The following is a 115,343-nucleotide window of genomic DNA, read 5'->3' on the forward strand; positions in this document are numbered from 1 at the left end:
AAACGGTCTGTCTTCTTTTGCATGCTCTTGAATAGTGGTACCGCAAAAAACATGATTCCGCCGATCACCACTAGCATGATTGGAATAACTACTAAAAAAATTTTGGTTAATTGATGATCTTTTTGATAAGCAAGAAAACTTGCGCCAACCAATGTGATCGGTGCATTGATCATCATTCTTAAAAACATTTGCGTAACCATCTGGATTTGTGTCACGTCATTAGTTGTACGGGTAATCAAGGATGCTGTACCATATTTGTCAAATGCATCTTTTGTTAAACTTTCAGATTTTTTATAAACATCGGTACGTAATTGCTTTCCTAATTTTTGTGACTCACGTGTAGCAAAAAAGGTATTTGCGATCGCTGCGATGATACTAATCAAAGAAAAACCGATCATAACAAAACCTGTTTGCCAAATATAATCAACATCACCTCGTGCTACACCTTTATCAATGATATTTGATGTGAGCGTCGGCAAATAAAGATCTGATAAAACTTGGATAACCATGAACAACGTGGCTGCAATAGCTGAAGTCAGTGAAATCCGTTTGACGATTTTTAGCATGTAATTCCCCTCTTTCTATTGATATACGCCGTCTTTCAACCATGATAGTTTTAATTTAAATTCTTTAATGGCATGATCCACGGAGTAATTTTCGTTTTTTGAAAATGATTTATAGGCATGAGCAATCGTAGTAAAGACGATATTCATGATCAATTGGATCAGTAGTTCCAGTTCATGATCATCGTTTACTTTCAGTATCGTTCGATCAATCAATCCAATTAATTCTTTCGCCTCTTTTTGATGCTTTTCATGTGAATGACGCTGATCATCTTTTGTATGTGGCACGACTTTACGAGAAGCACGATAGTCCAAGTTCATGAAAAGATTACGATAAAAAGAAGCATTTTCCCCGACTAAAATCTCCCGAATGATTTTAGTAAAATAAAGCTCGAATCCTTCGAATAAATCCCCATCGACATCTTTTATCAGTTGGAACATATCTTTTGAACTATCACGTCGAACAGTTTCAAAATAATAATAGTAAAGATCCTCTTTGTCTTCAAAATACTGATAAAAACTACCTCTAGGGATTTCTGCGATTTTCACGATATTTGCGATGGAAGCATCTTTTAATGGTACTCTGGAAAATTCAATCCTAGCTGCTTCTAATAAACGTTTCTGCTTTTCCTCTGGTAGATGAAAAAAAGTTTTCGTAGGCATCTTTTTCCTCCTTCCTAAAATGACACACTGTCACATGACACTATGTCATTATAACACCAAGAAGATGTTTTGCAATGCTTTTCCATATTTTTTTCATGAAAAGACTAAAAAAATTCATAATTAAAAATCGAACCTTAAAAAAACTTGATAGCCTTTTCGCTTTCAAGTAAACTAGCTATGTTAGTCAGATAACAAGTCAGCTTAAAGGAGAGAATATTATGGCATCAGTTTTAGTAGTAAAAGGGCACCCATTAACTGCACAGGAATCACGTTCAGTTAAAGCATTAACAACTTTTTTAACTAGTTACAAAGAAAATCATCCGGAAGATGAAGTGACTGTTTTAGAGCTTTATCGTGATGATATCCCAGAAATCGATGAAGAATTACTTTCAGGATGGGAAGCACTTCGGGCAGGTGCTGAGTTCTCTACTTTGTCTGAAAGTCAACAACAAAAAATTGCTCGTTTCAATGAATTGACCGACCAATTTCTTGCTGCAGACAAGATCGTTATTGCAAATGCTTTATGGAACTTGAATATCCCAACAAAATTAAAAGCTTGGTTTGACACCGTCAATGTCGCTGGCAAGACATTCCGTTATACTGAAAACGGACCAGAAGGATTAGTTTCTGGTAAAAAAGCTTTGCACATCCAATCCAACGGAGGCATTTATAACGGTCAAGACTTCGCTTCTCAATATGTCAAAGGCATCTTGAACTTTGTCGGTATCGATCAAGTGGATCAATTATTTATTGAAGGTATCGACTATACCCCTGACCGTGCAGAAGAATTGATGCAATCAGCTTTAGATAAAGCTGCAGCATTTGGTCAAACGTTCTAATAAAAGCTACTTGCAGGTTTACTATAAAGTTAGTCCCTTACTAACTTTGATTGTTGCATAGCGAGTACCTAAAAATTTATTAAAAAAATTAAAAAAACGAAGAATCTCGAAAATATTTAAACTATTTTCGCTTTCTTCGTTTTTTAGTCATGTGTTTTTAGTGCACAGTTGGTTAGTCACTTTGTTTTTCTTCATATAAACTAGAGATAGTTGTATACCATTCAAAAACATGTGAGATAACCACTTTTGCTGCAGCATATACTGGAATACCTAAAATCACACCGACGATTCCAAACAGCTTCCCAGAAGTTAATAAAACTAATAAGATCGTGACCGGATGGATCGCCAATTGATTCCCTAAGACTAATGGAGAAATCAATCGTCCTTCAATCGTTTGTTCTAAAGCAAATACGATCAATACTTTGATCAACATGATCGGTCCCGCCACGATTCCTAAGAATACGGCCGGAATCATTGCTAAAAATGAGCCTAGATAGGGAATCAAATTTAAAAAACCGGCAATGATCCCTAAGGTGACTGCATAATCGAGTCCAATGATCGCAAATCCAATCATAAACATGATCGCTACTGCAAAAGCCACCGTCAATTGTCCACGGATATAAGAAGAAACTTGATCGTTCATTTCACTTAATACTTTCAAAGTTGGTTTTCGCATACGTGTTGGTAGGAAATTCACAAAATAAGGGGCAAGTTGCTTGCCATCTTTCAATAAATAGAAAAGGATAAACGGCATAGTTAGCAAAGCAACAATAATCGTAGCAACTGCTCCCACAAAACTTCCTAAACTTTGAACCGTACTTTTTGAAATATCTTGGAGCATATCACCTGCTGAACTCATGAACTTATCGCCAGTAGCTTCCAATTGTTCCCTAAATTGGTTGAATAGAGGATCTCTTAGTATTTCTGTCAATTTATTATCGATCGTATCCACATATTGAGGAAAATGATTGATAAAACTCACGGTTTGCTCTTGGATTTTAGGAATGATTACCACTGTTCCCCAAGCAATCAGTGCCACGACTAATACAAATAACCCGATGATGCTATAGAGCCTTGGAACTTGGCGCTTTTCCAAATAGTCAACAACTGGATTCATCAAATAATACAAAATTGCCGCTAAAATAATGGGTAAGCCAACGATCGCCAGGAATTGCCAGATCGGGGCAAATAGATAGGACACCTTAGTAAATAAAAAACGATCAATAAGATCAAAAGTACTACTAATAACGCAGTAACGACTTGATTATTTAAAAACCATCGCCAAAACCAAGAGACTGGTTTTGATCGCTTGTTTTTTCCTTCCATAATCTCACCTACTTGTATTTGATTTGTGTACCGACATGAATCTCAGGTAACTGATGTGGTGTTAAGTAAAGACCGTTCACAATACTATTTTCCTCAGAATAATAATCAAAAATCAGCGTAACATGTCCTACTGTGTTTAAATTTTCATTTGCCAATCTTCCCACATGTTCAATCTGATATTCTTGTTGATCAAAAAAAAGTGAATCCCCTTTTTTTAATGAAAATTTTTCGGTAGAAGTAATCTTTTGGATCACTGAATAGTTACGTAGTGTAGTTGTTGCTGTTCGATCAAATAAAATCAAGATCGGTTCTTGTTCACTTACTGCATTTTCTCCGATTTCTTTGATGGTTGCATGAATCATTTTATTCTCTCCTTTGTTACAAATTCTGTCGCTCACTCTATATTCAGTATAACATATTCTCATTGTTTAACTCTCCTGTTTGAAATGTGCTAAAATAAACAAGGAACCTATTTCATACATTCTAGGAGGGATAAAATGAAAGAAAAAATCATTTTAGGGACGTACACAAGACGTGTGAGTGAAGGAATTTATACCATTGAATTAGATACAGAAAAAGCAGAAGTCTCAGGATTGAAGCTAGCTGTAAAAGAAAATAGTCCAACTTACTTAGCAAAAAGTGAAGCTGGTAATCTTTATAACGTCACAAGTCTGGACGGTTTAGGTGGGATCGGGGCTTACGATCAAGAATTCCATTTTTTGAATGCGGTAACAGAATCAGGCGCTCCTTTATGTTACGTTGCAGTTGATGAATCTCGTCAATTAGTATATGGTGCTAATTATCATAAAGGTGAAGTCAATGTTTATCGTATTCTAGACGATGGAGGTCTCGAAGCAACTGATGCCGTTTTTCATCAAGAAGCAACTGGTCCTCATAAAAATCAAGACCATGCACATGTCCATTATACTGATTTAACTCCAGACAACCGCTTAGTGGTTTGTGACCTAGGAACGGATCGGGTCTATACGTACGATGTATCTGATCAAGGAAAATTAACTATAGTTTCTGAATTTGTGGCAGAACCTGGAACTGGTCCCCGCCACCTTGTCTTCCATCCTGCAAATGAAACCATTGCTTACCTATTTGGTGAACTTGATAGTACTGTTCGTGTGCTTTCGTATAATAAATCCCAAGGCAGCTTTGAAGAAAAACAAAAAATTAGTACACTACCAGATGATTTTCAAGGAGAAAATGGTGGTGCTGCAATTCGTATTTCAGATGATGGTCGATTTGTATATGCTTCCAATCGTGGCCATAACTCAATTGCAGTCTTTGCAGTTTCTGAAAAGGATCAACTGTTGGAATGTATCCAAATTATTTCTACTGAAGGCGATTTCCCTAGAGATTTCGCTTTAGATCCTACGAACGACTATGTCTTATCTGCCAATCAAAATACCGATAATCTTACGCTTTTCGCGCGAAATAAAGAGACTGGTTTACTAGAATTACGCCAAAAAGACATCTATGCACCAGAATGTGTCTGTGTTTATTTTGAAAAGGAGCAGTAACATGAACAAAGATGAAGTATTGGATCGATTACGGGAAGAGTTAGAAATCCCTTTTTTCCAAGGAAAGTTAGAAGAAAAAGAATATAGTGAAGCAGATTATCAAAAATTAAAACAAGATTTACTTCAATATTTTGATGATTATGTCAGAAATGTTGAAAATTAAATAAATGATCGGAAAAGTACTACTTGATTTGATCATGAAGAAAAAACTCGAAACAACTTTTTCACGTTTCGAGTTTTTTGGCTTAGTGTTGAAACTCCGCTGGGTATATTATTTGTTCATCTGAACTACATTGTTTTCGGTGAACGATTTGTTGAGAGCATCCTCTATAAGTTGAATTTGAATATGGAGGGATTGAGTTGAACTGAGACAAACGATCGGTAAATAGCAAAAACCGTCAAGTTGGTTAGGCTTGACGGTAAAAGTGAATTATTCGATCGAGTAATTCAAAATTGTTGTTGGTATAGGTTACTTTCATATAATAAGTGATTGACTAATTTTTATCATAAAAAACATATGATAATTAAATTAAAACACTCTATTTTTCAACGAAACTTTATACTGTTTTATTTTTTCAACAATAAATTTGTCATTTTTTGGATGGCTGAAGAAATATTTTCTGTCGCTTGATCCTGTTTTTCTTCAGAAGCATCAAATAAATCATGGTCAACTCCAGACTCTGGTTGGATACTTTGAGTCATTTCTTCACAACCAGCCACGTAGGAAGTATAGGCTTTTTCAAAACTTTTATGAATACCCATTACTTTTGCTGGTGGTCGCAACTGACTGATTTTTTTCAATATCACACGATATTTTTTTGTTCCTTCTTCAAACAAATGAACGATTTCAGCTAACTCTTCTGGAGACAAGTCTTCTGTTTTTTTCTGATCAATCGCTTCTCTGATCACTTGATATTTTGGATGCATCTGTTCACCGATCTCTTCCGTCTCTTTGACCATTCGATCGACTGATTGTACATAATAACCAATATTTGGTAACATTCTTTCTCCTACTTTCGATTTTATTTCTCTTTTATTTTACCTTTTTTTAGCACAATTGAATAGGCTTTCTACCCAGAGTAATAAAGTCATATGTTATTTTTCAAAAAAATTTGTTTGTAAACTGTATTTTTCTCCAGAAACAATATCATATTGAATCATCTCATAAGCTTGATAAAGTTCTGCTTGTTTTTTGTTTAATTGTGCTTCTCGCTGCCATTGCCCCTCTTGGTAGTATAGTTCTCGCTCAAACGCTGGTAATTCATTTTGAAGTGCCAACAATAATTGATAAAAACCAGTTGTCTGTTGATTAGTCTGATTCATCAAGTCAGCAGCAAAATAAAAGGGACTTGTAACAGGAGCTTCGGTTTTTTCTAATTCTCCTTGACTATCAAACATCAAAAACTGTGTTTCGTGTAAGGTGTGTTTCTCATTACTATTTTGAATGGTGTCAGAATAGATCCCTGGTAAATGATCTCCCCAGAAAACAACTAGCGTTCTTCTTGATAACTTCTTCAGTTCTTCCGTGAACGCTTTTAAGGATTGGCTACTATACGAAATATCTTGAAGATAATTTTCTAAACTACTTATCCCACTATTATCCTCGGTTTTGGCTGTATATTCGAGCTGCTGATATTTTCCATCATAAGGCATATGGGTTTGCATCGTCACAAGATGGATAAATTGGGGTGTATCGTCCTCTTTTAAAAGATCCATCACTTCTTGATAAGCAGAAGCATCAGAAATGTAGGGATTATCTTCAATGGTGTCTGTATACGTCATCGTATTTTCACTAATAAATTCATCAAAACCTAAAACCTCATAAACATCTTTTCTTTTGTACATCGAGGTGTTATAAGGATGGATCGCAGTCGTATGATAATTTTGATCTTTCAATGTTGAAACGATCGAAGGTAATTGATTCATTTTGGGTACTAACATTGTGTAGGGTGTTGTTAATTGGGCATTGAATAGTCCCATTGAAAAACCAGTTAATGCTTCAAATTCGATATTGGCTGTTCCCCCACCATAATTTTGAGAAAGCATCTGACCACTATAAGTCTGATCAGCCACCGCATAATAATCTGCCAAAGGATCACCGGTAATTTCCACCCCATTCAAACGACTAGGATCTGAAAAACTTTCGCTCATCACATAAATGATATTCGGTTGTTCTTCTGAGGCAGTTTTATTTTTTTCATCTGCCAGCTTTTGATAGTGTGATGTAATTTCCTTGATTTTTTCTTCAGAGTACCCTTTTGGCTTTTCCATTGGATCGATTTTTAAATTGTATAAGAAACCACCAATAAAACCAGTATTATAATAATTCATCTTTTGACTATAAGGAATCCACAAAGCCGTTTTGTTATATGCTTTACGTAATAAATTATTTGGGTTATTGAAATGACTAATATAAATAAGCGCAAAGATCGTAGTAAATAATGTGATCACTCGGATGGCTTGAAATTTCTTGTCTTTCTTAAAACTCCGATAGATAGCCCAGCAACCACCTGCTACCACCAATAGGATCATTCCTGCTAATAGATAAAACGAGGTTGTGCCTGTCATATCTTTTAATAAACCAAACTCTTTGATCATCTTTAGGTCGTCGGGATAAATCGGTTCTTGTCGATAGGTCATTTTTAAATAGTTTGCGTAACCTAATATTCCAATGCCAACAAGATAAAAGAATGTTCCAAAGAGAAAAGAACCTAATACTGCCACTAAAAAAAGGAAGATCATTAATAACACTAAACAAGCTAATAAAAATTTTTCCGTATGCCACGAGAAAGCAAATTTTACAGCTAGATCAAAAGAAAGATCGTTTTGACACCATTGTAAATACAAATTGCTTAGTCCAACGACAAAAACGATACTTATCGCCACTAATGTATATTTTAACCAATTTTTCTGTTTGACAGACAATTGATTGAGACTATCTTTTATATGTCTTTTCAAATGGATACTCCTTTAATTCATTTATTATTCGATACCGCTTTCCTTATTTTAATGATTTCCAGATAACAAGTAAAGAACTGTCTGCAAACCCTTATCTTTTTTTATTCGTTGTCCGATTTGATTGCTCACAAATTGTCGACTGCTCAATATCGTATTGTAAAAGCATAACAATAGTATGCAAGTAGCGACTTATAAAAAAGGCGTTAAAAAATCCTCCATGCGTTTATAATCTTAATTAATAGTACTTCATTGACGTACTACTACAGAATAGAACTGAAACCCAATGAATAGCTATTTTTAATCTTTTGTCTTAAATCTTGAAAAAGAACATGCGGTTCATATTCTCTTGATAATAGAAATAACCCGCTATATCCAGAAAATGCGAGAAGCTGTTTTCGGATATAGCAGGTTATTTTTCCATCTGAACTTTACTATGACAACCTTATTTTTTACTAAATGACGAGTTCATTAAAAACAAGCAATGCTACTTCATTCATTGGTGTGATCTTCAACAAAGTTTTTAGGCTTATTTCCAAAAATCATCTAACACTGAGATAGGTAAGTGTCGTTTATGCTGCGTTTTGTTCCACCAAGCTTCAATTTTTTGTTTGGCATCTGTTGGAACTTCTTTACCTTCTAAATAATCATCAATCTCAGTGTAAGTAACACCTAAAGCAACCTCATCGGCGATCAACGGCTTGCCATCTTCCAAATCAGCTGTTGGGATTTTGGTATAAAGTTTCTCAGGTGCCCCTAGTTCTTGTAATAATTGTTTTCCTTGACGTTTGTCCAAGCGGAATAATGGTAATAAATCGGCGCCACCGTCGCCATACTTTGTAAAGAAACCAGTAATGTTTTCAGCTGCATGATCCGTTCCCAGGACTGCTCCTGCATGCCCACCTGCAATTGCATACTGTGTAATCATCCGTTGACGAGCTTTGATATTTCCTTTATTGAAGTCACTGACTTCGATCCCTGCAGCGACTAATTCAGCAACTTGCGCATCGACAGCAGGTTTGATATTCACTCGTAGGCGAACGTCAGGCTGGATAAATTCAACTGCAGCTTTCGCATCCTCTTCGTCTACTTGTTCGCCATAAGGTAAGCGTACAGCGATAAATTGATAACGATCGTCTTGTGTTTCTTCACGCATTTCTTCCATTGCTAATTGAGCCAAACGTCCCGCTAACGTAGAATCTTGTCCCCCACTGATTCCTAAAACAAAAGTTTTTAAGAAAGGATATTTCTTCAAATAAGCTTTCATGAAATCAATACTAGTTCGAATCTCACCTTGTGGATCAATGGTTGGTTTGACACCTAATTCTTGGATAATCTCTTCTTGTAAGCTCATTCTTTTTCCTCCTTAATATTCATTGTATAAAGTAGCTACGTTTTTCTTCATCCGTTCCATCGTAGCCATTTTATGATTCCAACAATCTGTTGATAAATCAACTGGGTATTTTTGTGGATTAAGGTCACGTTTGTACTCTTCCCACAGTGAATCAAGGTTATCACGTGTATATGCTTTGATTTCATCTAAAGTTGGTAATTCATAGACCCGTTCGCCCTTCACGAAAATATCTTGTAAGATAGGTCGAGCTGTAAAGTCACGCACCGTTTTATTGATAAAGGTATGCACAGGATGAAACATAAAAATCTCTGCTTCCTCTCTAGGATCTTCATCCCAAAGCGTAACGTAGTCTCCTTCTGATTTGCCATCAAAATTGCGAGTGATTCGCCACACTTGTTTCTTGCCAGGAGTTGTTACTTTTTCTGCATTGCTGGAAAGCTTGATTGTATCGATCATTTTGCCCTCTTTATCTTCAATTGAAACCAATTTGAAGACTGCACCAAGCGCAGGTTGGTCATAGGCTGTAATCAATTTCGTTCCTACACCCCAAACGTCGATTTTAGCTTTTTGCATTTTTAAATTTAAAATCGTTGCTTCATCTAAATCATTTGAAGCATAAATTTTAGCCTCAGTGAAACCAGCAGCATCTAATTGTTCACGAACACGCTTCGAAATATACGCCATGTCGCCACTATCGATACGAACCCCAAGGAAATTGATTTTATTGCCTAATTCTTTTGCTACACGGATCGCACTAGGCACACCAGATTTCAAGGTATCGTAAGTATCAACTAAGAACACGCAGTCTTTATGAGTTTTCGCATAAGCCATAAACGCTTCATAATCATTTCCATAAGATTGAACAAGTGCATGCGCATGCGTCCCACTTGCAGGAATCCCAAAGATTTTCCCAGCTCTGACATTACTGGTAGCATCTGCTCCACCGATGTAAGCAGCTCGAGTCCCCCAAACAGCAGCATCCAATTCTTGCGCTCTTCTAGTACCAAATTCTAACAATGGATCATCGCCGATCACTGATTTGATTCTTGCTGCCTTCGTAGCGATCAACGTTTGAAAGTTCACCATATTCAGTAGGGCTGTTTCAATCAATTGACAATGTGCTAACGGACCTTCCACTTGGATCAATGGTTCATTGGCAAACACTAATTCACCTTCACGCGCCGAGCGGACAGTAGCTTTAAATTTAAATTCTTTTAAATATGTTAAAAAACCTTCTGGGTAGATGTCCATTTTGCGTAAGTATTCGATGTCTGACTCACTAAACGTCAAATTTTCTAAGTATTCAACAAGACGTTCTAATCCTGCAAACACGGCATACCCATGGTTAAATGGCATATCACGGAAATAGCATTCAAAAACAGCGTGGAGATCCGCACGACCTAATTCCCAGTACGTTTGCATCATGTTGATTTGGTATAAATCAGTATGCAACGTCAAACTGTCATCTGGGTAAATTTTATTCATCTTTATATTACTCCTCTTGGCAAGTTTTCATTTCTTATCCATTATAACAAAAAAACGCTGGAGTAGAAGAAATCTTGATTATTTTCTGAAAAAGGACAAATGAAAATAAATTTATAACCCAGAACAATAATGAACCAACCTCAAAAAATTTAGACTAAAAAGTGACCTTTTTTGGGGTCGACTTTTTTATGGTTACAGACAATTTTGAAGTGAAATTAAAAGTTGTCCAATCTTCCATGATTTTTCCGAAAAAACTGAATTTAATCACCGCTTCTCTCATAAAAGACTACAGACATTAGGCTGTTCGCCCTCCGTACAGTGCAGAGGACAAACAGCCTATGTCAATTTTTTTACTTCCCACTTTTAGGTGTCGTGCCTATAGGAATATTTAAAGAAGTGAAAGGTTATAAATTTTCTATTTTTTATAAATGAACAGATAGTGCTAATAAACTTTCCGCCTTCTTGCATAAATTACTTAAATGAACGATGTCGCATTTTCCTACAGCCTTAAGAATCAGCGTTCTAGCTTCTTTGATTGTTTCAGTTGTTGTGTTTGGAGATAATGTGGTATATGTATTGTCGGTAAATAAATTGTTTACAGCCTCTACAGCATTTTGGACAGCTGAATCTACTGAATTGGTACTTTCTAATAACAATTTTTCCGCCTTCTTGCATAAATTACTTAAATGAACGATGTCACATTTTCCTACGGCCTTAAGAATCAACGTTCTAGCTTCTTTGATCGTTTCAGTTGTTGTGTTTGGAGATAATGTGGTGTATGTATTGTCGGTAAATAAATTGTTTACAGCCTCTACAGCATTTTGGACAGCTGAATCTACTGAATTGGTACTTTCTAATAACAAGCTTTCCGCCTTCTTGCATAAATTACTTAAATGAACGATGTCACATTTTCCTGCGGCCTTAAGAATCAGCGTTCTAGCTTCTTTGATCGTTTCAGTTGTTGTGTTTGGAGATAATGTGGTATATGTATTGTCGGTAAATAAATTGTTTACAGCCTCTACAGCATTTCGGACAGTTGAATCTGAGACAGTTACTTGTTGAGCTGCGTTAACGGTCATGGTATTTATTGTCCCAGCACTAATGCACAAAAACGAGGTAAATAATAATAGTTTACTATATTTCATCAAATCAATCCTTTTATATTTTATTTTTTATCATGACATCCTAAAGTTCATATTCTCTAACCATTAATAAATGTCGGTATTGATTTTTCTCCAAGTAATCGGATGATTATGTTTATTCTATAATAGATGTCTGAATGGGTTTAAATTTGATTATCATCTAAATAAATCATCCTTGGATTCAATAGAGATCTAATAATACATAGTTACATAAACTTAATTTTCTTTTCCTAAATAAAAATATTACACTTTGCGCTTTCTTATATATTTAACTACCTCCCTTTATCTATAGTAATAAGATTTATGTAACGTATCTCCCGACACTTAGCATTATATACTGATAAAGAGGTACCATCATAAATTTTTTTTATATTTTAATAAGTATTAGGAAAGAGTTATAGTTTGATGTTGGAATTGTTGTAATAAACTAGATAAAAAGTGAAGGAAAATCGAGGATTTCTATTATGCCAAGAGATTCAGTTGATAAAGTAAGTAAAATTGTTGCCGTCAACCTAATGATCGAAGAATAATTTTTTGTGAAAGAAGTTAGCCTGTAGCTAAAAAAACAGGCTCACCGCTTGTATCGTTGGATTCAAGAAGTTAAAAAATATAAAGCAAGTGCGTTTCTTAGAAAAGGGAACGCACTTTTTGATGCTCATGATGACATGAAGAAGTTAGAACAAGAAAAGCATTACTTAAGAGAGGAACGAGGCTTATAAAAAAGTTCCTAGTTTTTTTGAAGTCAAACAAGCGTCCGATTTCCAGTTCAAAAAAACAGAAAGAAGTTTTCTTCTTTCTGTTGAATTTATCCTAAGATTTCTCGTTACCAACCTCGTGGGACAAAGAGACTCAATTCAGAGACATCACCTCAAACTCAGATGGAAATATTTAAATGTATTAAAACTTACTACAATACTAAAGGGATGCATTTTGCCCTTAGTCATCCATCCCTAGAGACCTGGAAAAAAATTTTTCTCTTATTCTCTGAACCAAGTATCTAGTTTTTCTTAACAGCTCCAATTTTGAGACCGGTACACAACTTACTCATTTGCAGAAGACTGTTTTATTTTTCCTCCAGTGAACAACCTACTTTCTGTTCAACAATCACGATATCTTTATTTGGTCGTTTGAATTGGACACCTGCTCGTTCTAAGTCTTGTTTTACACCAATATGGACCTTGACGTCTTCACGTTCTGCTTTCAAAATACGACGGATTGCAAAATCAATTTCTTGCTTGGTGATTTTTTTCTTCGTATTAATCATCAATAATTGGGATTTTTCATACGTATCAATGTATAAAATCTGTGTTCGATCAAGCGAATAAAGTTTATAGTATTTGATGGCTTTACTACTAAAGAAAAAATCTACTACTTTAGGATAAAACGTCTTAATATTTAAATTACTTGTAACTGGCGTTTCGATTAATTTCATCTTATTCCTCTTTTCTATTATTATTTATAACAAGCGCTCAACAAAGGAATCGCTTTCAACATGACATATTTAAAGCAGAAAAATTCGTTTTTCTACTTTACTTATTATAACATAAAAATAAACACAAAAAAATATTCAAAATTTCTTGACCTTCTAGTTACGTCAAGGAATAAGAACATTCTATAAGGAGGTTAAGCATGGAATATACTATAAAAAAAATGGCAGAAATTTCTGGTGTTAGTCCTCGTACCCTGCGTTTTTACGATCAGATTCACTTACTGAAACCATCACGGGTGACTGAGTCTGGCTATCGGATCTACACTAGCCAAGAAGTTGACCGACTACAACAGATTTTGTTTTATCGCTCCCTTGATTTTAAGTTAGAACAAATTGCAGAAATTTTAGATAATCCAGCTTTCGATCATCGACAAGCGTTGATCCAACATCAAGAAATGTTACAAGAAAAAAGAAAACAGCTCGACACACTATTAATGACTATTCAACATACATTGGAGAGTTACGAAGGAGGAAAACCGATGAAAGATCATGAGAAATTTGAAGGATTTAAAAAACAAAAAATAATGGAAAATGAAACAAACTATGGACAAGAAATACGAGAAAAATATGGAGACGACACCGTTGAGAAAGCAAATAAAAAATGGCAAAATATGTCTGAAGAAAAATTTGAAGAAATGCAGTCTTTAGAAAAACAACTCTTAGCTGATTTGACAGCTTATTTACAATCAGACTCTGATCAAAAACTAGCATTGAAACTATTTGAAGAACACAAAAAATGGCTTACTTTTAGCTGGCCTTCTTATAGTTCCGAAGCTCATCGTGGCTTAGGCTTATTGTATATCTCTGATGAACGATTCACCGCTTACTATGATGAGCGTTGTGGAAACGGAGCTGCCCAAGCATTGAATACGATCACTCAAACATACGCGGTTGAATAAGTTGTCTTTGAGTGGACGTTCATTTTAGGAAATAAGTAGCGAAGATCTCACTTTATGATCCATCCTGTCAGAATGCAGATACTACATTCTTTCATAATCCATTGGCGTCAAAAAGAAACCGAAGCAATCACAAAAATAGGAGAAACTATTTTTGGCTATTCGGTTTCTTTTTTAGGTTTTTGCGTTACTTCGATCTACTTTTGATTCCGCATTAAAACCATTTCGACTATCGCACAATAAATCGATAAGGAATTTTGATTTGATCTTTTTTTCTTCGATAAAAAGTAGAAAGGCCGTTTCTCCACACTCTCTTAAGCCATGGTCAATCGTAGAAAAAGACATTAGCTCACTGATCAACAGATTATCACGACCAACAAGACGGTTTTTACTTTCTAAGATGGAGCTTTGCAATATACCGGCAGCAACTGTATCTGAATTAGTGAAGACACCATCTACCTTTTTTCTTTAAAATACGTCGCTGCATTCACCCCTTGTTCATAGTCAATACAGTTCCAAAAAACATTTTCCTCTTTGAAATCGGGAAATATTTTTTTACAAAGTTCCAACGTCACTTTTGTATTAAAACTAAGACGACCACTTCTTCCTAAAGTAACGCCAAGCTTTTCCACGCCTTGTTTTTTTAAATACAATAATGCTTCAGTAATAGATTGTTCACGATCGATAAACACGCAACCAGCTTCTGTTTCTTTTATTTCTTCACAAAAAATGATTGGCCCATACTTTTGATAAGAGAGCAATACATCTAAATTGTTGGCACGAGAAGTAACGATCAAACCATCAAATCGTTTACCTGCAAATTCTTCTAAATACATTCTCTCTCTTTCTGCCTGATAATTTGTTGGTAACAAGGTCACCTGATAATCTTCGTTGAAGGCGACTTCAATGATCCCACTAAGCAATTGATCGAAATAAGGATGATCCGTATAAGGCAGAATAACACCAATATTTTTTGTTTTTCCATAACTGAGCTGTCTGGCACTTGCATTAGGAACATACGATAACTCATTAATGACGGATAGAATCTTGGCACGTTTTGTTTCGTCAACATAAGGATGATTATTGATCACCCGTGAAACGGTAGAGACAGAATAGCCCGTCAGTTTTGCAATATCTCTGATGTTTGTCATGCTTTACTAAAACCACCTATACAAAAAGATTTTCCTGTAAATAGTCTACCACAGCATGCCCACATTCAAAAAATTGATAGAACGTTCCATCATATTCAAAGCTAATACGTTGCCCACCCAGATACGTATCTTTTGCCAATCCACTAATTTCATCTAAAGGAATTTTTTTCATTACCGTTTTATTTAACCCTTGAGGACTAGACAATTCAAGCATTGTTTCTTTAAATTCAACAAAAGCATAAAAATAGTCATTCGTAGCGCCATTGGTCGTTTTGATATAAGTATTCATCAGTAATTCCTCCTTTTTGATGAATTGAGTATAGCTTATGAAACGCGTCTCATAGCAAGATCTTTGCTTCACCTTCTAAAAAAACGAGCAATACGATACATACTTTTGTCTTCGAATCTTTAAACTTGTCTTTGAATTTTTAAAAAGTAGAACTTTATTTTAATTATCTAGAAAAATAAGTTCAAGTACCTCATTCAAACTCTGCTACTATGCATTTAAAACAGTAACTGAGAGGAGTTTTTCAATTGTATAAAAAGACGAAAAAAGCAGGTATACTGAAAAGAATACTGAGACTAATAAAGTATAAAATAAAGACCATACTACAACGCAGAAGATTATTAAAAATAATGAGAAGAAAACATCGAATAAACGAACGAATGTCTAACCTAGTAAACATTAACGAATACTGCCTAGTAGAGAAACCTATGCCATTAAAAAGTACAAAGGAAAATAATCACTCCTTGTTGTCTAAGAATGAGAATCTGAAAAATATGAAGAATATAAAGAAGAAAAAGAAAAAAAAGAACAAAAATAGTAGCACATCAAGATCCTCTAGCTTCACGTATATAGGTCGTTCTAGACCATAAGCAACTATCCGCATCGAATGATTGATTAACTAAATATCTCTTAATTTTTTGCCCTTTTACTTAAAACAAAAAAAGAAGAAAGAACCCTTTTATATCAGGGTTCTTTCTTAATGACTACATCATGCCGCCCATCATTGATGGATCCATTGCTGGCGCTGCAGGTGCTGCTGGTTCTGGTTTGTCAGCAACTACTGCTTCAGTTGTTAATAATAGAGCTGAAACAGATGCAGCATTTTGTAATGCTGAACGAGTAACTTTGGTTGGATCAACAATCCCTGCTTCAACCATATTTACCCATTCGCCTGTTGCAGCATTGAAACCTGTTCCTAATTCAACATTTTTCAATTTGTCAACGATGACTGAACCTTCATATCCCGCATTTTCTGCGATTTGACGAATTGGTTCTTCTAAGGCACGAACAACGATTTTCACACCTGTTGCAACGTCCCCTTGAGCTTCAACTGCTGAAACTTTGTTGATGACATTCACTAATGCTGTACCACCACCTGAAACCATACCTTCTTCAACGGCTGCACGAGTTGCATTCAATGCATCTTCAATTCGTAATTTCAATTCTTTTAATTCTGTTTCAGTTGCTGCACCAACTTTGACCACTGCAACCCCACCAGCAAGTTTTGCTAAGCGTTCTTGTAATTTTTCACGGTCAAAATCTGATGTTGTTTCAGCAATTTGGTTTTTGATCAATTGAACACGTGCTTCAATGGCTGTTTTATCGCCAGAGCCTTCAACGATTGTTGTGTTATCTTTGTCTACCACAACTTTTGAAGCATTTCCTAGGTTTTCGATTGTTGCATCTTTCAATTCTAATCCTAAGTCGTCCGTAATCACTGTTCCGCCTGTTAGGATAGCGATATCTTCAAGCATTGCTTTACGACGATCACCGAAACCAGGTGCTTTCACTGCAACAACGTTAAATGTCCCACGGATTTTGTTCAAGACTAATGTTGGTAAAGCTTCTCCATCCACATCGTCAGCGATGATCAATAGCGGACGAGATTGTTGTAAGATTTGTTCTAATAAAGGCAAGATGTCTTGGATATTAGAAATTTTCTTATCTGTGATCAAAATGTATGGATTTTCTAAAACAGCTTCCATTTTGTCATTGTCAGTTACCATGTATTGTGACAAGTAACCACGATCAAATTGCATACCTTCTACAACATCTAATTCGGTTTCGATTCCTTTTGATTCTTCAATAGTAATAACACCATCATTACCGACTTTTTCCATTGCATCAGCAATCAAATGTCCCACTTTTTCTGAACCAGAAGAAACAGCTGCAACTTGAGCAATTGCTTCTTTAGAATCTACGACTGTTGAAATGTTGTGTAATTCTTCAACTGCTGCTTTTGTTGCCAATTCGATCCCACGACGAATACCTAAAGGATTTGCTCCAGCTGTTACGTTTTTTAATCCTTCACGAACAATTGCTTGGGTTAACACAGTAGCGGTTGTTGTTCCGTCACCTGCGATATCATTGGTTTTTGAAGCCACTTCAGAAACTAATTTTGCACCCATGTTTTCAAAGTGATCTTCCAATTCGATTTCCTTTGCAATCGTTACGCCATCATTAGTAATCAATGGTGAACCGTATGATTTTTCTAATACAACATTACGACCTTTTGGACCTAACGTTACTTTTACTGTATCAGCTAATTTATCAACTCCACGTAGCATTGCTGCGCGTGCATCTTCTGCAAATTTCAATTCTTTTGCCATGTCTATTCACCTCATCAAATTTTTTTCGTACTTTTTTATTTATTCAACGATCGCCATGATATCTTTTCCTGCAACGATCAAATATTCTTTTCCTTCAAATTTTACTTCTGTACCGGCATATTTTTCAAACATCACTTGGTCGCCCGCTTTTACAGCAGCAGGAACTTTTTCTCCGTTTTCCAATAAACGGCCTTCACCGACTGCAACAACTGTTCCTGTTTGTGGTTTTTCTTTAGCGGATGAAGCTAAAACAATTCCTCCAACAGTTGTTTCTTCTTCTTTTGCGACTTCGATAATGACGCGATCACCTAATGGTTTTAACACGATAAATCCCTCCGATAACTCTTTTTTTGGATTCGTTAGCACTCTTACACATCGAGTGCTAACCTACATTTTTAATAATACTCATACTTTGATTTTTTTGCAAGCTTTTTAAATGAAAGTACACTAATTTTATCCGTAACCGTTAGAAGTCCCTTAGTAATAGCCTCTAAATTGATCTATGTTATAATTAATTTCTATTCTTGCAGTCTACTTCTGCCTATCTTTAAGGAGGTATTTTATGTCATTAAAAAAATATAGTTTCGCTAGTATCTTTTGCTATGGACTCATTTTTCTTTCCCCATTGATCCTTTCATCTATCGGAATCGTCCATACTGTTACTGACGTGATTACAGCAACGACGATTGCCTATATCCTAGGAGCAATTGTTTTAGCTTTCTTTTATTTCAAGCAAAATGAACCACTACCACTAGAAGCAGCCATTCCTAGTGCTTCGACACCAAAAATCATCTTATATGGGTTTGTTGGGATTTTCATTGCTTTGATCTTACAGGCACTTGCAGTGACGTTGGAAACTCTTTTATTTGGTAACAGCGCTCCTTCTGAGAATACACAAAATATTATTCAAATGATTCTTGAAGCTCCAGCCTTTTTAATAGCTACCACAGTTGCTGGTCCAGTCATGGAAGAATTCGTCTTTCGTCGCAGCATCTTAGGTATCGTTGGCAAATATACAAACTTTTGGATCGGGGCAATCGTTAGTTCCTTATTGTTTGCTTTTGCCCATAACGATGGCCACTTACTGATCTACTTTTTCTTAGGTTTTTTCTTTAGTCTACAATACAAAGCAACGGGAAGAATCTGGACCTCGATGATCACACATGTGGGAATGAATACATTGGTGGTAGTGGTGCAGATCGCCGTACAAAAGGGCTGGATCGCTGCTTCATGAGCTGCCAACTAACACCAATCTAAAGACTCGCCTTATCCTATCTACTGACCAGCAAATCTTAGTCGCTGGTCTTTTTTTGCGTTCTTTCCGATCCTAGCTCATTCTCTTAACAAATTTTTCCTTCGTAGTTATGAAAAAGATCGATTTATTTAGAGCTATTCATTATGTTTTATCCGCTAGCTACTAGCAGTTTCCATTTATCGTGACACTCACCATTTCCTTTTTAACCTTCTCAAAACACTTTGATGTTCTTCTCTAATAGCACACTTATTTTAAATACGACAGAAAACAGCAGTCATTGCCATTTGGATTATTTTCAGATCCTATTAAAATCATGTTCATCTAGGAGGTTGAGACAAAAGTGTTCAGCATCAAGAAATAAGAAGGAATTTCCGAAAATTGCTTCTCAAATTTTTGGTAAATTTCGGCTTATTTCCGAAGATGCTACTTTTGTCTCACCGTTTATTCGTTTTTAGAGATACTAGAAGAGACTGAGACAACTTTTGTCCCAGTCCCTAGTTCATAGAAAAAATTTAACCACATCGACATCGTCTTATGGGCGCCCACAAGAGTTATCAACTTTGCACTAAACCAACTCGTTCCCCTTCTCATCCAACTAAAGTGTCTTTGCTTTCGTTTTACAAAAATACGCAGTATGAGAGAAAAACAGCCTAACAAAAATGCGATTAAAAAACACTTTATTTATAAAAAGATAAATACAAAAGTGATTTTAAAACAATTAATATTGTTTTATTTTTGTTATTAAATGAGGAACTTGCTAATTCATTACATACTTTAATTAATTTTATCAATCATTACTACTTACGAATGCACCATCTCTTAGAAAAATCATTTAAAAAAAGACATCTCCTTTATATCGGACTGACTGCTGTCATTCACGATTTTATAAAGAATAAAACAAAAATAAAATTTTTTATTAAAAAACCGCTGTTTTTATTATATATCTATCAGACTATCATTTATTTAACTTTTACAAAAAAGTTATTTTATATGTCACAAAATAACATTTTTAGGAACGTATCTTTCAAAAAATAAAGGTAGTGTGTTGCGAAATGAATATCTGGCAAATGATTGATGACTTATTGAAGAAATATTATCTGACGAATGATAAAGATATCTTAGATTTAATCATTTTAGATTTAGACCCTTATATAAAATCTTGTGCGCATCGTTTTGTATTTAAAGCACAATCTAACGGAGTATTTATTCCTTTTGAAGACTTCTACAGTAACCTTTGTTTAGCAATTTGGGAAGGCATTGAAGATTTCAAGAGTATCTCAGGCTCCACGTTTAAAAATGTTACGTTGCGAAGGATTTATATTGCTGAAAAGAAGACTTGGAAACAATATAAAAAATCCGGAAGCAAGGTCTTCAATAAAGATGGGATTACTTATGACGTGACAAGATGGGAAAACATCGAATCGCTACATCATTCTAAAAATTGCACAGTTAAAAGTGCAGAACGTTCGATCGAGGAAAAACTTCTAATAGAAAATTTTAAAAACAGGACTTTTTTAGAGGTACCTTCATTGAACTGCTTTATCACGGTTATTCTTGTAAAGAAATTTGTCTCCTTTTAGAAATCAGTAAGACTTACGATGCAAAAACCAGAAAAAAATGTCAACGAATCAAAGAATCATTCTGGAAATATATTGCCTAATCACTATGTTTTTCTTTCCCTATTCATCTACTTTGAAAAATAGCAAAGCATTTCAATGGTATGTCTATCGTCAATGTGGATCACATCTGATTATGTTTCCAACTTTGAGTGTTATCGGTATCTCGCATGGAGAGTGCAAAACAGCGAAACATTTGATATGTTCTAATCATTTTTCTAAAAATTTTTAGCTGGTTTCAACTTTTTGATTATGTAAAAGTAATTGATACACCTATTAGGCGTAATAAAAATTTTCATCCTTTTCACTAATACAATAATAATAGGAAGCTAGTTTCACTTTGTATCTGTCTGTTTTGAGCAATGTCCCTCTTGCCTAGTCTTCTCTATTATATTTTTCATTTACGGTCTAACTATACTTGATCTTTGAATAGCTGTTTCAGCATTTGTCAAAAAATGCCGAAGGGACTGGGACAAAACTTGTCTCAACCTCCTTCGGCTAATTTTTTCGGAAAGGATCCTGTTAATCACAACTATTTTTCCTTATTTATTATTGACCATTCAGCACTTGTTTTAAACTAGTTTGGATCAACTGAGTATCTGCTGGATTGTCCAATTCCAATTGGCTAGCTTTGGCGTTTGCGGCAGCAGACGGTGTTTGAACAGATTGTTTCACCTTAGGATCTGTTAACGAGTTGATATATTCAGATTGTTCTTGCCACGCCTGCTTGATTAAACGATAGTATTCATCTGTTTTCTCGCTTTCATTAGCAATCGTTTCAGTAGTAGTTGAAGAATCCTTTATTTCTTGCACATTTGAATCCTCTGCAGGATTATTTCCCGTCGATTCTACATTACTAATAGGTTGATTCTCTTTTTCCTTGGTGGTACTATTTTGTGAATTTTCTGTAGAAGTCTTGGTGATCTGCGTGGAAGTCTGATCCGTGCTGGAAGAGGTACGATCAACTCCTGAGTTTGAACATCCCGCCAACAATAACAACCCTAAAATAATAAAATAACTATTTTTCATAAGCACGCCTCTATTAAACAAACATTTATATTTAATTAAATATAATAAAAAATCACTATCAATAGCCAATGAACAATATATCTTATCTAAAATTTAAACTATTATAGGCTTATTGAAAGTACACCCCGTTGTTAATAAAACGTAACTGAATGAGACAAAAATCCTCTCTGCTTTAAATGAACAAAAAAAACACTCAAAACAAGTTGTTTGAGCGTTTTTTGGGTTATATAGTTGACTACGGCTAAATCGAAAATAACTCCGTTGCTTCTGAGGGATCGGTATCATAAATATCAAATTCATAACCGACACCTAGATCTTTTTCTTTTAGGACATTCTCCATCGTCAAGTGAGCTAGTTCTTTTAGATTGTTTTCTTTACTCAAGTGACCAAGGTAGATACGTTTGGTACGATCACCAATAACATCTGTCATGACTAAGGCGCCATCTTCATTGGATAAGTGCCCCCGATCACCTAAGATCCGTTGCTTTAAATTCCAAGGATAAGGTCCCATCCGCAACATCTCTAAATCATGGTTACTTTCCATCAAATAGCCATCTGCATTTTTGATGATTCCTCGCATATGATCACTGCAATAACCTGTATCAGTTAACATCACAAATGAACGGTTTTCTTTATGGAAACGATAAAATTGCGGAGCTGCAGCATCGTGAGAAACGCCAAAGCTTTCAATATCTAGATCCCCAAATGTTTGCACCTTCCCCATTTCAAACAAATGCTTTTGTTCAATAGGAACATTCCCAATTAATGGAGACATTGCTTCCCATGTTTTTTCATTGGCAAACACATCTAAATGATATTTCCTTGCAAGTACCCCTACCCCATGAATATGATCTCGATGTTCGTGAGTGACTAAAATCCCGTCTAATTGGTCAGGTGTCCGATCAATTTGAGCCAACAAAGAAGTAATTTTTTTCCCGCTGAGACCAGCATCTACCAAGAGCCTTTTTTTATCACTTTCGATATAAAGTGAATTTCCAGAGCTTCCACTGGCTAGGATACTGATTTTAAAAGCTGGTTTTTCTTCAGCCATTTGACTACTTCCCTTCTTACTTTGTAAACTTTTTTCATTATACTACTTTTTTAATGATCTTCCACCTTTGGAATCGTATTATTTGTTACAATCGTATTACTAAATGCATTGACCGACTCTACTTGGATCGATTTATCAGGTGTTTCTATCGCCACATACCAGACTGGAACATACACATTCTTTTCTCGCACTTTCAAAATACAAGAGTAAGCAAGCTGCCTCCAAAGGATTTTTGAACCTCGAGAAATCTTATTATTTACATACAATGTTTTGATTGCATCTTCTTCTGTGTGTAATTCTGTTTTTTCCCGTAATTGTTCAATATCGGATAAATGTGTCTGCGTGTACTTCGTGACAGCATAACTTTTATCTTGTTTATTCAGTGAAAACACAATTTTAGCTGTGTCATCATAAAAAGGTAGACCATCATATTTCTGACTCGCTTGTACTTCCGGCGTTGCACTGTCTAGATCAGAAAAATTCTTCATATAAACATAATCGCTACCAAAGAGTACATTGTTTTTTTTGTTTAAAAAGCTATTCACTGAACTTCCCATTTTATCAGGATCAAAAATACTATTTTCTGATTCTGTCTCAGATAAAGTTTTTGTTAAAACATTGTCATTGAAAACAATCCCACTACTCAACAGTCCTTTTTTACTTGTCCCATGACGTTGACTGTCCAGTTCCTTACTAAGGTCCGTTTCCTCCGCACTTAAATAATACCCTTGTCTACTTTCTGAAGAGATTTTACCAGTATAAGAAATGTCATCACTAGAAAGTCGTTGTTGAATGGATTCGGTTTGTCCTGATCGGATCACATTATTTTCTTGACTGATCGTTTCTTGATAACTTCTAAATAAAAAACATTTAACCCTAAAAAAGCAACGAAAAAAATCCATTCAATTTTTTTGAAATCCATTTAATTCGCCTCCGTTTCAGGTAATCGTCCAAGCAAATCATTGACAGCGTACCATTGACCTTGGTATTTTACATACCACTCAGGTAATAAATCGACGACTCGATTCGTTTCCTTGATATTTTGCCACGTGTAGCCAACAATCAACGACTCGATTTTTTCTTTGTCTGCCCCTTTATCCAAAAGACTCTGGATGACTTTTTCTGTTTGTGGCAATTCAACTTCTTCATCAGATGGAATCGGTACTTGGATCGTATTCAAGCTGGTTTGGATCTTCACTTGTGAATCTACTTGATCCGCTCCAATTTCAATCTCAACTTTCCCTTTACTGTCTGAACCAAATACAGGAAATCCTTCTACAAATATTCGATAATCGATCTGATTGTTCTCTCGATCAAAATAACGCATATTTCCTAATGAATTGCCTAATTTACTAATATATGGAAAACTTTGTGAGAAAATATTCGCTGTGACGTTGTCTTGTCCGATTTCTCCCCGAAAATCAACGATTTGTGTTTCTGAATGGATCCTCATCGTCTCATTTCCATCATAAAAAAGCAGTTCATTGCTCTCATTATTTGTTTTGACCTCATCTGGTTTTTGGAAAAAGGCATTTCTAAACAAAGTATATGGTTGTTGTGACAGGATATAACTATATTTTTTTAATTTGATTTTATCTTTCGTTTCATATTGTGTCTCAACAATCGAAGGCGTTTTTTCCATCTCTGTCCACGTACTATCGGTTGCCTTTAATTCTTTTTCCAACTCTTTCCAATCAACTGAAAGATTCGATTCGTAAATGGAATCCGTCTCAAAATCAAGGAATCGCACTTTGTTCTCATTTTTATCAAACTGGATACGCATAAAGTAAATAGAATCTGTCCGATTAGGAAGCGCTGAAAAATCCAAACTTAGATGAAAGGCTTCTTTATACTCACTAAGTAGCAGCGGCGCATTATAAGTAAGCTCAATGCCTTCTTGAATAGTTTTTAACTTGTCAAATTTCTCTTTATCGCCATTGACGATTTCTGTTACTCTGCCAAATCGAGCGCCCTCGATGACTGTTTGGAGGCGAGAAACAAGATTTTCACTATTTGTTTCCTTTATTTGTCCTGAATGCAACCAAGTCACATGTAATGGAAGAAAAACTTCAGATGCTTTTCGGTAGTTTTGTGAATCGATCATCTGTGAATTGGATTCGTCAAAATTAACCGAGGTTTTACCTGCTGGACTTAGCCAAATGGCATATGAGAGGTAGATACTTAAAGCAATCATTAGGAGTAATCCTATTCGAATAACTTTTTCAGAAATTTTCATTCCCACCATTCCTCCTCATATGGTTCATATGGCAACGAGATATAGAAGGTTGATCCTTTTCCTTCTTTACTCTCTGCCCAGATTGCGCCACGGTGGGCTTTGACTACTTCTCTAGAGATAGCCAATCCTAACCCCGTTCCACCTTGGGCTCTCGCACGCGCTTTATCCACGCGGTAAAATCGTTCAAATACCCGATTCAAATCTTTTTTAGGAATCCCAAGTCCTTGGTCAGTAATACTTAAAATCACATTATTGTGTGTTTCCAACAAACGACATGTGATCATTCCACCGTCTGGAGAATATTTGATCGCATTATTCATAATATTATCAATCACTTGGATTACTTTATCGGTATCAATCTCTACCCAAAGATCTCTTTGGGTAAATTCCCGTTTAATCGTATAGTTCTTTTCTTGGTTACCCACCATCATATCAAAGCGGTCAAGAACAAAATTGACTAATTCATTAAAATTGACGTACTCTAACTGTAATTGTGTATTTCCTGTATCCATTCGCGAAAGATTCAACAGGTCATTGATCATGCGGATCATTCGATCTGTTTCATCTAACGTTACTTTTAGGAAATTAGGAGCAACTTCTTCATCTTTCCAAGCTCCCTCACTTAAAGCTTCAATATAACTACGCATACTTGTCAACGGTGTGCGAAGTTCATGAGACACGTTCGAGACAAATTCACGACGTTCTCTTTCTGTTTTTTCTTGTTCTGTTACATCATGCAATACGGCTACCAATCCACTAATAAAACCTGATTCTCTGCGGATCATGGAGAAATCTACTCGTAAAATCATTTGGTCGCTTTCCATTAATCCAGTTGAACGATCAAGTACCATTTCATTTGGGTCTTCTAGCAGTTTACGTAATGTATATTCTTCTTCAATATCTAACAAAGTCAAAATCGACTGACCGATTGCATCTTCATTTTTGACATCCAATAAAGAAACAGCCATATCGTTGATCGTAATGACTTTACCTCTTCGATCGGTCGCAATGACACCATCTGTCATATGTGACAGGACGCTATCTAACCGATTCCTTTCCGCTTCCATCGTGTCTTGAGCTTCTTCGATTCTTTCAGCCAGCTGGTTGAATGTATCCGCCAGTTGCCCTAATTCATCTTGTCCATGGACTTTAACTTTACGACTATAATCTCCCCGAGCAATCCTAATCGCTTGCTCTCGCATCTCGCCAATTGGCTGAGTGATCGACCGTGCGACTAAGACTGATACGACCATGGAGATCAGGGCTGCGATCAACGAAGCTGTGAAGAATATAATCGCAGTATTATTGATTTCAGAATATTTTTGCTCAATATTACTTTTGACGTAAAGAGCCCCGATAACGGCATCGCCGGTCGGGGACAGGATCGGTTGAATATTGATATTCACTCGCTTATCGTCACTATCTAATGCGACATACCTTTTTGTTGTGAAATCATTGATATCTACATAATCGTTTTTCTTACCGATTGAGCTTTGATCACTAACATCCGTTGTCCCACGTATAATCCCTTTTTCATCAATAACTCGAATCTCTAAAATGTCACTCGAGGCATTGTTTTCAATGAATCGTTTGATATTGGCATTGACTTCTTCAATGTCTGCGTTGTCTTTACGATTTAATTCGGGACTGATCGTGGTCGCTAAAGATTCAACTGTTTGATTCATATCTTTGATAAATGTATTGATTGTTGAACGCTCTAACCCTCGGATAAAGTAGGCACCAATAATCTCAATCGAAATCAATAAGATCAAAATAAACGTGATCGCAATTTTGAAATTGACTGATCGAAAAAATCGCACTTTTCCTTTCATCAATTACTCCTGTTCCTGGTTACGTAAATAGTAACCAACACCTCGCCGTGTCACTAAATAATTAGGATGACTTGGATTATCTTCAATTTTTTCGCGTAGACGTCTCACGGTTACATCTACAGTTCGCACATCACCAAAGTAATCATAGCCCCACACGGTTTGCAGCAAATGCTCTCGTGTCATCACTTGTCCGATGTGTTTTGCTAAGTAAAAAAGCAATTCAAATTCACGATGCGTTAATTCAATTGTTTCGCCTCGTTTCGTTACCATATAAGCATCCGGATGAATCGTCAGGTCACCAATCACGAGTTCAGAAGGGGCAATTTCTTCTACTTCTTTGGTAGCAGTTGCGCCACGACGAAGATTGGCTTTCACTCGAGCCACTAGTTCACGATTAGAAAAAGGCTTCGTCACGTAATCATCAGCACCTAATTCCAGTCCTAATACCTTATCGATTTCAGAATCTTTTGCAGTCACCATAATGATCGGCATGTCGTAGGTTTTCCGTACTTCACGCGCGACTTCTAAGCCATCCATTTTTGGTAACATCAAATCTAGCAAGATCAAATCAGGTTCCACCTCAGTGACTTTTTCTAAGGCTTCTTCCCCGTCATATGCAGTATAAACATCATAGCCTTCCTTGGCTAAATTGAATTTGACGATATCCGAAATCGGCTTTTCGTCATCGACAACTAAAATCTTTTTCATTAAAGAGCCACCTCTTTTTTATTATTGTCATACTCTCCCATTATAACGTATTTTCCAAGATGTTTCATCTTTGTAAAAAAAGCCTTACAGAAAACATACACTTCTCACTTGAATCCTCATTTTGTTTATCCTTTATTTGTTTTTGGTGACAAAAAATAAACGAATCAAAAAATAGCATTTTTTCGATTCGTTTTACTGATTGATAGGGCTATTTTATTTTTTATAGAAAACGACGGTATTCATCAGTTATCTACAACTTGTACCGTAATTAATTCTTTGACATCTTCAGGATTGCCAGTCGGGATCGAAACAATCGTTGCTTGATCAAGGATTTCTTGTTCCTGCTTTTTCACTGCTGCTTGATCTCTTGGATCACCTTGAAAATGACTCGGAACAGGATAACAAGTGATCGTACCGTTATGATTGCTTGAATAAACAACTAAACTTTGATAACCATATTCTCCTGAAAGAGTGACCGTTTCAGTTGGAAAAGTCAAACTCGTGCTATCATAAGGATTGACTGCTGCTCCAGCAGCTGAATGTGACACATGAAGTTTAAAATTCCCACTGGCTAAATCGGTTTTGTAATGTGTACCCATAACCGCTAACCAGACACGGGCATATTCAATTTGGTCGTTTGTATAGCCACTTAGCGGATTGGGAGTGACCATTGTTTCGGTGGTGCTGCTGATTGTCGTTGATGCGCTCGTTGTTTCATTTTGCGTAGTATTCGTATTTTTCGCGACAGACTGGGAGTTAGTCGTAGTAGATTGGGTTTGTGATGATGCTTGTTTGGCTGAACTTGAAGAGTTAGTCATTGTTTGAGTTTCACTGGATGAAGCAGCCTTTGATTCTTCTGCTTTATTTCCTTTTGTGCCACAACCAACAAGAAGAAAAGCTGAAATAACCATTACAAATCCTACTTTTTTCATTTATACCACCTCTTTTTATTAATAGTTCGTATTATAACATTTTACGCTGCCAAATACATCGCTACTTAAGCTATATAATATTTATCTTTTTTTGTTTAAGTTGTAAGATGTTGATTTTTATCTTTCCTATCGCTCAGAGTCATTCTTAGCTAAACGATCAAAAACGATCAAAAAGAGACTAAGGCAAAACTTGCCTCAGTCTCTTCTAGTATCTCTAAAAACGAATAAACGGTGAGACAAAAGCAGCATCTTCGGAAATAAGCCGAAATTAACCAATAATTTGGGAAGTGCCAAGTAGATAACAATTAACAGCAACACTAGTATTTATACTTCTTTTCAATTTCCGAAAATCCCTTCTTATTTCTCGATGCTAAACACTTTTATTTCAACCTCTTCTTTGCTATTTTAAGCTGTTTGACTTTGTTGAATAGCTATTTTTCTGATTACTTTTCTAATACTTGAACCCCGACGCCTAACAAACCAGGACCTGTATGAACAACAAGTGCAGGGGATATTTGACCAAAATAGATTTGTTGCGCTTGTGGAAATTCTTCTTTCAATCTAGCCATCATCTCAGTTGCTTCTTCTTTGGCGTCTCCATGCGCAACGGCTAAGTTAAAGACTTTAGCTGTTCCAACTCGTTCTTTCACATAGGAAACAGTTCGATCTAGACTTTTTTTACGACCTCTTGCTTTGCCCACTGTATAGTAAATGCCTTCATCATTACAAGAAATGATTGGATTTAATTTTAAAGCCGTTCCTAATATAGAAGCAACTAACCCAATCCTTCCCCCTTTTTGTAAATATTCAAGGGTTGCCACGTTAAAGAATACTTTGGTCTGTTTGACTAATTCATTGAGTCTTTCAATCAATAATGACCATTCCATTCCTTCTTCTAACCATTTAGCTGCTTGAATTGCTGAAAAGCCTGCTCCGATCCCAATGTTCTTAGTATCTAGTACATACGCTTCCAATTCTTCTTGTTGTTGGGCAATCAACCGAACGATGTTATACGTACCACTTAATCCACTTGAGATTGTTACTGCTAAGATTTTTTCATAGCCGTCCTGTTTGATCTGTTCAAAAATTTTGGTAATTGTTTCGCCATCAGGTAAAGATGTTCCTGGAATCTCTTGAGGTAATCTTTGATAGATTTCTTCCGGAGTAATATCAACTTTATCAGTATATACTCGATCTTTATAAATAATCTTTAATGGAATCACATACATTTGATATTTTTCAATTAGCTCTTGTGGAACGTCTGTCCCAGAGTCTACTAAAATCGCCACTTTATTTTTCATTTTTTTCTCCTCAATTAAATACTCAGTTTCTAGACTAATCGTTTTTTCTGCCAACAATTTCATCGCAAATGACAAGGTCGCCGATCGAACTGCGATATATTCTACGGGTATCTCTTGCTCCAATATCTGTGGATAGACTTCTCCTTGAGCCAATTGGCTAACCATTTTGATGGCTTTTTCTTGTTCGTGACAAAATAGATTGTAGGCTTCACGGATACCAACCGTTTTCCCTTGAAAGAGGATTCCTTCTTTAATTTCCGGAATCGTTAGAACTTGCTTCAATGATGTAATTGCAATTAAAAATGCAACATGCTCTTTGTTGTATCGTTTTTTGATGGGCGCTGGAACTAGCCCTAATTTCACATAGTTATTTACCATTGAAGAGGTCAACAATGGATGTTTCTCACCTCGGATAACAGGAGAAAGATAGCGATCAACTAACGTTCTGACCTGATCCATATAAAGTTCTAAATCAGGAAGTTCATCCCACTGAGGTAAATGATAATTTTCCAGTTCTTTTCCCCATTCAATTAATTGTTGTCGCATTTTTTCCATTACTTGTTCTCCTTTGTTGTTTTCACAAACATCTTATTAGAGTTATTAAAAACATCCAATCTAGTTTTTTTAACTAGGTAATTCAATTATAATAAATTTCTCGAGAAAATAAAACAATTTTACTTGCGAATACCTAAAATAAAACAATCTTTCCCTCCTTAAATAGATATCTTGGTTCTTTGTTTGCTATTTTTTCTTACTTTTCTGATTCCTTAAGACCTACGGATAGTAACTTGCTTACTTCTAAGCTTATTTGAAACCTTCAGTCCATTCGGCATGGTACACTGAATAAGAGTGAATGGAGGGAAATAAAGATGATTCCAACAGATAAATTTTTTCAAGGAGAAAACAAAACCCACCCTTTTTTTGAAGGATGGTATTTTAAACATCAAATCGGAAATAACGTTTATGCTTTCATTCCTGGCTATTCGATTGCGGAAAATGGCGAAAAGTCTCCCTTTATACAAGTAATCAGTCATGAACATTCCGAGATTTTTTATTTTGATAGTGCGCAACTCTTTATCGAAAAAGAACATTTATTCATAAAAATTGGTGAAAATATCTTTAGTGAAAAGGGTATTTCTCTTTCGTTAACCAATGGCAATCTGTCGATTCATGGAACGATTGATTATGGCGATTTTACACCTATCCATCGGACCTACTATGCTCCTAGTATCATGGGCCCTTTTTCTTATTTCGCTTTTATGGAATGTTACCATGGGATATTAAGCATGAAACATTCACTACAGGGAGAATTAGTCTGGAATGATCAACCCATTGATTTTGATCAGGGGATTGGTTATATAGAAAAAGATTGGGGCTCTTCTTTTCCTGCAACTTATGTATGGGCCCAGTGTAATCAATTTGAGACGTCCGATGCACGTTTTTTCTTTTCTGCAGCAGAAATTCCATTTCTTGGTGGACGTTTTTTGGGAATCATCGCAGTTTTGCAGATCCAGAGCGAAGAATATCGCTTTGCTACTTACTACGGAGCTAAAATTTTATCGATCGTCCAAGAAAAAGACTATTTAGTTATCACGATCAAACAACAACAGCTTAAATTAACACTGGCAGTCCTGCAAAAAGACGGACATCCATTAATGGCGCCTCACAAAGGATTGATGAATCGAGTGATTCGTGAAAAAGCCAGTACAGAAATCTATGTAACGTTACAAAAAAATAATGAAACGCTTTTGGAACAAAAAGGGATCGCAGCAGGATTTGAGGAAGTGGATCATTTGCATGGTTTTACCTACTAAAATAGGAGACCCGCCATTAAAAATGGCGGGAAGGAGTAAAAATGAAAAAGTGTTAGGGTTCGTTCTTTTGCAAGAACTTTTGTTGGTTGGTATGGTTATATCATACTGAGCATTTGTGAATAAACTATGAATGAATTTCTATAAAGACGTAAAGTTTTTTATGATTTTTTTTAAGCTAGTCTTGCATTTTAAAATCTACAGTGCTACTATTATTAAGTAATATTCAGTAAATATTTCATAAATTTATTGGGCCGTTAGCTCAGTTGGTAGAGCAGCTGACTCTTAATCAGCGGGTCGCGGGTTCGAGCCCCTCACGGCCCATTGGGTGCCAAACCCACGTCATCAGTACATTCTTGGCTACTTCGGTAGTTTCGAAAAGAGTGTACGTGATGACATTTTTTGTTTTTCGGATATATTTTTTTGATTGATCACTTAGTATTGTCCGGGGGAAAACTACGAATGAATGAACTCCGCCAAACCGTCAATTAATTAAACCACATTGCTTCCTCTAACAGATCTCTTCATCGCAACTAAATGATAGCGTTTACTTTATTAATAAAGCATTTATCGTTACAATCTAATTAAAGTTTCAATGAAACAAAGTAAGTCTAGCCCTTTTGACGTATTACCAAAGAAGTTCGTACACCTTGGGATCCTATTTAGTTGATGAGACAGCCTTTTGCCAACCATTAACTAACTATTGGATCGTTTTATCAACTAGTAATTGGAGGAAAAAATTATGTGTGGACGTTATTTTTTTGATTTAGCATCCGATGAGCTGAAAAAATATTATGAACAAGTAAAGCCACAGGCGGAAAGTCGGCAAATCCACATTGGAAAAAATGAAATTTTTCCATCGAACCATGTAGTAACATTAGGTCTTAATCAAGAATCCGTTGTTGTGCCAGGTATCACTCGTTGGGGCTTTACCGGTTTTAAAAAAGGACAGCTAATGATCAATGCTCGAGCAGAAACTGTGGAAGAAAAAAAGACATTCTCTCACCCTTTCAAAGAGACTCGTTGTGTTTTCCCAATGTCGGGTTTTTATGAATGGGATTCTGATAAACACAAAGTAATGTTCACTGACAGTCAAACGTCCGTCCTTTATGTCGGTGGTTTTTATCGAATCCATAAAAATGAAGCTGGATTTGAAACCGAATCAATCATTTTGACCACTCAACCAAGTCAATCAGTGCTTCCCGTTCATGATCGCATGCCCTTAATCCTAGCAAAAGAACAGATTAAAGACTGGCTTAATGATTTAGATTTTGCAAGGAGTCAACTGACAGCGAAGATGCCTGAGTTAAGTCGACGAAATGTAGACGAAAACCATATATAACCAAAAACAAACATGTACTGAAAAATACAATGAGCAAAATGCTTCTCAGATACTTCGGTTTGTTTTGAAGTGTTGAAGCATCATAACATTATTCAAATATTTACAAAAAATTGAACGAACACCTCAATACTAGCTGTCTTGCACAAAAACTTCTAATATATTGGTACAAAAAATGAAGCGTTCCAAAAATAGTAAAGACTATTTTCAGAACACTTCATTATGATTTACTAGAGTTTGATCGAACTTTTCGTGATCAGTTACCTAAACATTATTCTTTCCAGCTATCGACTGTTTTTTGATTTTCTTTGATCCAGTCTTGCGCTGCTTGTTGTGGATCTTTTCCGTTATTGATTTCTAACATGACTTTTTCCATATCTTTTTCTGACCAATGGAAATTATCTAAGACCTTATATGCTTCTGGTTGGTCTTCTTTTAATCCTTTGCGGACGATCGTATGGATTTCTTCAGCACTTCCCATAGCTTTTTTAGGATCTTCAAGATACTTCAAGTCATATTTAGCAAACATCCAATGTGGAGTCCAACCAGTAATAACGATTGGTTCTTTCTTTTTGATGGCTTGACCTAATGCCACTGTCATCGCACCTGAAGAAGAAGTTTCTACGGTCCAATCTTTTAAGTTGTCATATTGCTTGATTGTATTTTCAGCAGCATTGACGACTCCGGCACCAGGTTCAATACCGGTGATTTTCTTACCTGCTTGATTGGTTAATTCTTCAATCGAGTTGACATCCATATAGCTTGGAACAGCTAAGCCAACTTTAGCACCAGTTAAATTAGCACCTAGATCATTTATTTGGTCTTTGTACTGTGCATATTGAGAACCATGGGTTTTTGGTAACCAAGCAGCTACCATCCCATCTGATTCTCCTTTAGAAACAGATTCCCACATGATGGAATTATCTAATGGTGTGATCGACACATCATAGCCCATTCCTTTAAGTACTTCAGCAACTACATTCGTTGAAGCTACTTCAGTATCCCATTCTACATATGAAAGATTGATTTTTTTTGTTTCTTTGTTATTAGCTAAACTACCTAAGCCAATGGCACCTAAAATCACAACCACTACAGCTCCAATAATGATTCCTTGGCGTTTTTTACTTTTTTGTTTGTTCGCACCTGTCGCTTTTTTATTATTTGGTTGATTCAAATGTTGCGTAAAACGGTCAATGATGATCGCCAAGATAACTAAAGCTACCCCGTTAACAAATCCATTTCCGACTTGTGCACGTTGTAATGCTGACAAGACGCCACGACCTAATCCTGGCGCTCCAATCATTGAAGCAATCACGACCATTGAAAGTGACAACATGGTGGTTTGGTTGATCCCCGCCATGATCGTACTTTTAGCCAATGGTAATTCTAACTTGAACAGTTTTTGCCAACTGGTACTACCAAATGAATCAGATGCTTCCACCAATTCTTTTGGTACTTGGCGAATACCTAGATTTGTGAAACGAACAGTTGGTGGTAACGCAAAGATAACTGAGGCGAATACCCCTGGAACCATCCCAATCCCAAAGAATGCAACTGCTGGGATCAAGTAAACAAATCCTGGCATAGTTTGCATAAAGTCAAGGATCGGTTTGATGATACTTTGCGCTTTGCTGCTTTTTGCCATTAAGATTCCTAATGGTACACCAATAATGATGGAGATCATACTAGACAATAAGACAAGTGTCACAGTATTCATCAAATCAGACCATAACCCTTGATTGTAAATAAACCATAGACCGATCAACGTAAACAAGGTCAGTCCTGGACGTTTCTTAGAGATAAAGAATGCAACGACTGTTAATAAAAGGATGAACACTGGTGCTGGAATAACTAATAATAAATTAGTGATCCCAGACATCACTGCTTGCCCGATCGTTTGTAGAAAAGCAAATAATCCTGCAAACGTAGTCGTAAACCATTCTGTCAATTTTTCAACCCAATCTGCTACGGGTAATTGATAGTTTAATAAATTATTCATGTTCATTCACCTCACCTGATTCTGCTAATGCTTCAATCACACTTCCTCGAATGACAACCCCTTTAAGTTTACCGTTGTCAACGACTGCTAGTGGCGTAGGTGAATCATAAATAATATTGAAGATATCACTGACAATCATGTCTTTCCCAATGACAGTGACATTTTCATCTAAGAAATCAATTAACGGCCGTTTTTGGCGTCTGGCTTCTAGCGCTTGATCAGCTGTAATGATTCCTTTTAAGTTTCGTTTTCTATCGACTGCCATCAACATACTTACTTCTTCGTTGCGCATTCGAGTCAATGCAACATTCGGACCATCTGATTCAATATTGGTAGTCAACGCTGGAACCATGATATTTTGAGCTGTTAAGACTTTGGAGCGATCCACTTCCTCCACAAATTCTCGAACATAATCGTTAGCAGGATTCGTTAAGATTTCTTCCCCTGTGCCGATTTGCATGATTTCACCATCTTTCATCAATGCAATACGGTCACCGATTCGCAACGCTTCGTTTAGATCATGGGTGATGAAAATGATTGTTTTTTGGACATTTGATTGTAATTCGAGTAGTTCATCTTGCATTTCACGGCGAATCAACGGATCAAGAGCAGAAAAAGCTTCATCCATCAATAAAATCTCTGGATCGTTGGCTAATGCTCGAGCTAGCCCCACACGTTGTTGCATCCCACCAGATAATTGATTTGGATATTGATCTTTAAATGAAAGCAAACTTGAGTTTTCAAGTGCTTGTTCTGCTTTTTGTTGGCGTTCTTCTTTCGGAACTCCTCGAACTTCTAAACCATATTCCGTATTTTCTAAGATCGTACGATGTGGAAATAACCCAAAGTTTTGGAAAACCATATTGATCTTGTGACGACGAACTTCACGAAGTTCTTCTTTACTCAATTTTGAGATGTCTTCTCCATCGATATAGATGTTTCCTGCTGTTGGTTCGATCAAACGATTCAATAATCGAATCAAGGTTGATTTCCCACTACCGGAAAGACCCATGATAACGAATATTTCGCCTTCTTGAACATCAAAGCTAGCATCGTAAACACCGACCGTTGCGCCGGTTTTTTTCAATATATCTGTCTTCGGTTGATGATTCTTCATCATTTCTAAAGCTACTTGTGTCTTTTTACCAAATATTTTTGTTAAATTTTTTACTTCTACCTTTACCAAACAAATTTCTCCTTTTTTATGTTTATGTAAATTCATTTTACTTTCTGAAAAAAGTGACCACACTATACTAACATCGTGTAGTCACTTTGTCAAAAAGGAGACTTTTTTGTTTGCTTCCAAAATAAAAAAACTTGAATAAAGCCCTAGCGGTTAGGCTTATTCAAGATTAAAATTTGATGATAAAAAATAATTGAAGGACTAGTTTTCTGGATAGAAGAAATTAGTCATTCTTTGTAAGGTAAATTCGTTTCCAATGAAATGTACAGTGTCACCCGCTGTGAATTTAGCATACGGTCCAGGTGAAACGAGCAACTCTTCTTTATGGGAAATCGCAATCACTGTCGCTCCTGTTGCTTGCCAAATATTCAACTCGCTGATGGAGCGGTCAAGATGGGTCGCTTCTTTCGTCAACGTTAATTCAAATGGCAATAAAGGATTCATCTTATGTATCCGTTTCGTTTGACTGACTAATTGATCTAATAATTGTGAAAAATGATCCAATTCTTCTTGTTGCTTTTCTACACTTGCCATAATTTCAGCTTTTGTTTCTTGGATCGATTGAACATCTTGGTATTGTAATAAAAAATCTTTGGCTTTCTCTTTTGAGGCAACGAATGCCCCACTGCCATGGCGAACCTCCATGATCCCTAGATCAACTAGCACATTGATTGCTTTTCTTGTAGTTTCAGGAGAAGCATTATATGTACTTGCTAAAGTGGATCTCGCATGGATCTTCTCCCCTACCTGATAACGGTTTTCCACGATTCGTTCAGCCAGATCAACTGCGATTTGTTGGTATCTTGGACGAACAATTTTTTTCTTTCCTGCCATTTATTCTCCTCTTCCTTCTCTTTTTCAGTTACATCTTACTATGGGAAATCAAAATAAGCAAAAAATCTTAAAAAGGTTTTAAGTCTGTTCCTTGGAGAAAAATCAAAAGAAGCAGAATCAACCACTCAAAAAAACAACGAACGATGAACTGTTTTTCGATCATCACTCGTTGTTTTTATCATCTCACATCCGTTAGATTTTCTTTACTGGGCAAGCACTTTTACAGTCATCACACGTTTTTCCTGATTTGATACGTGAAAATATAATATAACCAGCACTGCCAAAGATCAATACACTTAATAAAAAAGTCGCCATTTAATTTCCACCTTCTAATGATAACGTCAAAATTTCTTGTTTCTTCTGCTGCTTTTTCAATAAAGCGTAACCTAATCCAATCAGGACCATACCTGCTAAATAAGTCGAAAATACGATAGAGCCGCCTTCTAATAAATGAGCGAACTGATAAATCATGAAGCTTACCAAGTAAGCAAACCCACATTGATAACCAACTGCGATCAGTGTCCATTTCCTTGAATTCATTTCACGATGGATCGCACCGATTGCTGCAAAACAAGGGGCACAAAGCAGATTGAACGACAACAAGGAATAAGCAGCAGCGGAAGTATACGTACCTTGTAATGCTTGCCAAATCTCTCGACCATTTTCCGCTACTTCTTTGTGCCCAAACAAAATACCAAAAGTCCCAATGACATTTTCTTTGGCCACTAATCCAGTGATCGTAGCTACTGTTCCTTGCCAATTCCCCCATCCTAGTGGTTGGAAAAGAGGAGCCACAATCCGTCCAACACTTGCTAGAATACTTTGATCTTCTGTAACAGGTTGACCAAAAAAGTTATACGAAGAAGTAAACCAAATCAAAATACTTGAAACAAAGATGATCGTTCCTGCTTTTTTGACGAATGATTTACTGCGGTCATAGGTTTGGCGTAAAATCGTTGTTCCTTGTGGAAAATGATACGCTGGTAGTTCCATAATAAATGGTGCGGTATCGCCAGCAAATAACTTCGTCTTCTTCAACATGATCCCTGATAAAACGATGGAAGACATACCTAGAAAATAAGCAGAGGGTGCTACCCAAGAAGTATGGGGGAAAAAAGCTCCTGCAATCAAAGCAATGATTGGTAATTTAGCAGAACATGGCATAAACGTCGTGACCATAATCGTCAAGCGCCGATCTTGCTCATTTTCAATGGTTCGGCTAGCCATCACCCCTGGAACGCCACAACCTGTAGCAATCAACATAGGAATAAACGATTTTCCTGACAAACCAAATTTCCGAAATAAACGATCCATCACAAAAGCGATCCGTGACATGTAGCCACAATCTTCCAAGAAACTTAAACACAAGAACAAGACGATCAGCTGAGGTAGAAAGCCCAACACTGCGCCTACCCCTGCTATGATTCCATTGAGGATCAATTGTTGCATCCACTGTGCCACTTGCCAGTTGACCAGTACCTGTTCGACGTGTTGTGGCAACCAGCTGCCAAATAACGTGTCATTGATCCAATCAGTTCCCATTGTTCCGATTGTTTGAATCGCTAAATAATAGATCAGCCACATGACAAAAGCAAAAATTGGTAAAGCGAACCAGCGATTAGTAACGATTCGATCGATTTTATCACTGATGGACAAGCGAAATGAATCCGTAGACACGACACAAAGTTCAGTAAGTTGCGTTAGCCATTCATATCGTTCATTAATAACTATTGTTTCGCTATCTTCATCAAATAGTCTCTCTGTCAGACGAATCAGCTGCTCAATTTCTTTTTCTTGTTTTGTCGTTATTGTTTGTTTTTCCCATAACTGTGGATCACGCTCAAAATATTTGATGGCAGACCAGCGTTGAAAAGGCTGATCTTTTCCTAATATCTCTTCGATTTCATGGATTGCAGCTTCTAGTCGATCGTCATAATTAGTTAGTAAGGATACCTTCTGTTCTTTTGGCTGCTTGGAGGCATCAATGATTTTCTTCGTGAATTTATCCAATCCTTCTTTTTTCAATACACTGATAGGAATCACAGGTATGCCTAAACCATAACTTAATTTTTCGACATTGATTTTTTTGCCATTTTTTTTAATGATATCCATCATATTCAGTCCGATAATGATGGGGATTCCTAGATCTAATAATTGTGAAGTCAGATAAAGATTTCTTTCTAAATTTGTGGCATCGACAATATTGATGATCAGATCAGGACATTCGTTGGTCAAATAATCTCTCGCAATTACTTCTTCAGGTGTATAAGGTGACAGGGAATAGATTCCAGGTAAATCTTGAATCTTGATTATCGGATTCTTCTTCATTTTTCCTTCTTTTTTTTCCACCGTTACCCCTGGCCAATTCCCTACGTATTGTTTAGCACCAGTTAAGGCATTGAATAAACTACTCTTTCCACTATTAGGGTTACCGACTAAAGCTACCTTCATTTTTTACACCTCTTTTTGCACAAGGATCAACATTGCTTCTTCTTTACGAAGCGTTAACTCATACCCTCGCAAGGTAATTTCTAACGGGTCTCCTAGTGGTGCTAATTTTCTTACGGTCAAAGGAACATTTTTCGTTACACCCATATCCATCAAACGCCGTTTAACAGCGCCTTTTCCATGTATCCCTACAACGATTCCTCGTTCTCCAACAGTCAGTTGATCTAATGAAGTCCAGTTATCCTTAGAAAGTTCGTTCTTTTTCACTAAAATTTGTTTAAACAACTCTCGATCGATCGCGATCCGATTATTTTTTAGCAGGACGATTCCATTACTTCCTGATCGATTGATAACAACGAGTTTACTTCCAACGATTATACCGAGATTTTGCAAATGTTTTTTGACTGCTTCACTCGTTTGCAATTTTTCAATTTGGTAAACAAGATTTAGCTTCGCTTCTTCTAAAGGGACAGTGGCATCTAAAGATAAAGTAGCATTCAAATTCATAAATCGATTTTCATCTCCTTCTTGTGAAAAACATCATGATAGTTCTTTCTATTTATTTTCCCTATTATTTACTTCATTTATCAACATACATTGAGAATCATTCTCAATAAGAATACTCTCGTTACTTGATAAAGTCAACGAACGTTGTGATTTTATGAGCGAACTTTCATTTAACCACTTAATAAGGAGATAAAAAAATCTTTTCGGGGATTTTTCCACAACCTTCACTGTACTAAAACAAGTATTTTTTCCCCTGTTACTTGTTTTCAGCTGTTTTTCAAAAACCACAAAACATAGTATTCCACAGTTTCCACAACACAAGATGTAGTGTTTGTTGTTTGACTTTTTTACTAATAGTTTTATACTATTCATTATAGATAAACAAGAGCTGTGGAGGAGGCAATACACATGAATGTCAAAATATTTTCTAAAAATAATTGTATGCAATGCAAGATGGTCAAACGCTTTTTAACTGACAACCAAATCGATTTTGAAGAAGTTAATATCGACGAACAACCAGATGCAATTGAATGGTTAAAAGCTCAAGGATTCCAAAGTGTTCCTGTCATTACGTCAGATGCACAAACGGTGATCGGGTTTCGACCAGATCAACTTCGCAAACTTGCTAGTTAGTCACCAGTCAATCGAAATGGAAAAGAACGTAGAATTGGATTTGATGGAATTGAGGCACTTGTTTTTGCCGTAAACTCCCCAAATCCTTTTTTACAGCACGAAACAATATTCACTATCAAAATATGGAATGAAGGTTGGGCGTACTTATGAGTCTTAAGCAGTTAAAAGATGTTAGTTACTTTAAATTAAACAATGAAATCAATCGACCAGTAAATGGTCAGATCCCGCTAAATAAAGATAAAGAAGCGCTAACCGCTTTTTTTGAAGAAAATGTCAAACCAAACACGATGACGTTTGCAACAGCAATGGATAAAATCAATTATTTGATTGAAAACGACTATTTAGAGTCAGAATTTATCCAACTGTACTCTGCTGAATTTATTGAATCACTTTATCAATTTTTAGCAGAACAACACTTTACCTTTAAATCATTTATGGCTGCCTACAAATTTTATTCACAATATGCGTTAAAAACGAATGATGGTACTGCTTATCTTGAATCTTATGAAGATCGAGTAGCTTTCAACGCACTTTATTTTGCTAATGGTGATGAACAATTAGCGTTGTCTTTAGCAGATGAAATGATCCACCAACGTTACCAACCTGCTACCCCTTCTTTCTTGAATGCCGGTCGGAAACGTCGTGGGGAACTCGTTTCTTGTTTCTTGACACAAGTAACTGATGATATGAACTCTATCGGTCGTTCGATCAACTCTGCTTTACAACTATCACGTATCGGTGGTGGTGTTGGGATCACTCTTTCAAACCTACGTGAAGCGGGGGCACCGATCAAAGGTTATGAAGGAGCAGCAAGTGGTGTTGTCCCTGTTATGAAATTATTTGAAGATAGTTTTAGCTATTCAAACCAATTAGGTCAACGTCAAGGTGCTGGTGTCGTTTATTTGAACGTCTTCCACCCAGATATCATTGCTTTTCTTTCTGCCAAGAAAGAAAATGCAGATGAAAAGATCCGAGTAAAGACACTTTCACTTGGTGTAATCGTTCCTGATAAATTTTACGAGTTAGCTCGTAAAAATGAAGAAATGTATCTTTTCAGTCCTTATAGTGTGGAAAAAGAATATGGCGTGCCATTTTCTTATGTCGACATCACTGCTGAGTATGATCATTTAGTAGCGAATCCTAATATTCGGAAACAAAAAATCAAAGCACGTGAACTTGAAAATGAAATTTCGAAATTACAACAAGAATCCGGTTATCCTTATATCATCAATATTGATACAGCTAATCGTGAAAATCCAGTTGACGGAAAGATCATCATGAGTAACTTGTGTTCGGAAATCCTACAAGTTCAAACACCTTCTGTTATCAATGGAAAACAAGAATATGAAGTATTAGGAACGGACATCTCATGTAATCTCGGTTCGACTAACATCGTTAACTTGATGGACAGCCCTGATTTTGGTCAGTCTGTGCGTACGATGACACGGGCATTGACTTACATCACAGATGCTTCCGATATCGATGTTGTCCCTCCAATCCAAAATGGAAACAAATTGAATCATACGATCGGACTAGGAGCAATGGGCTTACACACTTTCTTTGCGAAGGAACAAATGGCGTATGGCTCTGAAGAATCCTTAGATTTCACAAATATTTACTTTATGCTTTTAAATTACTGGACATTAGTTGAAAGTAATACGATTGCTCGTGAAAGAAAACAAGTCTTCCATAACTTTGAAAAATCTGCTTATGCAGATGGAAGCTATTTTGATAAATATGTTACTGGAGAATTCCAACCAAAATCTGATAAAGTAAAAGCTTTATTTGAAGGAATCTTTATTCCAACTGCTGAAGATTGGGAAAACTTAAAACAAGCGATCATGACCGATGGTTTATACCATCAAAATCGTCTAGCTGTAGCACCGAATGGTTCGATTTCTTATATCAATGACACTAGTGCAAGTATTCATCCGATTACACGCATGATCGAAGAGCGTCAAGAAAAGAAAATCGGGAAAATCTATTACCCAGCGCCTTATCTGTCAAATGAAACAATTCCTTACTATACTTCAGCTTATGACATGGACATGCGAAAAGTCATTGACATTTACGCAACTGCTCAACAACATGTAGATCAAGGAATGAGTTTAACCCTATTTATGCGTTCTGAAATCCCAGAAGGTCTATATGAATGGAAAACAACGACTAAACAAACAACACGTGATTTGAATATCTTACGTCACTACGCTTTCCATAAAGGAATCAAATCAATTTATTACGTTCGGACGTTTACTGATGATGCAGAAGAAATCGGCAGCAATCAATGTGAAAGTTGTGTCATCTAAAACAAGTAAGCAAAAAAAATGAACAGACAGGTAATTTAAATAAAGGAGCATTTCTCATGTCAGAAACTTACTATGAAGCAATAAACTGGAATGAAATTGAAGATATCATTGATAAATCTACGTGGGAGAAACTAACTGAACAATTTTGGTTAGATACCCGTATTCCTTTGTCTAATGATTTAGATGACTGGCGGACACTGTCACAGTTAGAAAAAGATACGGTTGGCCATGTCTTCGGTGGACTGACTTTACTCGATACTGTCCAATCAGAAAGCGGAATGGATCAGCTGCGTAAGGATGTCCGTACGCCGCATGAAGAGGCTGTATTGAACAATATCCAATTTATGGAATCGGTCCATGCAAAAAGTTATTCTTCCATTTTTAGTACATTGAATACAAAAAAAGAAATCGAAGAAATCTTTGAATGGACGAATACAAATCCTTATTTACAAAAAAAAGCGGAACGTATCAATGAAATCTACAAAAATGGCACAGCTTTAGAAAAGAAAATCGCTAGTGTGTTCTTAGAAACATTCTTATTTTATTCCGGCTTTTATACTCCTCTTTATTATTTAGGAAATAATAAGTTAGCGAATGTAGCAGAAATCATCAAATTGATTATTCGAGATGAATCTGTTCATGGGACTTACATTGGCTACAAATTCCAATTAGGTTACAATGAACTATCAGAAGAAGCACAAGAACAGCTAAAAGACTGGATGTATAATTTATTATATGAATTGTACGAAAATGAAGAACGTTATACCGAGGAACTGTATGATCCAATCGGTTGGACGGAAGAAGTAAAAACATTCTTGCGCTACAATGCCAATAAAGCATTGATGAACCTGGGAATGGATCCACTTTTTCCAGATACAGCGAATGATGTCAATCCAATCGTGATGAACGGTATCTCTACCGGTACCAGCAACCATGATTTCTTCTCACAAGTGGGAAATGGCTACCTCTTAGGGCATGTGGAAGCAATGCAAGATGACGATTATTTGATTGGTTTAGATGACTAAATAGGAAAAGAACGTTTAAGCGTTGGGTTGTCCCCACCTTAAACGTTCTTTTTTATGTGCTTTTTCTCAGTCAATCATTTGATATGTTCATGAAACTAAATATGGAAAATTCTCTCTGCATACTGGTCTTCGATTTTTAGGTTTCGTTCGTGTCCCCCATCGATATTCGCACTTAAATAAACTGGCGGTTCAAAACCTTGAGCAACCATTCGCTCAATGGCTTCTAACATCGTTTGTTGGAGTAACAATGTAGCCGCATATGTCGAAGTCCCGCAGACTTTGGTCTCTAATCCATCAACAGGTAATACCGCATCACCATAAACAGAGTGGTTATCTAAAACAACATCCGCAAATTCATACAATAACTTTCCACTTTCATGTCGTGAAGTGGATGCTTTAGAGGCAGCCAATGCCGTGACCACGATCAATTTATTTCCACGCTTTTTGATTTCCTCAGCCATTTCAATTGCCATGGGGTTTCTCCCAGAATTAGAAATCAGGAAAAAGACATCATTGGGATGGATGGATACTTTGTGCATGAGCGTTCGTCCGACACCAGCATGTTGTTCGTACATGCCCCCCGCAGGATCTAAAATCAGTTTTGACGGTATCAATCCACCTGCACGCCCACTGATTTCTAGCGCTGCTGCATGGGAATGTCCGCTACCAAAAGCCTGCGTAATCCCACCGTTCATAATTCCATCGGCTACGATTTGGGCTGCTTTCGTTATATTTTCTGTTTCATACTTCTCTAATGTTTCAGTTAATTTTTTACATTCTTCAAAAAATGCGAGTGTCATAAGGCTCTCTCCTTTTTATGATTATTCCTCATTTAGTTAGAAAATCACATGATTCCGAATACTCTTAATAAGATCGATAACACCATGATCGCTAAAATCGCTCTTGTTGAATTAAAGTATTTTTTGCCTAACAACCAATAAATGACACCCACTAAAAGGGCTGGAATCAGCATCGGCATGATCTGATCTAGTGTTTCTTGAAGGTTAAGTTCGACATCTCCCGTTTTAAAGGTCCAAGTAATTTGGGCATTGATCACCGATGGAATCATGGCACCAATCACCGTGACCCCTAATAAAGTAGCAGCATTGGTCAACGCATTCAAATGTCCGGACATACTAGTCACTAATTTCACGCCTTGAGTATAACCTATTCTTACAGAGAAAAATCGAAAGACTAAAATCGCCAGATTTACTAATACCCAAACAGCAACTCCGATCGCGTTTCCTTGTAGAGCTAAATAGGAAGCCACTGAACCAAAAACAGTTGGGAACAATACTCCAAAAATCGTATCCCCGACACCAGCAAATGAACCCATTAATCCAGTTTTCAAACTAGACACCGTATCTTTTGATTGTTTGCCTTCCGCTTCTTCAGTAGCGATATCGATTCCCAAAATAAAACCGCCCATATGTGGTGTTGTATTAAAAAATTGACTTTGCATGTTCATCATGGCAATCTTGGTTTCTTCATCGTCGCCGTAGAGTTTTTCGATGATCGGTAACATGGAGTACAAATAGCCCCCACCCATCATTCGCTCATAGTTCCAAGACAATTGGCTACCATACAACCAATTGATACTTACTTTATCTAGGTCTTTTTGATTAATCTTCGTACTCATCAGCACTTAATCCTCCTTTTCCATTTGCATCAGCTTGAGCCACTTGTGTCAGATTGTTTTGCTTTCCAATCAAATTCTTAAATTGTAAAATGGCTAAAGCCAATCCTAATAAAGCCACGCCAAACATAGGCATCTTTAAGTAAGCAACTGCCAAAAACCCAATCATCAAGTACGTAATGAAATTTTTAACTGGTAAAAATCTTAATAAAATGGCGATACCGACTGCTGGTAACATGCCTCCTGCAACTGCCAACCCGCCAGTCAACCATTCTGGAATTACATCTGAAACAATTTGAATCACTCGGTCACCAAAACTAAAGACGATAAAAATAGGAACGCCTCGTGATAATCCCCAACTCATTGCTCCCAACAAGTGATAAATTCTTATTTTTTTAGTATCAGCTAAACGAATATTTTTATCGATTCTCTTTTGAAAGAACACATTGCAAAAACGAGCAAAAATATCTAACTGGATCATCAACAATGCTACTGGTACAGCTAATCCGATACCAAATTCCACACCTCTTCCACTCGTAATCGCAAAAACAGTTCCCACGATCGAAGCGGTCATATAATCTGGGACACTTGCTCCTCCATAAGCTTGAATACCCAATCCCATTAATTGCAATGTCGCACCTACTGCCAATCCAGTGGTCAGATCCCCCATTACTAAACCTGTAATGGTACCTACGATCAGTGCTTGGTTAGCAATCACATTGATCCCTAGATTTTCGATGATGACATAAAATCCTAACAGTGATAATACGATGATTTGCCAAATTTCTATATTCATTCGTTCCCCCTACTTTCCGTAAAATTGTGAAAATCGTTTTTCTTCTTCCATTGGTACCATTTGTGCCGTCACAACTATTCCTGCTTTTTCCAACTCTAAAATCTTCGCAATTTCTGCTTCGGTTAAAAAGACGGATTTTTTGATTTGAAGGGTTCCTTCTCTCGAACTGGCATTGCCTAAATTAAATGATTCAATTGGTACACCCGCATCGATCAAATCAAAGATCGTTTGAATCTTTTTGGTAAGCAACATGATTTTTTGATCTTGATAAATCCCTTCTTTTAACCGTTTCGCAGCGGTAACCGTTTTCAATATACTCAATTTGATACCACCTGGAACAGCAGCTTTTAAAGAGGCCTTAGCAATTGGATCATTGACCACTCCATCATCAACGATCATAACTCTTGTCGTTCCCATTTTCCCTAACCAAAGTGTCGCTACTTGACCATGGATCAACCGTTCATCCAATCGGACATGGCTGATCCCCAATTCACTCATTTTGTTGGAAACGGAAGCCACAACTGATGGCTCAGTCTCTGCTGTGTTCGATGGTAAATCCGCTGCGGTGCTTCCAAGGGACGTTTTAATCCCTTGAACACCGACGGTCGAAATGGTCTGAACGATTTCATTCAGCGAAGCCTTAGGATTAAAGCGTTCGCTATAAGCTTGAAGCAGCATCGGAATATTCAAACCAGAAACAATTTCGATTTTTCTGCTTCCTTCTTCTTTCAGCTGGTTCAGCTGATTAAAAGGTGTCCCACTCCATAGATCAACTAAACACAACAGTTCATCATCAACGGAATACTTCGCTAACACCTGTTCCACTTGGTGGCGAAACTCTTCTGGACTATTTTCAGGCATCAATACACACACATCTACCTGTTCTTGTTCTCCAAAGATCATGTCTCCCGTTTGCTTTACGCCTAAAGCGAACTCGCCATGGCTTGCAAGAATAATGCCGATACTCATTTTTCTTCCTCCTTTAGTGTTAATTCAATCACTGGGATCAATTCATTTGGTTCTTTAATCGGAATGTTTAGCATCAACATGCTCGGGTCAAGCGCCTCCTTCACATGAACTTCAGTAATCTCTTTGTATAAATTAGTTGTCGCTTTTCTTTCTCCTCCTAAATGCTTCGTATCGACAAAACGAATCTCGGAACCATCATTGAGTAGTTTTGCAAACTTCACTTTCCCACCTAATTCTGGTAATAAAATCGTTCGATAAGGCCAACTAAAAATGTGAAGATATAATTTATTTCCTTTTTGAGTGTATCGACAATCTTGAGGTGGTGTAAAACTAGATAACCCCGCACCGTAAATCGCTTTTCCATATTTTCGTAGCCATTGACCAACAGAACTTAAAATGCTATCGCTGTTGTCATCCCACTCTCCTCGTGCGTTTGGTCCAATATTCATCGTGAAATTCCCACCTTTGGAGACAGTATCCACTAGTTGTTTCGCTACCATTTCACTCGTTTTGAAATTAAGGTTATCCCGATCGTAACCCCAACTATTATTTAAGGTTTGAACGGTTTCCCATACCTCTTCTTCGTTGTCCATTGCCTTACTTCTAGCAAATTGTTCTGGGGTAAGTACACCACGATGTAAGTCTAACCGGTCATTAATCAAAATATTGGGTTGAATCTCATGGATCATTTTTTCTAATTCAACACTACCCCAATCTTGCGCCCCTTTACCGACCGAAGTCCCCCAATCTCTGCTTTTATAAGAAAAATCAAACCATAGATAGTCAATCGTACCGTAACTTGTCAATAATTCTCTGACTTGATTCGCCATAAATTGGCGATAATTTTCCATGTTGCCAGGATGTTGTTCGATATAGGTTGGATTATTTCTCATTGGATGATAGCCATCTACTAAGAAATCTGGATGATGCCAGTCTAATAGAGAATAATAAAGACCGATCTTGATTCCAACTTGACGAAATGCTTCAATCAATTCTCCTAACAAATCTCTCTGATATGGTGTTTTTCCTATATGATATTCTGTTTCTTTCGTATGCCATAAACAAAAGCCATCATGATGTTTTGCTGTAATAATGACATACTTAAAACCTGCTTCTTTGGCTTTTTGAGCCCATTCATGTGGATCTAATAAATCAGGATCGAATTGATCCAGATATTTTTGGTAATCTGCTACACTGATTTCTTCTAAAGTCTGGACCCATTCATGTCTTCCTGCCACTGAATACAATCCGAAATGAATAAATAAACCATATCGACTCTCAGAAAACCATTTTCGTTCACTATTTACACTCATTTTTTTCCTCCGTTAACATTTCTATTTGATTTAACCAAAGTATAACGAGCAATTTAAAACGTTTCCATACTTGAATAATTTGTTGACATTTATTCAAAAAATGATTCACGCGAAAATATGTAAGCGTTCTATTGTATGATTATAACCGAAGCAGATTTGCTATCCACTTAGAAAATGAGGAAAAATCTATGAGTACGATCTTAGCCTTTGATTTAGGTGCTACCAGTGCGCGAGGTATCGTTTTTTCCTTAATGAATGGTCAAATCAAGGAAGAAAAAGTTTATCGTTTCACTGATTACCAAGTGATTGACCCCAACAAAGATGAAATCCATTGGAATATTGAGAAAATCATGACGAATATCAAGGAAATCATTACTTTAGCAACTACAGAATATGTCATTGAAAGTATCGGCATCGATACATGGGGCTGTGATTTTGGTTTGATAGATAAAAAAGGACAGCTAGTGCTACCACCACTTTGCTATCAAACTATGCTGAAAGAACCTAATTTACATTATGGTGGGGATTTACCAACTCACTTTCACGAACGTACAGGGATTCCAAATGCATCGATCAATACCAGTTCCCAACTACTCTACTTGAAAGAACATTATCCTGAGCAGCTAAATAAAGCAAGTACTCTTTTGATGATGCCTGATCTGATCCATTTTTTATTAACAGGTACGATCTTAACAGAATCTTCGATCGCCTCAACGAGTCAATTATTCGATATCGATAAACATCAATGGGCATCCGACCTTATTGAACAATTAGGGATTTCCCCTTCCTTGTTCTCAACGATCGTTCTTCCATATACAAAAATCGGTTTGATAAATCTAGCCGAAAAACAACTTCCGATTCATTCGGTGATGTCCCATGATACTGCTAGTGCGATCTTTGCTTTACCAACCAACGATCACTCTTGTTTCTTTTTATCCTCTGGCACCTGGTCTGTTCTAGGAGAAAAATCAGAAAGAGGAATTTTGGTCAATCACCCATTAGATACGAACTATTCTTATGAACAAGCCGGTGATGGAAAAATATTAAAACTCAAAAACATGTTAGGAATGTGATTCATTGAGGAAGCTTTAGCGTTCAGCAATCAAACCCAGTCAATCACGATCCAACAGATCCAAGACATGCTACTTACTGCTGAGCCGATTCATTTTTTCTTTGATAACGAACATCCTGAATTTTTGAGTAAAGGTCAATTTGTAAAAAAATTGCAGCAATACGGAAACCAACATCATTTTTCATCAATTGAAGAGCCACAACAATTGTTTTTAGCCATCTATCAAAATCTAGCATTTAAATACGCTGAAACGTTCGATAAATTAGCAGGTTCCGCTCCTTTCACTAAGCTATATTTATTTGGTGGTGGGAGTAAATCACACTTTTTGACTCAACTAACAGCCAATTTAACGCAAACGACGATAGAGGTCTGCTATTCTGAAAATTCAGCTTTAGGTAATGCGTTAGCCCAATTTTTAGCGATCAAAGCAATCAAAAATAGAGAGGAATTGGTGACACTCGTCACAGAAAATTATCAACCAATTTCTTTTTTCCCAGAAGTTTCGACACCCTTTGAACAAACGTACATCAACTATAAACAATTTATGAGGAGGAATATCAATGAATTATCCTAAAATCGGCATTAGACCTACGATCGATGGCAGACAAGGAGGCGTCCGTGAATCATTAGAACAACAAACGCTGGACATGGCGCGTCGAGCAAAAGAATTGGTCGAATCATCCCTTTATTACATGGACGGCACTCCAGTACAGTGCGTTTTACCAGAACAAACGATTGGCGGTTACGCCGATGCCAGCTTTGTTGACGATGATTTTGCCCGTCAAGATGTGGTCGCTACCTTAACGGTGACACCTTGCTGGTGCTATGGCACAGAAACGATCGATTTACGACCAGATACCTTTAAGGCGATTTGGGGATTTAATGGTACAGAACGACCAGGAGCTGTTTACTTAGCTGCCGCTATGAGTGGCTATGCGCAAAAAGGAATCCCTGCCTATAAGATCTATGGTGAACAAGTCCAAGATAGTGACGACAAGTCGATTCCAGCTGACGTCCAAGAAAAAATCTTACTCTTTGCACGTGCGAGTGTGGCGGCTGGGGAAATGAAAAACAAATCTTATGTGAACATTGGTGCTTCTTCGATGGGAATTGCCGGTAGTCAAATCAATCAAACCTTTTTTGAAAAATATCTAGGAATGCAAGTTGAATATGTGGATATGACTGAAGTCTTACGTCGAATCGAACTAAATATCTTTGATCCGAAAGAATATGACACCATTAGAACTTGGATCAAACAATATTGTCAGGAAGGAATCGATATCAATGCAGGCAAGTCATTCCCTGAAGTCATTACAAAATCACGCTATATCGCTGAAGAAGATCAGTGGGACTTTATTGCCAAACAAACCCTAATCGTTCGTGATCTTTTATTTGGCAACCCTGAACTAGCAAAATTGGGTTGGCTGGAAGAAGCAAAAGGCAGAAATGCCATTGCTGGAGGGTTCCAAGGACAACGACAATGGACCGACTGGCTACCCAATGGTGATTTTATGGAATCTATTTTAACCAGTACTTTTGACTGGAACGGCCCTAAACAACCCGTCTCATTCGCTACTGAAAATGATACCTGTAACGCTGCTGCTATGTTATTTGGCTCTTTATTGACTAATAAAGCACCGATTTTTTCCGATGTCAGAACCTATTGGAGTGCGGAGTCAGTAGAAAGAATCACTGGGCACAAATTAACGGGTAAAGCACAACATGGCTTGATCCATCTACTGAATTCAGGTGCGAGTGCTTTAGATGGCAGTGGTGGAAGTATCGATCACGAAGGTAATCCAACGATGAAAGAATTTTGGAATATGACAAAAACCGATATCCAAGCCTGCTTAGAAAAAACAAAATGGTGTCGTGCTAATTATGAATACTTTAGAGGTGGTGGTTTCTCCAGTCAATACCATCTACAAGCAGAATTACCTTTAACGCTCATTCGTTTGAATATCGTTGAGGGTGTGGGACCAACTTTACAAGTAGCAGAGGGTTATTCCTGTGCATTACCTGATGAAGTCCATGACATCTTAAACGAACGAACCGATCAAACATGGCCAACACTCTGGTTTGCACCAAACTTAGGTGAAAAAGGCTTTGAAGATGTGTATACGATGATGAACCACTGGGGAAGCAACCATGGCGCTAGTGTCCACGGTCACGTAGGCGCAGAACTACTGACATTAGCCAGTATGCTTCGCATTCCCGTTTCACTTCACAACGTACCTAGTGAAAAAATCTTTAGACCCCACGCCTTTTCTGGTTTCGGAACAAAAGATTTAGAAGCAGCTGATTTCAATGCTTGCCAATCATTTGGCCCCTTTTATAAATAAGATGATGGAAGAAGGATTATGATGTATTCAATACAAAAACAAGAATTGATCGATTATGGAAATAAATTAATAGCAGATGGCTATACCTTAGGAACAGGCGGAAATTTAAGTACGTATATCCGACAAGATGAAGTGATGCTCATCACGCCTTCTGGAATCCCATTTGATAAAATCGAATTACCTGACATCGTGACTATGCGATTAGATGGAACGATCGTTCAAGGTCATCGTCGCCCTTCCAGTGAATGGCGAATGCACGGGATCATGTATGAAAAGCGGGAAGATCTAGACTATATCATCCATGGTCACACGATTTATTCCACTGCGCTAGCGGTCCTCAGACAACCATTGCCTGCATCACATTACATGATTGCTGTTGCCGGTAAGGATGTTCGTTGTGCAGACTATGCTTCATTTGGCACGGAAGAATTATCTCTAAATGCCTATGAAGCCATGAAAGATCGAAAAGCCGTTTTATTAGCAAATCATGGCGTTTTGACTGGTGGAAAGACAATGACTGAAGCCTTTGCCGTTTTAGAAGAATTAGAATATTGTTCAAAAGTCCATATCATAGCTTCAAGTGTTGGCAAACCAACCTTGATGTCCGAAGAAGAAATGGCAAATATGGCGATTCGTTTTAAAACATACGGACAAAAATAAGTTTCTTGTGGTACACTTTAGTCATGTTAGACCAGTGGTTAAGGAGGGATAGCCATGACTGAGTCACGAAAAGAACAAATCTTAACTTTGCTAAAAAAATATAAAAAATTAGATAACTCAGAACTGCAAAAACAGTTGTTTTGCTCTCCTTCGACTTTAAGGCGTGAATTAGTCGCACTTGAAAAAGATGGGATCATCCGTCGTTACCGTGGTGGTGTCGTTTTAGAAGTCGAACGAAATCACGTCATCTCAACAAATTATCGTGAAAATGTCATGGTTCAAGAAAAAGAAAAAATTGCGGAGATCGCTAGCACATTTATCGGACCAGGAATGAGTCTTTTTATTGACTCAAGTTCAACTGTGAAACAGCTGCTTCCCTATTTAGTTAAACTGTCAAATCTCGTTGTCATAACAAATGGCTTGAAAATCGCCTATGAGCTTTCCCAAGCTTGTACGGAAGATTCCAAAGTTTTTATGCTGGCGGGTGAAGTAATCAAGGATGCCGAGAGCGTTGTTGGGGACTATGGGAATTCTTTCTTAGACCTTTTTCAAATCGATTTATGTATTTTTAGTTCGACAGGAATTGATTTATCAGGGATCTATGAAGCTAATTTTGCTCAAGCCTTAGTGAAAAAGAAGGTAATGTCTAGAGGAGATAAAAGTTTGTTATTAGTCGACTATACAAAATTTGATAAAAAACATGCGTATAAATTTTCTGATTGGACCTCTTTTGAATACATCGTCACGGATCAACAACCAGCAGATGATTACTTACAACTTGCATTGAAACACGATACCGAATTTCTCTATTGATCGATCATTTTTGAGAGATCGTGACAGAGGTACCTAAACCTAAGTACGCAAAATAAACCAAAGAATCCAAAAAATAGATTTCCCTATTTTTGAAGTTCTTTGGTTTATTTTTTGTTTATATTCTCAGCATTCCTTACACGGGTATTGCAAGAAAAGCGTATTTATTCCCTAAAAGTAATTTTTGATTCTTGTATAGCTATAGACTGTACGCATTTATACTATTTGATTCGACTGTTTTTCCAGTCATCTCTTCAAAATCTTTTTTCATGATCTCCCAAGAAGTTTTGATATCCTCATCTAAGCCGAATAATCCGCTACGCCCAATAATATAAATATCTGGATTGGCTTGATCAATTCGCTTAAATGATTGACGGTTAGACGAACCATCCATTTCGATCAAATAATGATATCCTTTTTCTTGCCGTAATTGTCGTAATGCGGTGATTTTATCTAATGTACTTTCGATAAATCGTTGACCAGCAAATCCTGGATCAACTGTCATGATCGTTACTTTATCAACTAATTCGATATAAGGAAAAATCGTTTCAATTGGTGTTTCAGGGTTTAAGACTACTCCAGCTTTTAAGCCAGCATCATGGATTTGATCAATCAAACGAAAAGCTAAACCGTCAAGTAATTCAGCATGCATACAAATCCACTCACATTTTTGTTGGATTAGTTGATTTACCCAAAAACTTTGATCGCTGACCATTAAATGAGCAGACATAGGTAATTGACTGATTTTACGTACTTCATCGATGAACCATGGCGATAATGTAATGTTCGGAACGTAATGGCCGTCCATGATATCGATATGGTAAGAATCAACATGTTCATTCAAAAATTCGATTTGTTCTTTGAATTTATCTAAATCCATCGTCATTAAGGATGGTGAAAAAGCTACTTTGCTCATTGAAAAAACTCCTTTATTCTATAATTTATCTACACTATAGCGACACCTTTTAACTAATTTGCTTTATCGCTTAAAAGATTTGAATGTCATCTAAACGAATGTCTTCCTCTTCTTTTTCTGGGACTGTTGTGACTTCCTCACCAACATCTTTCTTAATGATGGCTAAAACAACCGCTGTCACGATCACATTGACTAAAATGGCGATAACGCCTGCCCAAGGACGTGACATCGTTGGGATCATTAAAACGCCTCCAAAAGGAACCGTTGCATCTGCACCTAAGATCATAGTAGTCGCACCACCAGCAAAGCCCCCGATTGCAGTTGCTACAACCCCACGAACAATATCATTCATCACTAGCGGGATGACCCCTTCAACGATATTGATCACACCCATAGGAACTGCTGACTTTAAGGTTTCCACTTCAACCTTTGTATAAATGTTTTTGCGGAAAAGTTTAGCTATGAAATAAGCCAAGCCAAAACCGATTGGTGTAGCGGTATTCACAAGTTGTAAAGCTGTAATAGGACCGTTCACGCCTTCTGCTTGCATTGTTAACACAAAAGCAAAAACCGTCTTGTTGATTGGTCCACCATAGTCAACACCGCTTAGTAAACCGATCACTCCCCCAAAGATCAACAAGGAAGAGTTTCCTAATCCATCCAAGAAGTTCGTTAGCAAAGAAGTGAATGCTGCGACTGGAGCTCCAATCACATAGACCATCACTAATCCACCAATAAATGAAGCAACAAAAGGAATAATCAATGTTGGCATCAAGCCTTTTGCCCAATTTGGTACTTTGAAATATTTTAAAATTGCTAAAACAAGATAACCAGCTAGATAACCACCTAATATTCCACCAATAAACCCTGCACCGATCGCATTAGCTGTTAAACCAATAATAAAGCCAGGAGCAATACCAGGTTTTCCAGCAATGGAGTAAGAGATCCCCGTAGCAATCACGACTGGTAATAAGCCTAAACCAGCACCACCCATCGTTGCTAAGGCATCAAAAAATGAAAATTCGCCTTGCACCAAAGTTCCTTGGCTCGTTCCACCAAATGCCATCCCAATCGCAATCAGAAATCCCGCACCACACACAATGGGAATTAAATAAGAGATGGCAGTTAACAAATGCCCTTTCAGATTCAGCTTCTTTATCTTTTCCATCAGTCTTCCTCCTTATTTTTATGAAATACTTTGCTGTACTAACACTTCTTGCGCTTTTTCAATCAATTTATTGGGTGATTTCACCGCAATCTCAGTTGGTACTTGGATGATTCTTTTCCCTTCAAAGCGTTCTCGACCACTGATTTTCACGTCAACTGCTAAGATTACCAAATCTGCTTCCTTGATTTGTTCGGGCGTTAATTCATTTTCGATCCCGATGGTTCCTTGAGTTTCTACGTGCATCTCATGTCCTGCTTTTTTTGCCGCATTTTCTAGTTTCTCTTGGGCAATATAGGTGTGGGCAATCCCCACGGTACAAGCTGCTACTCCAACGATTTTCATCTTTTTATCCTCCTTTGATTTTTAGCTGAATGCTGCGACCACTTCATCTGCATCTTTTGCTTGGATCAATTGCTCGATTACTTCATCATTCCCTAGTTTCCTAGCAAATAGCGAAAGTAACTTCAAGTGTTCTTGTGCCCCTTCATTATCATCCCCCACTGCAAATAAAATAATTCCTTTGACTCCCTTACCATCTAATGATTCCCAAGGGATCTCATTTTCTGTAACACCGATTGCCACACCAATTCTATCTACATAAGGACTTTTCCCATGAGGAATGGCAATATAATTGCCGATCCCAGTTTGTCCTTCTTCTTCTCGCGCATAGATATCTGCCATGAAGCCATCTACATCTGTAATATAATGATTTTGCAATAACACCGTTGCCAATTCTTTGAGTACTTCATCTTTCGTTTCCCCCACTAAATTGGTCTTAATATTATTTGGATCAATGATTTTTGCTACTTCTACCATCAAATTTCACTCCTATTCTTTACTGTTTTACGACTTCCATGGCTTTCTCAATCAACTTATTTGGTGATTTGATCGCAATTTCAGTCGGTACTTGGATGATCCGCTTTCCTTCAAACCGTTCTCGACCACTGATTTTTACATCCACTGCTAAGATCACCAAATCTGCTTCTTTGATTTGTGCAGGCGTTAGTTCATTCTCGATCCCGATGGTTCCTTGGGTTTCTACGTGTATCTCATGCCCTGCTTTTTTAGCTGCATTTTCTAATTTTTCTTGAGCAATGTAGGTGTGGGCAATCCCCACGGTACAAGCTGCTACTCCAATGATTTTCATTTGTCATTTCTCCTTTCGTTTCCATCGATTGTTTCCAGTCTTTTTCCTTCTTTTAAAGTTTTGATTACTTGTTCATCTGCTAGTAGGCGCATGAAGTTTGCTATTTGACGCTTGGTTTCGATTTTTTCTTGCGGTGCCAGAAATACCGCAAGAATCAACTCGACTTGTTGGATTGCTGGGTTCCAGTTCGCAATTCTTTGTTCTAATGGCAAAATAATGACTTTTGTTGCTTTGACTAATTGATTTTCAATATGAGGTAGAAGTACCCCTTCATCAATTTGAATATCTCCAGTTTCCTCGCGTTCCAACAACGCTTGTACGATTTGTTCTTTTTTTATTCCCATTTCTGAATCGACTTGCTGTGCTAGCCATTCATAGACTTCATTTCGTGAATGGAATACTGTGGGAGGAACATATTCGAGCCAATCATCTTTCATTGTATATTTCCTCAATCTTTCGTTGGATTCTTAACTGATCATCTGCTGTTAACATGCCGCTAACAAGTAATGTACGTGCAGGCAGCGGATCTTTGATTCCAATGGTGGTTAAAATCAATTCAATTCCGGGATTTTTTTCTAATGCTGATTGGTAATTCTTGGTGGCAATCACATCAACGACCGCCAGTTCAGGAAACTTCTTATTGATTTTTGCTCTTAATAATTCTGAAGTACCGATCCCTGTAGTACACATGATCAGTGTTTGAATCGGTAGTTGCTGTGTTTCCAACATCCGTGCAAAATATAATGTGATAAAACCGATTTCATCTTGATTGATCAAAGGCAGCTGATACTTTTTGCTAACATCTTTAGAAACAACTGATACATTTTTATAAATCTCTTCATAGGTCAATTGAATTTGTTCTAACAATCCGTTTTTGACATGGATATGATTTTTTAACCGATTGAGCATTGGTTTGATGTGATTTGCTAGATCAACAAAAATCGCTTCATTCGCCACCTTCAGATTGATTTTATCGCCCACCTCTTTCAGGTAATAAGAGGTAATTTCTGATACTTTATCTGGAAAAACCTGTTTCTTTTGCGTTGTTTTTTCCATCCGTGAGGATACCAGATATTGATACAAATAATAGACTTCGTTCATCGGTAAGCGAGTAACGAGATAACGTTCCACGTTTTGGATCACGATCATCGCCATCTCATAAATTGGACTTTCGTGGTCTAACGATTGAAGTTGCTCGGTAGATAACTCGATTTCTTTGATTTGGTAATTCGTCTTTCTGGAACGGCTGATCATGATGTACAGATGTGAAAAAATATTGACGTTATAAGGATAAGGGATTCCACCGCCTAATGTTTTTTCAATCAATTTCAATTGTTCTGATACAAACAACACATCGTAACGATTAAAATTCAACTCTTTTGTTCGATTGATTTCATCAATATCAAGAATATTCATCCGCCAGATGACTTCGGCGATCCCTCGCCGAATATTTGTTTCTGATCCTTGGATCGCAAGCGTGCGATTTTTACGGATCAGTTCAAGATCAAACTTTTTTATTTTCTTAGCTATCTGCTTTTCATCATTGGCAATAGCAGAATCACCAACATAATAATCTCTGAACAGCTCAGTGATTTTAAGTGCTTTAGGTGAAACCATCAGTAATTCTTCCATTACTCGATCTTGACGTTCAGCAGGCGATAGCTCTACAGAGGGTTTATTCAGTTCATTGGTTTGTTCGATAAACTTCCCATAATCTAATTTGTACCCCCGACCTTTTTCGGCTAGGATCAAGTGACCGTTAGGAAATTCAAGATTGATTTTCTTTATCAAACGGTAAATTGTTTTGGTCGAAGTTTCTAATAGAATGGCTAGTTCTTCTGAAGTCATATAATCTTTTTGTTTTGATAACAAAAGGATCAACTTATTTTCTCGATTCATCTGACTAGTCATGTTTCATCCCCCCTGTGTATCTTTATCATAAGACACATTATTTATTTTGTTTCACTGGACTTTGTCCATTGCAACAGACAATTTTGTATGCGTTTTCTTTAACTTCGTTATCCGTTACTTACTTTTTACGAAAGCGTAAGAAAGATTTTGTTTATTATAGTCTTTTTTAACTTATTATGGGAAAAAATTACTCATTTTCAAACAATCCCAGGATCCCATAAGAATTTTAACAAAAAAAGAGGAGGTTGAGACAAAAGTGTTTAGCATCAAGAAATAAGAAGGAATTTCCGAAAATTGCTTCTCAAATTTTTGGTAAATTTCGGCTTATTTCCGAAGATGCTGCTTTTGTCTCACCGTTTATTCGTTTTAGAGATACTAAAAGAGCCTGAGACAAGTTTTGTCCCAGGCTCTCTCTAATAAATAATAAATGGTGTACAAAATTACTTAGTGACTACTGTTGTGCTACCTTCTACTTCTTTATAGTACCTTTAATTTTCACGTCCATTCGTTTTTATCTCTTGGATCGTTGGTTCCACACCAGAATCAAACTTTCGCAATAAGTAAATTTTTCTGATATTCAAGACTAATGTTTTAATGACAGCATACACCGGAATACAAATCAACATTCCTAGAATCCCTGCGACACTGCCAGCACCGATCAACACTAAGATAATCGTTAATGGATGCATATTCATGTTTTTTCCAAATAACAACGGTTTGATTACATTTCCATCTAATTGTTGGATAACAAGGATCGAAAGCGCCATGTATAATGCTTGGAATGGCGAAACAAATAGACCAACGATCACTGCCGGGACAGCGCCAATAAACGGTCCCACATATGGAATAATATTGGTGATACCACAAAATACAGCTAACAATAAACTATATGGTTGTTTAAAGATGGTCATAGCAATAAAACTCATGATACCAATGATAACCGCATCAACGATCGTACTACTGATATATGCCGATAACGTCTCATTTAGTTCTTTGACCGTTTGACGTACTTCACCTCGAATCCCTTGTGGAAAGAATTTTGCTAAAGCATCGATAAATTTGTGTCCGTCTTTAAACATGAATAATAGAATAAAAGGCACGGTAAACAGTAAAACAAAAAACTGCATCATAAATGAAAAAACTTTAGAGACACTGCTGGATAAGCTTACCAATACAATATTGAACAAATTACTCAACGAAAGATTAGCCGAAGCTAATTGTTCTTCAATATTGAAATTTTTGATTTCCTCACGCTGTGCCAATTCATTGAGCCATTTACTTGTCTCTTCCGCATACATCGGCAAACTTTTAGTCAACTGGATCGTCTGTTCTGCCAATTGAGGAATCACATTCATTATCGCTAAAACCGCTAGTACGACTAGAACAACTAGCGTTAATATGTATCCATAAACCCTTGGGATTTTTCGTTTTTCCAAAAAAACAACGACCGGATCAAACATATAATAGAAAAATCCAGCAACCAGCAATGGCAATAAAATCGCTGATAACATTTTTAACACTGGACTAAAGACATTTGGCATCTGTAAAATAAAATATACCCCAATGATCGTTAGTACCAACTCGACAGTCCAAAATAATAATTTTGAATTTTTAAACTTTGCTTGCATACATCTCCTCCAACACTTGATACTTTCATTTTATCATTTTATTAGAATTAAAGCGCTCTTTTCTGATAAACAGCTACAAAAATATTCTTTCTTTTTCTAATTACTAGTAGCTAATTTTCAAATTTAAAAAACTTCTAAGCTTAATGACTGAAATCATTATCTAAACAAATGCAAATAAATCAAAAAAAGACACCAAAAACGCTCATTGGCTAAAATAGGAAATACTCTCTTAGCGAATGAGCGTTTTTTCTTTTGTAACCGACTCTTCATAAAACCAATGTGTGAAAAGCCTTATATTACCAACTGAAAGGAATTGTTTCATTGTGCCACACTAACTAAATGAAGCTTCATGATATTTTTATGGACAGATAACTCTTCAATGACATCTGCATAAGTCATGTCCTTTGGTAAGTCAATTGTATAAATATTTTTATATACCCGATAATCATCCACAAAATCCACATCAAAATTCACGTCTTCAATGAAGATTCCCCGTTGCTCAAAATACTCTGTCAAAAAATCTTTGGTTTCTTTCCGATGGATATATTGGATTTCTAATTTTTTAGTCGTTGGTACATGGATGATTTGTTTCACCACTGTTAATGCAATGACGATGCCAATAAAACTAATGATCGCAATCCAATAAAATCCCATACCAATGGCGATTCCTAGTCCAGCAATTGCCCACAGGGAAGCAGCTGTGGTTAGCCCGGTGACTGATTGTTTCGTGACAATGATCGTGCCAGCTCCTAAAAACCCAACGCCACTAACGACTTGTGCAATCAAACGTGCTTCATCTGAGCGAATCGTACCAACTAGTTCTGGGTATTCTAACGCATCACGTAACGCTTTACTTGCAATTTCCACTTGGATCAACGCAATGATACAAGCACCCATACATACTAAAATATGCGTCCGCATCCCTGCTGGACGATTTTTATATTGCCGTTCAAATCCAATCGCCCCGCCAAAGATCAATGCAATCCCTAGTCGTAAGATGATTTCTGGGACCGATAAGATCATCTCATCCATATAAATCCCCTCCAAACCAATATAGCATGTTTCGCAACTTCAAACAAAGCAAATCACCCCATTGCTTTGTGCGACAGATTAAAAATCTTATTCGATCAAAAAAGGGAGCTGAAAACGAGCAGCCCCCCAAAATTTTTATTTATTCTTATAGTTTGCTTCCTGCTGCATCATCAATAATCACGATCACGTTGTCGTGTTCTTGTAAAGCACTTGCTGGCAAATCTGTGGTCATTGGTCCTTGAATCATTCCTTTGATTGCATCTGCTTTGTTTTCACCATAAGCAAGTAAGACAATCTCTTTTCCTTTTAAGATCGAACCAATCCCCATTGAGACAGCTTTTGTTGGAACATCTTCTGCCTTTTCAAAGAATCGTTTATTCGCATTGATCGTTGATTCTGTTAAGTCCACTACTGAAGTTGTGCCATCAAATGGTGCACCAGGTTCATTGAATCCGATATGTCCATTTTGACCAATTCCTAGAATTTGGATATCGATTGGATATTGTTCAAGGATTTCATCGTATTCTTGACAAGCCGCTTCAAGATCAGCAGCTTTTCCATCTGGTACATATGATTCTTTAAATGGTTTTTTATCAAACAATTGGCTATTCATAAAATGACGGTAACTTTGATCATCTGAACCGCCTAGTCCAACGTACTCGTCTAAGTTTACAGAAGTCATGTCACTGAAATCCAGATCGCTTGAAGTCATTTCTTTGTATAAAGTAATTGGCGTACTACCTGTTGCAAGACCTAATACTTTTGCCCCATTTTCCATGCCTTTTTTAATAATTTCAAAAGCTTTTTTTCCGCCCTCTTCAGCATTTTTCACTCGAATGATTTCCATAACGACTACTCCTTTGTTTTTGGTATAGCCCAATTATAGCACGACTTGTCTTTTTTTACAATATTAGTATAGACCAAAACCGACGATTTTCGTTTTCTTGACAATCTTGTCCCTTGCATGTTAGGTTGCATAAGATAACCTATCGCATGTCCTTTAAACTGATACTTTTAGTATACGTTTTTTATAATTAAAACATTAAAGACCAAGAAATTTAGAAAACAATCGCTACTTCTCATTAACTGAGAAACGATTTTCTAAAAGACGAGCAACTTATTTAAAAATTTTAACTGACATGTTCTCCTAGATTCGTTCGATCATGTCGAATGATCCCATAGTATGTTGAACAACTTCAGATCAGCTTTTTTATTTGTTTTGCTTTCTTCTATTAGTCTTCTTAACATGCATAACATTATTAGAAAGGAACAGAACATGAGTCTTTTAACATTAACAAATATCACGCAACAATTTGGAGATAAAATCTTATATGAAAATGTACAACTCCAAGTCAATGCTGGAGAACATCTAGGATTGATCGGACAAAATGGAGCTGGCAAAAGTACGTTGATCAAGATCATCACAGGAGAAATTCTACCAGATGATGGACAAGTCCATTGGCAAAAAAATATCCATAGAGGCTATTTAGATCAATATGTAGCGGTGGATGAAACATTGACCATCGAAGAATTTTTAAAAACAGCCTACTCTGATGAATTTAAAAAAGAAGCATTGATTACCCAACTTTATCAAGAATACAGCGAAACAATGGAAGAGGAGTTACTCGAAAAAGCGGGAAAACTTCAAACAGAATTAGACCAAGGAGTATTCTATCAAATTGATACCTTAGTCGCTGAGATGAGTAGTGGTCTAGGCATTGATGTTTTAGGATTGTCCACTCCTCTAAAAAAACTGAGTGGTGGTCAACGTTCCAAAGTGATTTTGGCAAAATTACTCTTAGAAAATCCCGATGTTCTGATCTTAGATGAACCAACCAATCACTTAGATGACCAACATATCCAATGGCTTACTCAATTTTTACAATCATTCGAGGGCGCTTATATCGTGATTTCTCATGACCAGGAATTTTTAGATAAAATCACAACCCATATCGCTGACATAGAATTTGGTAAAATCACCAAATATACGGGTCATTTAAAACAAGCATTACGACAAAAAGAACAAAACCGTGAAAGTTATCTACGCCAATTTCATGCCCAACAAAAGCACATCGAAAAAACCGAAGCTTATATCCGAAAATATAAAGCTGGTTCTCGCTCTACCATGGCAAAAAGTCGCCAAAAACAATTAGATAAAATTGAGCGATTGACTCCGCCTGCCTCAACAGCTAAGCCAATCTTTGATTTTCCTTATTCTCCGATCGTAACGACATTGGCTGTTGAAACGACTGATTTAGTTATTGGGTATGACCGACCTTTGCTTTCGCCGATCAACCTAACCATCCGCTTTGGTGAAAAAGTGGCGATTCGTGGATTTAACGGTATTGGTAAATCCACACTTTTGAAAACCTTGATTGGCGAAATCGAACAACTAGCCGGCGAATATCACTTTCCCGACAACACAGCGATCAATTATTTTTCACAAGATCTCATTTGGGAAAAACCTTTAGAAACACCCTTACAATATCTAGGCGCACAGTTTCCTAAAGCAACCGTTAAAGAATTAAGAAGACAACTAGCCAAATCTGGTTTAGTCAATCAACTAGCTAGTGAACCACTTTCTACTCTTAGCGGTGGTGAACAAACCAAAGTAAAATTGGCACAACTCACGATGAACCAAGGAAACTTATTAATTCTTGATGAACCAACGAATCATATCGATCATGAAACAAAAGATAGCTTACAAACCGGTATCAAGCATTTTCCTGGGACGGTAATCATCGTCTCTCATGAACAAGAATTTTACCAGGATTTAGTCGATCGAGTCATTGAAATCGAGGGATAAAATTGACTAAATTCTCTAAAAATAGATTATGTACAGCCTTTAACACCAGCCTGTCTCCTCTACACAAGAACCCTTGTGTGGATGGGGGCTATTGCTGTTTAGATCATCGTTTTTTACAATCTTCTCTCTTTTCTTAATTGTCTAGGTAAACATCGCCCCAATTTAGAATCATTAAAAAAACGGTAGACTCATTAAGTGTCTATTGTATCTTCATTCGCCAAAGTTCGAAGATGGTTACTTTTTTCTACATGGTCAATTATTAGCAAAACCAACGTCGTAAAAGCGATTAGTAATCTAACTTTTTCTAAAATGGAAATTACTACTTTACCCGTTATCTCCTACTAAATAAACATCCTTATCACTTCCACCACTTCAATCCACGTCAACAAATCACATTGTTCAATTTTTTCAATATTTCTTGTGGTATAATCAACCGATCTTAATTGGTGTATAGCTACTTCACCCACTATTTTCTGCGGGTCTTTTATTTCAATATATGTTGCAAAGTTCCTCTTTGTAGAAGTGATAGGACAAACTAAGCAAAAACCTGTACGCTCATTAAACTCGTCTCTACTAACTACTAACGCAGGTCTACGCTTTCTTATCTCTTTACCTTTAGAAGGGTCAAAGTCGATCCAAATAATATCCTTTTGTTTTGGATATTTCCTCTAGTATTCCTCGCCTTCAAGTTTCATGCTATCCCATTCGGATTCTTCGGCTGTAATCGATTCTCTAAAACCTTCCCAAGCCTTTTCGTTTTTAAAAATATCTTCTTTCTTAGGTTTCAATATATACGCTTCTCCTACTTTCAAAATAGTAAATATTTCTCCCACTTTTGGAGATATATCCTTCGGGAAAATTGTTCCCACAGAATTACCTATTTTTCTTGCTACTGTTTCCATATCTTTCATCTCCAATCCTTTTGCTAAATTAAGTTAAACTCAGTTTAACGAAATTATCAAAACATATCTTTTAAGTGAATAGATTTTTATGGAAACAACTCATTTTCATATGAAAATGTTATACAAATTAAATATAAATATTTCTAAGTAGTCTACTGAATATTTTTTTGGATCTTTCATAATATAACTGGTACTAAACAAAGTGATTTTATACTATTGAACGTATCCATATTATTTTTTCGTTGGAAGTTGCACGAAATTTTCTAATAACTGCGGTTGATCACGAAATCAGTTATAGAAACTCCCAAATAAAATAGGATAGAAGTATATTAAAAAAGTAAGCGAAAGAATCGAAAAACGACTTTCGAATCCTTCAGCTTACTTTTCAAGTTGGACACTTCTATCGCAACCGCTTTTGAAAAATGATGTATTGACAAATATAGGCACATAATTGAAAGGCTAAACCAGTAAGTGTCACACCGAGCCAACCAAATTGTTGCCACATCGTTGTGCCTAGTAATGAACCAGTAGCACCACCAATAAAATACATAAACATAAATACTGTATTATTCCGATTACTTGCTGCTTCGCCTAGTCCTTGTACTCGTGTCTGATTTGCCACTTGACCAAATTGATTCCCGACATCTAACAGAATAATTGCCACTAACAAAACGACTAAATGACTCCCTGCAACTAATAAAGCAACAAAACTGAGCGTTTGCATCGCAAGTCCCATTCCGACAATCTTTCTCTCGGAATAAGAATCAGACAACCGACCAACAATCGGTGCAGCTACTGCTCCTGATAGTCCAAAAATCGCCAAAATTCCTGCTTCAAATGTTCCCCAATGGTACACCGGACTACTGATATAAAAAATCAATGTTGACCAAAAAATCGAAAAAGTTCCAAACATAAAAAAGCCACTAATAGACGCTTCTCTCAATAAGCGTTGTGTTTTCACTAAATAAGGTAAACTTTTTAAGGAATCAAGATACGATACAGATGAAGTTGTTTTTATTTGCGTTCTTGGCATTTTCCAATACAATAATCCGGTCAAGATAGCCACTAACACTAAAGCAAAAAGATAAATCATCCGCCAAGAAAAGAGGCTTGCTACAATGCCCGAAACCGTCCGTGAAAGTAAGATCCCCACTAATAAACCGCTTAACAAGGTCCCCATCACTTTCCCTCTAGCCTTGGGTCCTGCCAATACTGCTCCATAGGGAATAATGATTTGAGGCACGATCGATAATAAGCCGATCAAAAAAGAAGCACACGCAAATAATGTAAATGACGGTGCAAAAAAGGCCGCTAATAATGAAATCGCAGAGAGTGCAGCCATTCGGATAATCAGCTTCGGACGATCGACTACATCCCCTAATGGCACCAAAAACAACAAACCTAACGCATAACCAAGTTGAGTCAACATCGTCAAAATACCAATCGCACTTGTGCTAACCGATAAACTGGTTGCCACTTTCGTACCGATCGGTTGGATATAATACATATTCGCTACTACCACACCACAAGTAATTGATAAGAGCAAAATCAGTGAAGATGTTAACGTCGTTTTTTCATTTTTATCCATTTATCTCCCTCATTTCCTTTATTAGTTTACAACTTCTTAGAAAAATTGGGAATAGGAAAGTTCAGTGTTTTACTACTTTATTAAACATAAGTTATCGTGAAATTAAAATAAAAATGAATCTTAAAAGTATAGAACGAAATCAAAGGGATATTTCTTTTAATCATTGATAATATCAATTATTTTACATGTCGTTTTCTACGATCCTTGTAAATAATTACCACTAGAAGTGTCAAAATAAGGACACTAGCTACTAACAACAAAGCCGTCTTACTATAGCCATGAAATAACGCTTCGCCTCCACAAGCATAAAGAATCGAGGAAGGAATCACGCCAATCACGATTGATAAAATGATGTCACGAATTTGTAGATTTAACGTCATCGCTGCAAAGTTGATAACGGAAGAAGGGATCACAGGAACCATGTACCCCACCATTACGCCAATTTTGGGATGTTTCATATTGCGGATCGCTGTTACCCAGCGATTGGATTTTTTTGAATGATCAAACAGCTTTAAATGTTGCATTAAAAAAATCGATAACATATTCCCAAAAGCATTACCAGAGACATTGATTAAAGTTCCTAGCAACGGACCATAGCTTAAACCTACCAATACACCGATGACAGAAGTAGGGATACCTGGAACAGCACACATCACGCTGATCAGTAATATCAAAAAGAGCGCTGTCCGAAAGCCATGTGATCGAATCTGATCCAGTAATGCTTGTCGACTGGTCTTGGGATCCAAAAACATTTGGATATCCGTCTGATACTCCAAATATAAACGATAACCAATAAATAGAATCAAAAGGAGTCCAATAATGATTAAGAAAACACGTAGTTTTTTTGTTTTCATTTTTCCACCTGCCTAAAATAATCCATCTTCTATTAGAGTATCACAAAAATAACTATGAGTCTTTTTTATTCATTTTACGCTTTTTATCACATTGGTAATTATTCAGAAGTATGAGAAAAAGAGTCTGAGGAATCACTTTAAAAACGGGTAAACGGTATTCAAAGAGCTGACCTTAGGCGATAAGTCAAAAAATCTCAAAACATGGGCAGCTGTTTCAAAAAATTCTTTCTTATTGTCATTGGAGCTACCCGATACTCTCACAACCTCATTTCCACGGTATTCCAAATTCTATCAGAAAATAAGCCGTAGAACACCAAAAATAGGGGATGCTATTTTTGGATTCTCCGGCTTATTTCTCAGAGCTAGACACTTCTGTCACAGCCTCTTCTGTTCATTTATTTTCCTTTTTTATGTGTTCAAAAAAGTCTTTTTTTATCGTTAATCTGGCAAAAAAAATAACCAAAAGGATTCCTAAGATAATTAGATAGGGTATAAATGTAAGTGTTATTTCTTCTAATCCAAAATGATCGAATATTTTTTTTAATAAATAATCACTCAAAAAAACGAGAAAAAGCACACGAAACGTTCCCCAACCTTTATCATTTGGCAGCATCTCAACCATACCGACAACAACAATAGGTACTCTAAAATAAATTTCATTGAGAGTAAATGAGTGATGCCCTTTCAAAATGAATTCTACACTTCCTATTAAAATAAACAATACAAGAAATACACCTATTATATATCTGGAATCGAACTTTTTCATCATTACACCTTACTTACATTGTTTTATATTCTGTTCCAATAAAAACAGTCTGCGAATCATTCCACATTTCCCGAACGTATAATCCAAACCAACCGTTCCCATTTGTATGTAATGCTGCTCTCCAGTTCTTAATCTATCATGATATCTGGCGGGCTATGAGTTGGCAATATGCTTAAAAATAAACGATAATGGTCTTTCTCGGCTTCAATTACAATGATAACATACGCAAAAAGAACGAAATAATAGCTATTTAAGACTTCGAGTCCGTTAAAACAACCTCTCATCCCTACCTCACTATCATCCCACTCCTAAAACGAGCTTTTTCTTTCAGAAAATCTTTAATGTTGGAATAAAAAATAACACCTAATCATTAGCTGATTAAGTACTATTACCAAATATCTAAGTACAAAATATCTAATGCGTGTCTACCGTCTTCTGAAAGATTATAGTTCTCATCAAAGGATTGAAGGATATGAAAATCTTCAATTTTATCGTAAATCTGCACAACTTCATCATCCGTATAATTACGATCTTGAATAATAACGTTCAATTTAGTTTTCAAAAACTGGATAACTGCAGGGCTTAGCATTTTATAAAGTTCCATCTTTTACTCCTTATTTCTTTTTTAGAGACATTGGATAGACTGTCATCCTTCAAATATTATCAATCACATAAATTATAGAGCCATAATAAAAAAGCATTGAAACCCTATCGTATCAAGGGTCTCAATGCCAACTAATTTCGAAAAATTATTTAACAGTTTTTATTTTTCCATTTTTTGACTAATTCTAGTTAATTCTGATTGCTTTAATATCAACGTTTATAAAGTTTTTCAGTTACTAATATTTTCTATATTTTTCTAAAAAGTATGGTCAAAGTATGGTCATTTTTCATTACGTTTGACACATTTTATTTATCAAGTATAATGATAGTTGAAAGTGAATTTAAACAAATATACACCATAAACACAACGTACCTGCGAATACGTTGTGTTTTTTCTTTTTCAAAAAAAGATGCTTACCGCTGCGAAACAGTAAGCGCCATGTCGGCTCTAATGTTTATCTAGCCAATGACTAAATAATGCCAACGTTAAACCAATTAACAATGGCAAGAGCACGTGCTCTAAAGTGAATTCAAACAAATTATACACCTCCTTCCACAAAAATCTCTGTGGAAGCGACGAGCCGACATTTTATTATAGCATTATTGAATTTTATTTTTTACAACTTTTTATACAATAATCTATGAATTTTCACAACCAAGTTATTTGCAAATAATCTAAAAAAGCTACTCTTTCGAGTAGCCTTGAACGGATGTCATCATCTTGGGGGGGTTCAGAAAAAATTCATTTTTTATAGATTGTGTAAAATGATGACACTGTCATTTTACCACGATTGAAATTATTGTTTCATTACTTTTTTGACGTACAGATAAAAATAAAAAATACCACCCGAAGGTTGGGGGTATGGTGGTATGAGTTGGTTTACGGGAGTGTTGTAGTATTTGTATGTAAAAAATTAAATTTATCTCTTGTCAAGTATTTTGTATTTACCAATCAAAATTATTTTGATAGACTATATATACAACAATATATATTAAATGATATCTAACTATATATTTTTTTAGATATATAAATAGATATTTATGTATGTATTATATTTCGCACGCAATATATATAGGAGGGGGAATCTCATGGCTACTACTATGGTAAATACAGAATTAAAGTTTAATTCTTCTAAAGAGTGTAGCGAATTTTTAAATAATATTTATTCTAAAAAAAACAAAACCTTCAAATCCTAATATAGCTAGAACTCTAGCTGGAATGAAAAAAATTAAAACTATGAATATTGATGGAAAAAAATATAACATCTAAAAATTGGTGATAAAATGTTATTAGAAGATGAAGTTATCTTTAAAAAAATTTCTAATATTACACCACAAGAAAAAGCCTTGGTCAAGGCTTTTTCTTGTGGAAAAGATCATATTGACTCCTATCTAAAAAATGAAGCATTAGAAGAAATAAAATATGGTATTTCAAAAACTTTTCTAATGTTTATAAAACAGAAAAATAATCCTCTCTTCCTACTTGGATTTTTTTCTCTAACTACAGATAGAGTTCAAATAATTAGAACTTCTAAGTTAACTAATGCGTTAAAAATTTGGGGTAATCCTATTATGCCACAATCTATACCAGCAATTAGGATTCATTATTTTGCTATTCATAAAGACAAACAACGTAAAAAAATTAGGTAGTGAAATGATGTTCTATACATTCCAATATATAAAAAATTTTATTTTACCACATATTGGAGCTTGTTTAATTACTTTACAAAGCGAAAAAGACGTTGTTAAATTTTATGAAGAAATCGGTTTTTGTAAAACTGGTCAAACAAGAGATAAAAACATTAGCATGGCTGTTTTAACAAATGAGTTTTTTATAGAATAATTTATTTAGGCTTTCAATTCTTGAAAGTCTTTTTATGTACCCTGTAGGACTCGAACCTACGACCGACGTTTTCCACCGTCTGCTCTGACCAATATAATTAACATATATATAAAAGACTGTAGACAGATTCAAAATTTAGGGAGCTGTCTACAGTCTGAAAATTTTAATATTTTGATTCTGGCCTCTTTGTTTTATCATTTTGGTTAAAGGATATTAGTAAAAGATAAAATATTGTTCTGACCGATGAAACAATCGAAAAAACGAACATAAAAAAACCAAAGTTGCACCGTAAAATTGGCGAAATCAGGATGCGGCTTCATTTTAACTACTGATTGTAAAAATATAGTTAAAATTAACAGAATAAAATTACTAATTAATGTTTCTACACTATATCTAAATATAGTTTTATCTCCTCTCCCTTTCTGAAATTCTGGACAAATTTAAGAAACAAAAATATCATTTTTATCGCATTAAATCAATATTTTCTTTTTTTAAATAATCTAAGATAGATAAAGAATGACCCAAATTTGTGGTAATTTTTGTGGTAAAAAATTGCAAAAAAACATCCTTCACAACCAAGTTATTTGCAAATAATTCTAAAAAAGCTACTCTTTCGAGTAGCCCTAGATAGAAAAGCGTAGTAAAACACAGGAGATCTTGTGAGGTTGATCGTGGATTACTACAAAAATTATTTTGTGCTACATAATTTTAAACTAAATAATGCGAACACAACACAGAATATTTAGTAGCACAATATAATTATAATCTATGAAACTAAGCTTTTTTATTCAATTTTGTTATAGCTGATATAAAAAATAACCACCCGAAGGTGGATAATTATTAAACTCTTATTTTGCAAGTTAATGCTATTTAAATTCTTCTTTGTCTTCAAAAATTTTTAGTAATCCTGAATTCATTTCTATAAAATTCGATATTTTATATTCCCAACCTTCAATAAACCCCATTTTTAATTTAATAGTAGTAATTGATATTGTTTCAAAGATACCTAATTTATCATTAATTACCAAAGGAAAATAAATACTAAGTAAAAGTTGATTTAAATCTTCTAATGATAATACTAGTTTTAGCATTGCTAATAAACCAAAGAGGCTACCTTTTTTTATTTCATTCAACACACTATTATCATAATATTTTTTGAAATTTTTTTCTTTAAGTGCTCCAATTTTTTTGGAATATAAAACTTCTTCATGAGCACATATATTTCTATAAAAGTTAACAGCTTTAATTATTTGCTTCAAAGCACCAACTGATACGTCATTTTTTGTATTATATTCTCTTTTAAATTTTACACTAAAATCTCTAGCAATTTTTTCTTGTAAATCATTTGTTAAAGAATTAAAAAGATATGATGTTTCGCCAAAAGTTAAATTATTAATTAGTACCCATATTGGTATATGTGAATGATTTTCTAAATAATGTTTTATTGAATTACTGTATTTTTTCTTTTTTTCTCTCTGAATTATTTTAGATAAATTAGCTATATTTATTAATACATTATCCAAAGAACTAGGTTCTTTTGTATAGCAATTTGCGTTTAAATACGCATTCTTTTCGGGAAATTTTTCTGCAAATCTATATGCAATAATAGTTTTTAAATTAGTTTCAAACATCAATAAATATTTAAATATATGGTTTCTAAAGTCTCTATCTAAAGAATACAAACGATAAATTTCATTAAAATTTGTATTTTCAATAAATTTTTCAGAACTACCATAGCTTTTATCTAAAAAGATATCTTTGTATCCATTAATAACATTATAGTAATTTTCTCTCAAAAGAATAGACTTAGTTACCTCTTTGTCGGAAACAACCAGTCCTCTACTTATCAAAATATCAATCTGATTATCTAATGTTTTAAACGGTTTGCTAATCATATTACCACCTATACAAAAAACGCCATAACCGCATTCTGACGATCATGGCTTAATCTTCTAGAAAAATTATAACAACAAACTAATCCGCATGCAACAAAAAATTATTTTTTATAATTTATTCTAGAATAAAACGTTAATTTTAAAGTTTATGTACCCTGCAGGACTCGAACCTACGACCGGACGGTTATGAGCCGTCTGCTCTGACCAACTGAGCTAAGGGTACAAGGTATCATGCAAATCTGGTAGAGGGCACGAAAGAGAATAGAAAATAACATTCTACCAGATTTGTATGATCAGATATTAAAGAAAAATAGAGTTGTTATAGAGACTCATTCGCTTGTATATGAGAGAATAATTTAATAATTGAAATCTCTATAACAATAATTATGTTACTCCTAACTTACCTGTAATGAATATTTTCTTTTATTATTTTTTAGWAAAAATTAATAATACATTTTATAATGTTAAATAGATATCCTTAATCCGAACATCGTTAACCGCACCTTCACCATTTGCTTGATTACAACGGCGGAAAATGACATCGATTTTCGTGCCTTTTTTCACCCAGCTTAAATCCACAGTAACGTCCATTCCTAAGGCATCGCCACCTTTATAATTATAGGATTTCTTCACATCAGGTCGTTTGATTCCTTGTGAAGCCACACGAGTAATTTCTTCATTTGTGCCATGTTTCATGATCAAGATATAAGCAAATTTACCGATTGCACCTTCTGGTTTATCTGGCACTAGCCAACCAGCAATCCGGACTTTTCCTTTGCTTGCTCCATTGAATTTATCCAATTTCGCCCATGCGTTACCTTGATGAACAGCTTTACTTGCTGCTACTGCTTTATCGTGATCAGATGGTGTTTGGGGATTTGGTTGCTGTACTTGGATAGATTCTACTTTCACTTGATTACTTGAGGGTTGACACTTACCAGATGTGGCATAGGCTTTCCAAGTATTTTGATCACCATAAAAGATATTTTGATCATATGGTATCGAAGTATATTGCCACATTGCCGCATTAGTCCAGTGTTTAATTTTAGGGAAGTTTGATTGATAAGCTGCTACCCACAATCCATAATCTGCTTTAACAATCGTTGAGAAATCTTCTTCAAATAAAACAGAAAGCGGACGTATAAACTAACGCTTTGATACCTGTTTTTTTGTTGGATACGATCTAACATTTGTTTTAAAATGCCTGTTCCTTGACGTCCATACATTTCATAGTCTAAAACTAGAATTCCTTTGCCAATGTAACCTTGAGCATTTTTGAATAAAGAAATCTGTTTGTGTTTGCCAGTCTGAACCATCAATAAAATGATACACACCAAAAGGTTTACCAGATTTGATAGCTTGTTGAACAAACGGATCACAATAACGATCCACAAAGTTACAACCTTCTGTTGCTTTAAACATATAAGCATCTGCTGGATAGTCCTTAATATTTTTGKAACCATTGTTATTGGATAAATCTACTACCTTTAATGTCATTTTTCATCGTTCTCCTTCATTGTATTTTTGTTTCTTTATAAAGTTGATTTTCCATTAGCCGGCAAATCATAAAAACCACCCGCAGACATTCCTGCCAGTATTCCTGCCCAGGCATAAGTGGCTATTTCTCCATGAATGATCGTCAGTGCATAGCTAATACCAATAATCAATCCAAAAAGAACATTCAAAAACGGCAACCATTTATTATTGATTGCCGTTTGTTTAATCATTTGTGTTACACCTACAACGATTGCGCCAATAATCGATGTCGCAAGTAAGATATTATCCATCTTTTTCTTCCTCCTTCAATGGATAATGGGGTAAGGTTAAAATTTTACTGTATAGCGCTTCGCCTGTTCCATTTCCACCAAGCGCTCGATACCCTTTCCATATATATTCCAGATTTTCTAAATCATCTACTGAGATCCATCCTTGTTCTAAAAAATAGATACATTGTTGATAGATTTTATCGTGTAATAACGCTAGGTTTGCGGATTCTAAGTTCCGAAACCTTCTTTCTGTTTGTTCTCGTTGTGCTTTCAATTGTTTGAACACTCTTACAAACAAAGAAATCACTCCGCCAGAGCCTAGCGCAACGAACAAACTATTAATTTCTAAAAAACGATCAAGCATGTTATTTCGTTGTTCCTCCTTTATATAAAAATAACCACATGTAAAATTACATGTGATTCTACCCTAATTGTACTGTTACAGTAGATAACCCTGTAGTCGCATATCGCCAATTTAACACTAAACCGTCTGCTGAAAAAGTAAATGGAGTTGCTCCATTTGCACGATTTAACACTCTTAGTTCTCCATCGGTTATTTTTTCACTTGCTTTAAATAGCTGTTCGCTTAAGACCAAATTTGAGCCTCCACCATTTATCGCTTTTAATTGTAATTGATAAATAGCGACACCTTTATTATTAGTTTTAACCGTAACTTGAACAGGGGGATTATATACTGCATTTTGATCGGAAAAGTCATACTGTAAAGAATCAAATAATTCCTTTAACGTAATTTTCGTTGTTGTTTCAACCTCTCCATTTGCTGAAACGACTTTAGACCATACACCAGTTGTTCGATGACTTCTAATTTGCGCCATCAATTGTGTACGCGTCATAAACTCCAAACCAAAAAATTGAATATTTTCTGTTCCAGTATTTTGAATCGTAACACTATGCATTCCCTTTCTTGGAATCACTAAAACTGGTTCTGATTCACTAGAAACTTGCCCTAATTCTGTGATAAAAGCCCCATAATAAGTTTGATAATAGATATTATAAAAGTTTCCATTTCTAGGAGTTGTATAAGTCACGCTATTATCAAAAGTTAAACTACTTTGTTTAGAACCGAATTGAGTGGAAGTCGATGTGCTTTGTCCTAAAACGCCAAAATCCAAACTCATTTTCAAAATGGCTGTATTACTTTTTCCTAAATAAGAATTAGGATAGGAAACTACATTATCTTCTAAGGTTTCAAATGTATAAATAACTTTTCCACCAGGTGAAATAATCAAAGCTACCCCTTTTCCACTAGTTGTTTCATCTGGCGTTGGATAAGAAGTATCATATGCATAGTTAGCTCCTGAAACTACAGTCAATCCATCAATATCTCGCACAGAGAGAACACCATTCGATAACTGATTCACTTCTAATTTTCCATAACTTAAGATAAAATTAGCTACTTTAGCTCCTAAAAAAGAATACCCCTTCGTATTGAAATGGATATTATCTGAATAGTAATTAGCAGGTAAATTTGATGTCTCGATTCCTAAGTCAAGATATGGCACATCGCATTCATCACATAATTTTACAATTGCTTTTCTGAAAGTATGTAGCCCTAGATTGACTGTTGTGCGTTGTTTTGGCGGTAACATAACCATCACTCCAGCACCCCATTCGTTTTCACGTTGTATAAGTTTCCGATAGGTATTTTGAAATGCTTTCATACCACCGTAGGTAGCATCATTAGTTCCTAAACAAAAAATCGTGATATCTGCATTAGCACTGGTTGTCCATCTTTTTTGATAGGCTTCTGCTGTTTCTCCAGGAATTGCTCTTACTTCGATTGTAACCAGACCAGGAAAAATTTCATCCATAATTGTTTGAAGCTTTTCCGGATAGGTCACTCCTGCCCTTGTACTATTTTGATTCGGTTGATCAGGCAATGCAGGACGTTTGTCTGCACTTGTTTGATCCAAACCATATGTCAAGCTGTCCCCTGCCACCACAATCTTGATCGCTTCTTTTTTGCTTCTAAGTTTTTGAAATGCAACAGACAAAAGATAACTTTGGTCACGTACAAAAGCCAAATTCTTAAAATCAGCATCTAATCGCTCACTCAAGACTGCTTGTGCGACTCCGTTTGCATCCGTTCGTGAATCAATTATCTCAGAATCTTCTGTTAATTGCCCGATACTAGTGTTGACTCTCTTTTCTAGTTCCTTCTGCGAAGCAGAAGTTTCATAAGATAATTTCTCTGCAAAATTAGATTGAATATTCGTGATTTCAATTGCTCGTGCCATGGATTCTCTTGTATCCAATCCTTTTTGTTTCGTACGAATGAAATCGGCGTACTTAGCTACCGTCGAATTAACTTGATTTTTATCATATTCAGGATTTGTCGGTGTAACCGCTGTGGGATCTCTATACTCTGCCATTACCACTACCTCCATTTATTGTGTTTTCTAACGCTGTAATTCGTTGATTATACTCATGAATAATACTTGTAAATGTATTGAATTCATTTTCCATCGCTGAAAAATTATTAAATATATCAGCGAAACTTTTTTGCAAAACATTCATCTCTGCACGAATATCTTCAGTAAAAACTGCTACATTCTTATTTATTGCGACAATATTTGTCTGCTGCTGCTCAACTCCAGACGCCATTGTCGTTACTGATGACTTGGCCGAAGAAATATCAGCATTATACTGTTCCTGTGTCTTCAACTTGTTCCCAAAAGTTAACGTCGATTTTTCTATCTCATTTAACTTCAACTGCATACCAACAATTCGAATATTTTCATCAAGTCCTAACCATTTATTCTTAACCACATGCCAATTTCCTACTTCAAATTGATCAACAGCTAAACCAATCGGGAATAAATCTACTGCTGAAATTTGAAACTGATTTGTAGATACCTTCTGTGAAGCTAACCATTGCTTTGCTTTAGCTAACAAGATATCCGGTTCATGAACATCATCCCAAACAACCGAACCTGCAATAGATCCAAAACGAGCTCGCTTCTGCTCATCGATTAAATAGTCACGTCCATTATTAACTTTCTCAATGGTTATTCGAGGCATAGAAACATCAGAAGTTTCACCCTCGGGTGCTTCAATTCTTGCACCTCGAGGTTTTAGAATTGTAATAATTTCATTTGGATCCATCGTTCTTGAAACAGACAACATATTTTTCTTCAATTCGATAGTTTGTGAACCATTCATTCCTGAACTGTTTAACCAATCAATGAAATTAACTCCTTCTCCTCGTCTGATTCGTATTTCACCACCAAAAGTCTCTAAACATTTTTCTTTTATCGTTTCATAGGTAGTTGCTGTATCATCAATAAACTTATAAACATTATCTGTCGAATTCGTCACTTCTACTGTTCCCACTAAAAACTGCTTATGTTCTTCTACTTGTTTATTATGCTCTTGAATAATATGCGTAAAAAATTGTTTGGGCGTGATATTTTGGGCTTTGTAATAACTTTGAATACTATCATTCAAATATCCTTTTTCAGATTCACAAGTGATTTCTTTAAAAAGTGTTCCGTCTTCTGAAAAACTCTCTTTTGGTAAAACCACTCTTCCAGAAAACACGATTTTATCTGTTTGAATATTCTTAACTGTTATTCGAGTAGTCAATGCATCAATAGAACTATAACCAGGAAACGTCGGCAACATCTGAAAAGTAAATTTATCTACTTCTAAGGACAAACCAAAATCAATCGTTGGATCAATTAGTTTTACTGCATTAGCGTAAGGTGAATGGATCACGATTTCCCCATCATTCGTATAAATCGTCACTAAATACATCTTTAGATAATCTCCTTTCTGAAATCAATTGTCAACGTTCCTGTTCCTGTCACATAAAGTATATTCTCGCCATTTTTCAAAACTAAGGCATCTGAAGTACCAGTTCCTGAATAGATTTTGAACGTCTGTCCATCTTTTTGGATGGTAAAAATTCCACGCGCAGTCACTGTGGGAGTGACAACACCAATCCCAGCATTCACATATTTCAACACACGAAATCCGTCAATCGTATAAGAGGTTGTTTGTGCAAAGCCATCTTCCAAATCAAATTCATCCCAGTTATCATTGGATTCTAAAGATTCACTGATTCGAAAAGGATAGCATTGAAATTTTACAGTTAAAGTACCGAAACGAACAGCTTCTTCAAAAGTAGGCGCTTCTTGAACCTCTGCCAAGTAATAATAATCTAGCATCACATCATCGATTAGTTTTGTTTTCGTTGTTGGTTGCATCAGCCAATTAACAACTTTTGTCCATAAACGATATAACGCTTCTTTCGTCATTTCTTCACGATCAATGATCAAAAAGGGAAAAGTAATCGTTCTTTCCGAATAGTTTTGATCGCCATAAACTTCAGAAAAATCATAAACCAAATTAGAATGGGGAAGATCAACGAGTATTTTTTCTTTTTCAGGAAGCTCGAACTCTTTTTCGTCCAAAACATCTAAACCAAAATCGGTGCTATGTTTACCGTTAAATGTAATGCCATACTTATAGCGGTTATTGCCATCGCGCATCGTTTACCATCCCCCTTTCTGCAAAAATGGTTCTTTCTGCGACTGTCGCAGCATTATAAGGCGTTAGTCGACGATTGACTTGATTTGGATCAACTACCGCTTGGACATTCAGTGGGCGGGCATTTAATACTCTAGCCAAAGCTTTCAAATCTATACCTTCATTTTGATGATAGGTATTATTAATAATTTGATTTCCTGAATGTGCAAGACCAATTCGTCCAGTTGCAAGGGCTGTTTCTGGTTGAATTGGTTTCATCAGTCCATCATAAATCCTAGCCATTGCCTTATCAACTGATTGCGAACCTCTAGTAATACCTACGGCAATTCCTTCAGGAATATAGCGACCGACATTATCACGGAATAAACGAGAAGGCGAATGAATCTTCGCTTTTGCTCTTGCAGCTCGTTCCGCTTGTGCTACTAATGCATTAGCAGCTGCAGTAACTGACCCTAGCGCAGAACGCATACCTTGCGCTAACCCCGCACCGATCATATATCCTACTGCTCTCATTGACCCAGCTCCCGATCGCGCAAGATTTACAGCGCTATTCACAAGTTGACTAGAAGCACTCCGAACTTGACTATTTCCACTGCGAATTCCCGTAGCCATATTATTACTTGTCATTTTTCCAACATTTAAAGCGGTTCTCGCCATTTTCATGCCATCACTGGCTACTCTTTGATTAATTTGAGCAAATACTTTCGTAATTTGATTGCCCATACTTGTAAATGTTTTTGAAATTTGAGAAACCATTGTTCTCATAATTGACGAAACCCTTGAAGACATCGTTGAAAAAGCCATAGCCAAAACATTAGTTGTTGTCGCCATTGTTCTGATTTGATTACTAACATTAGAAGTCATGCTTGTAATGTTAGTTCCTGTATTGGTTGCTGCGGAACTCACTCTATTCAACGCCGCTGACATCATAGCTGCGGAACTAGTCAATAATCTAAACGAGTTACCTGCGTTATTCACTGCTGCCGAAATACTCATGACCCTAGCATTGAATAAAGCAATCGCACCTTGTACAGCACTCAATGCCGAATTAATTGACAATATTTTCGTGCTAAAAGCATTAAACGAAACACTAACCGACATAAGTGTAGGAGGAATCGTCATTAGTTGGGTTCTAAAAGCTGATATATAGATATTTGCCCCTGATAAACCCGATAAGCCAGTAACCGCCCCTGAAGCAAAACTAGCAAAGCTACTAGAAACTTGTATCATTTGCGCTGGTAATGCATTGATACTATTCGAGAATTGCGTGATTACATTAGGAAGTGTCTGCAAAGTAATATTCGCAGCCTGTCCGGCATTTGCAATCATCGTCAATCCCATTCCTGCTTGTTGCATTCCTGGTCCCGCTGTTGCGATTCCTGAACCAGCAATAGCTGCCAAACCAGTTGCAGTTGCCGCCAATGTAGCTGCCAAATCACCAAGTTTTAAATCAACAAGTATTTTAATTCCTTGCGCCATTTGTTTAACGCCTTTTCCGGCATTCAAAGCAGAGTTCCCAATTGAATCAAAAATACCAGAAATCCCACTAAGAATATTATGAACAGCATTACAAAAGCTATCTATAACGCCAGAAGCTCCATCAAAAACACTTTTGATAACTCCGCCAAATTTTTCAATAACTCCTCCAATATTATCTAAAATACTTGATATTTGTGTACCTAACTCTTTAATCAAATTGGTTATAGAGTCGATTATCGGTCTAATTTCAGTAATTAGAGTTTGGAACGCTTGAACGATTTGAGAAATAACTGGTGCTACAGCCTCAACCATTGCTTGTATAGCCGGAGCAAATGGCGCTAATGCTTGTACTATTCGGACGATTGCATCCGCTACTACTTGACCAAGACGAACAAATGCATCAGCTATAATTTGAATAATTGGAGTGATTGCTGTTGCTATTTGTGAGATAGCTGTTCCTAAAGCAGATATGATTGGAGGCAAAGTACTTAAAATTTTTGCAATAGCATTTCCAAGAGCATCAATAGCTGGAGCAGTTGCACCTATAGCAATTCCTACAGCTTCTATTGCGGGTGCCATCGCACCAATCGCAATGCCAACAGCAACTACTAAAGGAGACAAATTACTGAGTGCCATCGTTACCTGGGGTAGTACACTAGCAACTTTCACAAAAGCCTCGGCAAGAGCATTAATAACAGTCGTAGCAACTAAAGATACAGCTTGAACAAATGAACCGATAAGTGTCGAAGCAACCAGCGAAAACCCTTGAGATAAAGCAGAAATAATCATCGACACACCTTCACTTTGAGTAGCTAGTAATGCCAACGAAGCGTTAATAATGCCGATACCAGCTCCAATAGCTACAGCAGCTATCCCAACAGAAGAACCAAGTGCTAAAATATTAGCAGGACCAGCTAATTTCATTGCCGCACCTATCCCTTTAAAAGTAGCTGCTAATCCAGCACCTATGCCTTTTGCAGCAGTTGCTACTCCAGTAAGAGCTGTTTTTATACCTGTTCCTATACCTGTTGCACTTGCTTTAATGGCGTTTCCAGAAGACTTTATTACATTAGAGAGACCAGTGAAAACATTAGTCATCGTACTCTTTGAACGGCTAACACCTTTTACAGCTCCGTTCATTCCTTGTTCAACGTTCTTTTTGAACAAGTTAAACGGATTGAAAGATTTTATAAAATCTAATCCTTTCATCCCTGTTTTTACTGCTGAAAAACCTACTAAAGTTCCAATTAAAACATTTGTAAATCCACTTATGATACTTGGATCTAGCTTAGCTATAAATTTGGCTATACCATCTACAGCCTTAGCAATTACATCGACCACTTTACCGACAACTGTTCCCAACGTCGACCAGATAGAAGCGTCGCCGACAGAATCTGTGACTTCTCGAAATGCTGCGCTAATACTTTCAATCGCGTTTTTTACACTTTGCAACGCTCCGGTGTCCGCAAATGAATTCATGAATTTTTTCACAATATTTGCACAGGCTGTGATCACGTTGACTAAACTACTAAAAACCTTGCTTGCCGTCGTGATCCACGCACTCATGCCTCCAGATACGTTTGAAAAAGCTGAGCCAATTGAACTTATTGCACTTTTTACGCTTTTGACAGAAGTTTCGACTGTTTTAGTCAAGTCTTTAGTAAAAAAAGCTTTGAAAGCTTTACTGAAATCTTCTATCATGGCGTCCTTGTCACCAAAAGCGTTGTTGATAGCTCCTTTTACCCTGTCGAGATTTTGAGAAATAGAGCCTAACCCCGTATTAGTTGCTGCCTTGTCGATAGCTTCAATAACATTCGCCATATTTTTTACTACGGCGTTTCGAACATTTTGAAAACTTGTGGCAATCCCACCAGAAGAAGCTTTTGCCATCTCTGCAAATCCACCAACGCCATTGTTCATTTCAATCATCTTGTCTGCAAATTGTTGAGCAGTAATTTTTCCAGCAGACAAGTCGCTTTTGAATTGAGCAACTCCATTAGAACCATATCCAAAAGCTTCAGCCATTTTATTCATAATCCCTGGTGCAGCTTCAGCAATAGAATTAAATTCCTCACCTTGAATCTTCCCAGTACCAAGAGATTGATTGAACTGTCGTAAGGCATTGCTAGATTCTTCACTAGAAGCACCAAATCCAATCATGGCATTATTGAATGCTAAAGCTAAATCCGTTCCTTTTTCTAGACTGCCAGTCGTAATAGTTAGCTGTTGAGTACTAGAAACAATGTCATCTAACGTTGTAGGCAAACCTTCAATTCCGTCAGATAATTTTTTTATAGATTTACTAGAATCCTCCGCGCTATACCCAAAAGTCTTCATTACTCGAGGGAATTTTTGCATAGTATCAAAGCGACTAATAGCACCATCAAGTGAATTCTTTACAGTATTAAAAGCCGCAGAGGCTACTTTCACTAGCCCCATAGATACCGCTAAATTTTTGATGGTAGCGCTAGCACTCCTACTTTTTCCTTCGAGTTGATCGAGATTTTTATTCAAGACTTTTACACCTTTACCATTAACTTCAACATCAATCTCAACTCTTCCATCACTCATCGTCCTCACCTCCCTCTGCATCTGACAATGCATATTTCTTCTGAAGCTCTTTCATTCGAGCTTTTTCTTCTGTTGATTCGCCTTTGCTCGGTTTCCAAGTACGAATTTGAATAATTTTTGCCAAGACAGTATCATCTGGTAAACTTTCAAGTAATGCTTGAAATTCTTCCCATGATAATTTCCCTTGTTCTTCGAATAGATTAATTCCTATCTGCCTAAACGAAGCATAGATATACTTGGCATCCTGAACTAAATCGATTAATTTCGTGTGTTTTGTCGGCTTTTTTGGTAGCGGATTGCCTAATCGATCGGTTTCTATCTCATCTTCTTCCGTGTTAATATAAGTACTAAAAATAGAATGAAAGAATAAAAACTGTTGTTCGATTGTCCCTTGAAATTGTTCTTCAAAGTCATCGACCAACAGTTCTAAGCTCATATTTATTTTTTCTTCAGGGAATAAACTTTCATCAGCTAATATGTCGAAAACATCTAAAACATTATCAAAAGCTAAATCAATCGAATATTCTTTGCCTTCAAATTCAATCGAGGTGACTAACGGATCGTTTAACCGCATCTAATCACCTATTTCTTTTTCTTGTTTTTTAATGCTTTCTTTTTCAATAAATCATTTTTCCGTTTTATAACCTCATTTTGTCGCTTAGTCGCTTCTCTTTCTATTTCTTCAGCAACCTCAAATTCTAGAGTATCGAATAAGCTATCTAGCTGGCTAATGTATGGATACTTGCTATATATCTTGTCAAATGAACCATCACCTAGTAATGCATCATATTTTGCTTTCAATACTTCCTTCAGCAAATTAATCTGTAATAATCCATATTCTTTAGTAGAATTATCAATATTTTTAAGCTCTTCTTGCTGCTTTGAAAGCTCCTTCTGTTTTACTTCTAATTCATCTTGGACGTCGAAAAAGCGTAATAATTCTTCAACTTCTGTCCCAAAGAAAAATTCTAATTCACCAATTTTGATTGGAAAACCACTTCGTTCTAATTGAAATTCCACATTGAACACTTCCTTATTTTCTTATTTTAATGAACATGTACAGTTACTTCCCTATCGCCAACGACAACCCCATCTATTGATGGGGTTAGCCTTTTGGGGTAGTTTTTGGTAACGTATCAAAGGTAATTTTGCAACTAAATTCTTCGTATTCCGTTGCATCACCAGCACCTGCGACAATATCCGTTAATGTAGCTCGTCCCACAACTGTGTCACCGTTAGTTTGGACGACCTTATGCCAAATTTTTCGTTCATCGCCGATTTTATATTTTTTAGATGCTATCAACGCTTGTGCTTTGTCTTCTGGATCATAGAACCCTTCCGGACTATACGCTCCTGAAACAGAAGTTACAGTTGTTTCGGGGGTGCCGTCTCCGTCATAAAACCCTGTATCGTCTGTTTCTTCGTCAGTGTCATCACCAATTGAACTAATAAATTTAGCTAATGGTAACCACTTTTCTCCTTCTTCTGGTGCTGTTTCTTCTCCTGGTGTATACTCCGCAATATAATGTTCCCTTAATGCATTTTTCTTGCGACCAAAATATTGTAAATTCATTTTAATCATGTTGCTGTTCCTCCTTAAAAGTCGTTAGTTTCACTTGAAAATCCAATAAAAAAACGAACCAACCTTGTTCATCCGCTTCATTGATGAATGGTTTGCTCGTTATAGTTAATCGACTGAATTCAAAAGATTCATTCAAGCTATGAATGTCTTCAATTTGCTCTAAATAGTCTGAAATAAGCCATAATACTTGCTCAATCTTCGAACCGTCTTGTGACTTCATGGCAATTTCATAGTTTAGTTGTTCATCCTTTATCCCATCGTAGTATTCTTTCAATACCTGACCCCCTGGTAATGGATAAACAACTAAACTTTCATTTCCTGACAGATAGCCTTTTCTTAATGGAATCGGCAAGTCTGAAATAGTATTGATTTTATCTTTTACTCGATCAATAAAATCCATTATTTAATACCTGCTCCTCTCAAAAAAGCTTTCTTCCAATTAGCACCGTGAATGGAATTTGCTTTTAAGTCCCATCGTTTACCTGTTCCTGGTGTGGAATACTTTCTAAATACTACTTTTCCATTTGTTCCATAATATTGTGCTTTTGCGTACGGTGTTTGATAAATAATTTTCGAGTGATCGCCGTTAAGATGAGCACTCCCTCTCAATGCGCCTCCCCCAGATCTTTTTGGTACATAGCGATTCATATCAGCCATTGCTTGATTACCTAAAGCATATCTCCCGCGCTTCATAGCTTCTGGACTTATTTTTTTTCGAATACCTCCAATATCTACCTTTACTCCCACTTAGACCACCTCTAATTCATACGAATAAATAGTTTTTGAATAAGCATCTATAACCGTATCAACCTTAGTAATGACATGTTCTTTACCATCATAAATCACTAGTGATTGCTCTTTAAAAGTAGGTAGCGGCGTTGTTAGTCCTTCATAACAAAAAATCACTGCGTTATAGAGTAACTGTTTGCCGCTTGACGAAAAAGTATACTGACTTCCTCGGTCAATGCGACAATTTTCTATAGTTGCATAATCTCCATAAATCGGCTTGTTATAATCCCCTTCTCCTAAATATTCTCGATAGATAAAAGAATCAACTAGAAACTTCTTTGGTGGCTTTAGCATTAACATAATTGTACACCTCGATATAAAAGTCCTGTGCTCTCTAAATAAATGTAGACGTCTTCTGCGACAAGTAATTTATTCCCAGAAGCCCCACTTCCTTTTAAAGAACTACTACGGTTGCCGTTCGTAATGCTTGTTCTACCAGCAGAAAAACTTTGTGGCGTATTGTTAATACTTTCGTAAGTATCTCCGCCAACTTCATCGAAATAAATGATTTGAGCACAGAGCGCTAACTTGAATTGGTGAACACGAAAAGCAATTGGATCACTTTTTATATCATTGAAACGATAAAAATGGTTGGTTATATTATCTAGAACAGCAGAAGCTTTCGCTAGATTAGAAGCAAAAATCGTTTTGTAATCATCCGTTTTTCCTGTTAATTCTTTAAATTCCTCGAATTCGATATAAGCACTCATACAGATTCACCTTCTAGCAACTTGATTAGATCACTTTTTCGATCGGTGGATTTGTAAGAAATCATTCGGTCATCTAATAATGACTTTAATTCAGGAATAGTTTTACTTTTTAAAGAAACGGATGATTTATTCCCGATGATTATTTCTGGCGCAACTGTATAGCCGCACATCTCATCTTTAGAACCTCGGTACATTTTTACTTGTCGATAACTTATCGTAACTGAAGTAGAATCATTCCCCTTAACACCTGGGGTCACACTTAAAGAGACGGTATCTTCGGGTAAAATAATCTCTCCCTTTGATATACCTGAACTGCTCGACGCTATTTCATTAGATGGCGCCGTTAACCTTCCAGAACTTTTTTGAACTTTTAGCTCTGTAGTTACCGCCATAGAACTATTATTTTGATATTCTGCACTAGCAGAAATTTTATCTCCAGGCTTCAAGTTCAATTCTTTTAGTGTCCTAGTGAATGCTGTATTAGGTGGTGACCATCCCGAATAGGTAACTTCTTGCCACTCACTGCTATTATTTGGATAATAGTTTCTTGTATATTCGACAACATTATCTTTTTTAGAGACATCAATTGGCACATCACCTAAGAAATAGACTCTACCTGACGCGTCAATATCAGGCTGTACACGATAAATCGTTTCATTTGAATAATCTTGTATTGCTAAATAATCTTCTTGAGAAATATCTAATACATAATAATCACCGGTACGTTCTTCGCCATTAATCATCAAATTTCGGCTTTCCTTAATTGGGAGCGTTGTAAAACTAGGGATATTTGTCTTTTCCGTTCCTTCTTTATAAGCGACTTGATAGGTTCCTTCAGGAAAAAAGGTTGATGGAGCTAATCCATCGATTGTCAGCGGACTAGCTCCTTCTGCAATTTTTTCGTTTCCTTTGTAAATAACAAAAACTTGCGACATTACTATCTCTCCTAACTAAGTTGAAAAGTGGCGCTCGTTGCCGTCACATCCACCCCATCTATTGATGGGGTTAATCTTTTGGGGCATACGATAGATAGATTGCTTTTTTTGCATTATCAAACACGATAGCATCGTAATAATCTAAGCCTTTGATTGTATCTCGATAACCACTTCTGTCTTGAGAAGCAGGGACAGTATCTACTGTTCCATATTTAATGATTGGGGCTACTGCTGTTAAAGGAGTAACAATAAAGTTAATGTTTTCAGTAATAGTTAATCCCCCGATACGATTTTTCGCTACTTTCAAAATAGGAACTCCACCATCAATTTGTGCTACTGTTCGATCAATTCCCGCAATAGACATTTGATTAGTAGTGAATGATTTTGTAACACCTTTAGCATTTTTCAATAGGCGATAAGTAGCGGCTGAAACAAACATCACATAGCCACCAGGCACTTCGTTATCAGTCATATATTCTTCTGCTGCGTCATATGCTGATAAAATATTATCTTCAGTTAAAGTTTCATTCTCTTTATTTCCTGCATTATCATATAAAGCCTGAATAGCTACCTTATCTCGATGTGGAACTGTAATTAGACGTTTATGCTCAGTTACAATATTATTAATCGTCAATGCCGAGCTTTCTGATTGGTCAAGTTGATCTACATCATAAGCAAACCAATCTTCATGTGTTAATTTAATCGTTTCTTTTTCGATATTAATTTTATTACGTGCATTATCGCCATTACGGTTATATTTTGAAGCTTCAACAAAGCCGGACATTTTATTAACCCGTACTTCATTTACACCGACAAAATCAGCAGCCGTAATGCTTTTTGCCCCTTGGGTTAAAACATCCCATACTTGGGAATCAGCTCTAAAATCTTTGTCAATAGTTGCTAAATCTTTCGAATCTAATACTAAAGCCATATTTAATCACCTAATCTTTCTTGAATTTTTTGTACAATACTTTTTCCGTCCACTGTAGCCCCAGCAGGGTTACCAGAGGAAACAATCGTTGGTATCGGCGGAGTTGTTTTAGGGTCTTTTGCTTCTTGAAATAAGAATGATTTATTTTTTTGTAGTCCCTTTAATTGTTCGTCAAAACCTTGTAATTTGCCGCCGACAACTTTAATAGTGTCTTTATCTAGTTGACTAAGCACAATGTCTTCATCAAGCGCATTCGCTTCTTTTAAAGCTAGCTTGATGGCAAAATCTTTTTGTTGCTCCGTAAGATTTGCTTCAGCATCTTCTTTCGCTTTATCGAACTTACTTTGTAAATTTGCAAGCTGTCGAGTTAACTCTTCGTTGTCTTTAGTCGCTTCTTTCAAAGCGTTTAACTCTGTTTGATTTGAGTTAAGTTGTTCCTTAAGTTGATCACGCTCTTGTTCTGCAGCAGCAAGAGTTTTGTTCAATTCAGTAACAGTTTGACCATGTAACCCCACAACAGAATTCACTTGTTCATCTGTCAATCCAAGTTCTCTTAATTGTTCTCGCTTCATTTTCTTCATCCTTTCGTTGTTTAACGAGGCTACGCCCTCGATGGATTGAACAGTTTAACGCCGTATTCAGGGCAAAATAAAAAGCCTAATCATTGATTAGACTTAAAAATCATCATAGTGAAAATCTTTCAATAAGGTATTAATAGGTGTGTATACTCGCTCTCTCGCGTAATTTCTATTTAGATACTCATTAGAATCAACTAGAGTACGTAAGCGACTTTGTATAGCTCTAATCTTCCTTGACCAATCTTGGGCGTTTTCGTCTTGTCCTAGAGCTTCTGAAACCATTCTATTCTTTTTATATTTCACAACTTGTCTTTCTAATTGACGTTGACGACTAGTTAACAGAGCTACTTTCTCATTTTCTTTCGCATCATATTTCGGTTGGTTATTGATATTTACACCAGGAACAAACGGAATATGTAAATGTTGACAATTAACACCTCTGTGACCGCCAGGGGTACCATATTCAGCATTCCAGTATGGATCGTAGATACTTCGATATTTCCAATTAGATGGCAACTCAGACATTTGCCTTAAATCGACAACGTTTCCTTGTATCTTTGAACATGCTTGTCTTGCTCCCATATGACTTGTTACTACAACTGTATAAACACCATACTCACTCATACGTTCTTTTCTTAACGTGTCATAGGTATTTGATAGGGTAGACTTTAAAACCGTTCGAACATATCGCTCTAGACTCCATGTATGTCCCCCTTTATCAATAAAGGTTGACTTAATCCCTTTTTGAGCCCATTGCTGAATGGTTCTAGCTAAAGCTTCTTCAAACGTAAATATACCACTGTTAAATGCAGCGGTAGTCTTGTTAACAATTTCTGTGTACATTTGAGTAGTGGCTGTTCCATAACCGAAATTGGTAGATAACAACGTTTGATTCACATAATTGTTGATATCAGACCAAACTTGATCATGATAAGCTTTCATGATGTTATCTAAATTAGTTGGAATAGGTTTTGTATCATAAGGTAACTCTCTATCTGTATCCCTTATAATCTTGTCACCCGTATTTTCAAACATTCGTTCAATTTCAGATTCAGCAATTCCTGTTACTTGAGAAATCACTTTGACGGTTTCCTTATTGAATAAGTGTAGCTCTTGCAGTTTTTCTCTTTGCCACTCTAAAATATCGTCATGTCCGTTGTTTAATCTCTTAATGATAATACGTATTAATTCGCCTTCCAATGATTGATATAGATGCGCCATATTAGAAGACCATAAGTCTAATTGATGAGGTGTAATCATTATTCCTCATCTCCTAGCTCTTTTTTAGTCAGAAATTCCTCAACTTCTTTTGGATCTAGTCCATACTCTTCTTGCTGTATTCGTTGAAACCATTTAATTGCTTCCTCATCCGTCAAATTGAAAATCCCTTTTAAAGCTTCAGTAGTTGGTACTAATTGAGCTGTTTTAGCCTTGCTGTAAAATGCTAATTTTTGTTCTAAACTTTCAAAAATACCATCATCAAAATCTACACTTATTTCCTCAAATGAGGGTATAGCTCCAGAGTATAACTTATGACCTTCATAAACCATCACACTAGCTAGTTCTAAAATAGAAACAATTAATCCCTTGATAAACTTTTCTATTTCGTTACAATGCATATTTCTAGTCCTATAAGTCAGTGAGTTTTGGCTGATTACCTCTGTAGCTGTTTGCATAGATTTGCCATCAAAACTGAACGTTCCTACACTTAACTGTAGTTGTACTTCAAGAGTTTTTAAGAAATAGTTGATAGAAGATATATATTGCTCTGTACGAAGATCACGAGTAATATCTTGTACAAATTCTCTATCGTCTTCCATTCTCATCGGACGATAAATATTAACGTCAGGGTCAAAAATAGGGTGTAGTTGATTACCTTGTTCATCTGGTACATAATCTAATAAATGATCACTAACGACAACTGTACGTTGTCCCATCTTGATTTCCCAATGAAATTGATCGAAAGTATCATTTATTTGTTTTATTGTATTTGTCGCATTATCACAAATCCCCAACCCTAACGGACTATGCAAACTAAAATTATTAAATCCTGCTGGCTTAAGATAATTGAATAAAGGTTTTTGTAGATTTTTAATTGTAGTCGTTTCTTGTAAATCTTTATATTGATTTTTATAACCAAGTGGAACTCTTTTGCCAATAATATTCGAGTTATCAGAACAATAGAGTTCATTGGTAATTACTAACGTTCCATTTGACCATTCGTGAAACTCTAAAAGTGTATAATAAATAATATTGTTTGCCTCAACTTCTAATGTTTTAAACATCATTACACCTTCTGAAATACCGTTAGAGGTAGAACGTAATGGATAAAAAGCATTAGCTAATGCCCAAGAGAATTCCAATTCTCCTGTTTGAGTATCTACATATGGACGAATTGCCAGCCCTCCTGTAGCAAACATAGGTTCTAAGTATTTTGTCATGTTTTTTTTGAAATCATTGTGTTCTAAAACATGCTGAATAAACTCATTTGCTTTAGGTTCGTCGACTTTAATTTCGACTTGTTCATTAAATACCAAACTAGCCATTAACTCCGCTGTCAATTTTCTTATATTTAATGCCATGTATTTTCTTTTTTGAATTTTATTTGAAGAATTGATGTATTGAATTTCATCGTATTCATTTCTATACTCTTTAAAATCAATTGTGATACGTTCTAGCTCTTTCGTATCAATATTTACTTTTGGATGATCATTGATTGTTGCTAGCGATTGTCCTGTCACTGCATACCCTCCCTTCTTAAATAAGTTTCTTATCTTATCTATAAAACTCATGATGTCACCTACCTTTTGAGTTTCCACTCTCTTGCATTATCAACGCAGGCATACTTGAAAGCATCAACAGAATGGTCGAATTCTTTGATAACCTTTGGATCCTCTGATTCTAAATAACGTTCATCAAATTGGTATCGCTTATGTTCTTCTATAAACAAATTTAAACTGTCACAATTACTCAACCCTGTTTTTATGGTTGGTTCAAAATAATAAAAACGTCCTTGCGCTAATAAGTCATGGACGTAATCAATCATATCTATATTTTTTTTCTTTGCTACAGGATGCCATCTTTTTCCAAAATCCTTAGTATATTGATTACGCAACCCACCTTCTGCGCTATCAATTGTTCGCTGTCTAATTGGTGCATTTCCCACATAGGAATGACGAGAAGTTTTTGTAATAAATTCATGTAGCTCTTTTGATAAGTCACTTGGTGCTTTTTTTATTGCTCTTCCCTGTGGGCTGTAATAGTACATATTTAATAGAATAATATTTTCTTTTGCAGTCAGACCAAAACACAAACAAACAGTTGCAGATGTCTGGTGTCCAACATCCGTCGCATAATATAAAGCTATAACACGATCATCCGTTGGTAGCTCATCTAATCGTTTAAACAGATCAATATTATAAACATTTGTTCCTAAGCCCACAGGCTCACCCAAATATAAATATCTATAATAATCATAATCATTTTCTTTAATACGATTTATCTCTTCTAGCATTTGATCTGTAACAAAACCTAATTCATCATTTAAGTAGCTTGATTCATGAATCAAATAACTAGGTTGATTTTTTAATTTTTCAACCCATTCATTAATCCATGAATAAGGATCCCTAGGTGGATTATAACTCCAAAAAAATTGAACAGTCTTTGCTAATGGATGCTTTTGGCGCATAAATGTTGTATTTGATTGATCAAACTCTTCTGCATTTTTAAACTCGGCAGCTTCTTCATACCATACCGCAATAATATTTCCGATATCATTTGATTTCAACTTTTGAAAATCATCTTGACCGTAAAAATAAAAAGTTGATCCTGTTTGATTATGTGTAATTTTAAGTGGCGAAACGGTACAAGAAAAATCATTCATTATACCGAATTTATTTAATGCCCATTGTATTTTTAAATAAACACTATCACGAATTGTATTTGCAACTTTACGTATTATTACCACATTCGCTTTTTCATTCAAGAGAATGTATTTAATCATCGTATAAACTAGTAGTAATGCAATGACTGAAGACTTAAACGAGTTTCTTCCACCTTTTAGAATATTGTAAGGTTTATTAGATTGCCAAACTGATTTAAAGTGAGGATTAACTTCTTTTTGTATATTAATTTTGCACATTGGATTCACTCCAAGAATCGATAATTGTAATCAAACTACTTATTGACTCATTATCAGGAATTGAATGCTTTATTTTCATAATTTGCGCATCTATCAATTCCAGCTTTTTACGTCTTTCATCCTGTTCATCAGCAATAGCTACAAACTGCTTTATCAAATTAGACAATGTACTCATCGCTCTTGACTGCGCATTTAAAAAGTTTGCTTGTTTGTCCCATGCATATTGAATAGCATATTCTTCTGAGCTACCAGAATCGCTTGAGGACCATTTCGAAACTTCTTTTGATAAATCTTCTGACCCAGAAAAATACATGATTTTCTGCGCTCTGATAATAGCCGTGTACTGAATCATAATGTTATTCCAGATAATATCTTCTGGCTTAGAGGTTGCAACCTCATTCATGATTTCTAACGTTTCAGAGGGTAACCAATTAGCGAAAAGCCCGTGTTTTACAGCGTTTTTATTTCTGTCAGGCGCCCCCCTGTTATTAGGTAAGGTTGCATCCTTGGTTGCAACCTTTTCTTGCGACCAATAACGAGATTTCCATGACTTTACCGTACTAATTGATACATCGTATTTATCGGCTATTTCCCTGTATTTTAAGCCTTTTTCATAATCTTCTTTGGCTAATTCGTATTTTTTCACATGTGATACCACCTCACTTTTTGCAACATTTGTTTTGTAAATTCAAAAACAAAAAGACCACTCAACGAGTGATCTCAATTATACCTTTTATTTTTAGCTTTCTTATCTTTCATGGAAGACTTTATCTCTTTAAAAATCAATATTAATTCTAAAATACCCATTAGAAAAACAATTATTAGAGCCGGTACTAAAAACCACCAACTAATATCTATATAATCAAATAAATTAAGCCATATCGCCAATATACAAACAATAAATAACATTTTTGATTCGCACCTTTGAATTTTTTTAGTAATTTAACACACACTAAAAAGAAATTCTTATTATTTATTTCCATTACATACAAATAAATAATAGGGATACTAAACAAATTTTGTTAATATTACTGTTAGGTAATGTTTGTTCCTTCAAAATTTAAAAATGAATAACTAAATAAACGCTCACATTGTTTAGTCTGCTGGTTAATAACATTACCTTTCCTCTTAAGTTTTCCTCTATTCTTAAGAGGAATTTAATTTTTATTATCTTTCCTTACTCTGCAAAATATTAGTATTATGTCTTACTTGTTATACATATGTCTTTAAAATCGCAATAACACAATAATACTTGAAAATCTTTTACCATGGTTATTGGATTGCAAATGAAGAAAGGAATTTTTCATATGTCTAATTATATTCTTAAAATAACACCTGATAAAAACAATATTCACGTACTACACGAAATAGAATGTCCATATACACCTGATGAACATTCTATAAAAATTGGATACCATGTATATTCTTCATCAGCGCTTCGATATATTCGTATCAAAAAACCAAATTTAAATGTTTCTGGATGCAAATACTGTTGTCGTTCTTGTTGCAGTAAAAAATAATTGTATTGCTAGCTATCTTTTGAGGATAGCTAATTTTTTCATATCAAAACAGACAGCAACCAGTTGATATAGATAAACAATGGAAAGTAAAGGAGGTTTTCACTTCCTTTTTCGTATTTTTGTGATTAGTTGGTTGCTGTCCATCAAAGCATAATTACAACAATGAGGGAGACTACCTCCCTTCGTTTATTTTGTCGATCCTGTTTCCTAATCTTTCGACATTAATAGAATATCATGCTGTATACAATACTGACATAGCTACAATGTTCGAACATTTAGTGAACATTGGAATTTTAAAATAAACTGATTTGTTCAGGTTCGTCTCTTCGATTATTGTAATAATCAATCTCATTAAGTTTGTTTTGTCTATTTACCTTGTTCATTTCATATTCATCCAAGAAATCCAAAGTTTTACGAATATCAGCATGTCTTTGCCTAACATAAGATGCGCTGTAGCCAATCTCTTCCGCTATTATCTCTAATGAACAACCCTCGACATACTTTTTTCGAATAATCTCATTATCAATTCCTTTAAAAGAGTTAATAATAGCCAGCATTTCTTTGCGTTGCTCTTCGAGTAAATCAATTTCATTTTCTATCTTTTGAATATTTTCTTCCAAAGAAGCTGATCTAGAATTCTTTTCGATTCGGACGTCTGCTAAATCCCCATTGACCCATCGATTCAATTCAAGCTTACTTTTATTAAGATTCCACTTTAAGTAAAGAATCTGCTCATCAAGTTCTTGATAATCTTTTAACCACTGAAATCTCACAAACGCCACCCCTTATATGATAAAATAGTATTGCGCTGCTATCTCGAAAGAGGTGGCTTTTTTTATTTTTCTTATATCCCTCTTGTTTTCTAGTCAATCTTGCAAGTGCATTTCTAGCTTTCAATAATTCCTCAGCTCCATCTTTTTCAAGCCGAACAGGTGAAATGGATAGTGAATTAAAGAGAGAATGAATCGCTTTTGTTAGTGAACCTTCTGACCCTGGATTGATTTTCAGTTGCTCCAACACGATTTGCTGGTTGTCGTCTAACTGTGATTGCTGACTTGCTACATCATACGTTTTCTCAAAAATATCCGGTTTACATGGATAAATCTCACCTTCTACCCCTCTAATAATGTAGTCACCTGTTTTAGCAACCATTATCCCTTCTAAAGTTTTTATTTCACACCATGCATCTTGCGGATAATTTTTACCGAAATTATAGGTAATAATTCTGTTTTCTGATACAGCATCCCAAAACCATTCTTCCCCTATAAGCCCTCTTGAATTTAATTTAAAAGCTTCAATAACTACTGGTTTCTTTCTATATTTCATCCTTCTACCACCTCTTCCACTGTTCCGCCAATTTGAATAGCATCCATTTCAGCTTCTTCTTTAGAATTGTATTTTATCCGTTGAGCTAGCGCACCAGGAGCATCGTCAATAACATAGGTCACTTTAGTTTCATCGAAACCAGAAAAATATCCTTTGCCTATTTTTACACAATACAACGGCTCTTTCTCAACCTCGTAGCCGTCTCTCATGCGGATGAGGGTTTCGATTGGTTTGTTTTCAGCAACATCTAACCAATTCTCAAAATCTTTCTTGTGTGGCCATTCTTCATCATCTAATTCTCTGATTGCCATAAAAATCGCTAAATCCAATGCATCTTTATTATCTTCAAACCACTCCGCCACGAACGAATCAACAACTGGCTTCTGAGGTTCGTCTAGTTTTTTCATTACCGCAATACCGGCATTTAAACCGTTATTGAAACAATCAGTTCTTATGTCTTCACTTTTCATTTTATGACTTTCTAATTCTTTGATTCCTTCTTGTATGTTCATCGCTGTTCCTCCAATAACTCGCTATTTTCCCAAATATTCCCGATAACTTCGTATTCCACAGGAATAACTGATGAATACCCCATTTTTGTATAAACATTGAATCCGATATAGTAAATCAAATCACCAAAATCTTCTTCATGCTCTTGTTCTCCAAATGTCACTATTTTTTTAACACCATCCGCAAGTACTATATCCCCCTCAAATATTTCTACGCCATTCTTATCTTTCAGTCCTGTGGACTGCATTAATTCAATATTTCTCACATGATACGATTTCAATTCAGAAGGAGTTTTCCAATATTCAATAGAGTTGACCTTTCCACTTTTAGTAAAATGTAAGACTGCTACGTCTCTCATTACATTCTGTCGTTTATCCCAAGCTCGAAACTTCGGTATCATTCGCTGTCATCCTACTTCTTCTCAGTCACCGTAAACGGCACAATACTTTCTGGCATGTAATTTACTTCGTATTTGTATTCATTGACCTTCGCGCCTTCTAAATCTTCAACCACATACATGTTCCAACTAGTCATGTTTACAAGATGTTTTTTGTACTCATTCTTTCCTGTTTCAACTAGAATAACGAGTTTATTTTTATCTTCCGTATCCACAGATATTCGACCGATCGCTTCAAACTCCACTTTGTCCGTTCGAGTATTGATTACTGCTACTCGACGAATCACATTAAAATTATCTGCTTCTTGGCTTACATTGTAGGAAACTTTATCACTTTCTCTACAAGCCCCTAATGTGATGCCTATTCCTAATAAACTGATAAATACAATTAATTTTTTTCATTTGTCTTCCTCCTCAATTTCACATGCTTTTTCAAACTCGTTAGTGATACGCTCAAGCGCTTTTTTGTACTCGATAATACTTTTTATCACGTGACCTTCTCTCATCACGTTAGTCACGCTGTATTGCTTTTAAACACATACTCAACGTTTGATAGTATCCAATAAACGAAACCCCTTCTACTTTTTCACCTTTGCTATTTACGGTATATTGAATATTCCCTTTTTCATCAAAAATAACTCGTGATAGAACAATATTTCTGCAATCACTCGTCTCAGTGATTCGATAGTTTTCAATTTTCATATCTAGCATTCCACAGCCCTCATTTCTGTAAATGGAATAATGGTTTTCCCGTGGTATTCAACTACTAAACCGTCATCGTCTGGATGAGTACTATCAATCGTTACCATCGCTGAATTGTCATAAACATGTTTTACATATCCCGAAAATGGATAAAACCATGGTGTTTCTCTATTTGAATCGCAACAGAAGCATTCAACCTCTTGGTTAACTTCTGGAATGAATTTCTTTTTTCTGCTCATTTTCAAACCTTCCTAACCTTTCTTTTAAAAACGCTCTTCCTTGAACGTCTTGCCATATTTTTTAGCTAATATCAACGGCACTTGATAACGATGGCAGAACAGTTTCGCTTTGATTTTAAAATCTTTTGTCTGCATTCCTTTGACATCTACAACTTTCACAAGCTTACCGTTTTTATAAAACGTGAAGTCAGGAATATACTCGATTTTACGGTACTTCTTGCCTTCCAATTCAAATTTTGGCAATAGTTCAAATTTTTCCTGAAGCTTTACTTTCCAGCCGTTTGCTTCCGCTTGCCATACTGCCAGATCATAGTACTCTGCTTCTGCTACAGAATCGAATTTGATCCCACGATGAACCGTTTTTCGATTGCGGTATTTGTTCATGCTGTCGCTCCTTTTACTGGTTTTAATCGTTTATCTGCTGTTTGAGAAAATACCATCGTAAATCCATCAGAATTGACAAACATTCTTGATGTCGTCCTCGTACCGTAGGCTTCTTTCAGTTCTTTGCCAAGCAAGTTCGTTGTGATAATCGTTGCTAAGTTTTGTCGTGCATCCAAAAATGAATTTAGCGTGTTTATGCCAAACGCTCGACTTTCCGATGCATCTTTTCCTAATTCTGATCCGATATCATCAATGACAACTAAATCCGCTGTTTTGATATCTGCAATCAACGAGCCTTCAATCGTTTTTCTGAGTTCAGGATTGTTGTACGAAAACTTGATTTGATCCAGCATTTCCTGTAATCCGATAAACAAGATTTTCTTGTCGTAGTTTGAGCGCTTCAAAACTTCCCAAGCCGCTGCCATCGCTAGGTGACTTTTACCTGCTCCCTGTTTGCCAGTTAAAACAAGGTGACTTGGATTTCCTAACAAGACTGAATTAACAAAGCGTTTGGTTACTTCAACCGCTTGTCTTGTTTCTTGATCAACGATTTGATAATTCTGCAATGTACAATCAAACATCGCTTTATTAGGCACGACAGAACCACCTTTGAAAAAATTGATAGCTCTTGCTTTCAGGCTTTCGTTGTACATTTGCTCTGCTTGTAAGTCTTCCTGAACTCGCAATGCTTTATACCCACATTGCATACAGGTTGGTTTACAGCGCTCTGAGCCATCAGGATTCTTCGTACGCCAGCCATACAAGGGCTGTCCGCATTCAGGACATTCGCCACGTTGGACAAGCACTTTCTGTATCAGCTTTTCCATGATTTCTCCAACGGTTTCCATGCCTACGCCTCCTCTCAAATAGGCAACTCATCTGTGCTAAATTTCTCGTATTCAAGCGTTTTATTTGCATTTCTAGGCGATTTTGAATAATGACCTTGCAAATACTTTTTCACTTTCTCAACGGTGTCTAGTTGCTTGTTTTCCCAACTTTTCAGCACTTTATCGAGATAGTTATAATTTTTAGCACCATTTTTCAGCATTTCTTCAATCGCCATGATGACAATTTCATCTTGTCCTTGAAAATCATTTACCCAAAAACGAATAGATTCTAAGACCATTGGTGATTCTGCTGGATTCACTTGATTTAACCAATAACCTGTTGCGCTAGTTTCTGAATGAAAATCTATACTAGATCCAGAAGCATTTACAGTGTTGTTTTCGTTTTTGTTTTGTTTATGTTTATTTAATGTGCTACTGTTGCGCAACTGTGTTGTATACTTTTGTGCTACTATTTCGCTACTATGTTGTACACTCTCTTGTAAACTATTTGACGTATAAAGTTTACATATATGATAAGAGGTTGCTTTTCTTCCATTACTTCGGAAATCAATCAACCCTAATTGTTTAAGGATATTTCGATTTTTATTTATTCCTTGGCGTGAAAGACCGGACAAAATTTCAAGCGTTTGATTACTTGCCGTAAACCACTCACTCCATCTTGCTTTATTGTTTATGCTCATCAATGCGCGCCATAAAGCAATTTGACCAGATGAAAGTCCCTGATTGTACATTAAATAATCGTCAAACGCTAAAATTTGTCGAATATAGTCCATCATCACTCCTCCTTAGATAAGCGAGGGTAAATTCCCTCGCTATAGTGGCGGATTCATATCATCGAACAATGAATCCTGTTGTTCGTCTGTATTTGCTGTTTCTTCGTATTCATCAAACGCTGATGATACGTCTTCCACTTTTTCTTGCTTCTTTACGTTCTGATTCAATTGGTTCTGCATCATTTAAAGTAACTTCTTCTACAAGATCATTATTTTCGTCAAATCGAAAAACTCTTTCATCAGAAGTAACCGCATTTTGCATTTCTACAGATAAAATTCCCCATTTAGCTAACATGTTACGTAAGACGGTTTTTATCGCCATCGCATCATAATTCTCTTTCCACGCTCCGGTTAGCTTTGTTTTATCAACCCCTTTGGCATGTTTGATACGATGAGCTTCTACTTCTTGCTTCGTCCAATAAACAGTTTTTTTAAACCCATTTAGTAATTCAAAAAWTCCAACATAACCGATAACTCGATCAGATTGTTTCGCATTGTAGTCAAACTGCAACTCTTCTGTCAGAGGATTCCATTCAATTAATTGCCCTTCATAAATTTCTATTGCATTAAGTGCTTTGTATTGTCCAGAACGTTGTGCTAACTGAATATAGCCTTTTGTATCCTAGGATGAATTGGGCTTCGTTATGCGTAATCCAATCTTTTCCTACCTTTTCTTTCCGATTAAATGGAACAATATAGGCATAGCCTAAATTTTTATCTATTGGTAAAATCCATCGTCGCTGCTTTTAAAGCAGAAGCGATGATAGTCATCGGCTCTGCTTTAGATAAATAATCATCGCCACCAACTAACGTTAAAAGAGAACCCATAAAAGCATCTGATTTTTCGTGTAAAATATCATTGAATTTCTTTTTCATAGCTGGCTGACTCATCAATGTTTTAAAACCTAATTTTGAAACATCCACTGCTTGATTGTTTTGTTCTGTTAGCTGATTCTTTAAATCTTTACTTGTTGCCATATCACTGAATCTCCTTTATCACTAATCTATTTGAAGTTGATAAGCTGTAAATTTCCTCATCTTTCATTACATATGGATATTTCTCTGCTATTTTCTTCAAGTCTTTTCGTTTAGAAACGACTGATTTTAAACAAATAATCCGATTAGGTGTGATACCTGTAGAGGCATTCTTTAWTTCCAAGTTCTTTGGATAATTTGATTGTCGATTTGTCGAATACTCTTCTCTAATTCCTTCTTATTTTTGTAGCAACTCTCTTTTTGTATCGAGTAGAACGTCATAATCGGCATGAAGCTATAATTTCAGTTGAATCTAATTCCGAATAACGCTCTTTTAGAAAATCTAATGTTGCTTTACTTCCATCGATCAGTGGCTCTTCTCCGCCAATAATGTTTGTTTCCCAAAAATCAACTAACCGTTCTGTGATGATGTCAATCAGTTCTTGATCTCGTTCAACTCGTTTCCATATAAATCTTTGAACCACCAATCAACACAGCGATATAACAATAATCCTTGTTCAAAACATTCATATAATGTTGCACTTGACACAAATAACTGAGTGGCACTTCTTCTCCTTCCCATTCTTTGCTAAGAAATTGATTCGCTGTTTTACATTCAAGAATGGCATTTTCTCCTACTACATCACGGTCGATATTGGCTCTTAAAAATGGATGTAACGGATGTTCAAACACTTGGTTTCTTCTACGGACCTTTTTGCCTGTTCGTTCTTGAAATTCTTTGGCAACAACTTCTTCTAAAACATTGCCCCAATAAGCTGGTTCGCTCTCTGAATCTTTCAATTCAATTTGACCCGTTTTCTCAAGCCATAATTGATAAGGAGATTTGTATTTATTCAATCCAAGTACGGTTGCGACATCAGAACCACCAATACCTCTTTTGCGGTCTTCGAGCCATTCTTGATGACTCATGTCTAAAGTTGATTTACTCATCTTCATCCTCCTCGTCGATTGGTGCTTCATATGGTGGTTTAGCATAATCAGGATCAGTTAAATAATTGTCAAGATTTGCTAACTCGTTCATGTTTCCCCTCTTTTCTGCTTGCTAATACGCAAAGCACAAGCATGGCAATTGCGAATAACAAGCCAAAGATGACGTAGTTTTTTGATACAATCACTAACGTGAAAAATAAAATAATGAGTAAATCAATTGTTTTTTCATTCATCATTGAATTCCCCCTTGAGAATGCGAGTCATCACGTCAGCGAGATCTTCTTTGTTATCAATAACAAAGGTATGATTTGTAGATTGATTTTCTTCTTCGCTTTGTGCTCGTTTATAAGCATCTACAGCAATTCTACGTACAATGTGTGCTGGTACTGGAAAATTATCATCTAAATGTTCTTCTTGCATAGCAAGGCAAAGTAAAATTTCTGTTGTCTCACCATAAATGATGCTCTTAAGTTCCCCTTCTTTTTGTGCTGTACAAATAATGGAAACACTTTGCTTTTGACACTCGCTTTTTAACTCTTCAATAAGATTTTCAATTTTTTCATTCATGTGCTATAACTCCCTCTGGAAAATTTCTTCTTCTGAAAAAGAACTTTTGCTGTTCAAATACGTTAACGGCATACTGATAATTTTCTTCATTCAATTCATCAAGGCTCTTAAATTCAAGTGATGACTTTACAGCCTCGTAAATTGCTGTTCTTTGTTGTTCAATGCGCTTAGAATCTTGACGTTCTAACCATTGATTCACTTCTTTACAAAACTTACGTTTGTAGTCTACTTTGAGTTTGTTTTGTTTCTCTAAAGCATCTAATCTCTCGTTCATTCGTTCCCATTCTGCTTTAGAAATTGTCATCATTTCTGCCATTTGATTCTTCCTCCTAAATCAAACTTGTGGTATACTTGCTTTGAATTTTATATTGGAAATAGTTTTTCCACTGTAGTGCCAAGTATTTTGGCAATCTTTATTGCTGGAGCAACATTTGGTAGATGTTCCCCAGCTTCAACTCTCTGATATTGACGAGTTGATATGCCGGCTTGTTTTGCAACTTCCGATTGCGACAAGCCTTTTTTTATACGTAGTTCTAACATTTTTTTATTTTTCACATCAGCCCCTACTTTCTTATTTAAGACGACGTTTTCGTCGGCTTATGTTTATATAATAAGCGACGTTTTCGTCGTTGTCAATTATTTTTTGGAGGAATATATGATGACGACATTTAGTGAGAATTTGAAAAAGCTTCGTTCAGAATCTGACATATCTCAACTTGTATTAGCAAAAGAAATAGGCACAACTACTAGGCAAATCCAACGATATGAAAGTGGCGAAAACGAACCTAAATTATCACAAGCTGTTTTACTCGCCGACTACTTCGATGTATCGCTTGATTATTTGGTCGGTAGAACAGATGAGAAATGATCGCTCAGGCGGTCTTTTTTTGTTACTACTTTTTAACAAAAGAGAGAATTTCCTCATTTCCCTTTTTGATATAATTCCCCTATCAGGATGAGAGACTGAAATATCTGATAGGGAGGTGATTAGATGGATTATCGAGATATTTTGACTGAGCTTAATTATTACTACCCAATAACTGGTAGCGCGAATTTAGGAACTATCAAAGCTGCATTTGCTACCACTGAAAAAGAATATATTGTTTTTCACATTCATGAGAACAATATCTATTCGATCTCAAATATGAAGACTGGCGAACTGTGGACAAATACAAAACTCAAAAAACTAGACGATGGAACCCTTTCTGTTTAGTTTTCCATCTATGGTACACAAGTAATTACTATTGTTTCCATATCACTCCTTGCTATTTCTGATAGCTTGGAGCTCTTTTTTTATTTCTTCTTGCGATACAATAATTTGTTGCTGTTGCTTAAGAAGCTCATTGAGTGCTACCATTTGTAATTCTTCCATTTGACTACCTCCATTTCTGAGTGATAGACTTAAGTTACTAGTTCTTATTTCTCACCGATTAGCGATTGCACTCGCTGGTCGGTCTTTTTATTTCTAGCCACTTCTTCTGGCGTTCACGCCATTGTTCCCCTAACAATCTAGGTTTCATTACTTCGTGGTATTCCTGATTTAGTTTTCGCATCAAGTATTGATGCTCTTGTAAGGTCATTTAATACCTCCTTCGTCTCTCACCGTCACCACCTCCAAGAAGAGGAGTTGCCCATGCAAGTAGGTATATGTGCTGTGTTTTTTGTAGTTTTTGAAGGAAATCGCAACTCCTCTTTTCGGAAGTGGTGAGTGTAGAACAAGTTTAAATATTTAAATTTCAAAAGTTTCTTTTAAAAATCGTTGTAATTCAGTTCGTTCAATTCGAATATCTTGTTCACTCCATTGTTGAATCTTTAAACCTTTTGAAATCCAACCGCTTAATTTGTCATCACCAATTCTCAATATTTCTTTTACTTGAGACTTATTCGGGTAAGGTGGTAATTCAACAGTTTTAGTCAACAAGCTGGATCGCTTTTCGATTTCTTTCAAAACAATAAAAGTAATATTACTTGCTAATTCGTTTTGAATTACTTCATCTGGAATGTTTAGTTGCATCAGTTATACCTCCTACGCTGGTTGTTTGGTTATATTAGAACCAAGTTGTATCTTTTTAAGATACAAAATGGCTAAAAAAAATTTCATCTACTTCTTCTGCTGTCAAATTATATCTATCTTTAATTAACTTGATCTCTGATTGAGTGAATTCAGCACCATTACGTTCATTAATTTTTCCAGAAAAACTTTGTGGAGTAATTCCCATAAAAAGAGACAAAACATTTTGGTTTTCACCGTTTAAAACAATAATAGAACGCAATTTTTCTTTGTTCATATTTCCCCCTCCTAACCTTTTGTATCTTTTCAAGATACTACGAGTATATCATTTACTTGACACTTGTCAACAACTTTTGTATCTTTTTTTTAAACGAATTAAAAACAACTTGAAACAATTTATGAAAAATGTTAATTTTGAAGTGTAGGAAAGAGAGGTAAATATGAGTGAAACAATGGCTGAAAGAATCAAGAGGCTTCGTATCGAGCATAATATGACTCAAGAAGAACTTGGAGAAAAAGTAGGTATTAAAAGAGCTGCTATTAATAAGTACGAGAAAGGTAATGTAGAAAACATGAAACGTTCCATGATTGAAAAAATGTCTTCAATATTTGGTGTTTCACCGGTTTATTTAATGGCACTAGACGATTATAGCAGCTCATCTATAGAAAAAATATACAATCAACTATCACCACCTCGACAAGAGAAAGTCTACGTTTTTGCAAAAAACCAATTGGACGAACAAGAAAAAGAAAATAGTCGAAATAAAAATATCACCTCTTTAGAACAATACAAACAGAGAAAACAACAAAAAAAATCTATGTCCGTATTTTACTGGTGCGGTGCTGTCTCTGCTGGTACCGGGGAATTTTTAGCAGATGAATATAGAGAAGAAATTACTCTCCCTACTGAAATCATTCCTGATGACGCTGACTTTTGTTTAACCGTAAATGGAGCTTCCATGGAGCCTATTTTCCATGATGATGATTATGTGTTTGTCAAAAGACAACTAGAAGTTTTCAGCGGAGCAATTGGAGTAGTTATTTTAAATGGTCAAGCTTTTTTAAAACGCATATGGTTTGAAAACGACATTGCGAGACTTCAATCTTTTAACAGTGATTACGATGATATTATTGTGACTGAAAATGATGATTTTAGAATTATTGGAAAGGTGGTTATGTAAGATGACTACAAAACAAGAAGAATTATCTTATGCTATTAAAAATTTAGATGATGAAGCAACAGAAATTGTCTTACAATTAGTTTATAAACTATCAAATGGAAATGATCTAATTAACGAAGATGGCGAAGTTATCGTTGACGATTTCTATAAAAAACTCTTATCTAGTATTGATGAAACAGACAGTGGTCAAGACTTTACCTATGAAGAATTAAAAAAAGAATTAGGAATTATGTAAATGAAAAAAGTAATTTTCAAAAAACAACCTTTAAAGTTTTTGAAGAAACAAGATGAAAAAACAAAAAGTCGTATTATCAAAGCTATCTATGCTCTACCTAGTGGCGATGTCAAACCATTGCAAGGTCATTCTTCTTACAAACGATTACGTGTTGGTACGTTCCGTATCATTTTTGACGATGATGGCAAAGTATGTATTATTGCTAGAATTGGCAACCGTGGCGATATTTACAAATAAAAAAAGCCCGTGCTACCAACACGGACTACCTAACCGAATTTCCTCGGCTATTGACTGCAAATAAATAATAGCAAGCAAAACTTTTCTTAGGTTATTATCTTTTTCTAAATTTGAAAAGTTTTGTAGAGGAGGGAAAATATATGAAAAAAGCTTTATTGTCGTCCGTCGCTCTATTATCTCTTATTTGTGCATCGCCAGTAGTTTATGGAGAAACAACTAGTGATTCTGGTCCTCAAAAAACTACAGTTTCTTCTGTTGAAAAAAACAGTACTACTACATCTTCTACTACCCCAGTAAAAGATAGCTCGACTAGCAGTACTACATCTTCTAGTACTAAAGACAGCACTAGTTCAAGCTCTTCAGCTAAGACAGAGACTAGTACTACTAGCAAGCTAGAAACACAAAATAGTACTCAAGCATCATCAAGTACTACTTCAAGATCTACTACTAAATCAAGTACTAGTAGCTCAACAGAATCTAGTAGCACTACTAACAGCTCAACTCAAGAAACAACACAATCAAGCGCATCACCTGTTACTACTTTAAAAGCTACATCTAAATCTTATGGAGTAAAACCAGGTGTTACAATCTCAAAAAATGAATTGTTGCAATTAATAACTTACACAAACGGGGATAAAAATAATTTAGATGTCATCATTACAAGTAATTATGCCTACATTTCTAAAAATGGGCAACAAAATTCAAAAGTTTATTACACTGATTTAAATGCCTTGATTGGACCAGCAAACTTAAATAATATTCAGGTAATGACAATTGCCCAAGCTCTAAAACTCGGCTTTACTCCTGCCCAAGGAAATGCAAATAAAAATATCGAAGTTATTAATTGCTCTTTGCCAGGACAATATAAAATTACATTCAGAGATAGAAAAACAGGTTTGAGTACTACAACTACAGTAACTGTCGGAAACCCAGCGTCAGCAGTCGTTTCTGGAAATACTCAAAATTCAGGAACTGTTAATCAAACAACAATGACGACATCATCATCAACAGTAGCTACTCCGAAAACGAATAATGCAACAACTAAATCACCTGCACCTATCGCAACCAAATCATCTGTCGGAACTACCAAGAAAAATCCAGTTTCAACCTCTAAATATACCATGCCAAAAACTGGAGAAAAAGTTAATCATATTCTATCTACGGCTGGTGTGCTTATGACTTTAATTGTTGGTTCTGTTGCTTTAATTTGGAAATTCTGATAAAAAAGAGAGCTGATGCTCTCTTTTTCTAAAAATGATTAAAGAAAAGCCTTCGGGCTTTTCTTTTACAACGATAAGAACATACATTCGAAAGGAGAAAAACATGCAATATCAAGAATTCAAAGAATGGTTAGAAAACAACTCTAATTCAAAACATATATTTTTAACAAAATGGAAAGACTATCAAATATCAAAAAATAGTAAACGAACCGGAAAAACAAAAAAGTGGGATGATGATAAAATCATTCGCACTGGTGAAGAAGAATGGAAAAAAATCGTAATGAATACCTATCAAAAGCTTAAATCTCATTTAGGAATTCCAAAATACAACGGATACCAAGAATGGATTGATTTCATAGAAAAAAACGAGATTTTAGAATCATTTGACAATAGTATTTTAGAAATAGAATTAGAATAGGAGTTGAATTTTATGGCTATGATCAAACAATATCAAAAGAAAAATGGTGAAAAAGCGTGGTACTTCAAGACATATCTTGGTATTGATCCATTAACTGGAAAAAAGAGATATACAACTAAAAGAGGATTCAAAACACAAAAAGAAGCGAAAATCGCACTAGCTAGACTAGAAGTTTTAGCTACAGATAAAAAACTAGTAAAAGACAATAACTACACTTTTACACAAGTAAAAGATATGTGGATTGAACAATATAAACCAACAGTCAGAGAAAGTACTTACTTACGTGTTAAGTTTTTGTTTGATAAAAACATTTCAACTTTTTTTGGAAATAAAAAAATACAAAGCTATAACATAGCTTACTGTCAAGAAGCTATCAACAAATGGAAAGAACAATATTCTACCTATAAAGCTTTAAAATGTTATACATCTGCAGTTTTTGATTATGCAAAAAAAATGAACCTAATTAAAGAAAATCCTATGAAAGAAGTGACTTTTTCCAAAGGAGAACGCAAGCAAAAAAAGACTAAATTAAAATATTTTGAAAAAGAAGAATTACAAGATTTTCTTGAATGCTGTCAAAAAGACAAATTCCTTATAACTTATCCTCTATTCAGAGTTCTAGCTTTTACAGGAATACGAAAAGGTGAAGCATTAGCATTAACTTGGGACGATGTAGATTTTTTTAATAAAACACTTGAAATCAATAAAACTATCACGAGAAATTCAGATAATAAATTTATTTCTACACCACCAAAAACAAACACATCTATTAGAAAAATTTCGCTAGATGACGAAACACTAAATATTTTGAAGGCATGGAAAACTCAGCAAAAACGTTATTTACTTGCACATGGTCAACACGCTAAAACAAAGAATCAAATAATTTTTTCTTCTAAAAACAATAATTGTATAGATATAACTCGGCCTAATATTATTTTATCTAGAATATGCAAAGAACATAATTTCAATGATATTACCATACATGGCTTCCGTCATACACATTGTAGCTTATTATTTGAAACTGGTTTGTCTATCAAAGAAGTTCAAGAAAGGTTAGGACATTCAGATATTCATACAACAATGAACATATACACTCATGTGACTAAAAAACAAAAAGAAAGGTCTGCTGATAAGTTTGCAGCTTATTTAAATTTTTAAAAAGTATGGTCAAAAGTATGGTCAAAAGTATGGTCAAAAAAAGAAAAAAAGACTAAAAACCTTAAATATCAAGGCTTTTAGTCAATTAAAAATCAATAAAATTATTTAACAGTTACAGATGCGCCAACTTCTTCAAGTTTAGCTTTTAATTCTTCAGCTTCTTCTTTAGATACGCCTTCTTTAACTGGTGCAGGAGCTCCGTCAACTACAGCTTTAGCTTCTTTCAAGCCTAAGCCAGTTGCTTCACGAACTGCTTTGATAACTTTAACTTTTTGGTCTCCAGCTGCAGTTAATTCTACAGTGAATTCTGTTTGTTCTTCAGCAGCAGCAGCGCCACCAGCAGCAACTGCAGCTACAGGAGCAGCAGCAGATACGCCAAATTCTTCTTCAATAGCTTTAACTAAGTCGTTAAGTTCTAGGATAGTTGCTTCTTTTAACTCAGCAACAATGTTTTCAATGTTCATTGCCATTATAATTTCCTCCGTTTTAGATGTTCGTATTTTTATTTATGCTATGCGGCTATTAAGCTGCATCTCCATCTTCTTTGTCTGCCACTGCTTTGACAGCGTAAGCCACGTTGCGGACTGGCGCTTGTAGTACAGATAGCAACATAGATAGAAGTCCTTCGCGGTTTGGCAATTTTGCCAATGCTGTGATTTCTTCCAATGAAGATACTTTACCTTCGATGATACCGCCTTTGATTTCTAATGCTTTTGCTTCTTTAGCAAATTCGTCCATGATTTTCGCTGGTGCTACAACGTCTTCGTTACTAAATGCAACGGCTGTAGGTCCAGTGAATACTTCGTCTAAGCCTTCTAATCCAGCTTTTTTAGCGGCACGTGAAAGGATTGAGTTTTTGATAACTTTCATTTCTACGTTTGCATCACGAAGTTGTTTACGTAAACGAGTCACTTCATCAACAGTTAAACCACGGTAGTCAACTACGACTACAGAAGCTGCTGCTGTAAATTTTTCGCTCACTTCATCAACGATTGCTGCTTTTTTTGCGATAATTGCTTCACTCATTTTTGAGTTTCACCTCCTGAATTTTGATGGAAGAGTTTTTACACTTGATCATTGACCAAGTATTGTTCATCATCTACTCACTTCGTTCTTAGTGATTCACTTCGCTTGAGAGGGAACTTCGCTCACTCTGTTCGCCAAGTATTGTTCATCATCTATTCACTTTGTTCTTAGTGATTCACAATAAAAAAACTCTATGCCACCGTAGACATAGAGGGACTATTGAAAGTATTCAATAAACGTCCTCGGTAGGAAATTAAGGCTACGCCACCTACTGTCTTCGGTACAAGTTAATTATTAACCTCAACTAGCTTAGCATGCTAAACTAGTTGAGTCAAGAATTATTTTTCAGTTGGATCAATCAACGTTCTAATTCAAGAATTAGAAAGAAGCTTGGTCTACATGGATACCAGGTCCAAATGTTGTTGTAACTGTGATATTTTTCATGTATTGACCTTTAGCTGCTGATGGTTTAGCTTTCACTAATACATCATGGATTGTTGCAAAGTTTTCAACTAATTTTTCATTGTCGAATGATACTTTACCGATTGGTACATGGATATTTCCAGCTTTGTCTACGCGGTAAGTAACTTTACCAGCTTTTACTTCGTTAACAGCTTTTGTTACGTCCATTGTTACAGTACCTGTTTTAGGGTTTGGCATTAAGCCTTTAGGTCCTAAAACACGTCCTAGACGACCAACAGTTGCCATCATATCAGGTGTAGCAACAACTACGTCAAAGTCAAACCATCCGTTTTGGATTTTTTGAACCATGTCGTCGTCACCAACGAAATCTGCACCAGCTGCTTCAGCTTCTTTTGCTTTGTCTCCTTTAGCAAAAACTAAAACAGTTTGTGTTTTACCAGTTCCGTTTGGTAATACTACAGCACCACGAATTTGTTGGTCTGCTTTTTTAGGGTCTACGTTCAAACGGTATGCAACTTCAACAGTCGCGTCAAATTTTGCAATGTTTGTTTCTTTTGCTAAAGCTACAGCCTCGGCAACAGGATAAACTTTACTTGAATCAACTTTTTTTAATGCGTCTTGCATTTTTTTGCTCTTTTTAGCCATTTTGGTTCCTCCTTGATTGTGGTTATAACGGTTGTACCTCCCACGTGTTCTATATCTTTCAATACAGAGCCAACTGAGAAGCTACTTTCTTAGGGTGTAGCGATTATTCTACAGTGATCCCCATGCTTCGTGCAGTTCCTTCAACCATGCGCATAGCTGCTTCGATGTCAGCTGCGTTTAGGTCTTCCATTTTTAATTCAGCGATTTCTTTTACTTGATCGCTAGAAACTTTAGCAACTTTAGTTTTGTTTGGTTCGCCTGAACCTTTATCGATTTTTGCAGCTTTTTTCAATAATACTGCAGCTGGTGGTGTTTTTGTAACGAATGTGAATGAACGGTCTTCGTATACAGAAATAACAACCGGAATGATTAAACCTGCTTGATCAGCTGTACGAGCGTTGAATTCTTTAGTGAATCCCATGATATTGATACCCGCTTGACCTAGTGCAGGACCTACTGGTGGAGCTGGAGTTGCTTTACCTGCAGGAATTTGCAATTTAACGATTTTTTCTACTTTCTTTGCCACGAGACATACCTCCTTAAGTCCGTGATGTGGTTAATTGGAGATGCATATTTCTCCTCCCACGTTTTCACTCATAATCCTTCGATTATCAGTCAAAATAATGCATATGACAATGCACACTGATACAGTATAGCAAATATATTCTATTTTTCAAGATTTTTTTCTGATAAATGTTTAATTTATTGCTTGAACCTCTAAAAAAAACTAAAAATCAACAGGAAGTCCACCTCATCTTCCTTCTTTTGTGATACACTTACGCTGAAAAGAAAACAAGCGAAAATACATAAGGTATCACTACCGCTCACTCATTAGTAATTTAGAAATTTCTGCTTTCTTCTATTTAAAAATATAAAAATATTATTCGATATATTTTCATAGCTATCATTGATGCATTTCCTAGATTAATGCACGCTTGTGAAATATTTATTTAATTTAACTAATGTAGTTTATGGTTCAAAAATGATGAGGAAACGAGTAAGTGAGCTATACACCGTTCACTTACTTTTGCTGGGGTGTTTATCTATTTTAAAGAGGTGGAAAAATGAAAGAATTAAGATATCGTAGTGTTTTTGACATTATTGGTCCAGTCATGATCGGTCCAAGCAGCTCTCACACTGCTGGAGCTGCTCGAATCGGCAAAATCGTCCGTAGTATTTTTGGGGAACAACCAGATTCTGTGGATATCTATCTTTATGAATCATTTGCAAAAACCTATCGGGGACACGGAACAGACATCGCCTTAGTTGGTGGTTTGTTAGGCATGGAACCAGATGATGAGCGTCTGGCAGATTCACTGCAGTTAGCTTATGAAGCAGGAATGGAAGTTCTCTTTGTGCCTAAGGGTGAAAAAGCAGAGCATCCTAACTCCGTTAAACTATTGTTGAAAAAAGGAAAACGGAAACTTTCAGTCACTGGTATCTCGATTGGTGGCGGAAATATCCAAATCTCGGAATTAAACGGCTTCAAAATCTCATTAAGCATGGGAACACCGACCTTTATCATCGTTCATCAAGATGTACCTGGGATGATTGCTAAAGTAACGAATATCCTTTCAGAAACAAATACAAATATCGGTACAATGACTGTTACACGAGAATCAAAGGGTGAAAATGCCATTATGATTATCGAAGTAGATGATCCACAAGTAGATGACACTATAAGTAAACTAACGCAATTACCGAAGATCGACAGCGTTAATTATTTTGATTAAAGGAGGAAGAAAGATGTTTTTCTCTATTGAAGAGTTAGTTCGCCAAGCAGAAAATTATCCTAGTGTCGCAGAATTAATGATTGCTGTTGAAATGGATATGAGTGGTCGTCCACGAGAACAAATCATTGCAATCATGGAAAAAAACCTCAGTGTCATGGAACAATCCATCGCTGAAGGAAACGAAGGTGTAACGTCTGTGACTGGAATCACTGGCGGCGATGCCCAAAAACTAGCTCGTTACTTAAAAGAAGCCGACTTTTTAAGTGGTGAAACCATTTTGTCAGCAGTCCGCAACGCTATCGCTGTCAACGAAGTAAATGCAAAAATGGGGTTGATTTGTGCCACCCCTACAGCAGGAAGCGCTGGTGTTGTACCTGGTGTCCTCATGGCTGTCCGTGACCGATTGTCTTTGACCCACGAACAACAGATTGAGTTTCTTTTTACCGCTGGTGCCTTTGGATTAGTCATTGCCAATAACGCCTCCATCAGTGGTGCAGAAGGCGGATGCCAGGCAGAAGTTGGTTCAGCAAGTGCAATGGCCGCTGCCGCCCTTGTCTGTGCAAAAAATGGTACGCCCCATCAAGCCGCCCAAGCTATCGCAATTACGCTGAAAAACATGATGGGTCTGATTTGTGATCCTGTCGCAGGCCTCGTTGAAGTCCCTTGTGTTAAAAGAAACGCCCTTGGCTCTTCTCAGGCGTTCATTTCGGCAGATATGGCATTAGCAGGAATCGAAAGTGTCATCCCACCAGATGAAGTTGTCGCAGCGATGTATCAAGTAGGTCGTCAGATGCCAGCCATCTTTAAAGAAACGGCTGAAGGTGGCTTGGCGGTTACACCAACAGCAAAGCGTTTGACTGAAGATATATTGAATCGATAACCATTACTTGGGTTTATGATCCTTTACTCCCCATGAATACAACTATATTTTAGAGGTTGAGACAAAAGTGTTTATTCGCTTTTAGAGATATGTAGAAGAGACTGAGACAATTTTTGTCCCAGTCTCTATTTTCATCTTAGCTGCACCTTTACGTCGTATCTCACACTGATTGATGCTCTGAATCGTTCATCTTCGATTTTCGTCCTTCTTTTTCTTAATCTCTTCTCAGAATGAAACACTTTTTAATGCCCTCTACTTCATGTTCCAAAGAAACTGGCGCGTGAGGGCATCAACTTCTTTATTCTCATGAAGCATACTATGCGTTACGTTCTCCCCTGTGATCACTTTTTCTTCCACTTGATTTCCATGTTGCTTCAATAACGCATACACTGCTAAAGCGCTGCTTAATGGCACCGTCCCATCACTTAAATCCGTCTCACTCACTTGTCCTGCAATCAGCAGGATTTGTGTAGTGGTTGGCACATTGCCAATAAGTCGTTGGTAGTCTTGATAACGACTAGAAGCTATCGCTGGACCATTAGCTAATTCATCGCTGATACTTTGCCCATTATTTTCTTCAAAGTCATTGAATGGTGCGGCAATTGCCACGAATTTATCCACTTTAGGCAACGTTTGATCTTGTCCATAAGTAGCTAAATACCGAAGACCACTGACGCCCCCCATCGAATGTCCTACCAGATTCACTTGATTGATTCCATACGTCTGTTGCAAATAACTTAAGCAGTCTTTGATCCATTCTGTTTGGTTCCATTCATTATTTTTATTATCTACAAATAGAACTTGGATCATTGGATTATCTGCTTCTTTTGAAAGTTCTCCTTCTGCCTGTACATTGCCATTGACATCAACCGTCAATGTTAATTCTTTTTTCCCACTCTCTGATGATTCCAGGCGCTGGATCATTCCTTTGAATGAATTAACTGTCCCACTATATCCATGGAAAAACAAAGTAGGGGTAGTCGATTGCGTTTCCTTTTCTTTCGTTGCTTGCGTTGTTTCAACTGTCTTAGCAGCTTCAGACGACTGACTTGTTTCTTTTGTCTGACAGCCACTTATAAAAAGAACACTGATCATCAATAAAAAGCCGACGATTCCAGACTTTCTCCAATTTTTCATTGTTTCTCCTTTCTAATTTGATCGATCCTCTGACTAGCATTCTCAATTTTCCACTGACAAATCGGCTCAAATTCCCAACCTATATTAGTGGTTATTCGTGAACGACTTGAAAAAATAAACCGAAATATTGCAAAAATAGGTTAAACAATTTTTGCAAATCTCGGTTTCAATCTTTTAGTCGTGATGCTATCTGATTGTCGCATGGATTTCTATTTAAAAATCCATCCTCAGATAGTTGAATACTTAGTCGATTTTATCTACTTGTTCAAAATCAAGTTCAGTACTTGTTTCACGACCAAACATATCAATATTAACTTTTAGTTTTTCTTTTTCTTCATCTACTTCAGTTACTTGACCTTCTAAGCCTGCAAAAGCACCTTCGATGATCTTGATTACTTCGCCAACTTCGATCTCTAGATCTGTTTGACGAAGACTCATACCGATTGAACGTAAGATGTGACTTACTTCTTCTGGCAATAATGGAGCTGGCTTACTACCTGCACCATGTGACCCTACAAATCCTGTTACACCAGGTGTATTACGTACAACATACCAAGAAGCATCTGTCATAATCATTTCTACTAAGACATAACCAGGAAATGTTTTATGAACGATTTCTTTTTCTTTTCCGTTTTTTACTTCTTTCTCAGTTTCTTCAGGAACAACTACACGAAAAATAAAGTCAGCCATTTTCATACTTTGCGCACGTGATTCGATATTTGCTTTTACTTTGTTTTCATAACCAGAGTATGTATGTAGTACATACCAATTTTTTTCAAAAGATTCCATTAAAGGCTCCTCATTTCGTTGTAAAATAAAAAAACCCCAGTTTCCCGAAGTTTTTCTTCACGTTGATTATAGCACGATATCCTTGCTTTTACTAGCGACTTATTTTAGTAAGTAAGCAAATAAGCTTTGGATCGCTGTGTCCATTACGAAAAACATCACACCAAAGATAATTGATGTTTCAATGACAACTAGTGTGTCTTTGCGTAATTGTTTGCCACTAGGCCAAGTCACTTGTTTCATTTCATCTTTTACACTTTTAATGAATTTCATTGCGGGCCCTCCTGTCCTCTATTTTGTTTCTTTATGTAATGTGTATTGATTACAATATTTACAAAATTTATTGATTTCCAAACG

Annotated in this window: 119 protein-coding genes, 2 tRNA genes, 8 pseudogenes and 1 other annotated feature (2 of these 130 running past the window's edge); of the genes and pseudogenes, 30 read left to right on the forward strand and 99 right to left on the reverse strand. The window is 36.1% G+C overall.

Annotated elements, in window-relative coordinates; all coding sequences use genetic code 11:
• Positions 1-566, reverse strand: the start of a protein-coding gene (locus tag EHR_RS01970; RefSeq protein ID WP_010738421.1) for an ABC transporter ATP-binding protein. Its footprint begins 1,162 nt before the window's first position; the window shows 566 of its 1,728 coding nt (coding positions 1-566); the start codon lies at positions 564-566; the stop codon falls past the left edge of the window.
• Positions 567-581: 15 nt separating this feature from the next.
• Positions 582-1,226, reverse strand: coding sequence for a TetR/AcrR family transcriptional regulator (locus EHR_RS01975; RefSeq protein ID WP_010738422.1), 645 nt, complete (start codon positions 1,224-1,226; stop codon positions 582-584).
• 218 nt (positions 1,227-1,444) lie between these two features.
• Between EHR_RS01975 and EHR_RS01980 the strand changes: the two genes are divergently transcribed.
• Entirely contained in the window at positions 1,445-2,065 is a 621-nt protein-coding gene (locus tag EHR_RS01980; protein ID WP_010720030.1) for an NAD(P)H-dependent oxidoreductase, read from the forward strand.
• Positions 2,066-2,237: 172 nt separating this feature from the next.
• Here the strand turns inward: EHR_RS01980 and EHR_RS01985 are convergent.
• Together EHR_RS01985 and EHR_RS01990 are read right to left on the reverse strand one after the other, a co-directional pair.
• A pseudogene (locus EHR_RS01985) lies at positions 2,238-3,391 on the reverse strand (AI-2E family transporter).
• A gap of 8 nt (positions 3,392-3,399) precedes the next feature.
• Positions 3,400-3,753 carry a PTS glucitol/sorbitol transporter subunit IIA gene (locus tag EHR_RS01990; RefSeq protein ID WP_010738423.1) on the reverse strand — a complete coding sequence of 118 codons (354 nt, stop codon included), beginning with the start codon at positions 3,751-3,753 and terminating at the stop codon, positions 3,400-3,402.
• A 135-nt stretch (positions 3,754-3,888) separates the two neighbouring features.
• On the opposite strand from EHR_RS01990, the gene EHR_RS01995 reads away from it, so the two are divergent.
• Positions 3,889-4,920 carry a lactonase family protein gene (locus EHR_RS01995; RefSeq protein WP_010738424.1) on the forward strand — a complete coding sequence of 344 codons (1,032 nt, stop codon included), beginning with the start codon at positions 3,889-3,891 and terminating at the stop codon, positions 4,918-4,920.
• A 1-nt stretch (position 4,921) separates the two neighbouring features.
• Entirely contained in the window at positions 4,922-5,083 is a 162-nt protein-coding gene (locus EHR_RS14195) for a hypothetical protein (protein WP_010720034.1), read from the forward strand.
• Positions 5,084-5,487: 404 nt separating this feature from the next.
• On the opposite strand, the gene EHR_RS02000 is transcribed toward EHR_RS14195, so the two are convergent.
• The 6 genes from EHR_RS02000 to EHR_RS02030 all read right to left on the reverse strand — a co-directional run bounded on the left by EHR_RS02000 (position 5,488) and on the right by EHR_RS02030 (position 13,288).
• Positions 5,488-5,922, reverse strand: a complete 435-nt coding sequence (locus EHR_RS02000; protein ID WP_010738426.1) for a hypothetical protein — start codon at positions 5,920-5,922, stop codon at positions 5,488-5,490.
• Positions 5,923-6,015: 93 nt separating this feature from the next.
• Positions 6,016-7,866, reverse strand: coding sequence for an LTA synthase family protein (locus EHR_RS02005; protein WP_025480550.1), 1,851 nt, complete (start codon positions 7,864-7,866; stop codon positions 6,016-6,018).
• A 538-nt stretch (positions 7,867-8,404) separates the two neighbouring features.
• Positions 8,405-9,229 carry an ammonia-dependent NAD(+) synthetase gene (nadE, locus tag EHR_RS02010; protein ID WP_010720037.1) on the reverse strand — a complete coding sequence of 275 codons (825 nt, stop codon included), beginning with the start codon at positions 9,227-9,229 and terminating at the stop codon, positions 8,405-8,407.
• Between the two features lie 12 nt (positions 9,230-9,241).
• Positions 9,242-10,714 (reverse strand): nicotinate phosphoribosyltransferase, encoded by a 1,473-nt coding sequence (locus tag EHR_RS02015; protein WP_010738428.1) that lies wholly within the window; start codon positions 10,712-10,714, stop codon positions 9,242-9,244.
• Positions 10,715-11,136: 422 nt separating this feature from the next.
• On the reverse strand, positions 11,137-11,859 hold the full coding sequence (locus tag EHR_RS02020; protein ID WP_016249921.1) for a hypothetical protein: 723 nt from the start codon (positions 11,857-11,859) through the stop codon (positions 11,137-11,139).
• Positions 11,860-12,919: 1,060 nt separating this feature from the next.
• Positions 12,920-13,288 carry a DUF1827 family protein gene (locus tag EHR_RS02030; protein WP_010738431.1) on the reverse strand — a complete coding sequence of 123 codons (369 nt, stop codon included), beginning with the start codon at positions 13,286-13,288 and terminating at the stop codon, positions 12,920-12,922.
• 197 nt (positions 13,289-13,485) lie between these two features.
• On the opposite strand from EHR_RS02030, the gene EHR_RS02035 reads away from it, so the two are divergent.
• Complete coding sequence (locus EHR_RS02035) at positions 13,486-14,244, forward strand: MerR family transcriptional regulator (protein ID WP_010738432.1); 759 nt, start codon at positions 13,486-13,488, stop codon at positions 14,242-14,244.
• Positions 14,245-14,470: 226 nt separating this feature from the next.
• Here EHR_RS02035 and EHR_RS02040 read toward each other — a convergent pair.
• The 4 genes and pseudogenes from EHR_RS02040 to groES all read right to left on the reverse strand — a co-directional run bounded on the left by EHR_RS02040 (position 14,471) and on the right by groES (position 18,332).
• A pseudogene (locus EHR_RS02040) lies at positions 14,471-15,392 on the reverse strand (LacI family DNA-binding transcriptional regulator).
• A 16-nt stretch (positions 15,393-15,408) separates the two neighbouring features.
• Positions 15,409-15,681 carry a hypothetical protein gene (locus EHR_RS02045; protein ID WP_010738434.1) on the reverse strand — a complete coding sequence of 91 codons (273 nt, stop codon included), beginning with the start codon at positions 15,679-15,681 and terminating at the stop codon, positions 15,409-15,411.
• A 701-nt stretch (positions 15,682-16,382) separates the two neighbouring features.
• Positions 16,383-18,008 carry a chaperonin GroEL gene (gene groL, locus EHR_RS02055; RefSeq protein WP_010738435.1) on the reverse strand — a complete coding sequence of 542 codons (1,626 nt, stop codon included), beginning with the start codon at positions 18,006-18,008 and terminating at the stop codon, positions 16,383-16,385.
• A gap of 39 nt (positions 18,009-18,047) precedes the next feature.
• Positions 18,048-18,332, reverse strand: a complete 285-nt coding sequence (groES, locus tag EHR_RS02060) for a co-chaperone GroES (RefSeq protein ID WP_010738436.1) — start codon at positions 18,330-18,332, stop codon at positions 18,048-18,050.
• A gap of 238 nt (positions 18,333-18,570) precedes the next feature.
• On the opposite strand from groES, the gene EHR_RS02065 reads away from it, so the two are divergent.
• Entirely contained in the window at positions 18,571-19,242 is a 672-nt protein-coding gene (locus EHR_RS02065) for a CPBP family intramembrane glutamic endopeptidase (protein WP_010738437.1), read from the forward strand.
• Positions 19,243-20,315: 1,073 nt separating this feature from the next.
• The gene (locus tag EHR_RS02070) at positions 20,316-20,843 is read left to right on the forward strand and encodes a hypothetical protein (protein ID WP_014834275.1); all 528 of its coding nucleotides are present in this window, start codon (positions 20,316-20,318) and stop codon (positions 20,841-20,843) included.
• 585 nt (positions 20,844-21,428) lie between these two features.
• On the opposite strand, the gene EHR_RS02075 is transcribed toward EHR_RS02070, so the two are convergent.
• The 9 genes and pseudogenes from EHR_RS02075 to EHR_RS14375 all read right to left on the reverse strand — a co-directional run.
• Positions 21,429-21,908 carry a hypothetical protein gene (locus EHR_RS02075; RefSeq protein ID WP_010738439.1) on the reverse strand — a complete coding sequence of 160 codons (480 nt, stop codon included), beginning with the start codon at positions 21,906-21,908 and terminating at the stop codon, positions 21,429-21,431.
• A gap of 241 nt (positions 21,909-22,149) precedes the next feature.
• The gene (locus tag EHR_RS02080) at positions 22,150-22,959 is read right to left on the reverse strand and encodes an MBL fold metallo-hydrolase (protein WP_010720049.1); all 810 of its coding nucleotides are present in this window, start codon (positions 22,957-22,959) and stop codon (positions 22,150-22,152) included.
• Between the two features lie 50 nt (positions 22,960-23,009).
• Positions 23,010-23,881 (reverse strand): annotated as a pseudogene (locus tag EHR_RS02085) (two-component system regulatory protein YycI).
• Positions 23,882-25,195, reverse strand: coding sequence for a YycH family regulatory protein (locus tag EHR_RS02090; RefSeq protein ID WP_010720051.1), 1,314 nt, complete (start codon positions 25,193-25,195; stop codon positions 23,882-23,884).
• Positions 25,192-27,027, reverse strand: a complete 1,836-nt coding sequence (walK, locus tag EHR_RS02095; protein WP_010738440.1) for a cell wall metabolism sensor histidine kinase WalK — start codon at positions 27,025-27,027, stop codon at positions 25,192-25,194. The genes EHR_RS02090 and walK overlap by 4 nt, the downstream gene beginning before the upstream one ends.
• 3 nt (positions 27,028-27,030) lie before the next feature.
• On the reverse strand, positions 27,031-27,735 hold the full coding sequence (gene yycF / locus EHR_RS02100; protein WP_010720053.1) for a response regulator YycF: 705 nt from the start codon (positions 27,733-27,735) through the stop codon (positions 27,031-27,033).
• Positions 27,736-27,977: 242 nt separating this feature from the next.
• A complete protein-coding gene (locus tag EHR_RS02105; protein ID WP_010738441.1) occupies positions 27,978-28,667 on the reverse strand; it encodes a hypothetical protein in 690 nt (229 codons plus the stop codon).
• 443 nt (positions 28,668-29,110) lie between these two features.
• Positions 29,111-29,968: a DegV family protein gene (locus tag EHR_RS14370; RefSeq protein WP_010738442.1), complete on the reverse strand. Its 858-nt coding sequence runs from the start codon at positions 29,966-29,968 to the stop codon at positions 29,111-29,113.
• A gap of 3 nt (positions 29,969-29,971) precedes the next feature.
• Positions 29,972-30,523 (reverse strand): annotated as a pseudogene (locus EHR_RS14375) (DUF1836 domain-containing protein); the annotation flags it as partial.
• 314 nt (positions 30,524-30,837) lie between these two features.
• On the opposite strand from EHR_RS14375, the gene EHR_RS02115 reads away from it, so the two are divergent.
• The 3 genes from EHR_RS02115 (at position 30,838) to EHR_RS02125 (ending at position 33,121) form a co-directional block, all read left to right on the forward strand.
• Positions 30,838-31,782 (forward strand): tocopherol cyclase family protein, encoded by a 945-nt coding sequence (locus tag EHR_RS02115; protein WP_010738443.1) that lies wholly within the window; start codon positions 30,838-30,840, stop codon positions 31,780-31,782.
• Positions 31,783-32,030: 248 nt separating this feature from the next.
• Positions 32,031-32,103 (forward strand) — tRNA-Lys (locus EHR_RS02120).
• A 418-nt stretch (positions 32,104-32,521) separates the two neighbouring features.
• On the forward strand, positions 32,522-33,121 hold the full coding sequence (locus tag EHR_RS02125; RefSeq protein WP_010738444.1) for an SOS response-associated peptidase: 600 nt from the start codon (positions 32,522-32,524) through the stop codon (positions 33,119-33,121).
• 268 nt (positions 33,122-33,389) lie between these two features.
• Here EHR_RS02125 and EHR_RS02130 read toward each other — a convergent pair whose 3' ends face one another.
• The 6 genes from EHR_RS02130 to EHR_RS02150 all read right to left on the reverse strand — a co-directional run bounded on the left by EHR_RS02130 (position 33,390) and on the right by EHR_RS02150 (position 40,089).
• Positions 33,390-35,117, reverse strand: coding sequence for an ABC transporter permease/substrate binding protein (locus EHR_RS02130; protein WP_010720060.1), 1,728 nt, complete (start codon positions 35,115-35,117; stop codon positions 33,390-33,392).
• A complete protein-coding gene (locus EHR_RS02135; protein ID WP_010720061.1) occupies positions 35,110-36,303 on the reverse strand; it encodes a quaternary amine ABC transporter ATP-binding protein in 1,194 nt (397 codons plus the stop codon). Before EHR_RS02135 ends, EHR_RS02130 begins: the two co-directional genes overlap by 8 nt.
• 198 nt (positions 36,304-36,501) lie before the next feature.
• The gene (locus EHR_RS02140; protein WP_010720062.1) at positions 36,502-37,134 is read right to left on the reverse strand and encodes a GntR family transcriptional regulator; all 633 of its coding nucleotides are present in this window, start codon (positions 37,132-37,134) and stop codon (positions 36,502-36,504) included.
• A 192-nt stretch (positions 37,135-37,326) separates the two neighbouring features.
• Positions 37,327-37,449, reverse strand: a complete 123-nt coding sequence (locus tag EHR_RS13955) for a hypothetical protein (protein WP_010738445.1) — start codon at positions 37,447-37,449, stop codon at positions 37,327-37,329.
• Entirely contained in the window at positions 37,450-39,585 is a 2,136-nt protein-coding gene (gene feoB, locus EHR_RS02145) for a ferrous iron transport protein B (protein WP_010738446.1), read from the reverse strand.
• A 3-nt stretch (positions 39,586-39,588) separates the two neighbouring features.
• Positions 39,589-40,089 (reverse strand): FeoA family protein, encoded by a 501-nt coding sequence (locus tag EHR_RS02150; protein ID WP_010720065.1) that lies wholly within the window; start codon positions 40,087-40,089, stop codon positions 39,589-39,591.
• A gap of 408 nt (positions 40,090-40,497) precedes the next feature.
• On the opposite strand from EHR_RS02150, the gene nrdH reads away from it, so the two are divergent.
• The 3 genes from nrdH to nrdF all read left to right on the forward strand — a co-directional run bounded on the left by nrdH (position 40,498) and on the right by nrdF (position 44,053).
• Positions 40,498-40,722, forward strand: coding sequence for a glutaredoxin-like protein NrdH (nrdH, locus tag EHR_RS02155; RefSeq protein WP_010738447.1), 225 nt, complete (start codon positions 40,498-40,500; stop codon positions 40,720-40,722).
• Between the two features lie 146 nt (positions 40,723-40,868).
• Positions 40,869-43,028, forward strand: coding sequence for a class 1b ribonucleoside-diphosphate reductase subunit alpha (gene nrdE, locus EHR_RS02160; protein ID WP_010720067.1), 2,160 nt, complete (start codon positions 40,869-40,871; stop codon positions 43,026-43,028).
• 56 nt (positions 43,029-43,084) lie between these two features.
• Entirely contained in the window at positions 43,085-44,053 is a 969-nt protein-coding gene (gene nrdF, locus EHR_RS02165) for a class 1b ribonucleoside-diphosphate reductase subunit beta (RefSeq protein ID WP_010738448.1), read from the forward strand.
• Between the two features lie 95 nt (positions 44,054-44,148).
• Here the strand turns inward: nrdF and EHR_RS02170 are convergent, their stop codons facing one another.
• The 5 genes from EHR_RS02170 to EHR_RS02190 are packed head-to-tail and all read right to left on the reverse strand — an operon-like array spanning position 44,149 to position 48,767.
• Positions 44,149-44,853 carry an SIS domain-containing protein gene (locus EHR_RS02170; protein WP_010720069.1) on the reverse strand — a complete coding sequence of 235 codons (705 nt, stop codon included), beginning with the start codon at positions 44,851-44,853 and terminating at the stop codon, positions 44,149-44,151.
• Positions 44,854-44,897: 44 nt separating this feature from the next.
• A complete protein-coding gene (locus EHR_RS02175; RefSeq protein ID WP_010738449.1) occupies positions 44,898-45,692 on the reverse strand; it encodes a PTS system mannose/fructose/sorbose family transporter subunit IID in 795 nt (264 codons plus the stop codon).
• Positions 45,676-46,485: a PTS mannose/fructose/sorbose/N-acetylgalactosamine transporter subunit IIC gene (locus tag EHR_RS02180; protein WP_010720071.1), complete on the reverse strand. Its 810-nt coding sequence runs from the start codon at positions 46,483-46,485 to the stop codon at positions 45,676-45,678. Before EHR_RS02180 ends, EHR_RS02175 begins: the two co-directional genes overlap by 17 nt.
• A 9-nt stretch (positions 46,486-46,494) precedes the next feature.
• Positions 46,495-47,454, reverse strand: a complete 960-nt coding sequence (locus tag EHR_RS02185) for a PTS sugar transporter subunit IIAB (RefSeq protein WP_010720072.1) — start codon at positions 47,452-47,454, stop codon at positions 46,495-46,497.
• The gene (locus EHR_RS02190) at positions 47,451-48,767 is read right to left on the reverse strand and encodes an alpha-L-fucosidase (RefSeq protein WP_010738450.1); all 1,317 of its coding nucleotides are present in this window, start codon (positions 48,765-48,767) and stop codon (positions 47,451-47,453) included. The genes EHR_RS02185 and EHR_RS02190 overlap by 4 nt, the downstream gene beginning before the upstream one ends.
• A 188-nt stretch (positions 48,768-48,955) precedes the next feature.
• Here EHR_RS02190 and EHR_RS02195 point away from each other — a divergent pair, with 188 nt between their 5' ends.
• The 5 genes from EHR_RS02195 (at position 48,956) to EHR_RS02215 (ending at position 53,654) form a co-directional block, all read left to right on the forward strand.
• On the forward strand, positions 48,956-49,840 hold the full coding sequence (locus EHR_RS02195) for an FGGY family carbohydrate kinase (RefSeq protein WP_010738451.1): 885 nt from the start codon (positions 48,956-48,958) through the stop codon (positions 49,838-49,840).
• A 66-nt stretch (positions 49,841-49,906) separates the two neighbouring features.
• The gene (locus EHR_RS02200) at positions 49,907-50,413 is read left to right on the forward strand and encodes an FGGY-family carbohydrate kinase (protein WP_010738452.1); all 507 of its coding nucleotides are present in this window, start codon (positions 49,907-49,909) and stop codon (positions 50,411-50,413) included.
• Positions 50,400-52,181 (forward strand): L-fucose isomerase, encoded by a 1,782-nt coding sequence (locus EHR_RS02205; RefSeq protein WP_010738453.1) that lies wholly within the window; start codon positions 50,400-50,402, stop codon positions 52,179-52,181. The genes EHR_RS02200 and EHR_RS02205 overlap by 14 nt, the downstream gene beginning before the upstream one ends.
• A gap of 21 nt (positions 52,182-52,202) precedes the next feature.
• Complete coding sequence (locus EHR_RS02210) at positions 52,203-52,841, forward strand: L-fuculose-phosphate aldolase (protein WP_010738454.1); 639 nt, start codon at positions 52,203-52,205, stop codon at positions 52,839-52,841.
• 54 nt (positions 52,842-52,895) lie between these two features.
• Positions 52,896-53,654: a DeoR/GlpR family DNA-binding transcription regulator gene (locus tag EHR_RS02215; protein ID WP_010720077.1), complete on the forward strand. Its 759-nt coding sequence runs from the start codon at positions 52,896-52,898 to the stop codon at positions 53,652-53,654.
• A gap of 196 nt (positions 53,655-53,850) precedes the next feature.
• Here the strand turns inward: EHR_RS02215 and alsE are convergent, their stop codons facing one another.
• The 10 genes from alsE to nagB form a co-directional block, all read right to left on the reverse strand.
• Positions 53,851-54,567 (reverse strand): D-allulose 6-phosphate 3-epimerase, encoded by a 717-nt coding sequence (alsE, locus tag EHR_RS02220; RefSeq protein ID WP_010720078.1) that lies wholly within the window; start codon positions 54,565-54,567, stop codon positions 53,851-53,853.
• 70 nt (positions 54,568-54,637) lie between these two features.
• Positions 54,638-55,735 (reverse strand): PTS fructose transporter subunit IIC, encoded by a 1,098-nt coding sequence (locus EHR_RS02225; protein ID WP_010720079.1) that lies wholly within the window; start codon positions 55,733-55,735, stop codon positions 54,638-54,640.
• A gap of 18 nt (positions 55,736-55,753) precedes the next feature.
• Positions 55,754-56,077 (reverse strand): PTS fructose transporter subunit IIB, encoded by a 324-nt coding sequence (locus EHR_RS02230; RefSeq protein ID WP_010720080.1) that lies wholly within the window; start codon positions 56,075-56,077, stop codon positions 55,754-55,756.
• 21 nt (positions 56,078-56,098) lie between these two features.
• Complete coding sequence (locus EHR_RS02235; RefSeq protein WP_010720081.1) at positions 56,099-56,551, reverse strand: PTS sugar transporter subunit IIA; 453 nt, start codon at positions 56,549-56,551, stop codon at positions 56,099-56,101.
• A gap of 19 nt (positions 56,552-56,570) precedes the next feature.
• The gene (locus EHR_RS02240; protein ID WP_010720082.1) at positions 56,571-56,882 is read right to left on the reverse strand and encodes a PTS fructose transporter subunit IIB; all 312 of its coding nucleotides are present in this window, start codon (positions 56,880-56,882) and stop codon (positions 56,571-56,573) included.
• Complete coding sequence (locus EHR_RS02245) at positions 56,879-57,319, reverse strand: PTS sugar transporter subunit IIA (protein WP_010738455.1); 441 nt, start codon at positions 57,317-57,319, stop codon at positions 56,879-56,881. The genes EHR_RS02240 and EHR_RS02245 overlap by 4 nt, the downstream gene beginning before the upstream one ends.
• The gene (locus tag EHR_RS02250; protein ID WP_010720084.1) at positions 57,309-58,793 is read right to left on the reverse strand and encodes a BglG family transcription antiterminator; all 1,485 of its coding nucleotides are present in this window, start codon (positions 58,791-58,793) and stop codon (positions 57,309-57,311) included. Before EHR_RS02250 ends, EHR_RS02245 begins: the two co-directional genes overlap by 11 nt.
• Before the next feature lie 488 nt (positions 58,794-59,281).
• On the reverse strand, positions 59,282-60,421 hold the full coding sequence (locus tag EHR_RS02255; protein WP_010738456.1) for an AI-2E family transporter: 1,140 nt from the start codon (positions 60,419-60,421) through the stop codon (positions 59,282-59,284).
• 318 nt (positions 60,422-60,739) lie between these two features.
• Complete coding sequence (locus EHR_RS02260; RefSeq protein WP_010738457.1) at positions 60,740-61,453, reverse strand: MgtC/SapB family protein; 714 nt, start codon at positions 61,451-61,453, stop codon at positions 60,740-60,742.
• A 145-nt stretch (positions 61,454-61,598) separates the two neighbouring features.
• On the reverse strand, positions 61,599-62,300 hold the full coding sequence (nagB, locus tag EHR_RS02265) for a glucosamine-6-phosphate deaminase (protein WP_010738458.1): 702 nt from the start codon (positions 62,298-62,300) through the stop codon (positions 61,599-61,601).
• Between the two features lie 429 nt (positions 62,301-62,729).
• On the opposite strand from nagB, the gene EHR_RS02270 reads away from it, so the two are divergent.
• Positions 62,730-64,259, forward strand: a complete 1,530-nt coding sequence (locus EHR_RS02270; RefSeq protein WP_010738459.1) for an ABC-F family ATP-binding cassette domain-containing protein — start codon at positions 62,730-62,732, stop codon at positions 64,257-64,259.
• 341 nt (positions 64,260-64,600) lie between these two features.
• Here EHR_RS02270 and EHR_RS13680 read toward each other — a convergent pair whose 3' ends face one another.
• The 6 genes from EHR_RS13680 to EHR_RS02295 all read right to left on the reverse strand — a co-directional run bounded on the left by EHR_RS13680 (position 64,601) and on the right by EHR_RS02295 (position 68,973).
• Positions 64,601-64,903 carry a type II toxin-antitoxin system PemK/MazF family toxin gene (locus tag EHR_RS13680; RefSeq protein ID WP_071859326.1) on the reverse strand — a complete coding sequence of 101 codons (303 nt, stop codon included), beginning with the start codon at positions 64,901-64,903 and terminating at the stop codon, positions 64,601-64,603.
• A gap of 24 nt (positions 64,904-64,927) precedes the next feature.
• Positions 64,928-65,161, reverse strand: coding sequence for an AbrB/MazE/SpoVT family DNA-binding domain-containing protein (locus EHR_RS02275; protein WP_010738460.1), 234 nt, complete (start codon positions 65,159-65,161; stop codon positions 64,928-64,930).
• A gap of 400 nt (positions 65,162-65,561) precedes the next feature.
• On the reverse strand, positions 65,562-66,749 hold the full coding sequence (locus EHR_RS02280) for an MFS transporter (protein WP_010738461.1): 1,188 nt from the start codon (positions 66,747-66,749) through the stop codon (positions 65,562-65,564).
• Between the two features lie 176 nt (positions 66,750-66,925).
• Positions 66,926-67,603 (reverse strand): TVP38/TMEM64 family protein, encoded by a 678-nt coding sequence (locus EHR_RS02285; RefSeq protein WP_010720092.1) that lies wholly within the window; start codon positions 67,601-67,603, stop codon positions 66,926-66,928.
• A 391-nt stretch (positions 67,604-67,994) separates the two neighbouring features.
• Positions 67,995-68,369: a hypothetical protein gene (locus EHR_RS02290; RefSeq protein ID WP_010738462.1), complete on the reverse strand. Its 375-nt coding sequence runs from the start codon at positions 68,367-68,369 to the stop codon at positions 67,995-67,997.
• A gap of 388 nt (positions 68,370-68,757) precedes the next feature.
• Positions 68,758-68,973 carry a hypothetical protein gene (locus tag EHR_RS02295; RefSeq protein WP_010738464.1) on the reverse strand — a complete coding sequence of 72 codons (216 nt, stop codon included), beginning with the start codon at positions 68,971-68,973 and terminating at the stop codon, positions 68,758-68,760.
• 1,283 nt (positions 68,974-70,256) lie between these two features.
• Between EHR_RS02295 and EHR_RS02305 the strand changes: the two genes are divergently transcribed.
• Together EHR_RS02305 and EHR_RS14380 are read left to right on the forward strand one after the other, a co-directional pair.
• A complete protein-coding gene (locus tag EHR_RS02305) occupies positions 70,257-70,622 on the forward strand; it encodes a hypothetical protein (RefSeq protein ID WP_010738466.1) in 366 nt (121 codons plus the stop codon).
• 7 nt (positions 70,623-70,629) lie between these two features.
• Positions 70,630-70,815: a hypothetical protein gene (locus EHR_RS14380; RefSeq protein WP_014834282.1), complete on the forward strand. Its 186-nt coding sequence runs from the start codon at positions 70,630-70,632 to the stop codon at positions 70,813-70,815.
• Between the two features lie 866 nt (positions 70,816-71,681).
• Here the strand turns inward: EHR_RS14380 and EHR_RS02310 are convergent.
• The 38 genes and pseudogenes from EHR_RS02310 to EHR_RS02505 all read right to left on the reverse strand — a co-directional run bounded on the left by EHR_RS02310 (position 71,682) and on the right by EHR_RS02505 (position 102,451).
• Positions 71,682-72,710: an Abi family protein gene (locus EHR_RS02310; RefSeq protein WP_014834283.1), complete on the reverse strand. Its 1,029-nt coding sequence runs from the start codon at positions 72,708-72,710 to the stop codon at positions 71,682-71,684.
• A gap of 149 nt (positions 72,711-72,859) precedes the next feature.
• Positions 72,860-72,933: transfer RNA gene (locus EHR_RS02315), tRNA-Ile, on the reverse strand.
• Positions 72,934-73,166: 233 nt separating this feature from the next.
• Positions 73,167-74,207, reverse strand: a pseudogene (locus EHR_RS02320) (GH25 family lysozyme).
• 35 nt (positions 74,208-74,242) lie between these two features.
• On the reverse strand, positions 74,243-74,497 hold the full coding sequence (locus EHR_RS02325; protein ID WP_014834286.1) for a holin: 255 nt from the start codon (positions 74,495-74,497) through the stop codon (positions 74,243-74,245).
• On the reverse strand, positions 74,490-74,840 hold the full coding sequence (locus tag EHR_RS02330) for a hypothetical protein (protein WP_014834287.1): 351 nt from the start codon (positions 74,838-74,840) through the stop codon (positions 74,490-74,492). Before EHR_RS02330 ends, EHR_RS02325 begins: the two co-directional genes overlap by 8 nt.
• A gap of 58 nt (positions 74,841-74,898) precedes the next feature.
• Positions 74,899-76,869 carry an SGNH/GDSL hydrolase family protein gene (locus tag EHR_RS02335; RefSeq protein WP_010738470.1) on the reverse strand — a complete coding sequence of 657 codons (1,971 nt, stop codon included), beginning with the start codon at positions 76,867-76,869 and terminating at the stop codon, positions 74,899-74,901.
• Positions 76,856-78,253 carry a phage tail protein gene (locus EHR_RS02340; RefSeq protein ID WP_010738471.1) on the reverse strand — a complete coding sequence of 466 codons (1,398 nt, stop codon included), beginning with the start codon at positions 78,251-78,253 and terminating at the stop codon, positions 76,856-76,858. The genes EHR_RS02335 and EHR_RS02340 overlap by 14 nt, the downstream gene beginning before the upstream one ends.
• Positions 78,254-78,255: 2 nt before the next feature.
• A complete protein-coding gene (locus EHR_RS02345; protein WP_010738472.1) occupies positions 78,256-78,990 on the reverse strand; it encodes a phage tail domain-containing protein in 735 nt (244 codons plus the stop codon).
• Entirely contained in the window at positions 78,974-83,038 is a 4,065-nt protein-coding gene (locus tag EHR_RS02350; RefSeq protein WP_010738473.1) for a tape measure protein, read from the reverse strand. The genes EHR_RS02345 and EHR_RS02350 overlap by 17 nt, the downstream gene beginning before the upstream one ends.
• Positions 83,031-83,612, reverse strand: a complete 582-nt coding sequence (locus tag EHR_RS02355) for a Gp15 family bacteriophage protein (RefSeq protein ID WP_010738474.1) — start codon at positions 83,610-83,612, stop codon at positions 83,031-83,033. Before EHR_RS02355 ends, EHR_RS02350 begins: the two co-directional genes overlap by 8 nt.
• A gap of 8 nt (positions 83,613-83,620) precedes the next feature.
• A complete protein-coding gene (locus tag EHR_RS02360; protein WP_010738475.1) occupies positions 83,621-84,058 on the reverse strand; it encodes a hypothetical protein in 438 nt (145 codons plus the stop codon).
• 85 nt (positions 84,059-84,143) lie between these two features.
• Entirely contained in the window at positions 84,144-84,620 is a 477-nt protein-coding gene (locus EHR_RS02365) for a phage tail tube protein (RefSeq protein ID WP_010738476.1), read from the reverse strand.
• Positions 84,613-85,020: a minor capsid protein gene (locus EHR_RS02370; RefSeq protein WP_010738477.1), complete on the reverse strand. Its 408-nt coding sequence runs from the start codon at positions 85,018-85,020 to the stop codon at positions 84,613-84,615. Before EHR_RS02370 ends, EHR_RS02365 begins: the two co-directional genes overlap by 8 nt.
• Positions 85,020-85,367, reverse strand: coding sequence for a minor capsid protein (locus EHR_RS02375; protein ID WP_010738478.1), 348 nt, complete (start codon positions 85,365-85,367; stop codon positions 85,020-85,022). The genes EHR_RS02370 and EHR_RS02375 overlap by 1 nt, the downstream gene beginning before the upstream one ends.
• Complete coding sequence (locus EHR_RS02380) at positions 85,368-85,709, reverse strand: putative minor capsid protein (protein ID WP_010738479.1); 342 nt, start codon at positions 85,707-85,709, stop codon at positions 85,368-85,370. It lies immediately after the preceding gene.
• Complete coding sequence (locus EHR_RS02385; protein ID WP_010738480.1) at positions 85,703-86,119, reverse strand: head-tail connector protein; 417 nt, start codon at positions 86,117-86,119, stop codon at positions 85,703-85,705. The genes EHR_RS02380 and EHR_RS02385 overlap by 7 nt, the downstream gene beginning before the upstream one ends.
• Positions 86,116-87,054 carry a hypothetical protein gene (locus EHR_RS02390; RefSeq protein ID WP_010738481.1) on the reverse strand — a complete coding sequence of 313 codons (939 nt, stop codon included), beginning with the start codon at positions 87,052-87,054 and terminating at the stop codon, positions 86,116-86,118. The genes EHR_RS02385 and EHR_RS02390 overlap by 4 nt, the downstream gene beginning before the upstream one ends.
• A gap of 70 nt (positions 87,055-87,124) precedes the next feature.
• Positions 87,125-87,985: a hypothetical protein gene (locus EHR_RS02395; protein ID WP_010738482.1), complete on the reverse strand. Its 861-nt coding sequence runs from the start codon at positions 87,983-87,985 to the stop codon at positions 87,125-87,127.
• Between the two features lie 2 nt (positions 87,986-87,987).
• The gene (locus EHR_RS02400; protein ID WP_010738483.1) at positions 87,988-88,557 is read right to left on the reverse strand and encodes a phage scaffolding protein; all 570 of its coding nucleotides are present in this window, start codon (positions 88,555-88,557) and stop codon (positions 87,988-87,990) included.
• Between the two features lie 102 nt (positions 88,558-88,659).
• Complete coding sequence (locus EHR_RS02405; protein ID WP_010738484.1) at positions 88,660-89,823, reverse strand: phage minor capsid protein; 1,164 nt, start codon at positions 89,821-89,823, stop codon at positions 88,660-88,662.
• A complete protein-coding gene (locus EHR_RS02410) occupies positions 89,823-91,304 on the reverse strand; it encodes a phage portal protein (RefSeq protein ID WP_010738485.1) in 1,482 nt (493 codons plus the stop codon). Before EHR_RS02410 ends, EHR_RS02405 begins: the two co-directional genes overlap by 1 nt.
• A 59-nt stretch (positions 91,305-91,363) precedes the next feature.
• Positions 91,364-92,704 carry a PBSX family phage terminase large subunit gene (locus tag EHR_RS02415; RefSeq protein ID WP_010738486.1) on the reverse strand — a complete coding sequence of 447 codons (1,341 nt, stop codon included), beginning with the start codon at positions 92,702-92,704 and terminating at the stop codon, positions 91,364-91,366.
• Complete coding sequence (gene terS, locus EHR_RS02420) at positions 92,691-93,350, reverse strand: phage terminase small subunit (protein WP_010738487.1); 660 nt, start codon at positions 93,348-93,350, stop codon at positions 92,691-92,693. The genes EHR_RS02415 and terS overlap by 14 nt, the downstream gene beginning before the upstream one ends.
• A 1,167-nt stretch (positions 93,351-94,517) precedes the next feature.
• Positions 94,518-94,997: a hypothetical protein gene (locus EHR_RS02430; RefSeq protein ID WP_010738488.1), complete on the reverse strand. Its 480-nt coding sequence runs from the start codon at positions 94,995-94,997 to the stop codon at positions 94,518-94,520.
• Entirely contained in the window at positions 94,960-95,550 is a 591-nt protein-coding gene (locus EHR_RS14665) for a hypothetical protein (protein WP_014834289.1), read from the reverse strand. The genes EHR_RS02430 and EHR_RS14665 overlap by 38 nt, the downstream gene beginning before the upstream one ends.
• A complete protein-coding gene (locus tag EHR_RS02445) occupies positions 95,547-96,062 on the reverse strand; it encodes a DUF1642 domain-containing protein (protein ID WP_010738490.1) in 516 nt (171 codons plus the stop codon). Before EHR_RS02445 ends, EHR_RS14665 begins: the two co-directional genes overlap by 4 nt.
• Positions 96,059-96,460 (reverse strand): YopX family protein, encoded by a 402-nt coding sequence (locus tag EHR_RS02450; RefSeq protein ID WP_010719512.1) that lies wholly within the window; start codon positions 96,458-96,460, stop codon positions 96,059-96,061. Before EHR_RS02450 ends, EHR_RS02445 begins: the two co-directional genes overlap by 4 nt.
• 11 nt (positions 96,461-96,471) lie before the next feature.
• The gene (locus tag EHR_RS02455) at positions 96,472-96,846 is read right to left on the reverse strand and encodes a beta-sandwich lipoprotein (RefSeq protein ID WP_042969823.1); all 375 of its coding nucleotides are present in this window, start codon (positions 96,844-96,846) and stop codon (positions 96,472-96,474) included.
• Positions 96,847-96,855: 9 nt separating this feature from the next.
• Positions 96,856-97,168, reverse strand: a pseudogene (locus tag EHR_RS13695) (hypothetical protein).
• Entirely contained in the window at positions 97,162-97,398 is a 237-nt protein-coding gene (locus tag EHR_RS02465) for a hypothetical protein (protein WP_010738491.1), read from the reverse strand. Before EHR_RS02465 ends, EHR_RS13695 begins: the two are co-directional and overlap by 7 nt.
• A 24-nt stretch (positions 97,399-97,422) precedes the next feature.
• Positions 97,423-97,782 carry a DUF1064 domain-containing protein gene (locus tag EHR_RS02470; protein WP_010738492.1) on the reverse strand — a complete coding sequence of 120 codons (360 nt, stop codon included), beginning with the start codon at positions 97,780-97,782 and terminating at the stop codon, positions 97,423-97,425.
• Positions 97,779-98,630 (reverse strand): ATP-binding protein, encoded by an 852-nt coding sequence (locus EHR_RS02475; RefSeq protein WP_014834293.1) that lies wholly within the window; start codon positions 98,628-98,630, stop codon positions 97,779-97,781. Before EHR_RS02475 ends, EHR_RS02470 begins: the two co-directional genes overlap by 4 nt.
• Positions 98,631-98,644: 14 nt before the next feature.
• Positions 98,645-99,403 carry a DnaD domain-containing protein gene (locus EHR_RS02480; RefSeq protein WP_014834294.1) on the reverse strand — a complete coding sequence of 253 codons (759 nt, stop codon included), beginning with the start codon at positions 99,401-99,403 and terminating at the stop codon, positions 98,645-98,647.
• A 39-nt stretch (positions 99,404-99,442) separates the two neighbouring features.
• Positions 99,443-100,381: pseudogene (locus EHR_RS02485) on the reverse strand (recombinase RecT).
• A 1-nt stretch (position 100,382) separates the two neighbouring features.
• Positions 100,383-101,329 (reverse strand): annotated as a pseudogene (locus tag EHR_RS02490) (YqaJ viral recombinase family nuclease).
• 225 nt (positions 101,330-101,554) lie between these two features.
• A complete protein-coding gene (locus EHR_RS02495; protein ID WP_010738494.1) occupies positions 101,555-101,896 on the reverse strand; it encodes a hypothetical protein in 342 nt (113 codons plus the stop codon).
• Positions 101,889-102,212 (reverse strand): hypothetical protein, encoded by a 324-nt coding sequence (locus tag EHR_RS02500; RefSeq protein ID WP_010738495.1) that lies wholly within the window; start codon positions 102,210-102,212, stop codon positions 101,889-101,891. The genes EHR_RS02495 and EHR_RS02500 overlap by 8 nt, the downstream gene beginning before the upstream one ends.
• A gap of 47 nt (positions 102,213-102,259) precedes the next feature.
• Positions 102,260-102,451, reverse strand: a complete 192-nt coding sequence (locus EHR_RS02505) for a helix-turn-helix transcriptional regulator (RefSeq protein WP_010738496.1) — start codon at positions 102,449-102,451, stop codon at positions 102,260-102,262.
• A 103-nt stretch (positions 102,452-102,554) separates the two neighbouring features.
• On the opposite strand from EHR_RS02505, the gene EHR_RS02510 reads away from it, so the two are divergent.
• Complete coding sequence (locus tag EHR_RS02510) at positions 102,555-102,764, forward strand: helix-turn-helix domain-containing protein (RefSeq protein ID WP_014834297.1); 210 nt, start codon at positions 102,555-102,557, stop codon at positions 102,762-102,764.
• A 123-nt stretch (positions 102,765-102,887) separates the two neighbouring features.
• Positions 102,888-103,109 (forward strand): hypothetical protein, encoded by a 222-nt coding sequence (locus EHR_RS02515; protein ID WP_010738498.1) that lies wholly within the window; start codon positions 102,888-102,890, stop codon positions 103,107-103,109.
• A gap of 217 nt (positions 103,110-103,326) precedes the next feature.
• On the opposite strand, the gene EHR_RS14200 is transcribed toward EHR_RS02515, so the two are convergent.
• From EHR_RS14200 to EHR_RS02525, 3 genes are all read right to left on the reverse strand, one after another.
• On the reverse strand, positions 103,327-103,476 hold the full coding sequence (locus EHR_RS14200) for a hypothetical protein (RefSeq protein WP_010738500.1): 150 nt from the start codon (positions 103,474-103,476) through the stop codon (positions 103,327-103,329).
• Between the two features lie 149 nt (positions 103,477-103,625).
• A complete protein-coding gene (locus tag EHR_RS02520) occupies positions 103,626-103,910 on the reverse strand; it encodes a hypothetical protein (protein WP_010738250.1) in 285 nt (94 codons plus the stop codon).
• 55 nt (positions 103,911-103,965) lie between these two features.
• The gene (locus EHR_RS02525) at positions 103,966-104,184 is read right to left on the reverse strand and encodes a hypothetical protein (RefSeq protein WP_010738501.1); all 219 of its coding nucleotides are present in this window, start codon (positions 104,182-104,184) and stop codon (positions 103,966-103,968) included.
• 163 nt (positions 104,185-104,347) lie between these two features.
• On the opposite strand from EHR_RS02525, the gene EHR_RS02530 reads away from it, so the two are divergent.
• The 6 genes from EHR_RS02530 (at position 104,348) to EHR_RS02555 (ending at position 108,356) form a co-directional block, all read left to right on the forward strand.
• Entirely contained in the window at positions 104,348-105,088 is a 741-nt protein-coding gene (locus tag EHR_RS02530) for an XRE family transcriptional regulator (protein ID WP_010738502.1), read from the forward strand.
• Position 105,089: 1 nt separating this feature from the next.
• On the forward strand, positions 105,090-105,323 hold the full coding sequence (locus tag EHR_RS02535) for a hypothetical protein (RefSeq protein ID WP_010738503.1): 234 nt from the start codon (positions 105,090-105,092) through the stop codon (positions 105,321-105,323).
• On the forward strand, positions 105,324-105,560 hold the full coding sequence (locus tag EHR_RS02540; RefSeq protein ID WP_010738504.1) for a type II toxin-antitoxin system RelE family toxin: 237 nt from the start codon (positions 105,324-105,326) through the stop codon (positions 105,558-105,560).
• 140 nt (positions 105,561-105,700) lie between these two features.
• Positions 105,701-106,780: an LPXTG cell wall anchor domain-containing protein gene (locus tag EHR_RS02545; RefSeq protein WP_010738505.1), complete on the forward strand. Its 1,080-nt coding sequence runs from the start codon at positions 105,701-105,703 to the stop codon at positions 106,778-106,780.
• A gap of 103 nt (positions 106,781-106,883) precedes the next feature.
• The gene (locus EHR_RS02550; protein WP_010738506.1) at positions 106,884-107,198 is read left to right on the forward strand and encodes a hypothetical protein; all 315 of its coding nucleotides are present in this window, start codon (positions 106,884-106,886) and stop codon (positions 107,196-107,198) included.
• Between the two features lie 12 nt (positions 107,199-107,210).
• The gene (locus EHR_RS02555) at positions 107,211-108,356 is read left to right on the forward strand and encodes a site-specific integrase (RefSeq protein WP_010738507.1); all 1,146 of its coding nucleotides are present in this window, start codon (positions 107,211-107,213) and stop codon (positions 108,354-108,356) included.
• A gap of 101 nt (positions 108,357-108,457) precedes the next feature.
• Here EHR_RS02555 and rplL read toward each other — a convergent pair whose 3' ends face one another.
• The 4 genes from rplL to rplK all read right to left on the reverse strand — a co-directional run bounded on the left by rplL (position 108,458) and on the right by rplK (position 110,976).
• Complete coding sequence (gene rplL, locus EHR_RS02560) at positions 108,458-108,826, reverse strand: 50S ribosomal protein L7/L12 (RefSeq protein WP_010720148.1); 369 nt, start codon at positions 108,824-108,826, stop codon at positions 108,458-108,460.
• Between the two features lie 52 nt (positions 108,827-108,878).
• Positions 108,879-109,382, reverse strand: a complete 504-nt coding sequence (gene rplJ / locus EHR_RS02565; protein WP_010720149.1) for a 50S ribosomal protein L10 — start codon at positions 109,380-109,382, stop codon at positions 108,879-108,881.
• A gap of 173 nt (positions 109,383-109,555) precedes the next feature.
• Positions 109,556-109,681, reverse strand: a sequence feature (ribosomal protein L10 leader region).
• Between the two features lie 79 nt (positions 109,682-109,760).
• Positions 109,761-110,450 carry a 50S ribosomal protein L1 gene (rplA, locus tag EHR_RS02570; protein WP_010720150.1) on the reverse strand — a complete coding sequence of 230 codons (690 nt, stop codon included), beginning with the start codon at positions 110,448-110,450 and terminating at the stop codon, positions 109,761-109,763.
• Positions 110,451-110,553: 103 nt separating this feature from the next.
• Positions 110,554-110,976, reverse strand: a complete 423-nt coding sequence (gene rplK, locus EHR_RS02575; protein ID WP_010720151.1) for a 50S ribosomal protein L11 — start codon at positions 110,974-110,976, stop codon at positions 110,554-110,556.
• 538 nt (positions 110,977-111,514) lie between these two features.
• Between rplK and sdaAB the strand changes: the two genes are divergently transcribed.
• Positions 111,515-112,183 carry an L-serine ammonia-lyase, iron-sulfur-dependent subunit beta gene (gene sdaAB, locus EHR_RS02580; protein WP_010720152.1) on the forward strand — a complete coding sequence of 223 codons (669 nt, stop codon included), beginning with the start codon at positions 111,515-111,517 and terminating at the stop codon, positions 112,181-112,183.
• 13 nt (positions 112,184-112,196) lie between these two features.
• Positions 112,197-113,063: an L-serine ammonia-lyase, iron-sulfur-dependent, subunit alpha gene (sdaAA, locus tag EHR_RS02585; RefSeq protein ID WP_010738508.1), complete on the forward strand. Its 867-nt coding sequence runs from the start codon at positions 112,197-112,199 to the stop codon at positions 113,061-113,063.
• Between the two features lie 252 nt (positions 113,064-113,315).
• Here sdaAA and EHR_RS02590 read toward each other — a convergent pair whose 3' ends face one another.
• The 4 genes from EHR_RS02590 to rpmG form a co-directional block, all read right to left on the reverse strand.
• Positions 113,316-114,200, reverse strand: a complete 885-nt coding sequence (locus tag EHR_RS02590; protein WP_010738509.1) for an alpha/beta fold hydrolase — start codon at positions 114,198-114,200, stop codon at positions 113,316-113,318.
• 243 nt (positions 114,201-114,443) lie between these two features.
• The gene (gene nusG / locus EHR_RS02595) at positions 114,444-114,989 is read right to left on the reverse strand and encodes a transcription termination/antitermination protein NusG (protein ID WP_010720157.1); all 546 of its coding nucleotides are present in this window, start codon (positions 114,987-114,989) and stop codon (positions 114,444-114,446) included.
• 99 nt (positions 114,990-115,088) lie between these two features.
• Positions 115,089-115,259 carry a preprotein translocase subunit SecE gene (gene secE / locus EHR_RS02600; RefSeq protein ID WP_010720158.1) on the reverse strand — a complete coding sequence of 57 codons (171 nt, stop codon included), beginning with the start codon at positions 115,257-115,259 and terminating at the stop codon, positions 115,089-115,091.
• Positions 115,260-115,277: 18 nt separating this feature from the next.
• Positions 115,278-115,343, reverse strand: partial view of a 50S ribosomal protein L33 gene (gene rpmG, locus EHR_RS02605; RefSeq protein WP_002294578.1) — the 3' portion only. Its footprint extends 87 nt past the window's final position; only the last 66 of its 153 coding nucleotides appear in the window; its start codon lies beyond the right edge, outside the window; its stop codon occupies positions 115,278-115,280.

This window comes from Enterococcus hirae ATCC 9790, assembly GCF_000271405.2.
GTDB classification, from domain to species: domain Bacteria; phylum Bacillota; class Bacilli; order Lactobacillales; family Enterococcaceae; genus Enterococcus_B; species Enterococcus_B hirae.

Bases quoted from the DNA above. Each gene is read 5' to 3' on its own strand.
- EHR_RS02510 (WP_014834297.1), top strand. From the start codon at position 102,555: ATGACGACATTTAGTGAGAATTTGAAAAAGCTTCGTTCAGAATCTGAC.
- EHR_RS02075 (WP_010738439.1), bottom strand. From the start codon at position 21,908: ATGAAAAATAGTTATTTTATTATTTTAGGGTTGTTATTGTTGGCGGGA.
- EHR_RS02020 (WP_016249921.1), bottom strand. From the start codon at position 11,859: ATGAAATATAGTAAACTATTATTATTTACCTCGTTTTTGTGCATTAGT.
- EHR_RS02140 (WP_010720062.1), bottom strand. From the start codon at position 37,134: ATGGCAGGAAAGAAAAAAATTGTTCGTCCAAGATACCAACAAATCGCA.
- EHR_RS02405 (WP_010738484.1), bottom strand. From the start codon at position 89,823: ATGATTACACCTCATCAATTAGACTTATGGTCTTCTAATATGGCGCAT.
- EHR_RS01990 (WP_010738423.1), bottom strand. From the start codon at position 3,753: ATGATTCATGCAACCATCAAAGAAATCGGAGAAAATGCAGTAAGTGAA.
- EHR_RS02525 (WP_010738501.1), bottom strand. From the start codon at position 104,184: ATGAACAAAGAAAAATTGCGTTCTATTATTGTTTTAAACGGTGAAAAC.
- EHR_RS02535 (WP_010738503.1), top strand. From the start codon at position 105,090: ATGACTACAAAACAAGAAGAATTATCTTATGCTATTAAAAATTTAGAT.
- EHR_RS02255 (WP_010738456.1), bottom strand. From the start codon at position 60,421: ATGCAAGCAAAGTTTAAAAATTCAAAATTATTATTTTGGACTGTCGAG.
- groL (WP_010738435.1), bottom strand. From the start codon at position 18,008: ATGGCAAAAGAATTGAAATTTGCAGAAGATGCACGCGCAGCAATGCTA.
- EHR_RS02450 (WP_010719512.1), bottom strand. From the start codon at position 96,460: ATGATACCGAAGTTTCGAGCTTGGGATAAACGACAGAATGTAATGAGA.
- EHR_RS02380 (WP_010738479.1), bottom strand. From the start codon at position 85,709: ATGTTAATGCTAAAGCCACCAAAGAAGTTTCTAGTTGATTCTTTTATC.
- EHR_RS02475 (WP_014834293.1), bottom strand. From the start codon at position 98,630: ATGGAAACCGTTGGAGAAATCATGGAAAAGCTGATACAGAAAGTGCTT.
- EHR_RS02230 (WP_010720080.1), bottom strand. From the start codon at position 56,077: ATGAAAATCGTTGGAGTAGCAGCTTGTACCGTGGGGATTGCCCACACC.
- EHR_RS14370 (WP_010738442.1), bottom strand. From the start codon at position 29,968: ATGAAAAATAAAGTGGCGATTTTAGTAGACTCTGGGACAGACGTTCCA.
- EHR_RS02200 (WP_010738452.1), top strand. From the start codon at position 49,907: ATGCTACTTACTGCTGAGCCGATTCATTTTTTCTTTGATAACGAACAT.
- EHR_RS02225 (WP_010720079.1), bottom strand. From the start codon at position 55,735: ATGGAAAAGATAAAGAAGCTGAATCTGAAAGGGCATTTGTTAACTGCC.
- EHR_RS02480 (WP_014834294.1), bottom strand. From the start codon at position 99,403: ATGGACTATATTCGACAAATTTTAGCGTTTGACGATTATTTAATGTAC.
- EHR_RS02270 (WP_010738459.1), top strand. From the start codon at position 62,730: ATGAGTCTTTTAACATTAACAAATATCACGCAACAATTTGGAGATAAA.
- nrdE (WP_010720067.1), top strand. From the start codon at position 40,869: ATGAGTCTTAAGCAGTTAAAAGATGTTAGTTACTTTAAATTAAACAAT.
- rplL (WP_010720148.1), bottom strand. From the start codon at position 108,826: ATGGCAATGAACATTGAAAACATTGTTGCTGAGTTAAAAGAAGCAACT.
- EHR_RS02260 (WP_010738457.1), bottom strand. From the start codon at position 61,453: ATGGATGAGATGATCTTATCGGTCCCAGAAATCATCTTACGACTAGGG.
- sdaAB (WP_010720152.1), top strand. From the start codon at position 111,515: ATGAAAGAATTAAGATATCGTAGTGTTTTTGACATTATTGGTCCAGTC.
- EHR_RS02390 (WP_010738481.1), bottom strand. From the start codon at position 87,054: ATGTCGCAAGTTTTTGTTATTTACAAAGGAAACGAAAAAATTGCAGAA.
- EHR_RS02545 (WP_010738505.1), top strand. From the start codon at position 105,701: ATGAAAAAAGCTTTATTGTCGTCCGTCGCTCTATTATCTCTTATTTGT.
- EHR_RS02340 (WP_010738471.1), bottom strand. From the start codon at position 78,253: ATGTATTTAGTGACGATTTATACGAATGATGGGGAAATCGTGATCCAT.
- EHR_RS02550 (WP_010738506.1), top strand. From the start codon at position 106,884: ATGCAATATCAAGAATTCAAAGAATGGTTAGAAAACAACTCTAATTCA.
- walK (WP_010738440.1), bottom strand. From the start codon at position 27,027: ATGAAAGGAAAAGTGCGATTTTTTCGATCAGTCAATTTCAAAATTGCG.
- EHR_RS01980 (WP_010720030.1), top strand. From the start codon at position 1,445: ATGGCATCAGTTTTAGTAGTAAAAGGGCACCCATTAACTGCACAGGAA.
- EHR_RS02205 (WP_010738453.1), top strand. From the start codon at position 50,400: ATGAATTATCCTAAAATCGGCATTAGACCTACGATCGATGGCAGACAA.
- EHR_RS02210 (WP_010738454.1), top strand. From the start codon at position 52,203: ATGTATTCAATACAAAAACAAGAATTGATCGATTATGGAAATAAATTA.
- EHR_RS02105 (WP_010738441.1), bottom strand. From the start codon at position 28,667: ATGAAAAAAGTAGGATTTGTAATGGTTATTTCAGCTTTTCTTCTTGTT.
- EHR_RS02080 (WP_010720049.1), bottom strand. From the start codon at position 22,959: ATGGCTGAAGAAAAACCAGCTTTTAAAATCAGTATCCTAGCCAGTGGA.
- EHR_RS02070 (WP_014834275.1), top strand. From the start codon at position 20,316: ATGAATATCTGGCAAATGATTGATGACTTATTGAAGAAATATTATCTG.
- EHR_RS02370 (WP_010738477.1), bottom strand. From the start codon at position 85,020: ATGGATTTTATTGATCGAGTAAAAGATAAAATCAATACTATTTCAGAC.
- EHR_RS02445 (WP_010738490.1), bottom strand. From the start codon at position 96,062: ATGAACATACAAGAAGGAATCAAAGAATTAGAAAGTCATAAAATGAAA.
- EHR_RS02150 (WP_010720065.1), bottom strand. From the start codon at position 40,089: ATGAATTTGAATGCTACTTTATCTTTAGATGCCACTGTCCCTTTAGAA.
- EHR_RS02045 (WP_010738434.1), bottom strand. From the start codon at position 15,681: ATGAATACTTATATCAAAACGACCAATGGCGCTACGAATGACTATTTT.
- EHR_RS02495 (WP_010738494.1), bottom strand. From the start codon at position 101,896: ATGAATGAAAAAATTGAAAATCTTATTGAAGAGTTAAAAAGCGAGTGT.
- rplJ (WP_010720149.1), bottom strand. From the start codon at position 109,382: ATGAGTGAAGCAATTATCGCAAAAAAAGCAGCAATCGTTGATGAAGTG.
- EHR_RS01995 (WP_010738424.1), top strand. From the start codon at position 3,889: ATGAAAGAAAAAATCATTTTAGGGACGTACACAAGACGTGTGAGTGAA.
- EHR_RS02555 (WP_010738507.1), top strand. From the start codon at position 107,211: ATGGCTATGATCAAACAATATCAAAAGAAAAATGGTGAAAAAGCGTGG.
- EHR_RS02295 (WP_010738464.1), bottom strand. From the start codon at position 68,973: ATGGAACTTTATAAAATGCTAAGCCCTGCAGTTATCCAGTTTTTGAAA.
- EHR_RS02355 (WP_010738474.1), bottom strand. From the start codon at position 83,612: ATGCGGTTAAACGATCCGTTAGTCACCTCGATTGAATTTGAAGGCAAA.
- EHR_RS13955 (WP_010738445.1), bottom strand. From the start codon at position 37,449: ATGGCGACTTTTTTATTAAGTGTATTGATCTTTGGCAGTGCTGGTTAT.
- EHR_RS02395 (WP_010738482.1), bottom strand. From the start codon at position 87,985: ATGGCTTTAGTATTAGATTCGAAAGATTTAGCAACTATTGACAAAGAT.
- EHR_RS02365 (WP_010738476.1), bottom strand. From the start codon at position 84,620: ATGATTAAAATGAATTTACAATATTTTGGTCGCAAGAAAAATGCATTA.
- EHR_RS02190 (WP_010738450.1), bottom strand. From the start codon at position 48,767: ATGAGTGTAAATAGTGAACGAAAATGGTTTTCTGAGAGTCGATATGGT.
- EHR_RS14200 (WP_010738500.1), bottom strand. From the start codon at position 103,476: ATGACCTTACAAGAGCATCAATACTTGATGCGAAAACTAAATCAGGAA.
- EHR_RS02465 (WP_010738491.1), bottom strand. From the start codon at position 97,398: ATGAGCAGAAAAAAGAAATTCATTCCAGAAGTTAACCAAGAGGTTGAA.
- EHR_RS02215 (WP_010720077.1), top strand. From the start codon at position 52,896: ATGACTGAGTCACGAAAAGAACAAATCTTAACTTTGCTAAAAAAATAT.
- EHR_RS02180 (WP_010720071.1), bottom strand. From the start codon at position 46,485: ATGAATATAGAAATTTGGCAAATCATCGTATTATCACTGTTAGGATTT.
- EHR_RS02115 (WP_010738443.1), top strand. From the start codon at position 30,838: ATGATTCCAACAGATAAATTTTTTCAAGGAGAAAACAAAACCCACCCT.
- EHR_RS02175 (WP_010738449.1), bottom strand. From the start codon at position 45,692: ATGAGTACGAAGATTAATCAAAAAGACCTAGATAAAGTAAGTATCAAT.
- EHR_RS02530 (WP_010738502.1), top strand. From the start codon at position 104,348: ATGAGTGAAACAATGGCTGAAAGAATCAAGAGGCTTCGTATCGAGCAT.
- EHR_RS02240 (WP_010720082.1), bottom strand. From the start codon at position 56,882: ATGAAAATCATTGGAGTAGCAGCTTGTACCGTGGGGATTGCCCACACC.
- EHR_RS02310 (WP_014834283.1), bottom strand. From the start codon at position 72,710: ATGATTAGCAAACCGTTTAAAACATTAGATAATCAGATTGATATTTTG.
- EHR_RS02245 (WP_010738455.1), bottom strand. From the start codon at position 57,319: ATGAAAGATGATTGGCTCGAATATGTTCCTCCCACAGTATTCCATTCA.
- nrdF (WP_010738448.1), top strand. From the start codon at position 43,085: ATGTCAGAAACTTACTATGAAGCAATAAACTGGAATGAAATTGAAGAT.
- EHR_RS02330 (WP_014834287.1), bottom strand. From the start codon at position 74,840: ATGCTTGATCGTTTTTTAGAAATTAATAGTTTGTTCGTTGCGCTAGGC.
- EHR_RS02470 (WP_010738492.1), bottom strand. From the start codon at position 97,782: ATGAACAAATACCGCAATCGAAAAACGGTTCATCGTGGGATCAAATTC.
- EHR_RS02275 (WP_010738460.1), bottom strand. From the start codon at position 65,161: ATGGAAACAGTAGCAAGAAAAATAGGTAATTCTGTGGGAACAATTTTC.
- rplA (WP_010720150.1), bottom strand. From the start codon at position 110,450: ATGGCTAAAAAGAGCAAAAAAATGCAAGACGCATTAAAAAAAGTTGAT.
- EHR_RS02280 (WP_010738461.1), bottom strand. From the start codon at position 66,749: ATGGATAAAAATGAAAAAACGACGTTAACATCTTCACTGATTTTGCTC.
- nrdH (WP_010738447.1), top strand. From the start codon at position 40,498: ATGAATGTCAAAATATTTTCTAAAAATAATTGTATGCAATGCAAGATG.
- EHR_RS02035 (WP_010738432.1), top strand. From the start codon at position 13,486: ATGGAATATACTATAAAAAAAATGGCAGAAATTTCTGGTGTTAGTCCT.
- sdaAA (WP_010738508.1), top strand. From the start codon at position 112,197: ATGTTTTTCTCTATTGAAGAGTTAGTTCGCCAAGCAGAAAATTATCCT.
- EHR_RS02185 (WP_010720072.1), bottom strand. From the start codon at position 47,454: ATGAGTATCGGCATTATTCTTGCAAGCCATGGCGAGTTCGCTTTAGGC.
- EHR_RS02400 (WP_010738483.1), bottom strand. From the start codon at position 88,557: ATGAAGCGAGAACAATTAAGAGAACTTGGATTGACAGATGAACAAGTG.
- EHR_RS02250 (WP_010720084.1), bottom strand. From the start codon at position 58,793: ATGACTAGTCAGATGAATCGAGAAAATAAGTTGATCCTTTTGTTATCA.
- EHR_RS14380 (WP_014834282.1), top strand. From the start codon at position 70,630: ATGTTCTATACATTCCAATATATAAAAAATTTTATTTTACCACATATT.
- EHR_RS02500 (WP_010738495.1), bottom strand. From the start codon at position 102,212: ATGGCAGAAATGATGACAATTTCTAAAGCAGAATGGGAACGAATGAAC.
- EHR_RS02065 (WP_010738437.1), top strand. From the start codon at position 18,571: ATGTCATTAAAAAAATATAGTTTCGCTAGTATCTTTTGCTATGGACTC.
- EHR_RS02285 (WP_010720092.1), bottom strand. From the start codon at position 67,603: ATGAAAACAAAAAAACTACGTGTTTTCTTAATCATTATTGGACTCCTT.
- EHR_RS02590 (WP_010738509.1), bottom strand. From the start codon at position 114,200: ATGAAAAATTGGAGAAAGTCTGGAATCGTCGGCTTTTTATTGATGATC.
- EHR_RS02170 (WP_010720069.1), bottom strand. From the start codon at position 44,853: ATGACACTCGCATTTTTTGAAGAATGTAAAAAATTAACTGAAACATTA.
- EHR_RS02090 (WP_010720051.1), bottom strand. From the start codon at position 25,195: ATGAAAATTTCTGAAAAAGTTATTCGAATAGGATTACTCCTAATGATT.
- EHR_RS02125 (WP_010738444.1), top strand. From the start codon at position 32,522: ATGTGTGGACGTTATTTTTTTGATTTAGCATCCGATGAGCTGAAAAAA.
- EHR_RS02030 (WP_010738431.1), bottom strand. From the start codon at position 13,288: ATGAAATTAATCGAAACGCCAGTTACAAGTAATTTAAATATTAAGACG.
- EHR_RS01975 (WP_010738422.1), bottom strand. From the start codon at position 1,226: ATGCCTACGAAAACTTTTTTTCATCTACCAGAGGAAAAGCAGAAACGT.
- EHR_RS02345 (WP_010738472.1), bottom strand. From the start codon at position 78,990: ATGCGCGATGGCAATAACCGCTATAAGTATGGCATTACATTTAACGGT.
- EHR_RS02305 (WP_010738466.1), top strand. From the start codon at position 70,257: ATGTTATTAGAAGATGAAGTTATCTTTAAAAAAATTTCTAATATTACA.
- nagB (WP_010738458.1), bottom strand. From the start codon at position 62,300: ATGGAAATCATTCGAGTGAAAAATGCTGAAGAGGGCGGAAAAAAAGCT.
- feoB (WP_010738446.1), bottom strand. From the start codon at position 39,585: ATGAAGGTAGCTTTAGTCGGTAACCCTAATAGTGGAAAGAGTAGTTTA.
- EHR_RS02000 (WP_010738426.1), bottom strand. From the start codon at position 5,922: ATGTTACCAAATATTGGTTATTATGTACAATCAGTCGATCGAATGGTC.
- EHR_RS02130 (WP_010720060.1), bottom strand. From the start codon at position 35,117: ATGAATAATTTATTAAACTATCAATTACCCGTAGCAGATTGGGTTGAA.
- nadE (WP_010720037.1), bottom strand. From the start codon at position 9,229: ATGAGCTTACAAGAAGAGATTATCCAAGAATTAGGTGTCAAACCAACC.
- EHR_RS02290 (WP_010738462.1), bottom strand. From the start codon at position 68,369: ATGAAAAAGTTCGATTCCAGATATATAATAGGTGTATTTCTTGTATTG.
- EHR_RS02540 (WP_010738504.1), top strand. From the start codon at position 105,324: ATGAAAAAAGTAATTTTCAAAAAACAACCTTTAAAGTTTTTGAAGAAA.
- EHR_RS02350 (WP_010738473.1), bottom strand. From the start codon at position 83,038: ATGAGTGATGGAAGAGTTGAGATTGATGTTGAAGTTAATGGTAAAGGT.
- EHR_RS02015 (WP_010738428.1), bottom strand. From the start codon at position 10,714: ATGAATAAAATTTACCCAGATGACAGTTTGACGTTGCATACTGATTTA.
- EHR_RS02515 (WP_010738498.1), top strand. From the start codon at position 102,888: ATGGATTATCGAGATATTTTGACTGAGCTTAATTATTACTACCCAATA.
- EHR_RS02335 (WP_010738470.1), bottom strand. From the start codon at position 76,869: ATGGCAGAGTATAGAGATCCCACAGCGGTTACACCGACAAATCCTGAA.
- EHR_RS02415 (WP_010738486.1), bottom strand. From the start codon at position 92,704: ATGTGCAAAATTAATATACAAAAAGAAGTTAATCCTCACTTTAAATCA.
- EHR_RS14665 (WP_014834289.1), bottom strand. From the start codon at position 95,550: ATGAAATATAGAAAGAAACCAGTAGTTATTGAAGCTTTTAAATTAAAT.
- alsE (WP_010720078.1), bottom strand. From the start codon at position 54,567: ATGAGCAAAGTAGCTTTTTCACCATCCTTAATGACGATGGATTTAGAT.
- EHR_RS14195 (WP_010720034.1), top strand. From the start codon at position 4,922: ATGAACAAAGATGAAGTATTGGATCGATTACGGGAAGAGTTAGAAATC.
- secE (WP_010720158.1), bottom strand. From the start codon at position 115,259: ATGAAATTCATTAAAAGTGTAAAAGATGAAATGAAACAAGTGACTTGG.
- EHR_RS02520 (WP_010738250.1), bottom strand. From the start codon at position 103,910: ATGCAACTAAACATTCCAGATGAAGTAATTCAAAACGAATTAGCAAGT.
- EHR_RS02235 (WP_010720081.1), bottom strand. From the start codon at position 56,551: ATGGTAGAAGTAGCAAAAATCATTGATCCAAATAATATTAAGACCAAT.
- yycF (WP_010720053.1), bottom strand. From the start codon at position 27,735: ATGAAAAAGATTTTAGTTGTCGATGACGAAAAGCCGATTTCGGATATC.
- EHR_RS02195 (WP_010738451.1), top strand. From the start codon at position 48,956: ATGAGTACGATCTTAGCCTTTGATTTAGGTGCTACCAGTGCGCGAGGT.
- EHR_RS02325 (WP_014834286.1), bottom strand. From the start codon at position 74,497: ATGGATAATATCTTACTTGCGACATCGATTATTGGCGCAATCGTTGTA.
- EHR_RS02385 (WP_010738480.1), bottom strand. From the start codon at position 86,119: ATGAGTGCTTATATCGAATTCGAGGAATTTAAAGAATTAACAGGAAAA.
- nusG (WP_010720157.1), bottom strand. From the start codon at position 114,989: ATGGAATCTTTTGAAAAAAATTGGTATGTACTACATACATACTCTGGT.